Below are 82,507 nucleotides of genomic sequence, written 5' to 3'. Positions count from 1 at the left end.
GGACGGGGACACGACGCTGCGGGCGCACTGACGACGGGCGTCGCGGTCACGGGCATCCACGCGGGACCCCGCGGACGGGGACACGACGCTGCGGGCGCACTGACGACGGGCGTCGCGGTCACGGGCATCCACGCGGGACCCCGCGGACGGGGACACGACGCTGCGGGCGCACTGACGACGGGCGTCGCGGTCACGGGCACCCACGCGGCGCCCCGCGGACCGGGACGGCGCTGACGGCAGGCGTCGCGGCCGCGGGACCCACGCGGATGCGGCCGGGCCCACCCTCACCCCGGCGAGGGGCAGCCACTCATACCGGCAGCCGCCGGAAGACCGCCCGCGGCACGTGCCGCAGCGCCGCCATCACGAGCCGCAGTGCCCCCGGGACCCACACGGTCTCGGAGCGCCGCCGCAGGCCCGTCTCGACGGCCAGCGCGACCGCCTCGGGCGTGGTCGCCAGCGGCGCCTCGGTCAGTCCGGCCGTCATCCGCGTCCGCACGAACCCGGGGCGCACGACCATCACGTGCACGCCCGTGCCGTACAGCGCGTCGCCCAGGCCCTGGGCGAAGGCGTCCAGTCCCGCCTTGCTCGACCCGTAGATGAAGTTGGACCGCCGGGCCCGCTCCCCGGCGACCGAGGAGAGCACCACGAGCGAGCCGTGTCCCTGGGTCTGCAGGGCCCGCGCGCTCACCAGCCCCGCCGAGACCGCTCCCGTGTAGTTGGTCTGCGCGACGCGCACCGCGGCCGCGGGCTCGTTCTCGTCGCGCGCCTGGTTGCCCAGGACGCCGAAGGCGAGCAGCACCATGTCGATGTCGCCCTCGGCGAAGACCTTGCCGAGCACGGTCTCGTGGGAATCGGGGTCCAGCGCGTCGAAGGGCACGGTGCGGACGTCCGCGCCGAGGTCCCGCAGGTGCGCCGCCGCCCCGTCCAGAGCCGGGGAGGGGCGGGCCGCGAGCCACACGGTGCGGGTACGGCGGGTGATCAGGCGGCGCGCGGTGGCCAGCGCGATCTCCGACGTGCCGCCGAGGATCAGCAGGGACTGCGGGAGGCCGAAGGCGTCCTTCATGAGAGACCACTCCTGGAGCGAGGCGAACGGAAGGGGGGCGCAGTGCGCGGCTCAGAGGCCGAGCCGGCGGGACAGGTCCGAGGTGAAGACGCCGCGCGGGTCCAGTTCCGCGCGCAGCGCCCGGAAGTCCGCCAGCCGCGGATACATCCCGGCCAGCAGCTCGGGCCGCAGCCGGGAGTCCTTCGCCAGGTAGACGCGCCCGTCCGCCCCGGCCACCTCCTCGTCCAGCTCGTCGAGGAAGGCGCCGAGGCCGGGCAGGTTCGCGGGGATGTCCAGGGCGAGGGTCCAGCCGGGCAGGGGGAAGGACAGCCAGCCCGGGTCGCCCTCCCCGAACCGCTTGAGCACGGCGAGGAAGGACGGGCACCGGCGCTCGGAGATGCGCCGCACGATCCGGCGCAGGGCCTCCTCCTTCCCGTGGCCGACGACGAACTGGTACTGCACGAAGCCGCCGCGCCCGTAGACCCGGTTCCAGTGCGGGACGCCGTCGAGGGGGTGGAAGAAGGTGGAGATCTTCTGCAGTTCACCGGTCCGTGCGCGGGGTGCCCTGCGGTACCAGAGCTCGTTGAAGAGGCCCACGGTCGTCCGGCCGAGGAGTCCCTCCGGTACGAAGGAGGGAGCGGCCGGGAGGCGTCCGGGGCGGAACTCCAGGGGGCGTCGGCGGGCCCGGCCGGGCAGGGCGGCCAGCGGCGCGTGGTCGCCGCGGGTGAGCACGGAGCGGCCCAGGGCGGCTCCCCGGGCGAGCAGGTCGATCCAGGCGACCGAGTACCGGTAGCGGTGGTCGGTGGCGGTGAGCCGGGCCATCAGGTCGTCGAGGTCGTCCGCGCGTTCGGTGTCGACCGTCATCAGTGAGGTCTCGACGGGCTGGAGCCTCACGGCCGCCGTGAGGATCACGCCGGTCAGGCCCATGCCGCCGGTGGTGGCGTCGAAGAGGGGCGTGCCGCGGCTCACCGTGCGGATCTCGCCGTCCGCGGTGAGCACTTCGAAGGAGTGGACGTGCCGGGAGAAGGAACCGGACACGTGGTGGTTCTTGCCGTGGACGTCCGCGCCGATCGCGCCGCCGACGGTCACATAGCGGGTGCCGGGCGAGACGGGCACGAACCAGCCGAGCGGGAGCAGGACCTCCATCAGCCGGTGCAGGCTCACCCCCGCGTCGCACAGGACGGTGGCGCTCACCGTGCCGTCGGGGGCCGTCGTCGTCGCGTCGATGGCGTGGACCCGGTCCAGGCCCGTCATGTCCAGCACGGCACCGCCCGCGTTCTGCGCTGCGTCCCCGTAGGCCCGTCCCAGTCCCCGGGCGATCCCGCCGCGCGTCCCGCACTCCCGGACGGCGGCGACCGCCTCCCCGTAGCTGCGTGGGCGGACCAGGCGGGCGGCGGTCGGGGCGGTGCGGCCCCAACCCGTGACGACGACGGTGTCGGAAGGCATGCCCGTGACCGTATCGCCGGTATGGGTGCACAACGCCGTAATCAGAGCGGCCCTCACGGCTCCTCACCGAAATGGGTGATTAATGGGATGTCGTCCAAGATTGCCGTAATTCTGGGACCGGTCCCTAGAAGAGTGAGATCACATGGACGACCTTGACGACCTGGACCGTCGGCTCGACGACATGGACCGTCGGCTGCTGTCGGCTCTCCACGGCTGCGGTACCGATCCGCGCGTTGCGGCCGTCGCGCGCGCCTTGTCCTGGGCCGGGGAGCACGGCGCGCTGTGGCTCGCGGCGGGACTCGCGGGGGCGGCCGCCGACCGGGAGCGGCGCGGCGCCTGGCTGCGCGGCACCGCGCTGACCGCGACCGCGCACCTGACCAGCATGGGCGTGAAACGGCTGGTGCGGCGCCCGCGCCCCGGGCACGTCGAGCCGCTGGTCCGCACCGCGGGCCGGCACTCCTTCCCCAGCTCGCACGCCACGTCGGCGACGGCCGCCGCGGTCGCCTACGGGGCGCTCGGCGCCCGCCTGGTCCCGCCGCTCGCCGCGGCGATGTGCCTCTCCCGGATGGTCGTAGGCGTCCACTACCCCTCCGACGTCGCCGCGGGCGCCGCCCTGGGCGCGCTGACGGCCCGGCTGGGCGCCCGCTGGATGGAGGCGGGGCGATGACCGAGCGCTCGGCGGTCCTGGACGTCCCGAGCACCTCCCCGCGGGCACCCGGGCGTCGCGGCGGCGTCGCCCTCGGCCTGCTCAGGACCGCACGCCCCCGCCAGTGGGTGAAGAACGTCCTGGTGGTGGCCGCGCCGGCCGCCGCGGGCGAGCTCTTCTCCCGCCACGCACTCACTCAGCTCGCGCTCGTGTTCGTGCTGTTCACCGCCAGCGCCGCCGCCGTCTACCTGGTCAACGACGCCCGGGACGCCGCCGCCGACCGCGCCCACCCGGTCAAGCGCCGCCGCCCGGTCGCCGCCGGACAGGTCCCCGTCCCGCTCGCGTACGCCGTCGGAGGGGTCCTCGGCGTCCTCGCCCCGGCCGTCGCCGCATGGCTGTGCTCGCCGCTCACCGCGTTGCTGCTGAGCGCCTACCTCGGCATGCAGCTGGCGTACTGCGTCAGCCTCAAGCACGTCCTGGTCGTCGACCTCGCCGTCGTCACCACCGGCTTCCTGATGCGCGCGATGATCGGCGGGCTGGCCCTCGGCATCCCGCTGTCGCGCTGGTTCCTGATCACCACCGGTTTCGGCGCGCTGTTCATGGTGGCCGCCAAGCGCTACTCCGAAGCCGTGCAGATGGCAGGCAAGGCGGGCGCCACCCGCGCGCTGCTCACCGAGTACACCACCGGTTACCTCCGCTTCGTCTGGCAGCTGGCCGCCGGCGTCGCCGTCCTCGGCTACTGCCTGTGGGCGCTGGAGGAGGGCGGAGTGGCGAGCACCAGCGTGCTGCCCTGGCGGCAGCTGTCGATGGTCGCGTTCATCCTCGCGATCCTGCGGTACGCGGTCTTCGCCGACCGGGGCACGGCGGGCGAACCGGAGGACGTGGTCCTGCGCGACCGCGCACTCGCCCTGATCGCCCTGGTGTGGCTGGCGATGTACGGCCTCGCCGTCGCCAACTGGTGAGCGTCACGGGACAGCCCGCGGCGCACGGAACGGGCGCAGCCGCCGGACCGGCCGTCCCCGCACGGGAGATCCCCCGCGAACGGTCGTTCGCGCGGGAACTGCTCGGCTTCGCCGTCGTCGGGGTCTTCGCCTACGCCGCCGACCTCGGTCTCTTCGTCTGGCTGCGCGGACCCGCCGGCCTCGATCCGCTGACCGCCAAGGCGCTCTCATTCGTGGCCGGCTGCTCGGTGGCGTACGCGGGCAACGCGCTCGGCACCTACCGGCACACGGGGACCCCGGGACTGCGCAAGTACGCCGCCTTCTTCGCGGTGAACATCGCGGGCGCCCTCGTCCAGCTCCTCTGCATCGCCGTCAGCCACTACGGCCTCGGCCTCACCTCGCGGCGTGCGGACACCGTCTCCGGCGCGGGCGTCGGCATGGCACTCGCCACGATCCTGCGCTTTTGGGGCACACGGACATGGGTCTTCCGCAAGGAGGGCAGAGGCGGACCATGGACTGGCTGAAGAAGCTCCCGGGAATCGGCCCGCTCGTCGCGCGGCTGATGCAGACGCACGCGTGGCGGTCGTACGAGCGTCTGGACCGGGTGAAGTGGACGCGGCTCGCGGCGGCGATGACCTTCATCAGCTTCGTGGCGCTCTTCCCGCTGCTCACCGTCTCCGCCGCGGTCACCGCGGCGACGCTCAGCACGAAGCAGCAGCAGGAGATCCAGGACAAGATCGCCGAGCAGATCCCCGGCATCGCCGACCAGCTCGACATCAACGGCCTGGTGCAGAACGCCGGCACGGTCGGAGTCATCGCCGGTGCCGTGCTGCTGTTCACCGGCATCGGGTGGGTCGGCTCGATGCGGGAGTGCCTGCGCGCCGTCTGGGAGCTGGACGACGCGGAGGAGAACCCGATCCTGCGCAAGCTGAAGGACGGCGGGGTGCTCGTCGGCCTGGGCGGCGCCGTCCTCGCCACGATCGCGGCGTCCACCCTCGCCTCGGCCCTGGTCGGCTGGACGGCAGGCCGGCTCGGCCTCGACGAGGGCGGCTGGGGCAGCGTCCTGCTGCACGTCGCCGCGTTCCTCGTCGCCGTCCTCGCCGACTTCCTGCTCCTGCTGTACGTCCTGACCCTGCTGCCCGGCGTCGAACCGACCCGGCGCCGGCTGGTGGTGGCCGCGTTGATCGGCGCCGTCGGGTTCGAACTGCTGAAACTGCTGCTCAGCGGCTACATCCAGGGCGTCGCCTCGAAGAGCATGTACGGCGCTTTCGGGGTGCCCGTCGCACTGCTCCTGTGGATCAACTTCACCTCGAAGCTCGTGCTGTTCTGCGCCGCGTGGACGGCGACGCCGAGCAGCGCGGAGCACGAGGAGCTCAGCGACGCGTCCGGCGGCGCACCAGATCCGGTACCGGCCACCGGCGGTTGACCAGGAACACCGCGCCCGCGAGGAGCACCAGCAGCCCGCCCGTCACGGCCAGCGCGGTCGCCATACCGCTCGCGCCGTCCTTGCCGGCGGAGGAGGCCGCCACCGGCTTCGTGGAGGCGTTGCTCTCGGGGGTGCCGGACGCGTTCGCCCCCGGCTGGGCAGTGGCCTCCGCGTTCTTCGGCGCGACCAGTTCGCCCACCGGCTCGACCTTGCCGGCCGCCTTGAAGCCCCAGTCGAAGAGGCGCGCGGTCTCCTTGTAGACCTCGTTGTGCTCGTCCTTCTTCGGGTTCAGGACGGTGACCAGCAGCACCCTGCCGTCGCGCTCCGCGACACCCGTGAAGGTGGCGCCCGCGTTGCTCGTGTTGCCGTTCTTGACCCCCGCGATGCCCTGGTACGGCGCGATGTCGCTGTCGCCGGCCAGCAGCCGGTTGGTGTTCTGGATCTCGAAGGACTCGCGGGACGTCCTGCCCTTCCTGTTCTTCGTCGTCGCGCCGGGGAACGACGCCCGCACCGTCGAGCAGTACTCCCGGAAGTCCTTCTTCTGCAGCCCCGACCGGGCGATCAGCGTCAGGTCGTACGCCGACGACACCTGGCCCTTCTCGTCGTAGCCGTCGGGGCTCACCACGTGGGTGTCCAGGGCCTGGAGCTCCTCGGCGTGCGCCTGCATGTCGGCCACCGTCCGTTCCACGCCGTCGTTCATCGCGGACAGGACGTGCACGGCGTCGTTGCCGGAGCGCAGGAAGACGCCGAGCCACAGGTCGTGGACCGAGTACGTCTCGCCCTCCTTTATCCCGACCATGCTGGAGCCCGAGCCGATGCCCGCCAGGTCGGAGGCCTCGACCCGGTGCTTCCGCGTCTTCGGGAACTTCGGCAGCACGGTGTCCGCGAACAGCATCTTCAGGGTGCTCGCCGGGGGCAGTCTCCAGTGCGCGTTGTGAGAGGCCAGGACGGCACCCGACTCGGCGTCGGCGACGATCCAGGAGCGCGCGGTCACGTCCTTGGGCAGTACCGGGGCGCCGCTGCCGAGGTTCACCTGCGTCCCGGCCCGCCCGAGGCGGACACCGCCCACGGTCGACATGCCCGCCGGGGGCGCGTCCGCGGGTTCGGTGGACGTGGAGGCGGCCGGCGTCGCCTTCGGGGTCGCGTCGGCGAAGGCGGGCGCCGCGAGGGAGAGGGACAGCGAGAACGACAACAGGGTGGCGGAAGCGACCGGCAGGCGATACCTGGCGGTCCGTTTCGAGACGGGCACGGTCGAGAAAGTACAGGGCCGCGCACCGGAAGTCCCGCCGCCCTCCCCACCCCGGCCACGGTGTCCGCCGGCCGGCGACGATACTGAACTCATGAAGCTCAGCCGCCCCGTCTCCTGGTTCCTGCTCGCCTTCGGGGTGTGGAGCTGGGTCATCTGGATCACTTTCGTCAAGAACCTTGTCAAGGACGGCAGCGGGCTCGCCTTCGACGACGCGGGCGACCCCACGGCGTACTTCTGGGTGCACCTGACTCTGGCCGTCGTCTCCTTTGTTCTGGGGACGATCGTCGGGGCCATCGGGTTGCGCGGTCTGCGCGCATCGCGCCGCACGCCGTAGCCGACCGGCGGGCGAGTCGTTCGAACACATCGGATCTGCGAACCGCGGGGGTTGCTGCGTGATGGTCGTCGTCCTGGTGCTGATCGGGCTGGTGGTACTGGCCGCGTTCGGCGCGTTGCACTGGTACGTGTGGCGCCGCCTGGTGCGCGACACCACGCGCGGTCCCGGGGCCGCCCGCCGCGCCGGCACGGCGGTGTTCGTCGCCGGCCCGGTCCTGATGTTCGCCGCGGTGGCCGCCGAGCGGGGCGGGGCCCCCTTCCCGCTCCAGCGGGCGCTGGCCTGGCCGGGGTTCCTGTGGATGGCCCTGTCGATGTACCTCCTGCTGGCGCTGGCCGCGGGCGAACCGGTCCGGCCGCTGCTGCGCCGGGCGACGCAGCGGCGGGCGGCCCCCGGCGGGGGCCCCGCCGAGGAGGCGGACGCCGGGGATGCGTCCGGCGCCGGGGGTCCGGCCCTCGCCGGGAGGCCGCGGGCCGGCCGCACCGGTCCTGCCGGGACCGGCGCCGGTACGGGCTCCGCGGCCGGGCGGCCCGGCGAGCCCGCGGCCGTCGGGCGCTCGGGCTCCGGCCGTAGCGGCCTTCCCGGTGCCGGTGCCGGCGTGGAGCCGACTGTCTCGGAGGCCCTGGACGCCGGCGTGGACGCGCGGCCCGGCGCGACCGGGGTGGCACGCGCCCCCGGTGCCGGTGCCGGTGCCGGTGCCGGTGCCGGTGTGGAGCCGGCTGTCGCGGAGGGCCCGGACGCCGGCGCGGACGCGCGGCCCGGTGCCGCCGGGGCGGCGTGCGAGGGCGGCGGTGTGCCCGGTGGCGCCGGCGTGGGTACCGCGGCGCGCGGCGCCCCCTCCCGGCGGCTGTTCGTCTCACGGGTCGTGGGCGGCGCCGCGGCCGCCGTCGCCGTGGGGACCGTCGGATACGGGACGTACGGCGTCCTGCGCGGGCCCGCGGTCAAGCGGGTCACCGTGCCGCTGGCCAGGCTGCCGCGCGCCGCGCACGGGTTCCGGATCGCCGTGGTCAGCGACATCCACCTCGGGCCCGTCCTCGGCCGGGACTTCTGCGCCCGGGTCGTCGACACGATCAACGCCACGCAGCCCGACCTCATCGCCGTCGTCGGCGACCTGGTCGACGGCAGCGTCAAGGACCTCGGACCGGCCGCCGCACCGCTGGCCCGGCTCAGCGCGCGCCACGGCGCCTACTTCGTCACCGGCAACCACGAGTACTTCTCCGGAGCCGAGGAGTGGGTCCGCGAGGTACGGGAACTGGGCCTGCACCCGCTGGAGAACGCCCGGACGGAGCTGGCCGGATTCGACCTCGCGGGCGTCAACGACGTGCAGGGCGAGAGCGAGGGCCAGGGGCCCGACTTCGGCAAGGCGCTCGGGGACCGGGACCCGGCACGCGCGTGCGTGCTCCTCGCCCACCAGCCGGTCCAGATCCACGAGGCCGTCGAGCACGGCGTCGACCTCCAGCTCTCCGGCCACACGCACGGCGGCCAGCTCTGGCCCGGCAACCTCGTCGCCGAACTGGCCAACCCGACGGTCGCGGGTCTCGAACGGTACGGCGACACCCAGCTCTACGTCTCCCGGGGCGCGGGCGCCTGGGGACCGCCGGTCCGCGTGGGTGCCCCCTCCGACATCACGGTCGTGGAGCTGGCGTCGAAGCGGGCGTGAGGTCAGCCGCCCGCCGGCTCCCGGTCCGGCCGGGGCCCGTGGGAGCACGTCGGCAGCGTCACCGTCACGGCCAGCCCCTCGCCGGGTGCCGTGCGCACCGCCACCTCCCCGCCGTGGGCCGCCACCACGCCCTGCACGATGGCCATCCCGAGGCCGCTGCCCCCGTTGCCGCCCGCGCGGAAGAAGCGGTCGAAGACGCGCGCCGCGTCGTCGTCCGCGAGCCCCGGCCCCCGGTCCGCGACACACACGCGCACGACCCCGTCCGAACGCTCCAGCCCGATCCGCACCGGCACGTCGGCGGGCGTATGGGTCCGCACGTTGCCCACGAGGTTGCCGAGCACCTGGCGCAGCCCCGACTCGTCGGCGTGCACCAGGATCTTTCCCTCGGCGCCCACGGTCACCGGCCGGTCCGGCTGCTGGGCCCGCAGATCCTCGGCCGCGTCCCGCACCAGGGCGCTCAGGTCCACGTTCCTGAACCGCAGCTCGGGACTCTGGTCCAGGCGGGCCAGCGTCAGGAGTTCGTCCACCAGGCGGCTCATGCGGTCGGCCTCCGCGTTCACCCGCTCCCAGGCCCGGGCGCGTTCCTCGGGGGCGCGCAGCATCCCCTTGTCGTACAGCTGGAGATAGCCGCGGATCGCCGACAGCGGCGTGCGCAGTTCGTGCGAGGCGTCCCCGACGAAACGGCGCAGCTGGGCCGCGCTGCGCTCCCGCGTCCGGTGGGCCGACTCGACCTGGTGGAGCATGGAGTTGAGGGCGAGCCGCAGCTGTTCGACCTCCTGCGTCGGATGGTGGCTGGAGGGCACGCGCCGTGTCAGGTCCCCCTCGGCGATCGCCGTCGAGGTCTCCACCATGGCCTCCAGCGGCCGCGTCCGGCGGCTCACGCTGATCATCGTCAGGGCGGCGAGCAGCGCCAAGAGCAGCGTCCCGACGGCCACATCGAGCTTGAGGGCCTTCTCGACGCCTTTGTGCAGTCCGTCGGTGGAGGTGGCGAACAGGACGTACGAGCCGTCGGCCAGCCGCGCCCCCGTGGCCCGGTAGGCGGCGCCGTGCACGGTGACGTCGCGCGGCTCGGCGTCGGCCGCGAGGGCACGCGGATCGTCCACGGCGGCGGCCAGTTCGCGCTGGCCGGCGGTGGGGGAAAAACCACCGAGGGCGACGGCCTCGCCCCGGCGGTCCACCGCCGTGAAGATCGCGTCCGGGTCCGGCGAGTCGTCGGTGGGCAGGAGAAGCCGGTCCCGGACGATCGCGAGCGCGGTCAGCGACTCGATCTGCCGCAGCGTGAGCTGCGAAACGCCCAGCGAGGAACGCGTCTTGACCAGCTCGGCGTCGACCTGGTCGAGCAGATAGTGCCGCATGCCCATCAGGCTCACGGCGGTGGCGATGACGATGCCGAGGGCGAGGAGTGCCACGTTCGCCAGGGTGAGCTTGCCGCGCAGCGAGTGGATCCCGTGCCGCGGGCGCCAGAACCTCATGCGAGCCCGTATCCGACACCCCGCCGCGTGGTGATCACGGGCGCCCCCAGGGTGTCGAGCTTGCGCCGCAGATAGCTGATGTAGGTCTCCACGACCGTCGACTCGGCGGGTGTGTGCTCGTACTGCCAGACGTGCCGCAGGAGTTGTTCCTTCGGCACGATCCGGCCGCCGTTGCGGACCAGGAAGCGCAGCAGCGCGTACTCGGTCGGGGTCAGCTCGACGGAGCGGCCCGCGCGGTGGACGCAGTACGTCGACTCGTCCAGCTCCAGGTCGCCATAGCGCAGCGGCGGGCGCTGCGGCAGCACGTCCGCGGGGCGCGTCCGGCGCAGTACGGCCGTGATCCGGGCGATCACCTCGTCGATGTTGAACGGCTTGGTGATGTAGTCGTCGCCGAAACCGAGCGCACCGACGATCTCGGCGGGCGCGTCGCGGGCGGTGAGGAAGACGAGAGCCAGGTCCGGTCGCCGGGAGCGCAGTTCACGGCCGAGGGCACGGCCGTCGCCGTCCGGCAGCATCACGTCGAGGAGCGCCGCGTCGGGCCTGGTGCGCTCGGCGAGGGACAGTGCCTCGCGGACGGTGCCCGCCGTCATCACCGCGAACCGGTGGTAGCGCAGGGCGATCGCCAGCACGTCCGCGATGCTCGGCTCGTCCTCGACGACGAGGACGGTCGCGCCCTCGCCGCCCCCGGCGGACGCTCCCTCGTGACCGGTCATGCCCCCAGTATCCGCGCGCGACACGGCAGTTGGGGCGGCTCCCGCTTTGGAGTTCCCTGAGAGTCCCGGGTGTGCCGTGTCGCCCGGCGCGCATTCGACGGGATCCTGGGGTTCAGGACCCGGGGGACCCGATGAAGGAGCGTAGAGCGTGACGACATTGGCACGGTGGTGCTACCGGCACCGGCTGGTGGTCCTGTTGCTGTGGGTGGGGGCCCTGTTCGGTCTCGGTGCCGCGGGTTCGGCCGCGGGGACCGACTACTCGAACGTCTTCTCCCTCCCGGACACGGACTCCAAGCGCGCGTACGACCTGATGGAGAAGGCCTTCCCGCAGAGCTCGGGCGACACCGACACGGTGGTCTGGAAGGTCGACGACGGCACCGTGCGGGACGCGTCCGTACGGTCTCGGATCGGGCCCGCCCTCGAGGAGATCGGGAGGATGAAGGGCGTCGGCCAGGTCACCGGCCCGTACGCAGGCTCCCGGGGTGCGGCGCAGATCAGCGAGGACGGGAAGATCGCCTACGCCCAGATCACCTTCGAGGAACAGGCGAACGCCGTACCGAAGGAACTGGTGCAGGACGTCGTCGACCGCGCCCAGGACGCCGAACGGGACGGTCTGCGGGTCGAGTTGGGCGGGCAGGCGATCACCCGGATCCAGGAGCCGCCGACCGGCTTCGCCGAGGTCGTCGGAATCGCGGCCGCCGCCGTGGTCCTCTTCCTCGCCTTCGGCGCCCTCTTCGCGATGCTGCTGCCGATCGTCATCGCGATCGCGGGCGTCGGCACCGGACTCATGTCGACGACCCTGCTCAGCCATGTCACCGACGTACCCGAGGTCGCCTCGCTGCTCGGCTCGCTGATCGGCCTCGGCGTCGGCATCGACTACGCGCTGTTCATCGTCACCCGGCACCGGCGCGGCATCCTGCGCGGCGCCGCCCCCGAGGACGCGGCGGTCACCGCCCTCAACACCTCGGGCCGCGCGGTCCTGTTCGCGGGCGGCACGGTGTGCATCGCCCTGGCCGGCATGCTCGTGATGAACATGCGCTTCCTGGACGGTGTCGTCATCGCGACCTCGCTGACGGTCATCCTGAGCGTGCTCGCGGCCGTCACCCTGCTGCCCGCGCTGCTCGGGCTGCTGGGCATGAAGGTCCTCAGCCGGCGCCAGCGGCGCCGGCTGGCCGAGAAGGGACCGGAGTCGGAGCAGGCGAGCGGTCTCGCGGCGCGCTGGTCGGCGTACGTCCAGCGGCGCCCGCGCTCCACCGCCCTGGCGGCGGTGGTCGTGATGGCCGCGCTGGCGATCCCCGTGCTGTCGCTGCGCCTGGGCACCAGCGACCAGGGCAACCAGCCGACGTCGACGACGACCCGCCAGGCCTACGACCTGCTCGCCGAGGGCTTCGGGCCCGGCTTCAACGGGCCGCTCCAGGTCGTCGTGGAGCGCGGCGACGCGTCCGGCCTGGTGTCGGCCATCGAGGCGGTGGACGGGGTCGAGCAGGTGGCCGCGGCGCCGCCCGCGCACGGCATCACCGTCATCCAGGTCGTCCCGAGCACGTCACCGCAGTCCGAGGAGACGGACGAGCTCATCGACGAGCTGCGCGACGAGGTGATCCCCGAGTCCGGCACGAAGGCGTACGTCGGCGGCGTGACCGCGGTCTTCAAGGACTTCGCGGCCGTGACGGGGGACCGGCTCCCGTACTTCGTCGCGACGATCATCGCGCTCGGCTTCCTGCTGCTGCTCGTCGCCTTCCGCTCCCTCGTCGTCCCGCTGACGGCGGCCCTGATGAACCTGATCGCGGCCGCCGCATCCTTCGGTGTCCTGGTCGCGGTCTTCCAGTGGGGCTGGGGCGTGGAGGCCGTCGGCTTCGGCAAGGAGGGCCCGATCACGTCCTTCCTGCCGGTGATCATGCTCTCGCTCCTGTTCGGCCTCTCGATGGACTACCAGGTGTTCCTGGTCAGCCGGATGCACGAGGAGTGGGTGCACACCAAGGACAACGCGCGCGCGGTCCGGGTCGGCCTCGCCGAGACCAGCAGGGTCATCAACTGCGCCGCTCTGATCATGATCTGCGTGTTCTCCGCCTTCGTGCTGAGCGGTGACACGGAGGGCGCGATGGCGGGCATCGGGCTGGCGGCCGCGGTCGCCCTGGACGCCTTCATCCTGCGTACGGCGCTGGTGCCGGCCGCCATGCATCTGCTCGGGCGCTCGAACTGGTGGCTGCCGGCCGGTATCGACAAGCGGCTGCCGCATCTGGCGGTCGAGCCGCGGGAGGAGGCGGGACCCGCCGGGCCGGCCGCCGGGGGAGCGGCGACGGTCGTCCACGGCCTGGTCCGCGACGCCGACGGCCGGCCCGTCGACGGCGCCGTCCTCACCCTGCTCTCCAAGGGCGGGCGCCGGCTGGACCAGGTGCACTCGCTGGCCGACGGCTCCTACATCGTCTCGGTGCCGGCCCCGGGCACGTATCTGCTGGCGGCCACGGCCGGTTCGTACGGGTCCCGCGCCCGGCACGTGGTGGTCACCGACGAGCCGCTCGTGCACGACGTGGAGCTGGCCTCGTCGGACGAGGTGGACGCCGTGAACTAGGGCCTGTCGTTTGGATCAGACCCCGCGACGCCGGCCTGATCCAAACGACAGGCACCAGCCCGCCGAGGCCCCGCCGGGGACGCGGAAGCCGCGTGTCCGTCCCCGGTGGGGCGCCGCCTCACTCCGTCAGAGGCTCGCCCGCGGGTTCCGCCGTCCGCCCCCTGGCCGCCGGGTCCGGCAGCACCCTGGTCATGCCCGGCAGGAAGTCCGTGAACAGCTCGTGCACCTCGTGGACGAGCGGCCGCAGCACCCGGAAACGGGCCAGCGAGACACCCCGCGTGGTGAGCCGGGCCCCGCGCTCGGCGAGGCGGTAGCTGCGCTCTCGGCCCTCCGTGCGGTCGAACACCCAGTACAGGACGAGCCCCATCTGGGACAGCCACATCAGCTCCGGCAGCACCTCCCGCAGCTCCTCCGGGACCTTCGCCCTCGAACCGGCGAGCACCTGCCGGTGCATGGCGATGGCCGCCTCGCGCGGGCCCTGCGACTCGGGCGAGAAGGGGCTGAGCGGGCTGTCCGGGTCGGCCGCGTTCTTGAAGAACTGCGCCGCGAACTCGTGGTAGGGCTCCGCCACGTCCAGCCACGCCGTCAGCACTCCGGCGATCCGCGCCTCCAAGTCCTTCTCCCGCTCCAAGACGGGCCGCACCGCCACCTGGTGCTCGACCCCGATCCGGTCGTAGAAGCCCTGGATCAGGTGCTCCTTGCCGGCGAAGTAGTAGTAGGCGTTGCCGACGGAGACCCCGGCCTCCTTGGCGATGGCCCGCATGGTCGTCTTGTCGTACCCCCGCTCCTGGAAGAGGCGCAGGGCCGTCTCCAGGATCAGGGCGCGGGTCTGCTCGCTCTTGGCCGGGCTCCGGTCGGCGCCCGCGGCGGAGCTCCGCCCGTCGCTCTCGGCGGGGCCGGGGCCGGGGGCGGGCGCCGCGTCGGGTCCGGGGCTGTCGTTCGGTGCTGGCACGGGAACAGAGCCTAACGAGTGGCGCGGGCACCGCTGTCACAGGCGGGCGGGGCGTAGACCCAGCCGGCCCGCGGGTCGTAGGTCCACCCGTCGCCGCCGTAGTACGCGCGGCCGCCCCAGCCGTCGGCTCCGGACCGGTGCGTCCGGCGCCACTTCGCGGCGGCCAGCATCGCTCCCCTGGCGAGACGGGCCCCGGCCGGGGTGCTCAGCCGGTGGGCGAGCGGCCGGTGCTCGCGCAGTGCCCACAGGCAGACGATCCAGGCCGCGGAGCCGCGGTAGACCTGTCCCGAGTCCCCGACGACGGTGATCTCCTCGAGGGTGCCCCGGTGGTCGAGCCCGGGGAAGCGGCGCCGTGCCTCCTTGGATCCCGCCGGGACCAGCCGCAGCGGCACCAGCTGCGGCTGCCTCACCAGCCAGTCGCGCAGGAACGCGCACAGCGGGCACCGGGCGTCGTACAGGACCGTGAGCCCGCGGACCGGGACGCGCGAGGCGTCCCGGTCCCGGCCGGCGGCGGTGGCCGTCGGGTTCACCGCGCTCACATCCCGGCCGAGGGAGCGACCCACTCCTGCGGCGCGACGGGCGGCACCTGCTCCCGCTCCATGACGCCCCGCCGCCGGATCCTGTTCAGCACGAACACGTTCCCCAGATGCATGACCCCGAGGACCAGCAGCACCACGCCGAGCTTGGTCGACAGGGCCTCGAAGACCCCGCGTGCGTCGGCGATCTCGTCGTCCTGGTTCAGGTAGAGCGCGACGAAGCCGAGGTTGACCAGATAGAAGCCGACCACTAGGAGGTGGTTGACCGCTTCGGCGAGCTTCTCGTTCCCGTGCAGCACGTCGGCGAGGAAGATCCGCCCGTTGTGGCTGAGCGTGCGCGCCACCCAGATGGTCAGCGCGATGCTGACCAGCAGGTAGATGACGTACGCGACGACTGTGAGATCCATGTCCCCACCCCTTGTTGAACACGTTCAAAACGTTGTCGTGACCGACTGTAGACCTGGTTTTGAACATGTTCAAGTCAGGGTGGGGTCGCCGCCGCTCCGGGCTACGGCTGTGCGGTGCGCGCGAGTTCGGGGCGCTTGCCGTAGTCCGTGAAGCCGATGACGTTGCCCCATGGATCGGCGATCTCCACGGTCCAGCCGGTCGCCCCGGGGAAGGGCGCGTCCAGGGGCTGGATGCCGGCCGCGGCGAGCGCGTCGGCCGCGGCCCGCGCGTCCCGCACCTCCAGCCACACCCGTGGTGTGGCCCACGGCGGCTGGCGGTGACTCAGCTCCTCGTCCAGGCGCAGCAGCAGGCCGGGCGTCTCCTTGCCCACCTTCAGCAGGGCGATCCCGGCCTCGTCGAGCCGGAAGGCCACGGGGAACCCGGCGCGCCCGTAGAAGCCCACCGCCTCGTCCAGGTTGCCGACGGGCAGCAGTACATTGTCGAAACCGAGCAGCTCGTACGACTCGTCATCTGACATGTCGTCAGGCTAAAACGTCATCCGTATTTCCCCCGGCAACCCGACCCGCCCGTCACCGGCATGGCGCAGGGCCCGACGGCACGGGCGGGGCACGGCGAAGGCCCCGCTCCCAGAAAGGGAACGGGGCCTTCGGCCCGGCCTCGAAGGTCAGATGCGGCGCGTGATCAGCGCGCGCTTGACTTCCTGGATGGCCTTGGTGACCTCGATACCGCGCGGGCAGGCGTCCGTGCAGTTGAACGTCGTGCGGCAGCGCCACACGCCGTCCTTGTCGTTGAGGATCTCCAGGCGCTGCTCGCCCGCCTCGTCACGCGAGTCGAAGATGAAGCGGTGCGCGTTGACGATGGCGGCCGGACCGAAGTACTGGCCGTCGTTCCAGAACACCGGGCACGACGACGTGCACGCGGCGCACAGGATGCACTTCGTCGTGTCGTCGAACCGCTCGCGGTCCTCGGCGGACTGCAGACGCTCGCGCGTCGGCTCGTTCGTGTCCTTCGTGATGAGGAAGGGCATCACGTCGCGGTACGCCTGGAAGAACGGGTCCATGTCGACCACGAGGTCCTTCAGCACCGTCAGGCCCTTTATGGCCTCGACCGTGATCGGCTTCCCGGGGTTGATGTCCTTGATCAGCGTCTTGCAGGCGAGGCGGTTCTTGCCGTTGATCCGCATGGCGTCCGAGCCGCAGATGCCGTGCGCGCAGGACCGGCGGAACGTCAGCGTGCCGTCGAGGTCCCACTTGATCTTGTGGAGGGCGTCGAGGACACGCTCCTTCGGGTCGATCTCCAGCTGGAAGTCTTCCCAGGTCGCCTCGGCCGAGATCTCCGGGTTGTACCGGCGGATGCGGAAGGTGGCGGTGATGTAGGGGGAGTCGGCGAAGCCCGCCTCGGGCTGGCCGGCGCTGTCCGCCTTGTCGAGGGTCGGGGTAGCCATCAGTACTTACGCTCCATCGGCTGGTAGCGGGTCTGGACGACCGGCTTGTAGTCGAGACGGATGGACTCGGTGCCGTCGTCGCCGACCTCGCGGTACGCCATGGTGTGGCGCATGAAGTTGACGTCGTCGCGGTTCGGGTAGTCCTCGCGGTAGTGGCCGCCGCGGGACTCCTTGCGGGCGAGCGCGGAGACGGCCATGACCTCGGCCAGGTCGAGCAGGTTGCCCAGCTCGACCGCCTCGAGGAGGTCCGTGTTGTACCGCTTGCCCTTGTCCTGGATCGACACGTTCCGGTAGCGCTCGCGCAGCTCGGCGATCTTCTCGACCGCGGTCTTGATCGTCTGCTCCGTGCGGAACACCATCACGTTGGCGTCCATGCACTCCTGGAGCTCCCGGCGGATGTCGGAGACCCGCTCGTTGCCCGTGGAGCCGCGCAGCCGCTCCACCTGGGCGGCGACCAGCGACGCCGGGTCCTCGGGCAGCTCGACGTAGTCGGCCGTGGCCGAGTACTCGGCGGCGGCGATACCGGCCCGCTTGCCGAAGACGTTGATGTCGAGCAGCGAGTTGGTGCCCAGGCGGTTGGCGCCGTGCACCGACACGCAGGCGACCTCACCGGCGGCGTACAGACCCGGGACGACCGTGGTGTTGTCCGCGAGGACCTCACCCCGGACGTTGGTCGGGATGCCGCCCATGGCGTAGTGCGCGGTGGGCTGGATCGGGATCGGGTCCGTGTAGGGCTCGATGCCGAGGTACGTACGGGCGAACTCCGTGATGTCCGGGAGCTTGGCGTCGAGCTGCTCCGGCGGCAGGTGCGTGAGGTCGAGGTAGACGTGGTCGCCCTCGGGACCGCAGCCGCGGCCCTCACGGATCTCCGTGTAGATGGAGCGCGAGACGACGTCACGGGACGCGAGGTCCTTCATGACCGGCGCGTACTTCTCCATGAAGCGCTCGCCGTCCTTGTTGCGGAGGATGCCGCCCTCACCGCGGGCGCCCTCCGTCAGCAGGATGCCCATGCGCCAGATGCCGGTCGGGTGGAACTGGAAGAACTCCATGTCCTCCAGCGGCAGCCCGCGGCGGTACACGGCGGCCTGGCCGTCACCGGTCAGGGTGTGCGCGTTGGACGTCACCTTGAAGAACTTGCCGGTGCCGCCGGACGCGTAGATCACGGCCTTCGCCTGGAAGACGTGGATCTCGCCGGTCGCCAGCTCGTACGCGACCACGCCCGCCGAGCGCTTGACGCCGTCGACCTCGGTGATCAGCTGGTCGAGGACGTAGAACTCGTTGTAGAACTCCACGCCCTCCTTGACGCAGTTCTGGTACAGCGTCTGGAGGATCATGTGGCCGGTGCGGTCCGCGGCGTAGCAGGACCGGCGGACCGGGGCCTCGCCGTGGTTGCGCGAGTGACCGCCGAAGCGGCGCTGGTCGATGGTGCCGTCCGGGGTGCGGTTGAACGGCAGGCCCATCTTCTCCAGGTCGAGGACGGAGTCGATGGCCTCCTTCGCCAGGATCTCGGCGGCGTCCTGGTCGACCAGGTAGTCACCGCCCTTGACCGTGTCGAAGGTGTGCCACTCCCAGTTGTCCTCCTCCACGTTCGCCAGCGCGGCGGCCATGCCGCCCTGCGCGGCGCCCGTGTGGGAGCGGGTCGGGTAGAGCTTCGTCAGGACGGCGGTGCGGCTGCGCTTCGTCGCCTCGATGGCGGCGCGCATGCCGGCGCCGCCGGCGCCGACGATGACGGTGTCGTACTTGTGGATCTTCATGATTCTCGCAGCCCCGTGCCTAGCGGATGTTCGGGTCGAAGGTGAAGATCACCAGCGTGCCCAGCAGGATGGTGAACACCGTGGCGGTGTAGAGCAGGCCCTTGAGCCACAGCCGGGACGTCGTGCGCTCGGCGTAGTCGTTGATGACCGTGCGCAGGCCGTTGGCGCCGTGCAGCATGGCGAGCCACAGCATGGCCAGGTCCCAGGCCTGCCACCAGGGGGACGCCCAGCGGCCCGCCACGAAGGCGAAGCCGATCTTGGAGACGCCGCCGTCGAGGACGAGCTGGATGAGCAGGTGGCCGAGGACCAGGACGACCAGGACGATGCCGGACAGGCGCATGAAGAGCCAGCCGTACATCTCGAAGTTGCCGCGGGTCGACTTCGGGGTCTTCCTGGTCCGCTTGCGCGGGGCCTCGATGAGGGGAGCCGGGTTGTCGACGCCGTACAGCGAAGCACCCGCGCCCTCGACGGGGCCGATACCGGAGGTGGTGGTCTCAGTGGACATCGGCGTCAGCTCCCGAATACTTCGCGGAATGCGTGACCGAGGACCGGGTACAGAGCCCCGGCCATCAGCACGACCCAGATACCGACGACGGACCAGAGCATCTGCTTCTGGTAGCGCGGGCCCTTCGACCAGAAGTCGACGGCGATGACACGCAGGCCGTTCAGCGCGTGGAAGAGGATGGCGGCCACGAGGCCGTACTCCAGCAGCGCGACGATCGGGGTCTTGTACGTGGACACGACCTTGTCGTAGTCCTCGGGGGAGACACGGACGAGAGCGGTGTCCAGGACGTGTACGAACAGGAAGAAGAAGATGAGGACGCCGGTGACTCGATGAGCCACCCAGGACCACATTCCTTCCCGGCCGCGGTACAGCGTTCCAGCCGGCACGGAAGAACCCTCCGGGAGCGGGGATTGGGGCCGCGCCGGCTTCTGTGTCGGACGGGCCCGGCCGGGTACGGTCCACCGGCCCCGGCCATCGTAGCGACGAGTTGTCGGAACGCTTACAGCGGGCCCGTCTGTGTGATCAAACAGGCAATCAAACAGGCACGTACGGGCTATCGGGTCGCCCCGAACCGGCTGTTTCCGGGCATACGGTGCCCGCGCCGGGGCCCTCTTCGAACAGATGCACAAGGCGCGTGATCCGGCCACGGGCGAGTCGCCTGAGCTCCTCGGCCGCCAGGACGCGCTCCTCCTCGGGGTCGTTGGCGAGCCGGGAGCGGAACCCGGCGAGCACCCGGTCGAGGGCCTCGTCCGGGGCGAGGTCGTCCAGACAGATCACGAAGATGTGCCCGAAGCGGCTCTCGTACGCGGCGTGGGCGGCGCCGAGCGCGGTGTGCGCGGCGGAGTACGCGCCTTTTGGGAGTGCCGTGAGGGACTCCCCGGCCAGCGCCTCGGCGAGGTCGGCGGGCGTCAGGTCGTACGCCGCCTCGTCGGCCGCGGCGAGCAGCGCGCCCAGGTCGGGGTAGGGGCGGTGCTCGGTGAGCCGTCTGGCCCAGCGCACGCTGCGGCAGCAGGTGAGGAGCGCGTGCTCGACGGTGCCGGCGGGCGCCGCGTTGAACCGCTCCGGGCGGGCCGGGGAGGGGACCGCGCCCTTCTGCTCCGGCAGGGTGACCGGGCCGGGGAGACGTGGGAGACGGTGCGAAGGCAGCGTGGGTCCTCGGCGGTGGGATCCGGTGGCGCCCTGGTGGGGACGTCACACGTGGTTCGGCGGGGGTGACGGAAGTGCTGCCACGGTATCGATGCCGGTCAGGACCTGTCCGGGCGATGCCCGAATTTCACCCGCACGAGAAAGTTTCAGCACATCGAGTGGACGGTGGGGAGGCGGAGACGTTGGCTTGGGTTCACCGTGGAGGAGTAGCAGAAGGTGTACGAGTGAGCCGTACGGGGTGCACGAGGAAAGGCGTAGGAGGCGGTGGGTGACGTGGAGTGGACCGTGGTGGCCGAGGCGTGGGGCGTGACGCGGTGAGCGGGAGCGGGCGGCGGGCCCACGGCCGGCCCCGGACGAGCCGGACGGCCCCCCTGGGCAGAAACGGCGCGCTGGCCGCCGCGGGCGTGCTGGTGGCGGGCGCCACCGCGGCGACCGTCGCCTTCTGGCCGTCCGGCGAGGGCCGGCCTGCGGGGGCGGCGGCCCCCACCGAGAGCGGCTCGGTGTCCCCGGCCGCGACCTCCCCCTCCCCGTCCCGCTCCTACGCCCTGTCGCAGACCCCCCGCACGATCCCCGCCGTCCGCGAGCACACCCCCGCCCGCGGTCCCGGCTGGCGCCCGGCGGCGAGCGGACGCGTGGTGGTGGACGACGGCGGCCTCGAGGACGAGGGACGGCTGCTCGCCGGGGAACTCGAGCTGTCGTACGCGGGCGGGACCAAGCCCCGGTCCGGCGACGTCCAGCTGAGCCTGAACGCCGCGGGCGACAAGGGCGCCAACCCGGAGTCGTACACGCTGACCGTGAAGAACGGGCAGGTCACCGTGGCCGCGCCCACCGAGACCGGAGTCTTCTACGGCACCCGCACCCTCAAGCAGGAGGTGCACGGCGGCGGTACGGCTCCCGAGGGCGTGGTGCGCGACGAGCCCGCGAAGCCGGTGCGCGGATTCATGCTCGACACGGCCCGCAAGCACTTCACGGCGCGCTGGATCGAGGACCGGATCCGCGAACTCGGCGACCTCAAGTACAACCAGCTGGGCCTGCACTTCTCCGACGACCAGGGCTTCCGCATCGAGTCGGACTCGCATCCGGAGATCGTGTCGAAGGAGCACCTCACCAAGGCCGAGGTCCGCGGCATCCTGGCGCTGGCGGCGAGCCGCCACATCACCGTCGTCCCCGAGATCGACTCGCCAGGACACCTGGGCGCGGTGATCGCCGCCCACCCCGGCCTCCAGCTGCGCAACGCGCAGGGCACGGCCATCCGCGGCGCGGTCGACATCTCCGAGCAGGCGTCCGCGGACATCGTCGACGACCTGCTGAACGAGTACGCCGGCCTCTTCCCCGGCGCCTACTGGCACCTCGGCGCCGACGAGTACCAGGCCCTGACGGTGTCCGACCCGGCGGCCTCCTTCCCGCAGCTCGCCACCGCCGCCGCGAACACCTTCGGATCCGGCGCGGGCATCGCCGACCTGGCGACCGGCTGGCTGAACGACCGCGCCGAGCTGATGCGCGGGCACGACCGGACCGTGCGCGCCTGGAACGACGGCATCTTCCGCGGCGGCAAGGTCCAGGCGGACGACGACATCCAGGTCGCGTACTGGACCGGCAAGGAGATCGGCGCGCGGCCGCCGGCCGAGTACCTGAGCGAAGGCCGGAAGGTGATCAACTACAACGACGAGTTCCTCTACTACGTGCTCGGCGAGCCGCAGACCTTCGTCTACCCGACGGGCAAGCGCATCTACGAGCAGTGGACCCCGCTCGTCCTGCGCGGCACCTCACCGGTGCCCGCCAAGTACGACGACCAGATCCTCGGCGGGACCTTCGCCGTCTGGTGCGACCTGTCGCAGTCGCAGACGCAGGAACAGGTGGCGGCCGGGATCCGGCTGCCGCTCGCGGCCATGGTCCAGAAGACGTGGGACCCCGGCAGGCCGCCGCTGTCCTGGGCGGACTTCCAGAAGCTGGCGGACGGGCTGCGCTGAAGGGGAGCTGACGGAGAGCAGACTCGGGCACTTCCCGGACCGCCGGTGGTGAACCCGTGGATCCCGCGCGGAGCACGGTGAACATACCCGGGTCCCGACCCCGGCTCCGGCCACGGCCCCTTGGCCGAAAACCTCCTCATCCGGTTGCCCGGTCCGACCCGCGCGGTGCCGCTGTGACACTCCCGGGCCGTCGCACGCAGTAAGGGGAAATGCGGGCTCCGTGAGACACAGGCGCCCTGTCGAGGGACTTCGACGGATTTCGAGGAGGCGTTGATGAGCCTGGTGGACCTGGTCGCTCAGGCCGACGAGCGGGGCCTGGCCGCGAGCGGACTGGCTTGTTTGGATCGCTGCGTGCCGCTGCTGGGCGGTGACGACGAGATCCTGCGCCCGCTCTGGGCGAGCCTCGTGGACGGTGAGGCGTGGGAGGAGCGGCTGGCCGGGGTCCGCGCGAAGCTGGACTCCGTCGTGCCGGAAGGCGGTCCCGCCGACGAGGACGAGGCCGCCCTGCTCACCCGCCGCATGCTCGACGCCGTACCCGCGGCGCCCTCCGGCACCGCCCTGCGCGAGTGGGCCGACGCCTGCTCGGAGGCGGCCCTCCAGGTCCACCGGCTCCTGGACGCCGCGGACGACGGCCCCTCCCCGGTGTCGGCCCGCCGTGAGGGCCGCACGGACGGCATGTCACCGCTGGTCGCGGCCGAGCTGAGACGCCAGATCACCGTCCTGGAACTCCTCGCGGACCACGGCGCGGGCGGACTGCGGCCCGCCCTCGACGCGTCGACGGAAGGGCGGCGCGTGCTGCGCGCGGTGGTGTCCCGGCGAGCCCGCGGCCGGGTGTAAACGCCGATCGGCGCAAGGGTCCTGTGACCGTCCCGGGGCGGACGTGGGGACGGTGGGGCGGTCCTGCGCCGGTGTCGCCGCGACCGCCCGGACGGAGTGACGAATCCCGCCGCGTACGCGCTCTTGGGAGTGTGACAGCACAGCAGGCAACCAGGCCCTCAGCCGCCACGAAGCCCGTGCGATGGGCGGCGGACGCGGTCGCGGCGATGCGTGAAGGCGCACGGCTGCGGCTCGACTACTCGGCGCAGAGCCTCTGGCGCGTCGACCGGATGATCGAGGAGATACGACGGGACGGGGCGCCGTACGCCGCCGTGCAGAGCGTGCTGCGCGGATTCGGCGCGTACGCGGGTGAGGTCCTCGTCCGGGAGAGCGGCGCGGAGTGGTGGGAGAGCGGCGGCGACCACTGGGTCCGCACCCCCGACGGGCGGCTGTGGGACCCGGTCGACGAGGCCCGGCGCTGCTACGCGGGGGACGGCTCGCTGCGGCTGCTGTGCCGGGACGCGACAGCGCGGCCGGGACCCCGGTAGGACGGGGCCCCGGCCGCGGGGGCTGCCGGGCGGTGACGCCGCGGCGCTACGGCGTGAGCACCTGGCCCAGTCGTGCCGCCGTCGCCGTGCCCAGCTGGGTCAGCCCGTAGTACGCGGACCGGGCCGGTGCGGCGGACCCGCCGGGGACCGGCACGTACAGCAGGGTGCCGTTGCCGGTGTCCTCGCCCTCGGCGCCGACGGTCAGGTCGGCGTAGCCGTCGCCGGTGACGTCGGTCAGCGAGAGCGCGGAGCCCAGCTTGTCGTCGGTCTCCGTGGAACCGGGGACGCCTTCGGTGTCCTGCGAGACGGCCAGCGACCCGGTGCCGGTCAGGCCCGTGGAGGTGCCCTTGAGCAGCCACACCGAGCCCGCGTTGGACCGGTTCGCGCCGTCCCGGGTGACGTCCTCGTTCGGGGCGCCGGTGAGGACGTCCGCGTAGCCGTCGGCGTCGGCGTCGCCCACCGAGACCGAGGTGCCGAAGGCGTCGCCCGACTCGGAGGCGCCCTCCACCCCGGTGGTGGACTGGTGGACCGTCGTCAGTCCGGTGCCGGTGAAACCGGTGGACGTGCCGGGGACCACCGTGACCTGGCCGCCGGAGTTGCCGCCGGACTCGCCCGCGTAGGGCTGGCCGACGACGATGTCGTCGTAGCCGTTGCCGTTCACGTCGCCGGCGGCGACGGAGCGGCCGCCCTTGACGGTGAGCGTGGACACCTTCGACAGGCCGAGCGTCCTGGAGCCCTTGAACCAGGTGACCTTGCCGGCGCCGGACGCGTCACGGTAGTTGAGGGCGACGTCCGCGTAGCCGTCCCGGTTGAAGTCGCCGGAGGCCGCGTCGGCGTAGGCGAGGGCGCCGCTGACGGTGGTGATGTCGCCGGCGACCTCGTGGCCGTCGCCGAAGCGGGCCGCCCAGTTGCCGCCGGTGCCGGTGGCCGCCGTGAAGACGTCCGCCTTGCCGTCGGCGTTGAAGTCGCCGACCGCGACCGTCGCGCCGAACCTGGCGCCGTTCGGGTTGTAGTCGTCGCCCAGCGCCATGGTGTCGGCGCCCGTGTCGAACGCGGGCCCGTACAGGATCGTCACCGCGCCGCGGTCCGTGTGCGTGGTGTCGTCCTCACCGGGCGCACCGACCGCGAGGTCCGCGACCCCGTCGCCGTTGATGTCGCCCCAGGCGGTCGCGGACCCCCACAGGTCGCCGGACTCGGCGGCGCCGGGGACACCGGCACTGCCCTGGTTGAGCTTCCGCTTCGAGGCGGCGACGGGCCCGCCGGTACCGCCGGGCACCAGCGTGAGCCAGCCGCTGCCCTGCTTGGGCGTGGCGGCGACCAGGTCGCTGACGCCGTCGCCGGTGTAGTCGGCCGTGGGCGCCGCGGAGTTCCGGCCGGCGCTGGAGGCGTACCGGCGGATCTCGGCGAGCTTGCCGTAGAGGTTCTTTCCGGGGGACGTGGTCGTCTCGACGTCCTTGTGGCCCGCGACGGTCTTCAGCGTGACCCGGGTGCCTGCCGCGTACTTGCCGGTGTCGGCGTCGGCGGTCAGCGTGACGGAGCCGCTCGGGTCGCCGTCGTACTGGCCGAGCTTCCAGGCGGCGAGGCGCGCCACCGACTCCACGGCGGCCCGGGAAGGCTTGCCCGCGGGCTTCACCGGCGTGGCGGCCGCATCGCCCTCGAAGTCGCCGAGGACGGCGACGCCCGTCGACCGGCCGTTGAAGCCGTAGGTGTGCTCGCCGCGCACCGGCAGGTCGATGCCGCCCGCGCGGCCCTCGAAGATCCGGCCGCACTTGTCGACGAGGAAGTTGTAGCCGAGGTCGTTTCGCTTGCCGACCTGGATGTCGTAGGCCATGAGGCCGCGCACCAGGGACGCCGACTGGGCGCAGCTGTAGTCGTTCGTGCCGCCCGTGTGGTGGACGAAGACCGCGTCGATCCCGTCGATGTACTCCGGCGCGTCCGCCACCGCCGACTCGTTCGCGCCCCACTTGGCGCGCGGGACGACGGGCGGCTGGACGACGGTGGAGGCGAGCGGGGACGGGGCGGGGGACGGGGTCGTGGCCGGTGACGCGGAGGCGGTGGCCGGTGCGGCGGCGGATTCGGACGTGGTGGCCGACGCGGACGCGCTCGCGGGGGCGGACGGTGCGGCGGAGTCCGTCGGCGACGCGGAGGCGGGGTCGGTCGGGTTCTCGGCGAAGGCGGCGTTGTCCAGCGTGCCGGTGTTGACCGTGCCGGTGGTCCCGCTCGCCCGGTCCGTCCCGGCGGCGGTTGCGTCGCCGGTCGCGGCGCTCACGGCCTCGGCGGCGGTCACGCCCGGGTCCACCAGGTTGACCTGGAGCCCCTTGGGCAGCCCGGCGCGCGAGGAGCCGTCGGCGGCGACGATCCGGGCCTGGACCCCGTCGCTCGCGCCGACCCACAGCGGCCGGGACGTGCCGCGCGCGTCCTTCGCTCCCGGCTCGGCGCCGTCGACGGGACGGAAGCCGACGTCGAGGCTCTGCCAGCCGCTCCACTTCCCGGTCTCGCTGCTGCGGGTGCGCACCTGAGCGGTTCCGTCGAGCTCGGCGGTGGCGCCGGTCCACGAGACACCGACCAGCGAGAAGGGGTCGGTGCCGGTCCTCGGCAGCTCGCGCGCCCCGGCTCCGCCGTTCTTCGGTGTGAGGCCGTGCACCGCCACGGGACGCTTGCCGCGCGCGGCGTCCGCGGCCGGGCCGCCGCTCGGGTTCGCGACGGCGTACGACACGACCCCCGCTCCACCCAGTACGACGGCGCCGAGCGTCAGCCACGTCCTCCGCTTCAGGCTCAGCGGCTTGTACGCATGGGTCTTACGGCGACTCAAATGCCCCACCCCTAGAAGAACTTCACAAAAAGACCACCCGTCACGCAGGTGGCTCTCTATTCCAGCGCACAGTGACGGGCAAACCGCACCGCCGGAAGGTGTGCCGTACATCACTCTTGACCGGCGGAGGCGTGTCACAGCCTTCGGAGGGCTGTCCGTAAGGCATCGCACAGCCGTCCGGAGAGTGACGTTCCGCGGCCCTCGTCCGCTGGGTCCCGAGAGGCGCGCGCCGGACGCGCAGGGGATGCGAGGGGGGCTCGTGGCGAAGCGGAGTGAGGTCGAGGCGCGGATGCGGTGGCAGGCGGCGGAGTTCGTGCGGCGGGTCACGGCGCGCAACCGGCTGCCCCTGGACTACTCCGTGGACAGCCTCCGGGTGGTCGACTTCATCGTGGACGGCGTCAGGAAGGGCGGGACCGAGCGGAGGCGGGTGCACGACGTGCTGTTCGGGCTCGGCGTCTACACCGGGGAGGTGTTCGTCCGGCGGGCCGGTGGCGTGTGGGTCGAGTTCGACGCCGGGCAGCAGGAGCTGTTCGGGCAGCCGGTCGGGGTGCGGATGCCCGACGGACGGGTGTGGAACCCGCTCGGGAAGGTGGTGAAGCGGTTCGACGAGGGCGCGGCCGAATCCGTGCGCACGCTGTACCTCCAGGTGCACGGCCGGGCGAGCCGGGCCGCCGGCTGCGACAGGCGGTCCGCGTAGGGGAGTGCCGCGGGGTTCCGGACGGCGGGGGCGCGGCACGGGCGACGGGGCTTCTGACGGGCTGTGACATTTCTGTGGGGCTTGACGCTGATGACCGTGGGGGCGTGGACACGGCCGGCCGTGCACATGGCGCGGATCCGTGACGACTCGGTGCGAACGAGGACAGTGTTGGGCCAGGGAGGGGAGCCCTGCCGCGTGCAGGCGTACGACGGGGAGCTGGGCGTGGCCGTCGGGCGGGCCCAGGAGGGGGACGAGGCCGCGTTCGCGGTCGCGTACCGCATCGTGCAGCCCGGGCTGCTCGGGTACCTGCGCGGGCTCGTCGGGGAGGACGCGGAGGACGTGGCGTCCGACGCGTGGCTGGAGATCGCCCGGGACCTCGGGCGTTTCCGGGGGGACGGGGCGGGCTTCCGCGGCTGGACGGCGACCATCGCCCGGCACCGGGCGCTGGACCATCTGCGCCGGCAGCGGGTACGGCCCCGGGCGACCGCGCTCGAACAGGATCTGCTGGAACTGCCCGGCGTCCACAGCACGCACGACCAGGCACTGGAGTCCCTGTCCACCGGGTACGCCCTGGAGCTGGTCGCCGGGCTGCCCCGCGACCAGGCCGAGGCCGTACTCCTGCGGGTGGTCGTGGGGCTCGACGGTCCCGCCGCCGCGCGCGTCCTCGGCAAACGGCCCGGCGCCGTCCGCACCGCCGCGCACCGCGGCCTCAGGCGCCTCGCCCGGCAGCTCGGGGCCGAGGGTGTGACGCCTGGGGGCCCCCGGACGCTGGGGGAGTCGGGATGAGCGCCGGGAGGACGGGCGCCGGGACGACGACGGCCGGGGACGGATGCGGACATGGGTGAACGGCAGAGCGACGGGAGGGCTCCGGGCCGCCGGGCCGTACCTCCGGTCGCCGTGCGGCCGGGCGCCGAGGGGTCGGGTCCGGCGGGCGCGCAGTCCGTGGCGCCCGCGGGGTCCGTGTCGCCCGCGGGGTCCGCGGAGGCGTCCGTCGAGGTTCTGCTCGCCGCCGTGCGGAGCCGGCCGGTCGATCCGCGGGGGGAGCGGCGTGCCGTCGCGGCGTTCCGCGCTGCCAGGGAGCAGAGGGCGCACCGCGTGCAGGACCGGCGCCGGGACGACTGGCGGCCGCGGGAGCAGCGGCGGGCGAGGCGGTCGCTGCGGACGGTGCTCGTGACGCTGTGCGCCGGCCTCGCGCTGGGCGGGGTCGCCGTCGCCGGCATCGGTCCGGCCGGTCTGTCGTCCGGCGGCGGCGCGGAGCGGCGGGGGAGGGCCGAGCCGTCCCAGAGCACCGCGGGTCCCTCGCGGGGGCGGCCCGGGGCGATTCCCGCACCCGGCGGCACGAGCCCGTCCGGGCGGTCGCCGGGCGCCCGGGACACGGAGGCGCACTGCCGTGCCTACGAGGCCGTCGCGGGCCGGGGCCGGGCCCTCGGCTCGGCCGCCTGGCAGCGGCTGGTCGCCGAAGCGGGCGGGGAGGACGACGTCGAGGCGTACTGCGCGGAGCGGTTGGGCGGGGCGGAGGCGAGCGCGGACGGCGACCCTCCGGGGCGTGGTGGCGCGGCCCGGGAGAAGGGGCGGCCGACGCACGCGGGCCGTCCGACGGGGGCGGCCGGGCCGGCCGGGCCGGGGTCGGTTGCCCGGCCCAAGGCGTCGAAGAGCAACGGGAACGGGAACGGGAACGGTAAGGGTGGGCGGGGCTAGGTTCTGGTCGGTCGCGCTCGGCACGGGGGTGGTTGCTCCCGCCGCGGGGCTCCGCCCCGGACCCCGCTCCTCAAACGCCGGAGGGGCTGATTCTCGCCCCGCGTCCCGGGTGCCGGAGGGGCTGATTCTTGCCCCGCGTCCCGGGTGCCGGAGGGGCTGATTCTTGCCCCGCGTCCCGGGTGCCGGAGGGGCTGATTCTCGCCCCGCGTCCCGGGTGCCGGAAGGTGCGCATCCTGCCCCGCGGGCTGAGGTGTGCCGGCTTTCGGCCGTGTGCCGATGGCAACGGCCGGGGCCGCCACCCCCCACAGGAGAGACCCCGGCCGTCGCGCGGCACGGGCCGCGCGGCCCGTACTTCCTACAGCGCCGTGAGTGCGCTTTCTGTCACACCTCACCGCGTCACGAGTTAGTTGCAGGTTCTACGGTCATGGACGAAGAGCGGTTTCACGCCGTAACGTGCCTTTCGCGCCGGACTGTGAACCGGCGCCACATCCACGAAGGGCCCACGACCGCGACCTTCGACAGAGGGACACAACGGCGAGAACCCGGTCCGCGAGAGCGGCGCCGGCCTAGGCGCAAGAGGGGCGCGGTGCTGGGGGACGACGCGGAGCTGACCGCCGCGGTGCTTGCGGCACAGGACGGGGACGAGACCGCGTTCCGGACTGTGTACCGCGCGGTGCACCCGCGGCTGCTCGGGTACGTACGGACGCTGGTCGGCGACCCGGACGCCGAGGACGTGACCTCCGAGTCCTGGCTGCAGATCGCCCGTGACCTCGAGCGGTTCAGCGGTGACGCCGACCGGTTCCGCGGCTGGGCCGCCCGTATCGCCCGCAACCGCGCCCTCGACCACATACGCATGCGCGGCCGCCGCCCCGCGATAGGCGGCGACGAAACCGAGCTGACCGGGCAGGCGGCCGAGTCCGACACCGCGGGCGAGGCGATCGAGGCCCTGGCCACCGACAGCACCCTCTCTCTCATCGCCCGGCTCCCGCAGGACCAGGCCGAGGCCGTCGTGCTGCGTGTCGTCGTCGGACTCGACGCCAAGACCGCGGCCGAGACCCTGGGCAAGCGCCCCGGCGCCGTCCGCACCGCGGCGCACCGCGGCCTGAAGCGGCTCGCGGAGCTGCTCGGCGCGGATGCGGAATCCGCGGGCGCCCTCGGTGCCCTACCCCCGCAAAAAGAGCCGCGTACCCGCGCGGTGACGTCCGCCGGTGTGACGCGTACGCGAGCGCGGACGCAGAAGGACATGTGATGGCCGACGAGCAGTACAGGTGGCTGGACCGTGAGGCCGCGGAGCGTCTGCTGCGCGGGGAGCCGCTGGAGACCGTCGACGCCGAGACCCGCGAGCAGGCGGACCGGCTGGCCGAGGCCCTGCTGGCGCTGGCCGCCGCACCCCCGCTGAACAGCGCCGAACTCCCCGGTGAGGCCGCGGCGTTGGCCGCCTTCCGTACGGCACGCACCGGGGCGGACGACGAGTCCGCGCTGCCCGGGGGCGAGCACCGTACGCGCGGCGCCGCCCGCTCCGCCGACGCCGGCCTGGTACGCCTCGGGCGCCCCGCGCGGACCGGCCGGCGGACCTCCTGGGGCCGCCCCCTGCGGCTGGGACTGGCGGCGGCGCTGGCCGCCGGGATGATCGGCGGGGTCGCCGTGGCGGCGGGAACCGGAGTGCTGCCCACGCCGTTCGGCGACCGCGAGCCCGCACCGGCCGCCACGGTCTCCGCGGCCTCGACACCCCGGCAGCCGCTCGTCTCCCCGTCACCCGGCGTCACCGGGGGCCGGTCCGGCGTGCCGTCACCGGACGGGTCCACGGAGGGCTCGTCCCCCGGTGGCACCGGACGCGACGAGGCGCGGGGCGGCGGCGCGGGCGGGCAGCCGGACGCCGAGGACACGGGCGCGTCCGGCCGCTCCGACGACCGGCGGGGCAGCGTGCTGGCGTCCTGCCGTGACCTGCGCAGGGGCCGGCAGCTCGACGCGGACCGCAGGCGTGTCCTGGAGGACGCGGCCCGGGGTTCCGGCCGCGTCAAGAAGTACTGCGAGGGCGTCCTCGGGGACGCGGAGGGCCGTTCCGGTGCCACCGAGGAGAGCGGCGGCAAGAAGGACAAGGACAAGGACAAGGACAAGGACAAGGACAAGGGCGAGGACGAGGGGGACAAGGACAAGGGGGACAAGGGCGGCCGGGGTGACGACGGCAAGCACCACATGGTCCCGGGCGGTGGCGGCCACCAGGGGAACGCCGACGCCACACCGCCCGCGGCCTTCGCTCCCTCCGCGTCGGCGCCGAAGCCGGCGAAGCACGTCTGGACCGGAAGGATCCCGGCGGACTCCGCCGCGTCCAGTCCCTCGCCCGTGTACAGCGCGCTGTCGGTGCCGCCACGCTCCTGAGCTGGGAGAACCCAGGGAGCCTGCCACCGTGCACCGCTCTGACCTGCGGTTTCGTAATTCGGTGAAATTTTTCCCGCGTGGGTGTGACGTTTTCGGCCGCCGGGGCGCAGTAATGAGTGAGCCGACTGGTCATCGGCCCTCGCATCGAGCCGGGGTTCCCCCCGTACCCACGGCTCGGTGCACCGAGGCGCGGGCGGGACACGTTCCCCCGGTTCCGCCCGCGCCCCACTCTTCCTCCCGCCCGCGGCGGGGCCCGCGCGTCACCAGGAGACGACGACCCTGTCCCCCGAGTGGACCTGCGCGAACAGCGCCGAGATCTTCGCCTCGTCCCGTACGTTGACGCAGCCGTGCGAGCCCCCGGCGTAGCCCCGGGCCGCGAAGTCGGACGAGTAGTGGACCGCCTGGCCCCCGCTGAAGAACAGCGCGTACGGCATCGGCGAGTCGTAGAGCGTCGACACGTGGTGGCGGGACTTGAAGTAGACGGTGAACACCCCCTCGCGGGTGGGTGTGTACTGCGCGCCGAAGCGCACCGCCATCGTCGAGACCGTCCTGCCGTCGATCATCCAGCGCAGGGTCCGGCTGGTCTTGCTGATGCACAGCACCCGCCCGGTCATGCAGCGCGGGTCCGGTTTCGCGGCGGGCTGCCCGCCGAAGGCGTACAGCTCCCACTTCGTCGGCCCGTGCGTCATCCGGACCAGCCGCCGCCAGGTGACGGTGTCCGTCGCGCCGGTCCTCGGCAGCCCGCGCTTGCCCTGGAAGCCCCTGACCGCCGTGACCGTCGCGGTGTCGTACGTCCCGGTGGGCCCTTCGAACAGCCAGGCGAGCTGCCGGAGTCTGGCCTGCACCTCGCGGACGTCCGTGCCCCGGTCGCCCGAGGACCAGAGCACCCGTGCGGCGGCCGGCGTGCCGGGCTCCCGCGTGCCGGGCTTCCCGGTGTCGCCGTCCTCCCCCGGCGTGGCGTCCTGCTGCCGGCCCTTGGCGTCGGGCGTGCCCGTGACGTCGATCCGCACCAGCGGCTGCCGTCCGTCCCCGGCCCCGTCGGCCGCCGCCTTGCAGCCGGCGACGGCGGCGAGCGCCACGAGCGCGGCGACGCCCCTCCTCATGCCCGTCCTACGCATTCCGGCCCCTGTCGTCTCGGAGTTCCGCGCCGGCTCGGCTGTGTCACCTGAGATGCTCCCCTCACGCGTCCGGTTGCGAACCAGCCGCCATTGTTGACGGCCGGAGCGTGCGCCATAGTCGGGACAGGCACGCAGGGACCCCGGACGGGCCCGAACGGGTCTGTGAGCAAGGTCCCAGCGCGGTCCTCTCCACCGGGCGCATGGCCGCCGCTACAGTCCGTCGCGAGGGTCGTCTGTACTAGCGAGTAACCAAGCATGCGGAGGCACACACCATGGCGCGCGAGTCGGAGTCCGGACTGCCCATCGAGCCGGTCTACGGGCCGGACGCCCTTGCGGACTGGGATCCCGCGGAGAAGCTGGGCGCGCCCGGGCAGTACCCGTTCACGCGCGGCGTGTACCCCTCGATGTACACCGGCCGGCCGTGGACGATGCGCCAGTACGCCGGTTTCGGTACGGCCGTGGAGTCCAACGCCCGCTACCAGCAGCTGATCGCGAACGGCACCATGGGCCTGTCCGTCGCCTTCGACCTGCCGACCCAGATGGGCCACGACTCCGACGCGCCGATCGCCTCCGGAGAGGTCGGCAAGGTGGGCGTCGCCATCGACTCCGTCGACGACATGCGCATCCTGTTCGGCGGCATCCCGCTGGACAAGGTCTCCACGTCGATGACGATCAACGCCCCCGCCGCACTGCTGCTGCTGATGTACCAGCTCGTCGGCGAGGAGCAGGGCGTCCCCGCGGACCGGCTGACGGGCACGATCCAGAACGACGTGCTGAAGGAGTACATCGCCCGCGGCACGTACATCTTCCCGCCGAAGCCCTCCCTGCGCCTGATCGCCGACATCTTCAAGTACTGCAAGGCCGAGATCCCGAAGTGGAACACGATCTCGATCTCCGGCTACCACATGGCCGAGGCCGGTGCCTCCCCCGCGCAGGAGATCGCCTTCACTCTCGCGGACGGCATCGAGTACGTGCGCACGGCCGTCGCGGCCGGTATGGACGTCGACGACTTCGCCCCGCGCCTGTCCTTCTTCTTCGTCGCCCGTACGACGATCCTGGAGGAGGTCGCCAAGTTCCGTGCCGCCCGCCGCATCTGGGCGAGGGTGATGCGCGAGGAGTTCGGCGCGAAGAACCCCAAGTCGCTGATGCTGCGCTTCCACACGCAGACCGCCGGGGTGCAGCTGACGGCCCAGCAGCCCGAGGTGAACCTGGTCCGGGTCGCCGTCCAGGGGCTGGGCGCGGTGCTCGGCGGTACGCAGTCCCTGCACACGAACTCCTTCGACGAGGCCATTGCGCTGCCCACGGACAAGAGCGCGCGCCTGGCCCTGCGGACCCAGCAGGTGCTGGCGTACGAGACCGACGTCACCGCCACCGTCGACCCGTTCGCCGGCTCGTACGTGGTCGAGAGGATGACGGACGACGTGGAGGCCGCCGCCGTCGAGCTGATGGCGAAGGTCGAGGAGATGGGCGGTGCGGTCAACGCGATCGAACGCGGCTTCCAGAAGGGCGAGATCGAGCGCTCCGCCTACCGCATCGCCCTGGCGACGGACTCCGGCGAGCGCGTGGTCGTGGGCGTCAACCGCTACCAGCTCGACGCGGAGGAGCCCTACGAGCCGCTGCGCGTCGACCCGGCCATCGAGGCCCAGCAGGCGGAACGGCTCGCCACCCTGCGCGCCGAGCGCGACCAGGCGGTGGTCGACGCGGCCCTCGCGGACCTGAAGAAGGCGGCCGAGGGCACGGACAACGTCCTGTACCCGATGAAGGACGCGCTGCGCGCCCGGGCGACCGTGGGCGAGGTGTGCAACGCCCTCCGGGAGGTCTGGGGGACGTACGTGCCGACCGACGCGTTCTGACCGTACCGCCGCACGAGAAGCCCCGAGCGGAGTGCCGTACGCCTGTGCGACACTCCTGCTCATGCTTGGCGTCATCGACCTCCCCACCTACCTCGTGGGCCTCGTCCTGATCGTGCTGCTCCCCGGGCCGAACTCGCTCTACGTGCTCTCGGTGGCCGCCCGCCGCGGTGTGCGCGCCGGGTACCGGGCCGCCGCGGGCGTCTGGTGCGGGGACGCCGTGCTGATGACGCTGTCCGCCGCGGGAGTCGCCTCGCTGCTCCAGGCGAACGCGGTGCTGTTCGGGATCGTGAAGTACGCCGGGGCCGGCTATCTGACCTGGCTCGCGGCCGGGATGCTGCGGGCCGCGTGGACGATGTGGCGGACCCGGCGGGAGCGGGCCGGGGCCGGGAGCGCACCCGCGGCGCCGGTCGCCGGGGAGCGGCCCTTCCGGCGGGCGCTGGTCGTCAGCCTCTTCAACCCCAAGGCGATCCTCTTCTTCGTCGCCTTCTTCGTGCAGTTCGTGGACCCGGCCTACGCCTACCCGGCGCTCTCCTTCGTCGTGCTCGGCGTCTTCGCCCAGCTCGCCAGCTTCCTCTACCTCACCGCGCTGATCTTCGGCGGCACGAGACTGGCGGCCGCCTTCCGCCGCCGCCGGGCCCTGTCCGCGGGGGCCACCTCGGCGGCGGGCGCGCTGTTCCTCGGTTTCGCGGTGAAGCTGTCGCTGGCCGGCTCGGTGTAGGACGCGGCCCCGCCGTGCGCCGGACGGGACTTCAGCCCCGTCCGGTGGCCCCGGCGACCCGTGCCAGGTAGCCGGCCGCCCCGTCCGCGGTGTCGCCCGCCCAGCCCACGTATCCGTCGGGGCGGACGAGGAACACACCGGTGCCGTACGCCTCGTACGCCGGTGTGCGGAGCGTGCGCACCAGGTCCCCGTCGAACGTCGGGAGCCGGGTGTCCGTGCCCACCGCCAGCAGGGTCCAGTGCGGTCCCCGGAACGCGTCGAAGAGCCGTACGCCGCCGGGCCGTCCGTCCGGTGCCCGGTCCCCGGCGCGCAGCGCGTCCTCGGCCGGCGCGGTCCTGGTCTCCTCGGTGAGCGCCGAGTCCCGGTAGCCGAGGCCCAGTTGCCCGGTCGCCTCGCCGCGCCTGACTTCTCCCCGGTGGACCCTGGTGGACAGGCCGAGCATGTCCGCGGCGACGGGCCTGCGCTCCGCCTCGTAGGAGTCGAGGAGTTCCGCCGGGGCCCCGCCGCCCAGCACCGCGGCGAGCTTCCAGCCCAGGTTGTACGCGTCCTGGACGCTGGTGTTGAGGCCCTGTCCGCCGGCCGGGGAGTGCAGGTGCGCCGCGTCGCCCGCCAGGAGGACCCGCCCCTCGCGGAACCGGTCCGCCAGCGCGGTCCGCGCCCGGAAGACGGAGGTCCAGCGCACCTCGGTGACCGCGTCCGGCGCAAGGTGGGAGCGGGCGGCGACGACCTTGCGCAGGCCTTCGGGGGACGGGTCGGGCGTCAGGTCCGCGGGGAACTGCGCGAGGACCTGGAAGTCCTCGGTCCCGGCCAGCGGACAGACCGCCATGAGCTCCGCGCCGCCGGCCGGCGGGAAGAGGTGCCAGTGGTCGCGGTCCAGCCCGGTGATCCGGACGTCGGCGACCAGGGTCGGGTGCGGGTCGACATTCTCGCCCCGCATGCCGATGCCCAGCGCGCGCCGCACGGCCGAGCGTCCGCCGTCGGCCGCGACGGCGTACCGGGCGCGGACCGGCGGGCCGGACGTGAAGGACGCGGTGACGCCGTCGGCGTCCTGGGCGAGGCCGGTCAGTTCGCGGCCGAACGCGACGTCCTCGCCGAGTTCCCGCAGCCGCGCGTGCAGGATCTCCTGGGTGTGCCACTGCGGCAGCATCCAGGTCCCCCGGTAGGGCTCCGCCTCGGTCGGCTCGGCCTCGTCGATCATGCGGTGCTCGCCCTGGCGCACCCCGTCCCGCCAGATCATGCCCATCGGGTAGGGGCCGCCGGCCGCCCGGACCGCGTCCAGGACCCCGAGGTCGTCCATGACCTCCAGGGTGCGCGGCTGGAGTCCCTTGCCGCGTGAGCCGGGGAAGAGCGCGTCGGCCCGCTCGACGACCAGGGCGCGCACCCCGCGCCGGGCCAGGTCGACGGCGAGGGCCAGGCCGGTCGGGCCGGCGCCGACGACGAGCACGTCGGTGTCGAGGGTGTCCACGGGCAGCTCCTTAACGCTGTTAAGTTCCATGCGCCGCAGCATGTACTTAACAGCGTTAAACTGTCAACCGTGACTTCCCGGAGAACCTCCAGACTGGACAAGCGACTGGTCACCGACACCGCGCTGCGACTGCTCAACGAGGTGGGCCTCGACGGCCTCACCCTGCGGGCCATCGCGAAGGAGCTGGACGTCCAGGCCCCGGCCCTCTACTGGCACGTCAAGAACAAGCAGGCGCTGCTCGACGAGATGGCGACGGAGATGTACCGCCGGATGGTGGCCGGGGCGCGGCCCGCCCCGGACGGCAGCTGGCAGGAACGGCTCCTCGCGGCCAACCGCGCCCTGCGCTGCTCCCTGCTCGGCTACCGCGACGGCGCCAAGGTCTTCAGCGGCTCCCGCTTCACCGGCACCGACCACGCGGTCCAGATGGAGGAGCACCTCCGCGCGTTCCTCGACGCCGGCTTCGACCTCCCCCAGGCGGTCCGCGCCATCACCACCGCCTACCTCTTCACCCTCGGCTTCGTCACCGAGGAGCAGGGCGTCCAGCCCCTGCCGGGGGAGCGCCGCGAGGGCTTCGACGTGGCGGAGCGGGCCGCGCGCATGGCGGACTTCCCCCTCTCGGCCGCCGCGGGCGCCGAGCTCTTCCAGGACTACGAGCAGGGCTTCGAGGAGGGGCTGCGCCTGGTGGTCGCGGGGATCGAGGCGCGGTACCGGGTCGCCTGAGCCCCGGGTGGCGGGGGCCCGGGACCTCAGCGGGCGGAGGTGAGCAGCGCCCGCAGCCGGGGCCCCAGCCGGTCCTCCACGCAGCGGTTCAGCAGCCACGCGAGGACGAGCATCGTGAGGACCGTGAGCGGGAGGGTCCCGTACGACGGGATGTGCAGGGTGCGGTGATAGGCCTTGACGGCGACCCAGCCCAGATGCTCGTGCACCAGGTAGAAGGGGTACGTCAGCGCGCCCGCCACGGTCAGCCAGCGCCAGTTCGCCCCGCTCAGCCAGCCCAGCGCGATCGCGGCGACCGCGAGGAACCCGAGGGTGACGACCAGGACGATGCCGTACGAGGTGCGGTACGAGAAGAAGTCCGGGTTCGGGGCGTGCCACAGCTCCGTCACCGCGTAGTGCTGGCCCACCAGCCAGCTGACGCCGACGATGCCCCAGGCGTACGCGTCCCGCCGGTCGCGGTGGACCAGGTACAGGCCGACGCCGCCGATGAAGAACGGCGCGTACTGCGGCATCAGGACGATGTCCAGCAGGGGCTGGTTCGCGGACTCCGCGATCGCCGCCGCCAGCGTCCAGCCCGCGCAGAACAGGATGACGCGCTGCCGGTTCGCGCCCGGCAGCACGATGCACAGGGCGAACAGCGCGTAGAAGCGGACCTCGGCCCACAGCGTCCAGCAGACCCCCAGCACCCGGTCCACGCCCAGCGGCTGCTGGAGCATCGTCAGGTTCACCAGCGCGTCGCTCGGCGACACCGCCCGGTAGGTGACGACCGGCAGCGCGAACACCGCCGTCACGAGGATCACCGCCGCCCAGTAGGACGGCAGCAGACGGGAGGCGCGCGAGGCGAAGAACGCGCGCAGCGTGCGGCCCCAGCCGCTCATGCAGATCACGAACCCGCTGATCACGAAGAAGATCTGCACGCCGAGACAGCCGTACGCGAACCACGGGTGCAGGGTGGGGAACTGCAGCCTCGGCGAGCTGCCCCACGCCTCGGAGATCTCACCGTCCCGGCCGCCGTAGTGGTACGCGGCGACCATCAGCGCGGCGATCAGCCGCAGCCCGTCGAGCGCGCGCAGGCGGGGCGCGTGCACCCGGGGACCTGTCCGGGGCGGGACGTCGGCGGCCGCCGCGGCCGGGGGCGCGAGGGCCGCCGGCTCCTTCGTGGACGCGGTCATCCGAGCGTCGCCCGCTTGAGGGAGCGCGCGCGGCGGGCCACCCGGCGGACGGTCGCGTTGCGCGGAAGGAACGCGAGCTGGGCGGGGACCGCGCCGGGCAGCGCCAGCGAGGTCAGGCGCCGCCGCTTGAAGTAGCGCCAGGTGCGCTGGTCCAGACGACCGGTCAGATACCGCTCGGCGGCGGGGCGCAGCCGCGGGTAGATCTTCGGCTGCATGGCGTACCCGACGGCATGGACGAGGCTCGTGAGGTCCGCCGCCTCCGGGCCCGGGCGCTGCGACGCGACCGCCGCCCGGTCCGTCAGTTCGGGCAGCAGCGCGTCCACGACGGTGACGGGGATGCGGTTGCTGTTCTCGTACGGCGTGAGGCGGTCGAGGAGCGTCTCCGTGCCGATGCGGGCGACCGGCAGGCCGTACAGCGCGGACGCCGTGAGCAGCGCGGTGGAGAAGCAGCCGACGACCAGCGCGGGACGCATCCGCTGGTACAGCACCTCGGCGAGGACCGGGGTGTCGAGCACGGTGAGGTCGGCGCCCAGTTTCTCCGCCTCCTTCTCCAGGAGACGCGACCAGCGGGCCGGCGCGGTGGGGTGCGGCTTGAACACCACGCGGGTGTGGCCGAGTTCGACGGCGCCCTTCAGCATCCTTACGTGCAGGTCCTCCTCCTCCTCGGCGGAGAGGATGCCGAGCGCCGAGAGGTACTGGCCGAGCAGCAGTGCCGGTTCCTCGATCTGCGGCAACGCGTCGCCGGTGTCCCCGAGTTCGGCGAGCACCTTCGAGAAGGCGTCCGTCGGCACGACCTCGGGGCCGACGCCGAACTCCGTGAGCAGCAGGGGCGTGAGACCCGGCACCAGGTCCAGGTGGAGCAGCCGGGTCACCCGCGTGCCGACCAGGGGGTCGATCTTGGAGCGGGTGGGCCCGTAGCTCATCAGGCCGTCCGCGTACACGGTGACGGGCGCGCCCAGGAAGATCTGCGCCACGGCGAGCGCCGGGTTCACCTGGATCGACTCGACGGCCAGCTCGACGTCGTCGTCGCCGAGCCGCCAGGCGAGCCGCAGATGCCGCTCCCAGAGCGGCACGTCGTCGGGCCGTGGTGCCCAGCCCCCCGGGTGGAAGGGGGAGATGGTCTCGTTCCACGAGATCACCTCGTCGAAGCGGCCGCGCAGCTGCGCGAAGCCCGGCATCTCGTCCACGGCGGGCGTCGTCTCGGGCGTCGCCGCGTTGTTGGACACGAGCAGGATGCGCCGGTCGACGGGTGCGAAACAGTCCGTGTCCAGGGCCGCGGCGAGCGTCGCCGTGCCGTACAGCGTGGACACCATGAAGATCTGCGTGGTCACGCGGCCACCCCCGTGGCCGGAACCGGACGGCGCCGCAGCCGGCGCAGCCGCGTCGCGCGCTGGACGTCCATCGAGTCGAGCGCCTCGTCCAGTACGTCCTGCGGCATGCGCCGCAAGGCGACGGCGCTCATCGACTTCAATTTCCGTGCCACGGATGGCTCGAACCTTTCGATGGATCCCAGGTGATGGGAAATGATCGCGCAATAGGTGCGCACGGCCTTGGGCAGCAGAATGTCCGCGTCGCGGTCCGCCGCGGTCTCCGTGACGACCTGGTCGAAGGCGCGGATGAAATCGAGCTGCCGCACGTCCCCGATCTGCGTGAGGGAAGAGGCGACCCCGCGCCGGTAGAACACTCCGAGCAGGCCCACCGTGGCGAATGATTCCGCCTCCCGGTGCAGCTTCCAGATCCACGGCCGGTCCTCCGCCGTCCGCAGTCCGTCGGTGAAGTGCAGCAGCCCCCGGTCGACAAGCCGGCGGTGATAGATGCCGGCCCAGGCGTAGGCGTAGTCGACGGAGGTGGACCGGTCGGCGGGCAGGATCGCGTCCCGGGGACGCAGGACGACTCCCCGCCGGCCGTGCGGGACCCGGTGGACGGCGCGGGCCCGCGCGGTGCACTGGACGTGGTCCGTACGGACGAAGTCGCAGCCCAGCTCCTCGATGGAGGCGAGGAGCCGCTCGTAGTAGCCGGGGGCGATCCAGTCGTCCCCGTCGAGGAACGTCAGGTATTCGCCGCGCGCCGCGTCGATGCCGGTGTTGCGCGCGGTCGCAAGGCCTCCGTTCTTCTCGTGCCGGACATGCACCGCGCCCGGGAGCTCGCGCTCCGCGCGCGCGAGAATGTCCGGCGTCTCGTCGCGGGAACAGTCGTCGACGAGAATGAATTCGAAGTCGTCGCGTGTGTTGGCACGCAGACTCTTCAGGGTGTCGGGCGCATATTGCTGCACGTTGAAGAACGGCACGATGACGGAGAGCTTGACCACCCGAGTGACGTTAGGCGGCGGCCCGGCATTCGTCTTGACCGTTGGTGGGATGCAAGGTGAACGACGCGTGGCGAAGCCGTGAACCGGGCTGATTCACAAGGGGATCGGGGCCCCGATCCCCATTCGTCGATGTGCTGTTAACCCTTTGTTGCATTCGGGTTGGGCCGCACCTCTTCCTCGCTTCCTAGCGTCGTCGACGTGCCAGCAAGTACCAGGAAGTCCCTGCGGGTCGCCGTCCTCGCGGATTCCGATACCCGGTGGAAATGGGGCTCGCTCACCGCGAACCGCATCTCACCGGCCGAATCGGACATCCGGCTCGACGGCTTCCTGCTGCGCGGCCGTGCCACGCCCACCGCCCGCCAGCTCGAGGAAGTCGGCGTCCGCCCCGACTCGCTCCGCGAGGTCACCGGCGTCGAGTTCCTGCGCGCCATGGGCCAGGAGACGTACGACATCGTCGTGCTCGCCCTCGTCGGCGGTGCCGTCCAGGCGATGCTGCACGGGCTCGGGCGGGCCTGGGACGGCCGGACCCGGCGGCCCGTGGTGGTCACCGGCTACGTCGGCGTCGTCTACGAGAAGCTCGCCGACGGCCTGCTGCTGCGGCACGGCGCGGACCTCGTCCTCGCCAACTCCCGCCAGGACGCGGAGCGTTTCCGCGCCGTGTACGAGGGAGTGGGAGCCGACGCCTCGTCGGTGACGGAGGTGGCACTGCCCTTCCTCGGCGGCGCCGAGCACCGGAGGCACGACCCGTACACGGTCGTCTTCGCCGCCCAGCCCTCCGTGCCGGAGAGCCGCAGGGACCGTACGTACCTGCTGGACCGCCTGATCCGGCACGCACGGCTGCACCCGGACCGCCAGGTCCTGCTGAAGCTGCGCTCCAGGCCGGGCGAACACACCACGCACATCGAGGAGCTGCCCTACCAGAAGCTGGCGGAGAAGGCCGGTCCGCCCGCCAACTTCCGCCTGGTGTACGGGCACATGGGCGAGGTCCTGGACCGCACCGACCTGCTGGTCACCGTCAGCTCCACCGCGGCCCTGGAGTCCCTGCACCGCCGCGTCCCCACCGTCGTCCTGACCGACCTCGGGATCCGCGAGGCGCTCGGCAACCACCACTTCGTGGGCTCCGGCTGCCTGGCCTCCTGGGACCAGCTCGACGCCGGGTACGAGCCGGCACCCGACCCGGCGTGGGTGGCCCGGCAGGGCGTCGCCGTCGGGGCAGGGTCCTACGAGACGGCCTTCGACCCGGCGCGCGCCCGCATCGACGAACTGCTCTGCGCCGCCCGGCTCCCGCGGCTCGCGCCCTTCTACACGCCCGTCACCGCGCCCGGTTACCTGCCCGGCATCCTCGCCCGCCACCACCTCGCCCCCGACGGCAGCCCGCTGCCCGGCGCACCCGCCGCCGACAAGGAGCCCAGCCCCGTACGGCAGATCGTGCGGCGCGCGGCCCGCGGCGCCTACCGCCACGGCGTCCAGCGCGTGGCGCCCGTCATCCGGCGGATGGGGGAGCTGTGAACGCCCCCGTCCCCTCCCAAGGAGTACAGCTGATGTCCCACCCGGAAGCGGGCCAACCGGCGCCCCTGCGCCGCGTGCTCGCGGTGATCCCCGCGCGCGGCGGCTCCAAGGGAGTCCCCGCGAAGAACCTCGCCCCGGTCGGCGGTGTGCCGCTGGTGGCGCGTGCCGTGCGCGAATGCCGCTCGGCCCGGCTCGTCACGGACGTCGTGGTCTCCACCGACGACACCGCGATCGCCGCGGCGGCCCGGTCGGCCGGCGCCGAGGTCGTCCTGCGACCCGCCGCCATCGCCGGTGACACCGCGACCTCCGAGGCCGCCGTCCTGCACGCCATGGAGGCCCACGAGGCCCTGCACGGCAGCGCGGTCGACGTCGTCCTGCTCGTCCAGTGCACCAGCCCGTTCATCGTCCGCGAGGACATCGACGGCGTCGTCCGCGCGGTCGTCGAGAAGGGCGCGGACACGGCGCTGACCGTGGCCCCCTTCCACGGCTTCGTGTGGCGCGACGGCGACGACGAGCCCGCCGCCGCCCAGGCCCCGGCCGGCCCCGGGCGCACGGCGGCCGCGGGCGGCACGGACACCCTGCTCGCCGGCACCGCCACCAGCGGCGGCTACGGCATCAACCACGACAAGTCCTTCCGCCCGCGCCGCCAGGACCGCCCCCAGGACCTCCTGGAGACCGGCGCCGTCTACGGCATGGACGCGGCCGGCTTCCGCACCGCCGGACACCGCTTCTTCGGCCGTACGGAACTCGTCCGCACCGACCCCGCCCGGGTGCTGGAGATCGACGACCCGCACGACCTCGCCCGCGCCCGGGCCCTGGCCCCGCTCTTCGACGCGGGCCGGCCCGGCGCCCTCCCGACCGCCTCCGACATCGACGCGGTCGTCCTCGACTTCGACGGCACCCAGACCGACGACCGGGTGCTGATCGACTCCGACGGACGGGAGTTCGTCTCCGTGCACCGCGGGGACGGCCTCGGTGTCGCAGCCCTGCGCCGCAGCGGCCTGTCGATGCTGATCCTGTCCACGGAACAGAACCCGGTCGTCGCCGCCCGGGCCCGGAAGCTCAAGATCCCGGTCCTGCACGGCATCGACCGGAAAGACCTCGCACTGAAGCAGTGGTGCGAGGAGCAGGGCATCGCGCCGGAGCGCGTGCTCTACGTCGGCAACGACGTCAACGACCTCCCGTGCTTCGCCCTCGTCGGCTGGCCCGTGGCGGTCGCGAGCGCCCACGACGTCGTGCGCGGCGCCGCACGCGCGGTCACCACCGTCCCCGGTGGCGACGGCGCGATCCGAGAGATCGCCAGCTGGATCCTCGGCCCTTCTCTCGACTCCCTCGACAAGTAAGGAACGTCTCCACCATGAGCTCCAACTCCCGCCTCCGCACCTTCGGTTCGAAGACCGCCGGCCCCGGCCACCCCGTCTACATCACCGGCGAGATCGGCATCAACCACAACGGTGACCTGGACAACGCCTTCAAGCTGATCGACGTGGCCGCCGAGGCCGGCTGCGACGCCGTCAAGTTCCAGAAGCGCACCCCGGAGATCTGCACCCCGCGCGACCAGTGGGACATCGAGCGCGACACCCCCTGGGGCCGCATGACCTACATCGACTACCGCCACCGCGTGGAGTTCGGCGAGGACGAGTACCGCCAGATCGACGAGCACTGCAGGAAGCGCGGCATCGACTGGTTCGCCTCCCCGTGGGACACCGAGGCCGTCGCCTTCCTGGAGAAGTTCGACGTGCCCGCCCACAAGGTCGCGTCCGCGTCGCTGACGGACGACGAGCTGCTGCGCGCCCTGCGCTCCACCGGCCGCACGGTCATCCTCTCCACCGGCATGTCGACCCCGAAGCAGATCCGGCACGCCGTCGAGGTCCTCGGCAGCGACAACATCCTGCTCTGCCACGCCACGTCGACGTACCCGGCCAAGGCCGAGGAGCTCAACCTCCGCGTCATCAACACCCTCCAGGCCGAGTACCCGAACGTCCCGATCGGCTACTCCGGCCACGAGACGGGCCTGCAGACCACGCTCGCCGCGGTCGCCCTCGGCGCCACCTTCGTCGAGCGCCACATCACCCTCGACCGCGCCATGTGGGGCTCCGACCAGGCCGCCTCCGTCGAGCCGCAGGGCCTGACCCGCCTCGTGCGCGACATCCGCACCATCGAGGCCTCTCTCGGTGACGGAGTCAAGAAGGTGTACGAGTCCGAGCTCGGCCCGATGAAGAAGCTGCGCCGGGTCTCGGGCGTCGTCGCGGAGGCGGAGATCGCCGCGGCGGCGGGCGAGCCGGTCTCGGTCTGATCCCCCTCCCCACTTCCACCCTCACGGAAGCGACGGTCGTACGTCGATGAGCCCCCGCGCCGGTCTTGCCGGCACCCGCCCGAAGAAGCCGGACACCCTCGCGTTCGTCGAGAGCCCGGTGCAGCTCCTCAACGTGCTGGAGTGGGCCCACATCCAGGGCCTGCGCACGCAGGAGGGCACTGCTCCGGCACCCGGCGCGGGGCTCACGCTCGTCGTCCTGTCCCCGACCGACCCGATGACCCGGGGACAGCTGCGCCGCATGGCGGAACTGGCCCGCGACGAGGGCTACGAGGTCCGGTGGGAGGAGGCGCGGGGCGGCACGACGGCCCCCTTCCACACGATCGGCGGCCTCGTCCCGCTGCTCCGCAGAGCCCGCCGGATAGTCATGGGAGACCCCTTCTCCCGTTACGTGCAGCTGCTGCTGACCATCACCGCCGCCCGCGACCTGGTGGTCGTGGACGACGGCACGGCGACCATGGAGTTCGTCGCCCAGCTCGGCCGCGGCGAGCGCCTGGTGCGCTGGCACCGGCGGGGCGGCCGGCCCGGCCCGCGCGACGTGCTGTTCGCCCCGGTGTCCGCCTCCGCCCGCCGCCGGCTGACCCCCACCGGCCACCGCTCGGTCGAGGTCTTCTCCTCCATGCCGATCGACTCGGCGCCCGACGGTGTCCGCGTCACGGCCAACGACTTCGCCTGGACCCGGGCGCGCTTCGGCCCCCCGCGCATCACCAGGAGTGCCGACCTGGTGGGCACCTCCCTCGTCGAGACGGGCGTGGTCGACCCGGACCGCTACCTGGACGCGGTCCGCTCCCTGGCCAAGGCGCACGGCGCGACGCGCTACTTCGCCCACCGGCGCGAGAGCCCCGAGAAGCTCCGCCGCCTCGCCGCCGAGACGGGCCTGGAGATCGTCCGGCCCGACCTCCCGCTCGAACTGATCGCCCGCCGGGGCCCCATCGGGCGCACCATCCTGAGCTTCCCCTCGACCGTGGTCCACACGCTGCCGCTGGCCCTGGCCGGCACCGAGGTCCGTGTCGCCGTCTGTGACATCGACCCCACCTGGCTCACCGAGAACGCCTCCCCCCGGGCCCAGGGCTTCCTCTCCGGAGTGACCGGCACGGCCAAGGACGTCCACCGCCTCTCGGCGACAGCCCACCCGAGCCCGGCGTAGGCCGGCTGCCGGGGGAGTGACCGCGCGCGTTCACGCTCTGTCCGGTTCCGGTCGCGGATCTGGAGTGTGACTCGGTCGTCGCGGGGGGCCGGGGTGGGGTGCGCGCGAAGTGTGGCACCGTGGAGTACGGGAATGGGCTCGGACACCCCGGGCGTTGTTCCCTGCGTGGGACTCCGTGGGCCAAGGCCCGCGGAGCGGTTCGAGAACCGGCCGCCGGACCCGGCGGCGAGGTCGATGGAGACCGAAGGGCCTGATCAAGGGGCCTGGTTCAAGATCCAATCGCCCGGAAAGCCGGGCGAGTTTACCCACCCCGGCCGATACCTATGCGCCGGGCGGCCAGATTTTCTTCCCCTAACGGGTTGAAGTTTTGTTGATCGTGGGTCGGCTGGCCGCCCGATCGCCCTACCCTTCAGAGGGTGAACCAACTGATGTCCCGAGAGTCCGAGGCCGACAAGCCCGGGGAAGCAGTGCTTCCCGGCGCGCTGCCCGAGGCACTGCGCGCCGAGCTCGTGGCCTTCCGCCGCGACCTGCACATGCACCCGGAGCTCGGCAACCAGGAGTTCCGTACGACCGCGGCGGTCAAGGCCCGCCTGGAGCGGGCCGGCCTTGAGCCGCGCGTCCTCAGCGGCGGCACGGGACTCGTCTGCGACATCGGTCTCGGTGAGGACGGGCGGCACGGCACCCGCCCCATGCTCGCCCTGCGCGCCGACCTCGACGCGCTGCCCATCCCGGACACCAAGGCGGACTGCGCCTACCGGTCGACCGTCCCGGACCGCGCCCACGCCTGCGGCCACGACGTGCACACCACCGTCGTGCTCGGCGCCGGCCTGGTCCTCGCCCAGCTGCACCGCACCGGGCGGCTGCCCTGGCCCGTGCGGCTGATCTTCCAGCCCGCCGAGGAGGTCCTGCCCGGCGGCGCGCTCGACGCCATCGCGTCCGGGGCCCTGGAGGGCGTCGGACGGATCATCGCCGTGCACTGCGACCCGAAGGTGGACGCGGGGCGCATCGGCCTGCGGCACGGCCCCATCACGTCCGCGTGCGACCGGCTCGAAGTGTCATTGGACGGCGCCGGCGGCCACACCGCGCGCCCCCACCTCACCACGGACCTCGTGACGGCCGTCGCCCGCGTCGCCACCGACGTCCCGGCGGTGGTCGCCCGCCGCATCGACGCGCGCAGCGGACTCTCCGTGACCTGGGGCCGTATCGAGTCCGGCCACGCGTGCAACGTGATCCCGCAGCACGCCGAGCTGTCCGGGACCGTGCGCTGCCTGGACCTCGAGGCCTGGCGGCAGGCCCCCGACCTGCTGCACGCGGCGATCGACGAGATCGCCACCCTGCACCGGGCGAAGTCCGAGATCAACTACGTCCGCGGCGTCCCCCCGGTCGTGAACGACCCGATCGTCGCCGACCTGCTGCGGGACGCCATGACCGCCCGGCTCGGACCGCACTCCGTCGAGGACACCACGCAGAGCCTGGGCGGTGAGGACTTCTCCTGGTACCTGGAGCAGGTGCCGGGTGCCATGGCCCGCCTCGGAGTGCGCACGCCCGGCGAGCGCGGTGGCCGTGACCTGCACCAGGGCGACTTCGACGCGGACGAGTCGGCGATCAAGGTGGGCGTGGAGCTCTTCACGGCCGCCGCGCTGCTCGACGCGAAGGCGTGAGCGCCGGGCCGGTGACCGACGCCGGCCGGTGACCGACGCCAGCCGGTGACGGACGCCGGTCGGCAGTGAGCGACGCCGGCCGGTGAGCGACGCCGGGCCGATGACCGACGTCGGCCGTTGAACGGCGGGCCGAAGCTCCCCTCGCCACGCGTGGCCCTCCCCAGTCGCGCCGCCCGCCCTCCCGCAGTACTTTGAGCACGGCTGGAAACAGCCACTCGCGCCGTCACGCAGACTTCACCCCCGCACGCAGAGCGTGGCGGCCGCGAGCGGCGTTGCATCCACGAAGCGCCCCATTCGCGCCCATGGTTCACCCGGACGTAACCGGCCATCGGCACGAATGGGTAACGGCCGGGGGAACCCCGTTCCCTCCACGGTCTACGCGCGTTAATGTGCGCCGAACTCAGCACCCACTGCGGGGCTTTGGAGAAGGGGAACTTCGGATGCGTCGTATTTCCAGCCTGACCCGTGTCGCGGTGGGGGTCGCGTCGCTCGCACTCGCGGCCACGGCCTGCGGCGGTACCAGTGACGAGGGTGACAGCGGCGAGAGCAAGGGTGACAAGGGTCTCGCCATCGCGTACGACATCGGCGGCAAGGGCGACCAGTCCTTCAACGACGCCGCGTTCGCGGGCCTGGAGAAGGCGCAGAAGGAGTTCGGCTACAAGACGGCGGACATCGAGCCCACCGACGGTGAGACGGACGCCGACAAGGAGCAGCGCCTGGCCTCGCTGGCCAAGCAGGGCTACAACCCCGTCATCGGCATCGGCTTCGCCTACGGCCCCGCGATGGAAAAGGTCGCGGCGAAGTACCCGAAGACCAGCTTCGGCATCGTGGACTCCGTCGTCGAGGGCAAGAACGTGGCGTCCCTCGTCTTCGCCGAGCAGGAGGCCTCCTACCTCGCCGGTGTCGCCGCCGCGAAGGCCACCAAGACGAACACGGTCGGCTTCGTGGGCGGCGTGGACGTCCCGCTGATCCACAAGTTCGAGGCGGGCTACAAGCAGGGCGTCCAGGACACCAACCCCAAGGTCAAGGTGCTGTCCCAGTACCTCACCCAGACCGCGGAGGAGGGTGGCTTCTCCAGCCCCGACAAGGGCAAGGCCGCAGCCGAGGGCCAGTTGGAGAAGAAGGCCGACGTTCTCTACGCCGCGGCCGGTCTGTCCGGCCAGGGCGTGATCGAGGCCGCCGCCAAGAAGAAGGCCTGGGCGATCGGCGTCGACTCCGACCAGTACAAGCAGAAGCCGCTGGCCGCCTACAAGGACTACATCCTGACCTCCGCGCTCAAGGACGTCGGCGGTTCGGTGTACTCGCTGGCCAAGTCGGTCCACGACGACAAGCCGCTGACCGGCACGCAGACGTTCGACCTCAAGGTCGACGGCGTCGGTCTCGCCGACAGCAACCCGAAGATGGCCGAGATCCCGGGCCTCACCGACGCCGTGGCCAAGGCCAAGGAAGGCATCGTCGCGGGCACCATCAAGGTCAAGACCGAGTAGTCGGGTGACGGGCCCGGGCCCGTCGGCGCCCGGACGGGCGAACACCACGAAGCGGTACGGAGCGGGCGGGCACCCTGAGTGCCCGCCCGCTCCCGTCTGCCGCCCGGCAGGTCACCCACCGCCACCGTCCCTTTGCGGTCGGCAAGCCTTCGGGCGGTGAAACAGGTGGCATCGGGCACAGCCGCATAACAAGGTGGACAGAAGGGGTTTTCTAGAAGGTCTACGCGCGTTAATCTGCGGCGAAGCCAGCGCCGAAGACGATCCGCCTGGCGCTGTAAGACAGGAGCACAACACATGCGCCGGGTTCCCCGCATCGCGCTCGCAGGCGCTGCGACCGCCTCTCTCGCCCTCGCCCTCTCCGCGTGCGGAGGCACCTCGACCTCCGGCTCGTCGGAGTCGAAGGGCGACAAGGGCCTCGCCATCGCCTACGACGTCGGCGGCAAGGGCGACCAGTCCTTCAACGACGCCGCGTTCGCCGGTCTGAAGAAGGCGCAGAGCGAGTTCGGTTACAAGACCGCCGACCTCGAGCCCACCGACGGCGAGACGGACGCGGACAAGACCCAGCGCCTGGTCTCGCTGGCCAAGCAGGGCTACAACCCGGTCATAGGCATCGGCTACGCCTACGCGCCCGCCGTCAAGGAGGCCGCGGCCAAGTACCCCGACACCACCTTCGGCATCGTCGACGACTCCACCATCGAGGCGAAGAACGTCGCGGACCTGGTCTTCTCCGAGCAGGAGGCCTCCTACCTCGCGGGCGTCGCCGCCGCGAAGGCCACCAAGACGGACACCGTCGGCTTCGTGGGCGGTGTGGACATCCCGCTGATCCACAAGTTCCAGGCCGGCTTCGAGCAGGGCGTCAAGGACACCGCCCCCAAGGTCAAGGTGCTGTCCCAGTACCTCACCCAGACCGCGGACGAGGGCGGCTTCTCCAGCCCCGACAAGGGCAAGACGGCCGCCGAGGGCCAGATCGAGAAGAAGGCGGACGTCGTCTACGCGGCGGCCGGCCTGTCCGGTCAGGGCGTCATCGAGGCCGCTTCCGCCAACAAGGTGTGGGCCATCGGTGTCGACTCCGACCAGTACAAGCAGGAAGCCCTCGGCAAGTACAAGGGCGCCATCCTGACCTCCGCGACCAAGGACGTCGCGAAGGCGGTGTACAACCTCGCGAAGTCGGTCGAGGACGGCAAGCCCGAGACCGGTATCGTCAGGGGCGACCTGAAGTCCGGCGAGGTGGGCCTCGCCGACTCCAACCCGCAGTACAAGAGCAACACCGCTGTCCAGGACGCCGTCAAGGCAGCCAAGGAGAAGATCATCAGCGGCGAGATCAAGGTCAAGTCCAGCTGACGAGCAGGACCTCAGGAGCAGCTGTGCGGCCCCGGACGAGGTGCGAGCGGGTGCTCCACGCCCCCCGCGCCTCTCCGGAGCCGCTCAGTATCCGCGGGGTTACGTCCGCTCGACGGGACACGGGGAGCCTCGCCCCCGTGTCCCGTAGCCGCGGCGCGTCGCCCCTTTCGTTGCCGTAGGGGCGCTACGCGCGTAGACGACCCCCTTTCCCTCAGGAGAGTGCGCCATCAACGCGTCCAGCAGCCCTCCGGCCGACGCGGTCAACGGTCAGCTGACCGCTGTCGAACTCGCCGGGATCACCAAGCGCTTTCCCGGCGTCGTGGCCAACCACGACATCCACCTCAACGTCCGCAAGGGCACGGTCCACGCCCTCGTCGGTGAGAACGGTGCCGGCAAGTCGACGCTGATGAAGATCCTCTACGGCATGCAGAAGCCGGACGAGGGGACCATCGCCGTCGACGGCACGCAGGTCACCTTCTCGTCGCCCGCCGACGCCATCGCCCGCGGCATCGGCATGGTCCACCAGCACTTCATGCTCGCCGACAACCTCACGGTCCTGGAGAACGTCGTCCTGGGCAGCGAGAAGCTGTACGGCATCGGGGGCAAGGCGCGCCGCAAGATCCTGGAGCTCTCCGAGCGCTACGGCCTCGGTATCCGCCCCGACGTCCTCGTCGAGGAACTCGGCGTCGCCGACCGCCAGCGCGTGGAGATCCTCAAGGTCCTCTACCGGGGCGCCCGCATCCTCATCCTCGACGAGCCCACCGCGGTGCTCGTCCCGCAGGAGGTCGACGCGCTCTTCGCCAACCTGCGCGAGCTCAAGGCCGAGGGCCTGTCGGTCATCTTCATCTCGCACAAGCTGGGCGAGGTCCTCTCGGTCGCCGACGACATCACGGTGATCCGCCGCGGTACGACGGTGGGGACGGCCGTCCCTTCCGAGACCACCCCGCGCCAGCTCGCCGAACTGATGGTGGGCAGCGAACTGCCGACGCCGGAGACCGCGGAGTCCACGGTCACCGACCGTCCGGTCCTGTCCGTGCGGGACCTGCGCCTGGTCGCCCCCGGCGGCAAGCCGCTCCTCGACGACATCAGCTTCACCATCCACGCGGGCGAGGTGCTCGGCCTCGCCGGCGTCGAGGGCAACGGCCAGACCGAGCTCATCGAGACGCTGATCGGCCTCAAGGGCGCCGACTCCGGCACCATCACCCTGGCCGAGGACGAGATCACCTCCTGGGCCACCCGCAGGCGCCGCGAGCAGGGCATCGGCTACATCCCCGAGGACCGCCACCGGCACGGCCTGCTCCTGGAGGCCCCCCTCTGGGAGAACCGCATCCTCGGCCACGTCACCGAGCGGCCCAACGCGAAGGGCGTCTGGCTGGACCCCAAGGGCGCCCAGGCCGACACCCGCCGGATCGTCGAGGAGTACGACGTCCGCACCCCCGGCATCGACGTGACCGCGGCCTCCCTCTCCGGCGGCAACCAGCAGAAGCTGATCGTCGGCCGCGAGATGAGCCACAAGCCGCGCTTCCTGATCGCCGCCCACCCGACCCGCGGCGTGGACGTCGGTGCGCAGGCCCAGATCTGGGACCAGATCCGCGCGGCCCGTCGGGAAGGCCTCGCCGTCCTGCTGATCTCGGCCGACCTGGACGAGCTGATCGGTCTCTCCGACACGCTCCGGGTGATCTACAACGGCAAGCTGGTCGCGGACGCCGACCCGGCGACCATCACCCCGGAGGAGCTCGGCTCGGCCATGACCGGCGCCGCCTCCGGACACCTCGAGAACGAAGAGCTCGCAGAGCAGCTCGAAGAGCAGGCAGACGCCCCCGAAGACGAGGCCCGCTGATGAAGAAGTTCGACAAGGAGCGCGTGCTCCTCGCGGTGGCCGGACCGGTCATCGCGCTCGTCGTGGCCGTGGCGCTGACCTCGGTCGTGCTGCTCGCCTCGGGGAAGAACCCGATCGAGCCGTACACGCTCATGTTCGAGCAGGCCACGTTCTCCGACATCCAGGTCCTGATCCTCAACCAGGCCTCGATGTACTACATCGCGGCGCTCGCGGTGGCCATCGGCTTCCGCATGAACCTGTTCAACATCGGTGTGGACGGGCAGTACCAGCTCGCCGCCATGATGGCCGCGATCGTCGGCGCGCACGTCGCGCTGCCGGCCGCGCTGCAGATCCCGCTGCTGATCCTGACCGCGATCCTCACCGGCGCCTTCTGGGCCGGCATCGCCGGTGTCCTCAAGGTCACCCGGGGAGTCAGCGAGGTCGTCGCGACGATCATGCTCAACGCGATCGCCACCGCCCTCATCGCCTACCTGTGGCTGCCCGACGTCTTCGGCGTCAAGGTCGGCAACAACAACACCACCGGCGAGATGCACGAGTCGGGCTGGGTGCCCGGCTTCGGCATGGGCGACGCCGGAGAGATCTACGGCATGGTGGTCCTCGCCGTGCTGCTCGGCATCGGCTACTGGATCGTCCTCAACCGCACCCGCTTCGGCTTCGACCTGCGCGCCTCCGGTGCCTCGGAGAGCGCCGCCGCGGCCAGCGGCGTGGACCCCAAGCGCATGGTGCTCACCGCCATGCTGGTCTCCGGCGGCATGGCGGGCCTCGCGGGCCTGCCGATCCTGCTCGGCGCCACGCACACGTTCAGCCTGAACTTCCCTACCGGCATCGGCTTCCTCGGTATCGGCATCGCCCTGCTCGGTCGCAACAGCCCGACGGGCATCGCCTTCGCGGCCCTGCTCTGGGCCTGGCTGGACAAGGCGTCGCCCGAGCTCGACTTCCACGGGTACGACAAGGAGATCGCGGTCATCATGCAGGGCCTGATCGTGATCGCGGTCGTCGTCTCGTACGAGGCCGTGCGCGAGTGGGGTCTGCGCCGCCAGCAGCGCCGCGTCGGCGCGGAACTCGCCGCGGGCCACGTCCTCGGCGCCTCCTCTGACCACAACACCGAGAAGGAGGTGGCGGGCCGATGACCACCGCAACCGCTGTCAACCAGCCCTCGCTGCAGCCCGCGGCACCCGGCGGCCGCCGGCTGTCGCTCCCCGTCCTCCTGCTCGTCATCGCGGGCGGCCTGGCGCTGACCTCGATCGTCCGCATCATCACCGGCGCCGACGGCATCACCAACGTCAGCCAGATGTCCACCGCGCTCCAGCTCGCCGTCCCGATCGGCCTGGCCGGTCTCGGCGGTCTGTGGTCAGAGCGCGCGGGCGTCGTCAACATCGGCCTCGAGGGCATGATGATCCTCGGCACCTGGTTCGGCGCCTGGGCCGGCTACCAGTGGGGCCCGTGGACCGGCGTGCTCGTCGGCATCGCCGGCGGCGCGATCGGCGGTCTGCTGCACGCGATCGTGACGATCACCTTCAACGTCAACCACATCGTCTCCGGTGTGGCCATCAACATCCTGGCGCTCGGTGCCACCCGCTACCTCGCCCCGCTCGCCTTCGAGGGCGTCCAGGGCGGTTCGGCGAAGCAGTCCCCGCCGGTCGAGTCGCTCGGCCACTTCACCGTGCCCGGACTCTCCGACTGGCTCACCACCCTCAACGGCAAGGGCTGGTTCTTCGTCTCGGACGTCGCGGGCCTGCTCGGCGGCCTGGTCACCAACGTGTCCTGGCTGACCCTGCTCGCCATCGCGCTGATCCCCGCCACCTGGTGGATCCTGTGGCGCACCGCGTTCGGCCTGCGCCTGCGCTCCTGCGGCGAGAACCCGATCGCGGCCGAGTCGCTCGGCGTCAACGTCTACAAGTACAAGTACCTGGCCGTCATCATCTCCGGCGGTCTGGCCGGCCTCGGCGGCGTGTTCCTGTCGATCGTCGCCAACCCCTTCTACCTGGAGGGGCAGACCAGTGGCCGCGGCTACATCGGTCTCGCCGCGATGATCTTCGGCAACTGGATGCCGGGCGGCCTCGCCCTCGGCGCCGGCCTGTTCGGCTACACCGACAGCCTCAACCTGCGCGGCGGCTCCGCCAACGTCCACGCACTGCTGCTGCTCGGCGCGATCCTGCTGGTCATCGGTGCCGTCTGGCTGGCGGTCCGCAAGCAGTACGTACCGGCCGTGATCACCTTCCTCGTCGGCGTCCTGGTCTTCGCCTGGTACGCCGGCACCAACGAGGTGCCGAACCAGGTCGTGTCCGCCACGCCGTACGTCATCACGCTGATCGTGCTGTCGCTGTCCGCGCAGCGGCTGCGGATGCCGAAGGCGGACGGCCTGCCCTACCGGAAGGGACAGGGCAAGTGACGTCCGCCGAGGACGCCCCGGGGACCGGCGCGGGAACCGGGACGCCGGGGCCGGCGGCCGTCGACTGGAACGCCCTGCGGGAGATCGCCCGGGACGCCATGTCCCGTGCGTACGCCCCCTACTCGGGCTACCCCGTCGGGGTGGCGGCCCTCGTCGACGACGGCCGGACCGTCTCCGGCTGCAACGTCGAGAACGCCTCGTACGGGCTCGGCCTGTGCGCCGAGTGCGGCCTGGTCTCCGACCTCCGGAACAGCGGCGGCGGCCGGCTGACCCACTTCACCTGCGTCGACGGGCGCGGCGAGGTCCTGGTGCCGTGCGGGCGCTGCCGGCAGCTGCTCTTCGAGTTCGGCGGGCCCGGCCTGCTGCTCGAGACCCCGGCGGGCATCCTGCCGCTCTCCGAGATGCTCCCGCAGGCATTCGGCCCCGAGCACCTCACCAAGTAACTCCTCCGCGGCCCCTCCGGACTGTCCGGAGGGGTCGCTGCTCCTCGGAAGGAAAGTCATGGCCATGGACGCCATCTCCGTCATCCGCACCAAGCGGGACCGCGGTGAGTTCAGCGACGAGCAGATCGACTGGGTCATCGACGCGTACACCCGCGGCGAGGTCGCCGACTACCAGATGGCCGCCCTCAACATGGCGATCCTGCTCAACGGCATGAACCGCCGCGAGATCGCCCGCTGGACCGCCGCGATGATCGCCTCGGGCGAGCGCATGGACTTCTCCTCGCTGTCCCGCCCGACCGCCGACAAGCACTCCACCGGCGGCGTCGGCGACAAGATCACGCTGCCGCTCGCACCCCTGGTCGCGGCCTGCGGCGCGGCGGTCCCGCAGCTGTCGGGGCGCGGCCTCGGCCACACCGGCGGCACCCTCGACAAGCTGGAGTCGATCCCCGGCTGGCGGGCGCTGCTCTCCAACGAGGAGATGCTGGCCGTCCTGGACGGCGTGGGCTCGGTCATCTGCGCGGCCGGCGACGGTCTCGCCCCCGCCGACAAGAAGCTGTACGCCCTGCGCGACGTCACCGGCACCGTCGAGGCCATCCCGCTGATCGCCTCCTCGATCATGTCGAAGAAGATCGCCGAGGGCACCGGCTCGCTGGTCCTGGACGTGAAGGTCGGCACCGGCGCCTTCATGAAGACCATCGAGGACGCCCGCGAACTCGCCTCCACGATGGTCGGCCTCGGCACCGACCACGGCGTGAAGACCGTCGCGCTGCTGACCGACATGTCGACCCCGCTCGGCCTGACGGCCGGCAACGCCCTGGAGGTCCGCGAGTCGGTCGAGGTCCTGGCCGGCGGCGGCCCCGCGGACGTCGTCGAGCTCACCCTCGCGCTGGCCCGCGAGATGCTCGACGCGGCGGGCGTGAAGGACGCCGACCCGGCCAAGGCGCTCGCCGACGGCTCCGCGATGGACGCCTGGCGCCGCATGATCGCCGCGCAGGGCGGCGACCCGGACGCGCCCCTGCCGACCTCGCGCGAGCAGCACGTCGTCAAGGCCCCGTCCTCCGGTGTCCTGACCCGCCTCGACGCGTACGACATCGGCGTGGGCGCCTGGCGCCTGGGCGCCGGACGCGCCCGCAAGGAGGACCCGGTCCAGGCCGCCGCCGGTATCGAGCTGCACGCCAAGCCGGGCGACACGGTCACGGCGGGCCAGCCGCTGCTCACCCTGCACACGGACACGCCCGAGCGCTTCGCGTACGCCCTGGAGGCGGTGGAGGGCTCGTACGACGTCGCCGCGGCGGGCACCGACTTCACGCCGGCCCCGATCGTGCTGGAGCGGATCGCCTGACCCGTACGATCCCGGAAGGGGCCAGTGCCTTCGCGCACCGGCCCCTTTCGCTTGCGTGCGACCCCGTCAGCCCAGCAGCGCCGCGACCGCCACCAGCACCGGCACCGACAGGACCGTCGACAGCAGGATCGACTCGCGGGCGAGCACCTCGCCGGTCCCGTAACGGGAGGCGTAGGTGAAGAGGTTCTGCGCGGCGGGCAGCGCCGAGGTGACGACGACGTCGAGCAGCGGCGCACCGGTGAGCCCGAAGACCCCCGCGGCCAGCGCCCAGGCCACCAGGGGCTGGCCCAGCGACTTCAGGGCGACGGACAGCAGCACCGGATGGCGGTCGGAACCCCGGCCGGGCAGCGTGCTGCCGCACAGTGAGATGCCGAACGCCAGCAGCACCGCGGGCACCGACATGTTCCCGATCAGCGTGAGCGGGTCGAGGACCGGACCCGGCACTTTGAGGCCGCTCGCCGACACCGCGACCCCGGCGAGGGAGCCGGCCGCGACCGGGTTGCGCAGCGGCGTGACGAGCCGCTGCCACAGCGGGCCCTTCGCGTCCCGTCCCGCCAGGTCCAGCACCGTCAGCGCGACCGGTGTCACGCCGATCAGCTGGAACAGCAGCACGGGCGCCACGAGCGACGCGTCCCCGAGGACGTACACCGCGATCGGGATGCCGAGGTTGCCCGAGTTGACGTAACTGGAGCACAGGGCGCCGATGGTCGTCCGCCCGACGCCCCAGCGCCGTACGACACCCACCGCGACGAAGACGCCGGCGGCCACGGCCGTGCTCATCGCCGTGACCAGCAGCCGGCTGGAGAAGACCACGGACAGGTCGGCCCCGGCGAGTGTCGTGAACAGCAGCGCCGGGGAGGCCACGTGGAAGGCGAGCTTCGTCAGTACCTCGCGCCCGTTCTCACCGAGGTGGCCGCGGCGGCCGATCACATAGCCGACCGCGATCACGACGGCGATGACGCCGAAGCCCGTCAGCACCCCTCGCACGGCACCCCCCGGAGGCCGAGGAGAGCGTCGGGTATCGCAGGGGGAGTCGATTCACGGGGCACGCGCCCCACCCTCCGGGGCCGCCGGGTGCCCGGTCAACGTGATCTTTGCCGCGGGCGCGCGGCACCGGCGGGGCGGCCTTCGATGAGTTCCGTGACCGCCGCCGGTCTACTGAAGGTGGATACCTCGACACCCGCCGTCATCGCGCTGCCGCGCCCCGTCACCCGTGACCAGGTGCCCCAGCTCTGCGACCGCGTGCGCGCACAGCTGGAGGCGACCGCGACCGGGGTCGTGGTCTGCGACGTGGCGGGGCTCGGGCCGCCGGGCCTGATCACCGTCGACGCCCTCGCCAGAATGGAACTCACCGCCCGGCGGGCCGGCGGGCGGATACGGCTGCGGAACGCCGACCCGGCGCTGCGCGCGCTACTCGACCTGGTCGGCCTCCGCTTCGAGTCGGAGCGGCAGCCCGAACAGCGGGAACCAGCGGGCGGTGTCCAGGAAGCAGTGGAACCCGGTGATCCGCCCCTTTGAGATCTCCAGCGCCTGCACCGCCCACGGCACGAAGCCACCCGACTCCGGATCCGGCTTGTACTGGGCGAAGCCCGGCAGGCCGTTGACCTCGACCGGCACCAGACGCGAGCCAGCGCAGGGCGCGCCCAGTGTCGTCATGAAGCCGGTGATGTCGTCCGTGCCGCGCAGCCACAGGTCGAACGGCGGCATCGTCATGATCGCGTCTTCGTGCAGCAGGGCCGTCAGCGCGGTCATGTCGTACCCCTCGAAGGCGGCGACGTAGCGCTCCAGGAGTTTCTGCTGCTCCTCGTCCAGGGGGTCGGAGGTGGCGGCCTCGGAGCCGTCGGCCGCGGTCTCCGCGAGGGTCGCGCGGGCCCGCTGGAGCGCGCTGTTGACCGAGGCGACCGTGGTGCCGAGCAGCTCGGCGACCTCGCTCGCCCGCCACGCGAGGACCTCGCGCAGGATCAGGACGGCCCGCTGCTTGGGCGGCAGCCGCTGGAGCGTGGCCATGAAGGCGAGGCGCACCGACTCCTTCGCCACCGCGGCCTCGGCCGGGTCGCTGACCGCGGGCAGTACGCGCCCGTCCGGCATCGGCTCCAGCCAGGTGTGGTCCGGGCGCGGGTTCAGCGCGGCCTGGGCGAGCGGGGAGGGAGCCGTCAGATCCATGGGGCGAGCCCTTCGGTTGCCCGCGTTCAGCATGTCGAGGCAGACGTTCGTGGCGATCCGGTAGAGCCAGGAGCGCATCGAGGAGCGGCCCTCGAACTTGTCGTAGCTGCGCCAGGCGCGGACCATCGTGTCCTGCACCGCGTCCTCGGCCTCGAACGAGGAGCCGAGCATCCGGTAGCAGTACCCGGTGAGCTCGACTCGGTGCTTCTCCAGCCGGACGTCCAGGTCCGCCGTCGTCGCCGTACCTTCACTCATCGCCAACCCACCCCTGTGGCTCTGTCCGTCGCACCTTCGCGCGCCAGCACTTCGGAAGCTACCGCAGCCCACTGACAATGGCCCGCGGAGCAGGGAAGTCCCAGGTGGGAAGGGGTGTACGGGCGCGTCGTCCGCGAGGATGGGACGTTCAGCAGGTCAGGGCCGGCCCGCGGCGGGCCCTGACGCGGGCCGCGTGGGAGCCGAGCACCGTGACGGACACGACGCCGAGCACCGCGAGCAGACCGATCCCCACCGTGCCGGCCCAGCCGCCCGCGTGGAAGGCGACGGCGCCGAGCGTGCTGCCCGCGCTGGAACCCACGTAGTACGCGGACTGGTAGAGCGCCGAGGCCTGGGCGCGGCCGTGCGTGGCCGTGTGGCTCACCGCGGAGGACGCGACCGCGTGCCCCGCGAAGAAGCCCGCGGTGATCAGGACCAGGCCGAGCAGGACGAGGGGCAGGGAGCCGGCCAGGGACAGCAGCAGACCGGTGGCGGTCGTGCCGCCCGCCAGGTACAGCGAGCCGCGCCGGCCCAGCCGGGCGACCAGCCGGCCCGCCGTGGACGCCGAGACCGTACCGACGAGGTAGACCAGGAAGACCGAGCCGACGATGCCCTGGGGGAGCGAGAACGGCGCCTCGGTGAGGCGGTAGCCGATGACCGTGTAGACCCCGCCGAAGACCGTCATGAACAGCGCGCCGATCGCGTACAGCCGGCGCAGCAGCGGGTTCGCGAGGTGGCCGCGGACCGTGCGGGCCAGGACGCGGGGCCGCAGGGATCCCGCAGTGAAGTGCCGCGGGGCCGGGAGCAGCAGCCGGAAGGCGACCGCGCAGGCCACCGCGAGCAGGCCGATCACGCCGACGGCGACCCGCCAGCCCCACTCCTGGGCGACCCAGCCGGTGATGACCCGGCCGCTCATCCCGCCGACGCTGTTGCCCGCCACGAACAGACCGATCGCGGTGATCAGCGCCTTGGGCCGGACCTCCTCGGCCAGATACGCGGTCGCCGACGCGGGCAGTCCCGCCAGCGCCGCGCCCTGCACGGCCCGCAGTGCCACCAGCGCGCCGAGCGAGGGCGCGAAGGGGACCAGCAGACCGACGGACACCGCGACCGCCAGGGACGCCGTCATCATCGTCCGCCGCCCGAACTGTTCCGACAGCGCGCTCATCGGCAGCACGAACAGCGCCAGCGCACCGGTCGCGGCCGACACCGTCCAGCTCGCCTCGCTCGCGCTGACGCCGAAGTCGCCGGAGACGAGCGGCAGGAGGGCCTGCGTCGAGTAGAGGAGCGCGAAGGTCGCCACGCCCGCCAGGAACAGGGCGAGGCTCATCCGGCGGTAGCCGGGGCCGCCCGGGGCCAGGCGGGAGTCGGGAGCGGGAACGGTCGGGACGGCGCCCACGGAGGTGGACGCCTCGGTACTGGCGGAAGGCATGCTTCGAAGCTAGGCAGCCCGCATTCATCCGTCCAATGCACGGAAACCCCATAATCGTTCCCATGGTGCATCAGCAGAGGTCAGGGGCTCACCTGTCTCCGTCCAGTGACACAGAAGACATCGTGGCGGTGCTCGCCCCTAGGCTCGCGTACTTCGCCGGGGTCGCCCGCACCGAGCACGTGACGCGGGCCGCGCACGAGATGCAGGTGCCGCAGTCGACGCTGTCGCGGGCGATGGTCCGCCTGGAACAGGACCTCGGGGTGGAGCTGTTCGCCCGCCGCGGCCGGACGGTCTCGCTCACCCCGGCAGGCCGTACGTTCCTCGGCTCCGTCGAACGCGCCCTCGCCGAGATCGAGCGCGCCGCCGACGAGGTGCGCGCCGACGCCGACCCCGCCACCGGCAAGGTCGCCTTCGGGTTCCTGCACACCATGGGCTCCGAGACGGTGCCCGGCCTCATCCGCGCCTTCCGCGCCGACCACCCGCGCGTCCGCTTCAGCCTCGTCCAGAACTACGGCGAGGCGATGATCGAGCGGCTGCGCTCCGGTGAGCTGGACCTGTGCCTGACGTCGCCGGTGCCGGACGCGCCCGACCTCGTCAGCCGCCGCCTCGACGAGCAGAAGCTGCGGCTCGTGGTGCCAGCCGACCACGCGCTGGCCGCCCGCAGGCGGATCCGTCTCGCCGAGGCGGCCGACGAGACCTTCGTGACCCTCGAATCCGGCTACGGGCTCCGCCGCATCACCGACGACCTCTGCCGGCAGGCGGGGTTCAGGCCGCGGATCGCCTTCGAGGGCGAGGAGGCCGAGACGCTGCGCGGGCTGGTGGCGGCGGGCCTCGGAGTCGCGCTGCTGCCGCCACCTGCCGTGCCCCGCCCGGGAGTTGTCGAACTGACCGTCACCGCGCCGCGCGCGGCCCGCGAGATCGGCGTCGCCTGGCTCGACGGCCACCCGGACACGCCGCCGGTGGCGGCCTTCAAGAAGTTCCTGCTGTCCCGCCGCGGTCACCTCCTGCCGGACTGACGACCCCGCCCGCGGCGCGGCCGCGTGGCCGTACGGGACGCGGCACAGGCGGCCCGCGAACGCCCGCTCCCGGGCCGCCTACCGGCGCAGGGACCGGCCGAACCCGGCGGCCAGCGGCATCCGCAGGCCCAGTGGCGGCGGCGCGGCGAACGCGTCCCGCACCGGGCGGGAGAAGCCCCGCGCGAACAGCGCGCCCATGACGAAGTCCTCCGCGAGCGCGCGGACTTCGCTCCGGTGCTGGTGCAGCGAGTGACCGTCCGAGTGGACCTCGAAGCGGCAGATGTCGCGGTGGGCCTTCTTCGCCCGCGCCGCGAGCCGGAACGACAGCTCCGGGTCCGTGCGTTCGTCGTTGGTGCCGTGCACGATCAGGACCCGCCGGCCCGCCAGGTGCTTCACCGGTTCGGGCGGCGCGGCCACGTCCTCCTCCGGCAGCCAAGGGGCTATCGCCAGCACGGAGTTGACGGCCGGGTGTCCGGCCGCGCGCAGCGCCGCGCGGGCGCCCATGTCCACTCCGGCGAGGCAGACGGGGACGTCACCGTAGCGGCGTACGACCTCGTCGGCCGCCCAGGACGCGTCGTGCGCCAGGTGTGCCTCGGTGCCGTTCCAGCCGCGGTAGCGGTAGTGCACCACGTGCGTGGCCAGGCCCTCGGTGCGTGCCGCCTGCGTGAGGCGGCGCCCCAGCGCCCGTACGGTCGCCGCCGCCAGGGGGGACGGCTTCCGGTCGGAGGTCTCGTCGCCGCCAGGGAGCAGCAGCACCACCCCGCCCACCGCCGTAGGTTCCGGGCCGAGCGCCCGCCCCAGCCGGGCCCTGCGAACCGGCGTCGCTTGCTGTGCCATGACAGAACAGTGTCAGAAGCAAGGGTGTACGCCATCCGTCCAGGGGGTCACCGTTGGGTATCGACGGATCGTCACGCCGAGAGATCTACGCGCGTAGGCATTAGAGTGCGGAAATGACGAGCCAGCACTTGAACACCCCGAGCTCGGAGCAGATCCGCCGGGCGCCCAAGGTCCTGCTGCACGACCACCTCGACGGGGGCCTGCGCCCCGGCACGATCGTCGACCTGGCCCGGGAGACGGGCTACGCCGGTCTCCCCGAGTCCGACCCCGGCAAACTCGGCAACTGGTTCCGCGAGGCCGCCGACTCGGGGTCCCTGGAGCGGTATCTGGAGACCTTCGCGCACACCTGCGCCGTCATGCAGACCCGTGAGGCGCTGGTCCGGATCGCCGCCGAGTGCGCCGAGGACCTCGCCGAGGACGGGGTCGTCTACGCCGAGGTCCGTTACGCGCCCGAACAGCACCTGGAGGCCGGGCTCACCCTCGAAGAGGTCGTCGAGGCCGTCAACGAGGGCTTCCGGGAGGGTGAGAAGCGGGCCCGGGAGAACGGGCACCGGATCCGGGTGGGCGCTCTGCTGACCGCCATGCGGCACGCGGCCCGCGCCCTGGAGATCGCCGAACTGGCCAACCGCTACCGCGACCTGGGCGTCGTCGGCTTCGACATCGCCGGCGCGGAGGCCGGGTTCCCGCCCACCCGGCACCTCGACGCGTTCGAGTACCTCAAGCGCGAGAACAACCACTTCACCATCCACGCGGGCGAGGCCTTCGGGCTCCCCTCGATCTGGCAGGCGCTCCAGTGGTGCGGTGCCGACCGGCTCGGTCACGGGGTGCGGATCATCGACGACATCGAGGTCCGCGAGGACGGCTCGGTGCAGCTGGGGCGCCTCGCCTCGTACGTGCGGGACAAGCGCATCCCGCTGGAGCTGTGCCCCAGCTCCAACCTCCAGACCGGCGCCGCCGACTCCTACGCCGGCCACCCCATCGGGCTGCTGCGGCGGCTCCACTTCCGGGCGACCGTCAACACCGACAACCGCCTCATGTCCGGTACGAGCATGAGCCGGGAATTCGAGCACCTGGTCGAGGCGTTCGGTTACTCACTCGACGACATGCAGTGGTTCTCGGTCAATGCCATGAAATCAGCATTCATTCCTTTCGATGAACGACTGGCCATGATCAATGACGTGATCAAGCCCGGTTATGCCGAGCTGAAGTCCGAATGGCTGTTCCAGCAAACCTTCTCCACCAGCGGTTCTGCGGGTGCCTGACGGCTGAGGAATCGTTGGGGAAGCGGCCGGGAATGCGGGATCCGGCCGCTTTTCGATGTTTGCGGCCCGCGGGCTCACGTGTTTACGGTCGGGGACCGCTCACATCCCCGTCACGCATTCAAGGACGCATCCCACATGAAGCAGTCTGCTGCCAAGACCCTCGGTGTCGCCGCCCTCGGCGCCGCCTTCGCCGCCGCGGGCGCCGGTGCCGCGAACGCGGCGCCGGCCGCGCCGGACGCCTCCTCGGCGCTGGACAACGTCACGAAGACGCTGCCGACGGAGAACGTCGGCAAGTCGCTGCCCGGCGGGAACGACACGCTCGCCCAGGGGAAGAACGCGCTGGGCGAGGTCGTGCGTGCCGCCGAGCCCGCGGTCGGACAGCTGGTCGCGCAGGGGCCGGCCGGGCCGGTGGCCGGGCTGCTCGGCGGACTGCCGCTCCAGGGGCTGCCGACGCACGGTCTGCCCGTCAACGGCGTGCCGCTGGGCTGACGCCCGAACTCTTCCGTACGTACGCCGATGGGGCGCGCCCGGCTTTCCGGGGGCGCCCCACCTGTGCTTCGCGGCCTGGCTGTCGCAGGCGCGGGCCGGCGGACCGTGCCTTCACCACGCCGTGCGGATCTTGTCCTCCGAGGGGAACAGGAACCACAGTGCTATGTAGAGCAGGAACTGCGGGCCCGGCAGCAGGCAGGACACCAGGAAGATCACTCGCATCGTCGTCGCGGAGGTGCCGAAGCGCCGTGCCAGCGCTGCGCACACTCCGCCGATCATGCGACCTTGGGTGGGGCGGACAATGGCGCTCATCCTGGCTCCTTCGTGAACCGTGTCGAGGCTTCCGGTGCGGCTGCCTCACTGACGTCAACGCTACGGTCACGAAAAGGGCGAAGCGTCGCTCTACGGTGCGATCCCGACCCTGGGAATCGTCGGGGTCAGACCCTGAGACAGCTCCTCCGCAAGGACGCTCGCGCGCCGCCGCGTGTCGGCCCTGCGGCGGAGGCGGGCCCGGACGGCGGGTACGACGGCGAGGTGGGCCAGGGCGACGCCCACGGTGTTCAGCAGCAGGGAGTCGATGTCGACGACCTGACCCGGTACGCCGGTCTGGAGCAGCTCGATGCCCAGGGAGATCAGGGCGCCCGCGGCCATCGTACGGAACAGGGAGGCGAGGGGGGAGACGGCGAGTCTGCCGTTGGCCAGGGGGAGCAGTACGCCCAGGGGGGCGAGCAGGGCCAGGCCCTCACCGATGCGGCGGGCCGCTTGCTGGGGGGTGAGGGCGAGGTCGGCTCTGATGCCGGCGAAGGGCCGCAGGTTGGCGGCGCTCACCCAGGGGACGTCCAGGGGGCGCAGCGTGATCCAGGCGACGAGCGCGAGGTGGGCGACGAGGAGGACACCTCCTGTCGCACGGACGCGGATCACGGCGCTGTAGCCGTTCGTACCTTGACGCTGCACGCACCCGTAGACGCGGGGGTCGGTGGGATCGGTTCCGGGTGGGGCGGGGGTCACATCCGTCCGGCTCCGGTATCGGCGTCGGTATGGACTCCGGCATCGGTATCGGCGTCGGTTCCGGTGGCTCCGGTGGGCGCCTCGGCCCGGTGGGGGGTCGGGGCCGCGCCGGTACATCCGCCCGTTGCATGTCGGGCGTGCGCGTGGGTCGGGGGGTGTGCCGGGGTTGTCTGCCCGACCTGCAACGGGCATTTGATGTACCGGCACGGCCCCTTCTGCGGGAGGGCGGGTGCGGGCTGCGGGTGGGGTCCGGGGGTCAGCCCGGGTCGACGGCTGTGGACGGTGGGGACTCCGTGCCGGGGCGGGAGCGGACTTCCGGGGTGCAGTCGTAGTGGTGGAGCGGCTGGGGCGAAGGGCCGCCCAGGATGACGGAGCCGTCGTCCGCCGCGGTCGCCTCCGAGTTGGCGAACGTGCAGATGATCTGGGCGAGGGCGTACGAGGTCAGGTCGTCCGGCGGCGTACTGAGCCGGAACGTGTTCTCGGGGTCCTTGCCCTGTGGCCCGCTCACCCGCGTACCGGCCCGCACGTCTGTCGTGTAACCGGCCTGCGTCTCCGGTGAGGAGGGCTTTCCGGCGAGCTGGTCCAGGAGCCCCTGGGCGACGAGCACCCGCCGCTGCACCTCCGCCGTACCGTCCGGAATGCGCACCGAACGGTCCAGGGTGACCAGCTGCGAGGAGCACAGCAGGAAGACCTGGACCGGGATGCCGGGCGCCGACCGGGTGGAGATGTCGGATGCCGAGAGCGCGCACGGCACGCGGGACGGCGCGGGCCCGAAGTCCGTGGGGACCTGGGTCGAGCGGATCCCGCAGCCCGTGAGCAGCGCGGCCAGCACGGGCAGCGCGAGCCACGCGCGAAGTCGTCCCCTCATCCGGCGTCCTCCTCCGTGCCGTCCGCGTCCGGCGGCGTGGACGTGTCCTGGGGCAGCCGCAGGGTGAAGACCGCACCGCCCTCGGGCGAGTTGGCCGCGGTGATCCCGCCGCCGTGGATGTGGGCGTTCTCCAGGGCGATGGACAGGCCGAGGCCGCTGCCCTCGGAACGCGGCCGGGACGCGCTCGCCTTGTAGAAGCGGTCGAAGACGTGCGGAAGGACGTCCTCGGGGATGCCGGGTCCGTGGTCCTGGACCTCGATCACCAGATCGTCGGACTCCTTGCGGACGAAGACGCAGACCGGTGAGCCGCCGTGCTTGAGCGCGTTGCCGATCAGGTTGGCGAGGATGACGTCCAGCCGGCGCGGGTCGAGCCGGACCATCATGCCGCGCTCGGCGTTCAGCTCCACCGCGTCCAGCCAGGCGCGCGCGTCGATGCACGCCGTGATCTGGTCGGCGATGTCCACGTCGTCCAGGACCAGCCGGGCCGTGCCCGCGTCGAAGCGCGTGACCTCCATCAGGTTCTCGACGAGGTCGTTGAGCCGGCGGGTCTCGCTGACCACCAGCCGGACGGCGGGCTCGATCATCGGGTCCACGCTGCCCGTCTCGGCGTCGAGTTCCTCCTCCAGCACCTCGGTGACGGCGGTGATCGCCGTGAGCGGCGTCCGCAGCTCGTGGGACATGTCGGCGACGAAGCGGCGCGACGCCTCGTCACGCGCGCTCATGTCCGCGACGCGCTTCTCCAGCGACTCCGCCGTGCGGTTGAACGTGCGGGAGAGATCGGCCAGTTCGTCCGTCCCGGAGACCCGCAGCCGTGTGTCGAGCTTGCCCTCGCCGAGCCTGCGGGCCGCGCTGCCCAGCCGGTGCACCGGCTTGAGGACCGTGGTCGCGGCGGCCTGGGCGAGCAGCGCGGAACCGATCAGTGCCAGACCGGTGGCGATGCCCAGCGACCAGGCGAGCGAGTTCAGGTCCTTGGCCTCCGGCTCCAGGGACTTGAGCATGTAGCCCGTCGGTCCGCCGCCGATCACCTTCGTGCCCGCCACCAGGTACGGCTGGTCGTTCTCGACGATCCGCTGCCAGTACAGGTGGTAGGCGTACTTGTTGTGGGAGGAGACCGACTGCTTCCTGTTCACGGCCTTGCGCAGGGATTTCGGTACGTCCTCCAGCGTGAAGGCGTCCAGGTCCGAGTTGCCGGTGACGGTACGGCCGTCCTTGTCCTCGACGACCAGCAGCACGCTGAACCGCTGGCTGCTGCTCGCCATCTGCCCGGCCGTGTGCTGCAGTTCGTCCTGCGTCGGGTGCGGGCGCAGCGCGCTGGCGCGGTTCTGCATCTCCTGCTGGAAGTCGCGCAGCACGGCGTCCTGGGTACGGGTGAGGACGGCCTCGCGGTTGAGCCAGTAGGCGATTCCCGACGCCGACACCGCCGCCGTGAGCGCGACGAGCCCGAACACCACGACCAGGCGCAGCCGCAGGCTGGTGAAGCGCAGTCCCGCCAGTCTCGCCCCGCGCGCCGCGGCCCAGCCGCGGCGCTCGTCCCGCGGTGGTGTCACTGAGGATTGTCCAGCCGGTAGCCGACTCCGCGCACGGTACGGATCAGGGTGGGCGAGGACGGAACGTCCTCCACCTTCGCGCGCAGACGCTGCACGCACGCGTCCACCAGGCGCGAGTCGCCCAGGTAGTCGTGCTCCCAGACCAGCCGCAGCAACTGCTGGCGGGACAGCGCCTGTCCGGGCCGGCGGCTCAGCTCCAGAAGCAGCCGCAGCTCCGTCGGCGTCAGTTGCAGGTCCTCGCCGTTCTTGGTGACCGTCATGGCCGCCCGGTCGATGACCAGGGAACCGAACGTCGCCGAGTCGTTGGCCTCCCGCTCACCGCGCCGCAGCACGGCGCGGATCCGGGCGTCGAGGACACGTCCCTGCACGGGCTTGACCACGTAGTCGTCGGCGCCGGACTCCAGTCCGACCACCACGTCGATGTCGTCGCTGCGCGCGGTCAGCAGGATGATCGGCAGCTGGTCCGTACGCCTGATCCGCCGGCACACCTCGAATCCGTCGATGCCCGGCAGCATCACGTCCAGCACGATGAGATCCGGCCGTTGCTCCCGCAGCAGCTTCAGACCGTCCTCGCCGGTGGCAGCGGTGGCCACACGGTGTCCCTGGCGCGTCAAAGAGAGCTCCAGGGCCGTACGGATGGCGTCGTCGTCCTCGATCAGCAACAGGGAAGGCACGAACGTCATTCTGGCCCATGGCACGGTGGTCTATCGACCGTTGAAGCGCTCCCACTCATCTCTTGCACACATGGAAGGCATCGGGAGCCGTCTGCGTAGTCGTGCGGCTCTGCTCCGTGAACAAGCCGGGGGCGCGTAGTGACGCGCCCGGGGACGACCCCTGTGACAGGCCTGTGACAGTCGGCGGACACCGCCATGAAGTGACCGCGGCAAAGTTTTCGACACGAGCACGGCAGGCAGGGAACCGGGACTCCACGACGGGGGGCGCGAGATGAACACGCTGCACAGCACCAGCACGAGCGCAGTGGTCACGCGTCTTCACGACGTCAGCAGGAGCACCGGGGGAGGCCGGGGCTGCGCTCGCAACGCCGGGCGTCAGCACACCGCGTACATGACGGTGGTCGACGCGTTCACGGGGGGAACCACGGCGGCGGACGCCGTCGCCGCCGGCGGGGAGGCTCACGGGGGAGCCGCGTACGGGGAGGACACGGGGGAGCGTCGCTCGGTGTCGGAGGCGGAGTTCACCGCCTACGTCCAGGAGCGCCGCGCCTCCCTGTACGCAACCGCCTACCACCTGACCGGTGACCGCTTCGAGGCCGAGGACCTGCTGCAGAGCGCGCTGTTCTCGACCTACCGGGCGTGGGACCGGATCAGTGACAAGGCCGCGGTGGGGGGATACCTGCGGCGGACGATGACCAACCTGCACATCAGTGCCTGGCGTCGTCGCAAGCTGAACGAGTACCCGACCGAGGAACTGCCGGAGACCGCCGGTGACACGGACGCGATGCGCGGCACCGAACTGCGCGCCGTGCTGTGGCAGGCGCTCACCCGGCTGCCCGAACTCCAGCGCACCATGCTGGTCCTGCGGTACTACGAGGGCCGCACGGACCCGGAGATCGCGGAGATCCTCGACATCAGTGTCGGCACGGTGAAGTCCAGCATCTGGCGGTCGCTCCGCCGGCTGCGTGAGGACGAGGTCCTCAGCTTCGGCCGTGACGAGGAGGAGTCCTTCGGCGAGCTAGTCGCCTGAAGGCAGAGGGGGGACCACGGGGGAGCGGTTCCGGGGGGAGCCGCTGTGGTCACGGGGGACCACGGGGGAAAGCACGGGGGAGCACGGAAGAGCGGGACTGGAGGGCCGGGGGGTCCTTCCGGTCCCGCTTTCGTGTGCGCGGGAAGGGGCTACGCCGGGCTCCTGGCGTCCGCGCAACGGCCCGCCGCCGCGCCCGCCAGCCGCCCCAGCGCCTCGTCGCGGTCGCACGCGTACGCGCCCAGTGACGTCTGCCGGGCCACGATAGTCCGCTCGGCGCGCATCAGCCGCCAGCCGCGGCGCAGCAGGAAAGGCACGGACTTGCGGCCCTCCCTGAGATCGCGCAGGAAGCGCCGGCGGAAGGTGGTGAGGGGGCCCCGGGTCAGGCACAGGGCGTCGGCCAGGACGCCGAGTTCGCGGCAGCGCCCGACGATCTCGGCGGCGAAGATGCCCTCGGCGATGAACAGCGGGGTCCGGTCGATGTGGAGCGTCTCCGTGCCGGTGCGGGCGCTCAGCGAGAGGTCGTACACGGGGACGGTCGTACGGCCCGTGCGGCACAGCTCCGTGATGGCGGCGACCGCGGTGTCCGCGTCCCAGGACAGCGGGTGGTCCCAGTCGATGTCGGAACTCCCCTCCACCTGGGGCAGGGTCGGGTCCGTGCCCTCCTTGTAGAAGTCGTCGAGCCGCAGCACGGGCAGGCCCGAACGGGCGGCGAGGAGGGACTTGCCGGAGCCGGACGGGCCGGAGAGCAGCACGACCCGGGCGGGTATGGGCGGATGGGAACTCACGAGAGTCCAGTGTGAGGCATCGGGCGCCCCCGGCGGACCCCGCGGGTCGGCGTTGGAGCGCACATCACACCTCAACTACCCTACGTGTCGACCCGATTACCTTGAGCACCAGAAGGCGGCACCAGCCATGGCTCGACACGCACTCCTGAACACCCCGACCGCCCGGCGCGCCCTGGTGGCCCTCGCGACGGCGGGTGCGGCGCTCGGGGCGGGGGCCTCCACGGCCGCCGCGGAGACCCAGGACGTTCTCGGGGTGGCGCACACCCGGCCCACCTCGCTCGGCAACGTCGATCCCCAGGCGGGGCTGGCGTCGGCGACCGGGATGGTCCAGTACGTCACGGGTCCCGTCGAGGGACTGAAGCCCAACCCGCTCGCCGGCACGGGCGTCGACCCGCTCGACAACGGCGTCGGCACCCAGCTGGGCGACTTCCGGCCGCTGTCCTCGACGGCGCTGACGGGGCCGGTGGCGCAGGCGCCGTCGGTGGGCAGCATCCCGGTGGTCGGGCAGGTGACCGGACTGCTGCACTGACAGGAGGAGAGCCGCGCTCCCCCCGGACGGAGGGGAAGCGCGGCTCTCCGGCAGGAGGGACCCCGGGGGCGGGAGCCGGGGTCCCGGGGCCGTGCCGGCCCCGGCCCGGTGGCGGCTCAGTACGAGGAGCCGGACGCGCCCAGTGAACCCGTCGGGTGCCAGACCGTCTTGGTCTCCAGGAACGCCGTGAGCCGCTCGATGCCCGGCGTCCGCGCGTAATCCACAGGCTGTGGACGCAGGACGCGCTTCAGGTTGTCCGCGGCGGCGACCTCCAGCTCCTTCGCCAGCGCCTCGTCGGCGCCCGCCAGGTCGATCGCGTTGACGTCCTGGTGCGCGGCCAGCGGCGCGGCGATCTCCGCCGTCCGGCCGGAGAGGATGTTGACCACACCGCCGGGCAGGTCGGAGGTGGCCAGCACCTCACCGAGGGAGAGCGCCGGCAGCGGCGACTTCTCGGAGGCGACGACGACGGCGGTGTTGCCCGTCGCGATGACCGGGGCGATGACGGAGACCAGGCCGAGGAACGACGACTGCTGGGGCGCCAGGACCGCCACCACGCCCGTCGGTTCCGGCGTGGACAGGTTGAAGAACGGGCCCGCCACCGGGTTGCCGCCGCCGACCACCTGGGCGATCTTGTCGGTCCAGCCCGCGTACCAGACCCAGCGGTCGATGGTGGCCTCCACCTGGTCGGCCGCCCTGGACTTCGACAGCCCCTCGGCGTCGGCCACCTCGTGGACGAACTGGCCCTTGCGGCCCTCCAGCATCTCCGCGACGCGGTAGAGGATCTGGCCGCGGTTGTACGCGGTCGCCCCCGACCAGCCGCCGAACGCCTTGCGGGCGGCCACCACGGCGTCCCGGGCGTCCTTGCGGGAGGACTGCGGCGCGTTGGCCAGCCACTTGCCCTTCGGGTCTGTCACCTCGTACACCCGGCCGCTCTCGGAACGCGGGAACTTCCCGCCGACGTACAGCTTGTAGGTCTTGAACACCGACAGTCGCGCATCAGACATCGAGGTACGCCTCCAGGCCGTGGCGGCCGCCCTCGCGGCCGAAGCCCGACTCCTTGTAGCCGCCGAAGGGCGACGTCGGGTCGAACTTGTTGAACGTGTTGGACCAGATGACGCCCGCGCGGAGTTTGCCCGCCACCGCGAGGATGCGGGAGCCCTTCTCCGTCCAGATGCCGGCGGACAGGCCGTACTGGCTGTTGTTGGCCTTCGCCACGGCCTCGTCCGGAGTGCGGAACGTGAGCACGGACAGCACCGGGCCGAAGATCTCGTCGCGGGCGACGGTGTGCGCCTGGGTGACGTTCGTGAAGAGCGTCGGGGCGAACCAGTAGCCGGCGGACGGCAGTTCGCAGGCCGGGGACCAGCGCTCGGCGCCCTCGGCCTCGCCCTGCTCGGTGAGCGTGGTGATGCGCGCCAGCTGCTCGGCGGAGTTGATCGCGCCGATGTCCGTGTTCTTGTCGAGCGGGTCGCCGAGGCGCAGCGTCGACAGGCGCCGCTTGAGCGAGTCGAGCAGCTCGTCGTGGATCGACTCCTGGACGAGGAGGCGCGAGCCCGCGCAGCAGACCTGGCCCTGGTTGAAGAAGATGCCGGTGACGATGCCCTCGACGGCCTGGTCGACGGGGGCGTCGTCGAAGACGATGTTCGCGCCCTTGCCGCCCAGTTCGAGGGTGGCCTTCTTCTTCGTGCCCGCGATCTGGCGGGCGATGGCCTTGCCGACCGCGGTCGAGCCGGTGAACGCGACCTTGTTCACGTCCGGGTGCCCGACGAGCGCGGCGCCCGTGTCGCCGTATCCCGGGAGGATGTTGACGACACCCCGGGGCAGGCCCGCCTGGCGGCAGATGTCCGCGAAGAACAGGGCCGACAGCGGGGTGGTCTCCGCGGGCTTCAGCACGACCGTGTTGCCGGTGGCGAGCGCCGGGGCGATCTTCCACGCGAGCATCAGCAGCGGGAAGTTCCACGGGATGATCTGGCCGGCCACGCCGAGCGGGCGCGGGTGCGCGCCGCTGTGCCCCTCGGTCGTCCGCCGGCCGAACCCGGCGTGTTCGAGCTTGTCGGCCCAGCCCGCGTAGTAGAAGAAGTGCGCGGCGACCAGGGGGAGGTCCGCGTCGCGGGTCTCCCGGATGGGCTTGCCGTTGTCCAGCGTCTCCAGGACGGCCAGCTCACGGCTGCGCTCCTGGATGATCCGCGCGATGCGGAAGAGGTACTTGGCGCGCTCGGAGCCGGGCAGCGCGGACCACTTCTCGAAGGCCCGGCGGGCGGCCTTCACGGCACGGTCGACGTCCTCGGCGCCCGCCTGCGCCACCTCGGAGAGGACCTCCTCGGTGGACGGGCTGACCGTCTTGAAGACCCTGCCGTCGGCGGCCTCGGTGAACTCGCCGTCGATGAACAGGCCGTAGGACGGCGCGATGTCGACGACCGCGCGGGACTCGGGCGCCGGTGCGTACTCGAATGCGGATGACCGCTTCTCGATGGTCATGGTGATCAGTCCACCGTCACGTAGTCGGGGCCGGAGTAGCGGCCGGTGGCCAGCTTCTGACGCTGCATCAACAGGTCGTTCAGGAGCGAGGACGCGCCGAAGCGGAACCAGTGGTTGTCCAGCCAGTCCTCGCCCGCGGTCTCGTTGACCACGACCAGGAACTTGATGGCGTCCTTGGAGGTGCGGATACCGCCGGCGGGCTTCACGCCGACCTGGATGCCGGTCTGCGCCCGGAAGTCGCGGACCGCCTCCAGCATGAGCAGCGTGTTCGCGGGCGTCGCGTTCACCGCGACCTTGCCCGTCGAGGTCTTGATGAAGTCGGCGCCGGCCAGCATCCCGAGCCACGAGGCCCGCCGGATGTTGTCGTACGTCGACAGCTCGCCGGTCTCGAAGATGACCTTCAGGCGGGCGGCGCCCGAGGCCTCCTTCACGGCGACGATCTCCTCGTACACCTTCATGAAGTCGCCCGCGAGGAACGCGCCCCGGTCGATGACCATGTCGATCTCGTCGGCGCCCGCGGCGACCGCGTCGCGCACGTCGGCCAGCTTCACGTCGAGCGCGGCACGTCCGGCAGGGAACGCGGTCGCCACGGAGGCGACCTTCACCCCGGAACCGGCGACGGCCTCCTTGGCGGTGGCCACCATGTCGGGATAGACGCAGACGGCGGCGGTACTGGGGGCCGACCGGTCCGTCGGGTCCGGACGGACCGCCTTGGCGCCGAGCGCCCGGACCTTGCCCGGGGTGTCCGCGCCTTCCAGCGTCGTCAGGTCGACCATCGAGATGGCGAGGTCGATGGCGTACGCCTTCGCCGTGGTCTTGATGGAGCGGGTGCCGAGGGAGGCGGCACGCGCCTCCAGGCCGACCGCGTCGACGCCGGGCAGCCCGTGGAGGAAGCGGCGCAGCGTGCTGTCGGACGCGGCGACGTCCGTGAGTGCATGAGCAGCGGATGCAGTGGTGGGCATGGTCACGACCTGAGCATATCTACGCGCGTAGCGGCTGTACACCCCACGGGGTCGAAGTGACCTCGGCCACCGGGGACGGGCGCGGCCGCCACTGTCGGGCACAATCGGGGCCATGACGACCCCGGACCACCAGTCTCCCGCACCGGACGCCGCGCACCCAGAGCCGAGCGACCGGATCCACCGGTCGGCCGCGGGTATCGCGGGCGGCGTGCTCCTGCTCGCCATCGCCGGCTGGCTCGGCGTCGACGCGCTGATCACCGGGCACGGGCGCGCGCCCTGGCTGGCGCTCGCCTCGCTGATCCTGCTCGTCCCGCTGGTGGTCGCCTTCACGCTGCGCCCCGCCGTCTTCGCGAACCAGGACCGGCTGCGGGTGCGCAACCCGTTCCGGGTGATCGTGCTGCCCTGGGGCACCGTCGGCTCGCTGCGCTCCGGTTACTCCAACGAGGTCGTCGACACGTCCGGCACCAAGTACCAGCTGTGGGCCGTGCCCGTCTCCCTGCGCGCCCGCAAGCGGGCCGCCAGGCGGCAGACCCGCAACGCCGCCGCGGACACCAGCGGCCGCACGTCCGCCGTCACGGCCGAGCCGGTCCGTGCGCAGGCCGACCAGATCATGGACGACCTCCGGGTACTCGCCGAGGACCGGGGAGCCGCGCAGAGCGCCCAGGGCGAGGTCGGCGTGCGGTGGGCGTACGAGGTGATCGCCCCGGCGATCGCGGGGGCGGTGCTGCTCGCCATCCTGGTGGCGATGGGGTGACGGCCGTCCGCTCCTGGCGGGGCGGGTGCCGTGATGTGCTGCGGGGACGGTTTCCGGGGCGCGTACGGGCGGCGGCCGAACGGTGTTCGTGCACCCGCTCGCAGGCGTGCGTCCCGGTGGCCGCGTCCCTGAAAGGGGGCGGGCGGTCGTACCGCACCGGCCCGTGTCCGCGGGCAACCGAGCCCGCGAGCGGAGCGTCTGGGAGACGATGAACACGCATCTCGAGGAGCCCGCGCGGCTGCCCGCGTCCGCCCTTCCCGACGGCTGCCGTGACTGGGACGGCGAGCAGGCCCGCCGCTGGACGCGGGCCCTGCCCCCGCGCTGGGTGCCGTCGCGGGTCCTGGCGCGCTTCCACCTGACACCGAGCGTCCTCGTCCTGGTCGCGGGCTGCTTCCTGCCTCCGCTCGCGGACGCCCGCTCCTACGTCGTCGCGCTGCTCGCCTGCCACGTCGTCTGGGTGGCGGTGCGGCCCGAGGTCGTACCGGTCGCTGCTCCCGTGCTCGCCGTCGTCGTGCTCACGCAGCAGCCCCGGCCGGCCTGGGCGGTGACCGGGCCGCTGCTCGCGGTGCTGGCGCTGACCTGCGTGGCGGCCGTCGTACGGCTGCGGGCCCGGGCGGGCCAGCGCGCGGCGGCGCTGGCCGCGGCCGGCGGCGTGACGGCGCCGCGGCCGGACAAGGACTGGCCGCTGGAGCGCGGGAAGTTCCTCATCGCCGCCGGGCTCCTCCTGGCGGCGCTCGGCGGTGTCGTAGCGGCGACGGCGGACGTCTGGGACCTCGTCGACGACCCCCGGCTGTCCCGCACGGCCGGCTGGTACGCCGTCGCTCTGGGGCTGACGACGTTCCTCTCCGGCCGCCTGGGCCGGAGCCGGACCGCCGCGCTGCGCGACTCCCCGATACCGGTACTGCGCGTGCTCGTGCGCGACGACGGCACCGGGGACACGGACGTCTTCGCCGCGGACGATCCGCAGGCACGAAGGCCGCTGTTCACCGTCGCCCTGCGCGAACTGCCCGACGACGACGAGGACGAGGACGACGAGGACGACGAGGACGAGGCCGAACGGCTGGAGGACCTCCTCGACGGTCTCGACGTCCCGGGTCCCCTGCGCGAGGCCGTCCTGCACGGGGTGCCCTGCGACGGCGCCGAGATCCTCCTCGTCGCCGCCGGGGAGGAACCGGACGAGCCGCCGTCCGTGGCCTGGTCGACGGGCCCGGTGCGCCCGCTGTCGGAGGGTGCCGCACGGCGCCGGTCCGCCGCGCTGAGGCGGTCCGCGGCCCGCGACGCGCAGGACGAGGAGCGGCGCACGGCGGCGGCCGCGGCCGTGGCAACCCCGGACTCCGTACCGGTACCGGTACGGCGCTGGAGCGCGGGGTGGTGGGACCGCCTCGGCGCCGTCGGTCTCGTGCTGCTCGGCTGCTGCGTCCTCCTCGGCCAGGACGGCCTCTGGCGCTACGTCCTCGGTGCGCTGATCGGCCTGGTGGGCGTGCTGTCGCTGCCCCGCAAGCTCGCCTGGCGCATCACCGCCGACAGCTCAGGGCTGTGGCTCAGCGGACTGCGCCGCGTCCAGTACGTCGCCTGGGACCACATCCGGGTGGTCCAGTGCCGGGAGACCGTGCTGAGGGTGGACAGCCACCGGGCGTCCTTCCCCGGGTGGACGGTCCACGGCCCGCGGCTGCCGTGGCTGGAACGCCGGCTGGGCCGGATTCACCCGTACGAGAGGGCGGCCGCCGAGATCACCGCCATGTGGCACGACCCCGCGCTGCGGCCGGCCGGCACGTGCGGCGAACGGCAGCGGGGGCGACGGCTCTGGCCTCTGAGCGTGTTCCTCGCGGCGGCCTGGGCGGCGGTGGTGGTCTTCCTGCTTTCTTAGAGCCCGCTCGGATCGGGTCACCGGGTGCCGTCGCGGAGTGGGCGAAGCCCCGGCCCGGATGGTCCGGGGCCGGGGCTTCGCGCCGTCGTGCGGGGCGGTGACTCAGATGCCGGCCGCAGCCGACAGGTCCTGCTTGATCATCGCCAGCAGGCCGGTCGCCCTGGTGCGCGCCTCGGGCAGGTCGGCGTGGCCGGCGACCGGCACCACGACCTCCAGGTAGCACTTCAGCTTCGGCTCCGTGCCGCTCGGGCGGACGATCACCCGGGCCCCGTCCAGCGTGTACCGCAGTCCGTCCGTCGGCGGGAGCGCCGCCGTGCCCCGCGTCAGGTCCTCGGCCGTCTCGACCGTCAGGCCCGCGAGCCGCGTCGGCGGCTGTTCACGCAGGCGCCGCATCGCGCTCGCGATGACCGAGAGGTCCTCCACCCGGACGGAGAGCTGGTCGGTGGCGTGCAGACCGTACTCGACGGCGATGTCGTCGAGGAGGTCGAGCAGCGTGCGGCCCCGCTCCTTGAGCTCGGAGGCCAGCTCCGTGACGGCGAGGGCGGCTGTGATGCCGTCCTTGTCGCGTACGCCCTCGGGGTCGACGCAGTAGCCCAGCGCCTCCTCGTACCCGTACCGCAGGTCCTCGACGCGGGCGATCCACTTGAAGCCGGTCAGCGTCTCCTCGTACCGGACGCCCGCCTTCTCGGCGATCCGGCCGAGGAGCGAGGACGACACGATCGACTCGGCGAACGTGCCGCGCACGCCCCTGCGGACCAGGTGCTCGGCGAGCAGCGCGCCGACCTCGTCGCCCCGGAGCATGCGCCAGTCGGCGCCGTCCTTGACGGCCACGGCACAGCGGTCGGCGTCCGGGTCGTTCGCGATGATCAGGTCCGGCTCGCTCTCGCGCGCCTTCGCGAAGGCCAGGTCCATCGCGCCCGGCTCCTCCGGGTTCGGGAACGCGACCGTCGGGAAGTCCGGATCGGGTTCCGCCTGCTCGGCGACGAGTACGGGCTCCGGGAAGCCGGCCCGGGCGAAGGCGCCCAGCAGGGTCTCCTTGCCGACGCCGTGCATCGCCGTGTAGACGGTGCGGGCCGTGCGCGGTGAGCCGGGCGCGAGTACGGCGTCCGTACGGGCCAGGTAGGCGTCCAGGACGCTGTCGTCGAGGGTCTCCCAGCCGCTGTCCGGGCGCGGCACGTCGGCCAGGGAGCGCACGGCGTCGATCCGGGCCGCGATCTGCGCGTCGGCCGGCGGGACGATCTGCGAACCGTCGCCCAGGTAGACCTTGTAGCCGTTGTCGCGCGGCGGGTTGTGGCTGGCGGTGACCTCCACACCCGCGACCGCCCCGAGGTGCCGTATGGCGAAGGCCAGGACGGGCGTGGGCAGCGGCCGGGGGAGCACGGCGGCCCGCAGGCCCGCGCCCGTCATCACGGCCGCGGTGTCGCGGGCGAAGTCGGCGGACTTGTGGCGGGCGTCGTAGCCGATGACGACGAGGCCGTCGGTGCTGCCCTGCGCCTTCAGGTACGCGGCGAGGCCCGCGGCCGCCCGGATGACCACGGAGCGGTTCATGCGCATCGGACCCGCGCCGAGCTCGCCCCGCAGGCCGGCGGTGCCGAACTGGAGGGTGCCGCCGAAGCGTGCGGCGAGCTCGGTGACGTCCCCAACCTCGATGAGCTTGGCGAGTTCCTCGCGGGTCTCCGCGTCGGGGTCCTCGGCCAGCCATGCCTCGGCCCGTGCGATGAGTTCGTCCTGCACGTGGGGTCAACCTCTCGTCTTCGTCTGCGTCGTACGTTGCCTTGTACCCCGGGGAGCCACTGTTCCCCTAGCGCTCACTCGCCGGGCCCCGTCCGGCCCGTCCGTCCCGTCCGGCCCGGACGGCCTCGACTCGGACGGGGCCGGGGCGGCGCCGCGGGGGTCAGATGCGGTCCAGCACCCGGGTGAGGAGCGCGCCCATGCGGGCGGCGGAGTCGCGGCCTGCCTGGAGGACCTCCTCGTGGTTGAGGGGCTCGCCCGTCATCCCGGCGGCGAGGTTGGTGACGAGGGAGATGCCGAGCACCTCCGCACCCGCCTCACGCGCGGCGATCGCCTCGAGGACGGTCGACATGCCGACCAGGTCCGCGCCGATGACGCGGGCCATCCGGATCTCGGCAGGCGTCTCGTAGTGCGGGCCGGGGAACTGGGCGTAGACGCCCTCCTCCAGGCTGGCGTCGACCTCCTTGCACAGGGCGCGCAGCCGCGGCGAGTACAGGTCGGTGAGGTCCACGAAGTTCGCGCCGACGATCGGCGAGGTGGCCGTCAGGTTGAGGTGGTCGCTGATGAGGACCGGCTGGCCGGGGCGCATGCCCTCGCGCAGGCCGCCGCAGCCGTTGGTGAGCACGATGGTCTTGCAGCCGGCGGCCACGGCGGTCCTGACGCCGTGTGCGACGGCGGCGACGCCGCGGCCCTCGTAGTAGTGCGTGCGGCCCAGGAAGACCAGCGCCCGCTTGCCGCCGATGCGGTACGAGCGGATCTTGCCGCCGTGTCCCTCGACCACCGGCGGCGGGAAGCCGGGCAGCTCGGTGACCTGGAACTCGGCCTCGGGGACGCCGAGGGCGTCCACGGCCGGAGCCCAGCCGGAGCCCATCACGAGGGCGACGTCGTGGGTCTCGGCGCCCGTCAGTTCGCGCAGGCGCGCGGCGGCGGCGTCGGCGGCGGCGTAGGGGTCGCCCTGGATGTCGTCCGGAAGAAGAGATGCGTTCACGCGCATGAGGGTAGCCGGTCCGGGCCTACGCGCGTAGATGACAGAGCTCACGGTCCTGCGATCGTTGTCTTGTCGTTTCCGGCGAACGGAGGGACGAGGGGCGGCGGCGATGCCGCGGAGCGCCTTGGGCACAGGGCCCGACCGCCCCGGCGCAGGCGCTCAGCAGGGGCGCTTGCGGAGTTCCATGACGTAGTCGTGCGGCGCGCCGGCCGACTCCGCCGCGTCGGCGATCTCACCCAGGTACCTGGCCGACGGCAGTCCGCCCTCATACCCGTTCAGCACGTACACCCACGCGGGTTCCTCGCCCTCCAGGGTGTGCACCCGCACGCGCATACGGCGGTATATGTCGAGGCCGACGCCCTCCCAGCGGTCCATCGAGTCCTCGTCCAGCGGCGCGACGTCGTACAGCGCCACGAACACCTGGGAACGCGGTGCCTCGACGATCGTCGCCAGCGCGCCCTCCCAGCCCATGTGCTCACCGGCGAAAGTCAGCCGCCAGCCGTTCAGCCAGCCGGTGGCGCGCAGCGGCGAGTGCGGGGCGCGGCGCGTCATCAGCCGCGGGTCGAGATTGCCGGCGTACGCGGCGTAGAGCGACATGGGGTCGAGGGTACGGCAGCGACGACCGACCTCCCGTGTAACAGAAGTCCCTCGAATGCACGGACGGCGGCCCCCGGGCGGAAGCACCTTGGCGCGTGCGGGACAATGGAGTACGTGACTCGGATCGTGATCATCGGTGGCGGACCCGGCGGATACGAGGCGGCCCTGGTGGCCGCCCAACTCGGCGCGGAGGTGACCGTCGTCGACTGCGACGGTCTGGGCGGGGCGTCGGTGCTCACCGACTGCGTGCCGTCGAAGACCCTTATCGCGACGGCCGAGGTGATGACCACCTTCGACTCGTCGTACGAGGAACTCGGCATCATCGTCGCCGACGACACCCCGCCGCTGGAGCAGGCCGCCCGGGTGGTGGGGGTCGACCTCGGCAAGGTCAACCGCCGGGTGAAGCGGCTCGCCCTCGCCCAGTCCCACGACATCACCGCCTCCGTGACCAGGGCCGGGGCACGCGTGCTGCGCGGTCGCGGTCGCCTCGACGGGCAGCAGGCCATGGACGGCTCGCGCAAGGTCGTCGTACGGGCCGTCGACGGGAGCGAGGAGACCCTCGTCGCGGACGCGGTGCTCATCGCGACCGGCGGGCACCCCCGTGAGCTGCCCGACGCGCAGCCGGACGGGGAGCGGATCCTGAACTGGACCCAGGTCTACGACCTCGACGAGCTTCCCGAGGAGCTCATCGTGGTCGGCTCCGGTGTCACCGGTGCCGAGTTCGCCGGCGCCTATCAGGCGCTCGGGTCACGCGTCACGCTCGTTTCCAGCCGTGATCGCGTGCTGCCGGGCGAGGACCCGGACGCCGCGGCCGTGCTGGAGGACGTCTTCCGGCGCCGCGGCATGAACGTCATGGCCCGTTCGCGCGCGCAGGCCGCCAAGCGGGTGGGCGACCGGGTCGAGGTCACGCTCGCCGACGGACGGGTCATCACCGGGTCGCACTGTCTGATGGCCGTCGGCGCCGTCCCGAACTCCACCGGCATGGGGCTCGAGGAGGCCGGGGTCAAGGTCAAGGAGTCCGGGCACATCTGGACCGACAAGGTGTCCCGGACGACTGCTCCCGGTGTCTACGCCGCCGGGGACGTGACCGGGGTCTTCGCCCTCGCCTCCGTGGCCGCCATGCAGGGCCGCATCGCGATGTACCACTTCCTCGGTGACGCGGTCACCCCGCTGAACCTGAAGACGGTGTCGTCGAACGTCTTCACCGACCCCGAGATCGCGACCGTCGGGTACACCCAGGCCGACGTCGACGGCGGCAAGATCGACGCGCGCTTCGTCAAGCTGCCGCTGCTGCGCAACCCCCGCGCCAAGATGCAGGGCATCCGCGACGGTTTCGTCAAGATCTTCTGCCGGCCGGGTACGGGGATCGTGGTCGGCGGTGTCGTCGTCGCGCCGCGCGCGTCGGAGCTCATCCACCCGATCTCGCTCGCGGTCGACAACAACCTGACCGTCGAACAGGTGGCGAAGGCGTTCACGGTGTATCCGTCCCTGTCGGGGTCGATCGCCGAAGTGGCCCGGCAGTTGCACACCCGGAAGAGTGCGGACGAGGGCTGACGCCGGCTGGCGCGGGCGCCGGGGGCGGACACGGGGCGTCCGCCCCGGACGCGGTCCGGCCGGGGGCGGACACGGGCGGGGGCGGACACGGGCGGGCGAAGGTGAACGACGGGTGACGGGCCGGAGTGGCGCGTATACCACTCCTTGTCCTGCTGTGCGAACAACTTCTGCTATTCGGCGCAAACTGCTGAAAGCAGACGGTCGTTGGGGTTACTGTCAGTTTCGTGTTCGCTGCAGAACGTCGCCAATTGATCCTCGAAATGGTGCGAGCGAACGGGGCCGTGTCGCTCCGTGAGCTCGCCCGCGTCGTCCAGACCTCCGAAGTGACCGTACGGCGGGACGTGCGCGCACTGGAGGCAGAAGGACTCCTCGACCGCCGGCACGGCGGTGCGGTATTGCCGGGCGGGTTCACGCGGGAGTCCGGCTTTCCGCAGAAATCGCATCTCGCGACCGCCGAGAAGACGGCCATCGCCGATCTCGCCGCGGGTCTCGTCGAAGAGGGCGAGGCCATCGTGGTGGGGGCGGGAACCACCACCCAGGAGCTGGCCCGCCGGCTCGCCCGGGTGCCCGGTCTGACCGTCGTCACCAACTCGCTGCTGGTGGCCCAGGCGCTGGCCCATGCCAACCGCGTGGAGGTCGTGATGACCGGCGGCACCCTGCGGGGTTCCAACTACGCCCTCGTCGGCAGCGGGGCCGAGCAGTCCCTCCAGGGGCTCCGGGTGTCGCGGGCCTTCCTCTCGGGGAGCGGTCTGACCGCCGAGCGCGGGCTGTCGACGTCCAACATGCTGTCGGCGTCCGTCGACCGCGCGCTCGTGCAGGCGGCCGGGGAGGTCGTGGTCCTCGCCGATCACACCAAGCTCGGCACGGACACGATGTTCCAGACCGTGCCGACGGAGCTGATCACCCGGCTGGTGACCGACGAGCCGCCGGCGCACGACGACCGGGCGGCCACGGAGTTGCAGGCCCTGGCCGACCAGGGGGTGCAGATCGCGGTGGCCGGGTCGGCGTCCTCGGCGTCCTCCACGAACGGCGGGGGTGGCGCGGGGGGTGATCCGGGCCCGGCGGGGCGTCAGTCACGCCGGGACATGCCGTTGCCCGGGCCGCGGCGGGGGCAGGTGCCGGGGGCGCAGTTGCGGAGCGCGACCGTGCTGGGGGAGCAGGCTCCGGGGGAGCGGGCTCGGGTGGCCGATTTACGTCGTCGCTGACGGATTCTGGCGGGGCGCCTTGACCGGGGTGCCTGCGCCCGGGGTGCCTGCGCCCCGGGGGCGCCTTGACCGGGGGTGCCTGTGCCCGGGGGTGCCTGTGCCTGGGGGCCTCGTGGGAATGCCTTGGCCCGGTGGGTGGGTCGGGGCCGCGCCGGTGCATCCGCCCGTTGCATGTCGGGCGTGCGGGTTGGTGAGGGGGTGGACGGGGTTGTCTGCCCGACCTGCAACGGGCATGTGATGTACCGGCACGGCCCCTTCTGTGGGAGGGCGGGTGCGGGTCGTGTCGGCTCGGGTGCGGACAGGCGTGCCGATGGGCGGTGACGCAGAAGCGCCCGGCACCCTGTGAACAGGGGCCGGGCGCTTTCTGGTGTCGGGGTCAGTCCTTGATGTCGCAGATGGGGGCGCCGGAGGTGAGGGAGGCGCCGATTTCGGCGGTGAGGCTTTTGATGGTGCCGGAGCGGTGGGCGTTGAGGGGCTGTTCCATTTTCATGGCTTCGA

Annotated in this window: 78 protein-coding genes; 41 read left to right on the top strand and 37 right to left on the bottom strand. The window is 72.3% G+C overall.

The genetic code is table 11. The annotated features are described in order from the left end of the window. On the top strand, positions 1-234 hold a 234-nt coding region (locus AC0ZLC_RS26620), incomplete at its 5' end, for a hypothetical protein (RefSeq protein WP_476754486.1). A gap of 73 nt (positions 235-307) precedes the next feature. Here AC0ZLC_RS26620 and AC0ZLC_RS26615 read toward each other — a convergent pair. After that, positions 308-1,063 (bottom strand): decaprenylphospho-beta-D-erythro-pentofuranosid-2-ulose 2-reductase, encoded by a 756-nt coding sequence (locus AC0ZLC_RS26615; protein WP_476754485.1) that lies wholly within the window; start codon positions 1,061-1,063, stop codon positions 308-310. A 51-nt stretch (positions 1,064-1,114) separates the two neighbouring features. After that, entirely contained in the window at positions 1,115-2,488 is a 1,374-nt protein-coding gene (locus AC0ZLC_RS26610) for an FAD-binding protein (RefSeq protein ID WP_476754484.1), read from the bottom strand. Positions 2,489-2,630: 142 nt separating this feature from the next. Between AC0ZLC_RS26610 and AC0ZLC_RS26605 the strand changes: the two genes are divergently transcribed. The 4 genes from AC0ZLC_RS26605 to AC0ZLC_RS26590 all read left to right on the top strand — a co-directional run bounded on the left by AC0ZLC_RS26605 (position 2,631) and on the right by AC0ZLC_RS26590 (position 5,501). After that, positions 2,631-3,155 carry a phosphatase PAP2 family protein gene (locus AC0ZLC_RS26605; protein WP_476754483.1) on the top strand — a complete coding sequence of 175 codons (525 nt, stop codon included), beginning with the start codon at positions 2,631-2,633 and terminating at the stop codon, positions 3,153-3,155. Beyond that, complete coding sequence (locus AC0ZLC_RS26600; RefSeq protein WP_476754482.1) at positions 3,152-4,096, top strand: decaprenyl-phosphate phosphoribosyltransferase; 945 nt, start codon at positions 3,152-3,154, stop codon at positions 4,094-4,096. Before AC0ZLC_RS26605 ends, AC0ZLC_RS26600 begins: the two co-directional genes overlap by 4 nt. A 68-nt stretch (positions 4,097-4,164) precedes the next feature. Next, a complete protein-coding gene (locus tag AC0ZLC_RS26595) occupies positions 4,165-4,599 on the top strand; it encodes a GtrA family protein (protein WP_476754527.1) in 435 nt (144 codons plus the stop codon). Beyond that, positions 4,587-5,501 (top strand): YihY/virulence factor BrkB family protein, encoded by a 915-nt coding sequence (locus AC0ZLC_RS26590; protein ID WP_476754481.1) that lies wholly within the window; start codon positions 4,587-4,589, stop codon positions 5,499-5,501. The genes AC0ZLC_RS26595 and AC0ZLC_RS26590 overlap by 13 nt, the downstream gene beginning before the upstream one ends. Here the strand turns inward: AC0ZLC_RS26590 and AC0ZLC_RS26585 are convergent. Continuing rightward, the gene (locus AC0ZLC_RS26585) at positions 5,449-6,750 is read right to left on the bottom strand and encodes a D-alanyl-D-alanine carboxypeptidase family protein (protein ID WP_476754480.1); all 1,302 of its coding nucleotides are present in this window, start codon (positions 6,748-6,750) and stop codon (positions 5,449-5,451) included. The genes AC0ZLC_RS26590 and AC0ZLC_RS26585 overlap by 53 nt on opposite strands. Positions 6,751-6,841: 91 nt before the next feature. On the opposite strand from AC0ZLC_RS26585, the gene AC0ZLC_RS26580 reads away from it, so the two are divergent. Together AC0ZLC_RS26580 and AC0ZLC_RS26575 are read left to right on the top strand one after the other, a co-directional pair. After that, positions 6,842-7,084 carry an SCO4848 family membrane protein gene (locus tag AC0ZLC_RS26580; protein ID WP_476754479.1) on the top strand — a complete coding sequence of 81 codons (243 nt, stop codon included), beginning with the start codon at positions 6,842-6,844 and terminating at the stop codon, positions 7,082-7,084. A gap of 61 nt (positions 7,085-7,145) precedes the next feature. Continuing rightward, a complete protein-coding gene (locus AC0ZLC_RS26575; RefSeq protein ID WP_476754526.1) occupies positions 7,146-8,741 on the top strand; it encodes a metallophosphoesterase in 1,596 nt (531 codons plus the stop codon). Positions 8,742-8,743: 2 nt separating this feature from the next. Here the strand turns inward: AC0ZLC_RS26575 and AC0ZLC_RS26570 are convergent, their stop codons facing one another. Further along, positions 8,744-10,213, bottom strand: a complete 1,470-nt coding sequence (locus AC0ZLC_RS26570; RefSeq protein WP_476754478.1) for a sensor histidine kinase — start codon at positions 10,211-10,213, stop codon at positions 8,744-8,746. Beyond that, positions 10,210-10,926, bottom strand: a complete 717-nt coding sequence (locus AC0ZLC_RS26565) for a response regulator transcription factor (protein WP_476754477.1) — start codon at positions 10,924-10,926, stop codon at positions 10,210-10,212. Before AC0ZLC_RS26565 ends, AC0ZLC_RS26570 begins: the two co-directional genes overlap by 4 nt. Positions 10,927-11,083: 157 nt before the next feature. Between AC0ZLC_RS26565 and AC0ZLC_RS26560 the strand changes: the two genes are divergently transcribed. After that, complete coding sequence (locus tag AC0ZLC_RS26560) at positions 11,084-13,495, top strand: MMPL family transporter (protein ID WP_476754525.1); 2,412 nt, start codon at positions 11,084-11,086, stop codon at positions 13,493-13,495. 118 nt (positions 13,496-13,613) lie between these two features. Here the strand turns inward: AC0ZLC_RS26560 and AC0ZLC_RS26555 are convergent, their stop codons facing one another. The 9 genes from AC0ZLC_RS26555 to AC0ZLC_RS26515 form a co-directional block, all read right to left on the bottom strand. After that, the gene (locus AC0ZLC_RS26555; protein ID WP_476754476.1) at positions 13,614-14,447 is read right to left on the bottom strand and encodes a TetR/AcrR family transcriptional regulator; all 834 of its coding nucleotides are present in this window, start codon (positions 14,445-14,447) and stop codon (positions 13,614-13,616) included. An 11-nt stretch (positions 14,448-14,458) separates the two neighbouring features. Then, the gene (locus AC0ZLC_RS26550; RefSeq protein ID WP_476754475.1) at positions 14,459-14,986 is read right to left on the bottom strand and encodes a thiol-disulfide oxidoreductase DCC family protein; all 528 of its coding nucleotides are present in this window, start codon (positions 14,984-14,986) and stop codon (positions 14,459-14,461) included. Continuing rightward, positions 14,983-15,390 (bottom strand): hypothetical protein, encoded by a 408-nt coding sequence (locus AC0ZLC_RS26545; protein ID WP_476754474.1) that lies wholly within the window; start codon positions 15,388-15,390, stop codon positions 14,983-14,985. Before AC0ZLC_RS26545 ends, AC0ZLC_RS26550 begins: the two co-directional genes overlap by 4 nt. A gap of 101 nt (positions 15,391-15,491) precedes the next feature. Continuing rightward, a complete protein-coding gene (locus AC0ZLC_RS26540; RefSeq protein WP_476754473.1) occupies positions 15,492-15,908 on the bottom strand; it encodes a VOC family protein in 417 nt (138 codons plus the stop codon). A 147-nt stretch (positions 15,909-16,055) separates the two neighbouring features. Further along, entirely contained in the window at positions 16,056-16,835 is a 780-nt protein-coding gene (locus AC0ZLC_RS26535; RefSeq protein ID WP_476754472.1) for a succinate dehydrogenase iron-sulfur subunit, read from the bottom strand. Then, positions 16,835-18,589, bottom strand: a complete 1,755-nt coding sequence (gene sdhA, locus AC0ZLC_RS26530; RefSeq protein WP_358854359.1) for a succinate dehydrogenase flavoprotein subunit — start codon at positions 18,587-18,589, stop codon at positions 16,835-16,837. Before sdhA ends, AC0ZLC_RS26535 begins: the two co-directional genes overlap by 1 nt. 19 nt (positions 18,590-18,608) lie before the next feature. Beyond that, entirely contained in the window at positions 18,609-19,094 is a 486-nt protein-coding gene (locus AC0ZLC_RS26525; RefSeq protein WP_358854360.1) for a succinate dehydrogenase hydrophobic membrane anchor subunit, read from the bottom strand. Between the two features lie 5 nt (positions 19,095-19,099). Beyond that, on the bottom strand, positions 19,100-19,480 hold the full coding sequence (gene sdhC / locus AC0ZLC_RS26520; protein WP_121405616.1) for a succinate dehydrogenase, cytochrome b556 subunit: 381 nt from the start codon (positions 19,478-19,480) through the stop codon (positions 19,100-19,102). Positions 19,481-19,628: 148 nt separating this feature from the next. Continuing rightward, positions 19,629-20,198 carry a 2-oxo-4-hydroxy-4-carboxy-5-ureidoimidazoline decarboxylase gene (locus AC0ZLC_RS26515; protein WP_476754524.1) on the bottom strand — a complete coding sequence of 190 codons (570 nt, stop codon included), beginning with the start codon at positions 20,196-20,198 and terminating at the stop codon, positions 19,629-19,631. A 413-nt stretch (positions 20,199-20,611) separates the two neighbouring features. On the opposite strand from AC0ZLC_RS26515, the gene AC0ZLC_RS26510 reads away from it, so the two are divergent. The 3 genes from AC0ZLC_RS26510 to AC0ZLC_RS26500 all read left to right on the top strand — a co-directional run bounded on the left by AC0ZLC_RS26510 (position 20,612) and on the right by AC0ZLC_RS26500 (position 23,574). Continuing rightward, positions 20,612-22,210 (top strand): family 20 glycosylhydrolase, encoded by a 1,599-nt coding sequence (locus tag AC0ZLC_RS26510; RefSeq protein WP_476754523.1) that lies wholly within the window; start codon positions 20,612-20,614, stop codon positions 22,208-22,210. Between the two features lie 273 nt (positions 22,211-22,483). Further along, on the top strand, positions 22,484-23,047 hold the full coding sequence (locus tag AC0ZLC_RS26505; RefSeq protein ID WP_476754471.1) for a hypothetical protein: 564 nt from the start codon (positions 22,484-22,486) through the stop codon (positions 23,045-23,047). A 131-nt stretch (positions 23,048-23,178) separates the two neighbouring features. Then, positions 23,179-23,574 (top strand): hypothetical protein, encoded by a 396-nt coding sequence (locus AC0ZLC_RS26500; protein ID WP_476754470.1) that lies wholly within the window; start codon positions 23,179-23,181, stop codon positions 23,572-23,574. Positions 23,575-23,620: 46 nt separating this feature from the next. Here the strand turns inward: AC0ZLC_RS26500 and AC0ZLC_RS26495 are convergent, their stop codons facing one another. Beyond that, positions 23,621-26,395: an FG-GAP-like repeat-containing protein gene (locus AC0ZLC_RS26495; RefSeq protein ID WP_476754469.1), complete on the bottom strand. Its 2,775-nt coding sequence runs from the start codon at positions 26,393-26,395 to the stop codon at positions 23,621-23,623. A gap of 250 nt (positions 26,396-26,645) precedes the next feature. On the opposite strand from AC0ZLC_RS26495, the gene AC0ZLC_RS26490 reads away from it, so the two are divergent. The 5 genes from AC0ZLC_RS26490 (at position 26,646) to AC0ZLC_RS26470 (ending at position 31,160) form a co-directional block, all read left to right on the top strand. Then, on the top strand, positions 26,646-27,083 hold the full coding sequence (locus tag AC0ZLC_RS26490) for a hypothetical protein (protein ID WP_476754468.1): 438 nt from the start codon (positions 26,646-26,648) through the stop codon (positions 27,081-27,083). Between the two features lie 168 nt (positions 27,084-27,251). Beyond that, positions 27,252-27,869, top strand: a complete 618-nt coding sequence (locus tag AC0ZLC_RS26485) for an RNA polymerase sigma factor (RefSeq protein WP_476754467.1) — start codon at positions 27,252-27,254, stop codon at positions 27,867-27,869. Between the two features lie 51 nt (positions 27,870-27,920). Continuing rightward, positions 27,921-28,781 carry a hypothetical protein gene (locus AC0ZLC_RS26480; RefSeq protein ID WP_476754466.1) on the top strand — a complete coding sequence of 287 codons (861 nt, stop codon included), beginning with the start codon at positions 27,921-27,923 and terminating at the stop codon, positions 28,779-28,781. Positions 28,782-29,367: 586 nt separating this feature from the next. Further along, positions 29,368-30,030: an RNA polymerase sigma factor gene (locus AC0ZLC_RS26475; protein ID WP_476754465.1), complete on the top strand. Its 663-nt coding sequence runs from the start codon at positions 29,368-29,370 to the stop codon at positions 30,028-30,030. Next, positions 30,030-31,160 carry a hypothetical protein gene (locus AC0ZLC_RS26470; RefSeq protein ID WP_476754464.1) on the top strand — a complete coding sequence of 377 codons (1,131 nt, stop codon included), beginning with the start codon at positions 30,030-30,032 and terminating at the stop codon, positions 31,158-31,160. Before AC0ZLC_RS26475 ends, AC0ZLC_RS26470 begins: the two co-directional genes overlap by 1 nt. Before the next feature lie 260 nt (positions 31,161-31,420). Here AC0ZLC_RS26470 and AC0ZLC_RS26465 read toward each other — a convergent pair whose 3' ends face one another. Beyond that, complete coding sequence (locus tag AC0ZLC_RS26465; RefSeq protein ID WP_476754463.1) at positions 31,421-32,278, bottom strand: L,D-transpeptidase family protein; 858 nt, start codon at positions 32,276-32,278, stop codon at positions 31,421-31,423. A 272-nt stretch (positions 32,279-32,550) separates the two neighbouring features. Here AC0ZLC_RS26465 and AC0ZLC_RS26460 point away from each other — a divergent pair, with 272 nt between their 5' ends. Together AC0ZLC_RS26460 and leuE are read left to right on the top strand one after the other, a co-directional pair. Then, the gene (locus AC0ZLC_RS26460) at positions 32,551-34,131 is read left to right on the top strand and encodes an acyl-CoA mutase large subunit family protein (RefSeq protein ID WP_476754462.1); all 1,581 of its coding nucleotides are present in this window, start codon (positions 32,551-32,553) and stop codon (positions 34,129-34,131) included. 61 nt (positions 34,132-34,192) lie between these two features. After that, the gene (gene leuE, locus AC0ZLC_RS26455; RefSeq protein WP_476754461.1) at positions 34,193-34,849 is read left to right on the top strand and encodes a leucine efflux protein LeuE; all 657 of its coding nucleotides are present in this window, start codon (positions 34,193-34,195) and stop codon (positions 34,847-34,849) included. 31 nt (positions 34,850-34,880) lie between these two features. Here leuE and AC0ZLC_RS26450 read toward each other — a convergent pair whose 3' ends face one another. Beyond that, the gene (locus AC0ZLC_RS26450; RefSeq protein WP_476754460.1) at positions 34,881-36,344 is read right to left on the bottom strand and encodes an FAD-dependent monooxygenase; all 1,464 of its coding nucleotides are present in this window, start codon (positions 36,342-36,344) and stop codon (positions 34,881-34,883) included. A gap of 39 nt (positions 36,345-36,383) precedes the next feature. Here AC0ZLC_RS26450 and AC0ZLC_RS26445 point away from each other — a divergent pair, with 39 nt between their 5' ends. Then, positions 36,384-37,034, top strand: coding sequence for a TetR/AcrR family transcriptional regulator C-terminal domain-containing protein (locus AC0ZLC_RS26445; RefSeq protein ID WP_476754459.1), 651 nt, complete (start codon positions 36,384-36,386; stop codon positions 37,032-37,034). 26 nt (positions 37,035-37,060) lie between these two features. On the opposite strand, the gene AC0ZLC_RS26440 is transcribed toward AC0ZLC_RS26445, so the two are convergent. From AC0ZLC_RS26440 to AC0ZLC_RS26430, 3 genes are read right to left on the bottom strand one after another with little or no spacing between them, the layout of a single operon-like run. Continuing rightward, on the bottom strand, positions 37,061-38,203 hold the full coding sequence (locus AC0ZLC_RS26440) for an acyltransferase family protein (protein ID WP_476754458.1): 1,143 nt from the start codon (positions 38,201-38,203) through the stop codon (positions 37,061-37,063). Further along, positions 38,200-39,534 carry an alpha-2,8-polysialyltransferase family protein gene (locus AC0ZLC_RS26435; RefSeq protein WP_476754457.1) on the bottom strand — a complete coding sequence of 445 codons (1,335 nt, stop codon included), beginning with the start codon at positions 39,532-39,534 and terminating at the stop codon, positions 38,200-38,202. The genes AC0ZLC_RS26440 and AC0ZLC_RS26435 overlap by 4 nt, the downstream gene beginning before the upstream one ends. Beyond that, entirely contained in the window at positions 39,531-40,511 is a 981-nt protein-coding gene (locus AC0ZLC_RS26430; RefSeq protein WP_476754456.1) for a glycosyltransferase family 2 protein, read from the bottom strand. The genes AC0ZLC_RS26435 and AC0ZLC_RS26430 overlap by 4 nt, the downstream gene beginning before the upstream one ends. A 198-nt stretch (positions 40,512-40,709) precedes the next feature. On the opposite strand from AC0ZLC_RS26430, the gene AC0ZLC_RS26425 reads away from it, so the two are divergent. From AC0ZLC_RS26425 to AC0ZLC_RS26370, 12 genes are all read left to right on the top strand, one after another. Next, a complete protein-coding gene (locus tag AC0ZLC_RS26425; RefSeq protein ID WP_476754455.1) occupies positions 40,710-42,020 on the top strand; it encodes a DUF6716 putative glycosyltransferase in 1,311 nt (436 codons plus the stop codon). 32 nt (positions 42,021-42,052) lie between these two features. Next, the gene (locus tag AC0ZLC_RS26420; RefSeq protein ID WP_476754454.1) at positions 42,053-43,363 is read left to right on the top strand and encodes a cytidylyltransferase domain-containing protein; all 1,311 of its coding nucleotides are present in this window, start codon (positions 42,053-42,055) and stop codon (positions 43,361-43,363) included. Positions 43,364-43,377: 14 nt separating this feature from the next. Further along, entirely contained in the window at positions 43,378-44,316 is a 939-nt protein-coding gene (locus AC0ZLC_RS26415; protein ID WP_476754453.1) for an N-acetylneuraminate synthase family protein, read from the top strand. 46 nt (positions 44,317-44,362) lie between these two features. Further along, entirely contained in the window at positions 44,363-45,481 is a 1,119-nt protein-coding gene (locus AC0ZLC_RS26410; protein WP_476754452.1) for a hypothetical protein, read from the top strand. A 428-nt stretch (positions 45,482-45,909) separates the two neighbouring features. Next, entirely contained in the window at positions 45,910-47,142 is a 1,233-nt protein-coding gene (locus AC0ZLC_RS26405) for an amidohydrolase (protein WP_476754522.1), read from the top strand. Positions 47,143-47,582: 440 nt separating this feature from the next. Then, positions 47,583-48,629: a BMP family lipoprotein gene (locus tag AC0ZLC_RS26400; protein WP_476754451.1), complete on the top strand. Its 1,047-nt coding sequence runs from the start codon at positions 47,583-47,585 to the stop codon at positions 48,627-48,629. A 294-nt stretch (positions 48,630-48,923) separates the two neighbouring features. Beyond that, positions 48,924-49,970 carry a BMP family lipoprotein gene (locus tag AC0ZLC_RS26395; protein WP_476754450.1) on the top strand — a complete coding sequence of 349 codons (1,047 nt, stop codon included), beginning with the start codon at positions 48,924-48,926 and terminating at the stop codon, positions 49,968-49,970. 271 nt (positions 49,971-50,241) lie between these two features. Further along, on the top strand, positions 50,242-51,810 hold the full coding sequence (locus AC0ZLC_RS26390) for an ABC transporter ATP-binding protein (protein WP_476754521.1): 1,569 nt from the start codon (positions 50,242-50,244) through the stop codon (positions 51,808-51,810). Beyond that, the gene (locus tag AC0ZLC_RS26385) at positions 51,810-52,940 is read left to right on the top strand and encodes an ABC transporter permease (protein ID WP_476754449.1); all 1,131 of its coding nucleotides are present in this window, start codon (positions 51,810-51,812) and stop codon (positions 52,938-52,940) included. The genes AC0ZLC_RS26390 and AC0ZLC_RS26385 overlap by 1 nt, the downstream gene beginning before the upstream one ends. Then, positions 52,937-54,202, top strand: a complete 1,266-nt coding sequence (locus AC0ZLC_RS26380; protein WP_476754448.1) for an ABC transporter permease — start codon at positions 52,937-52,939, stop codon at positions 54,200-54,202. Before AC0ZLC_RS26385 ends, AC0ZLC_RS26380 begins: the two co-directional genes overlap by 4 nt. Continuing rightward, positions 54,199-54,645: a cytidine deaminase gene (locus AC0ZLC_RS26375; protein WP_476754447.1), complete on the top strand. Its 447-nt coding sequence runs from the start codon at positions 54,199-54,201 to the stop codon at positions 54,643-54,645. The genes AC0ZLC_RS26380 and AC0ZLC_RS26375 overlap by 4 nt, the downstream gene beginning before the upstream one ends. A 58-nt stretch (positions 54,646-54,703) precedes the next feature. Further along, positions 54,704-55,987 carry a thymidine phosphorylase gene (locus AC0ZLC_RS26370; RefSeq protein ID WP_476754446.1) on the top strand — a complete coding sequence of 428 codons (1,284 nt, stop codon included), beginning with the start codon at positions 54,704-54,706 and terminating at the stop codon, positions 55,985-55,987. Between the two features lie 66 nt (positions 55,988-56,053). Here the strand turns inward: AC0ZLC_RS26370 and AC0ZLC_RS26365 are convergent, their stop codons facing one another. After that, the gene (locus tag AC0ZLC_RS26365) at positions 56,054-56,974 is read right to left on the bottom strand and encodes an AEC family transporter (RefSeq protein WP_476754445.1); all 921 of its coding nucleotides are present in this window, start codon (positions 56,972-56,974) and stop codon (positions 56,054-56,056) included. A 144-nt stretch (positions 56,975-57,118) separates the two neighbouring features. Between AC0ZLC_RS26365 and AC0ZLC_RS26360 the strand changes: the two genes are divergently transcribed. After that, a complete protein-coding gene (locus tag AC0ZLC_RS26360) occupies positions 57,119-57,505 on the top strand; it encodes an STAS domain-containing protein (protein WP_476754444.1) in 387 nt (128 codons plus the stop codon). On the opposite strand, the gene AC0ZLC_RS26355 is transcribed toward AC0ZLC_RS26360, so the two are convergent. Both AC0ZLC_RS26355 and AC0ZLC_RS26350 read right to left on the bottom strand, forming a co-directional pair. Continuing rightward, entirely contained in the window at positions 57,398-58,405 is a 1,008-nt protein-coding gene (locus tag AC0ZLC_RS26355) for a sigma-70 family RNA polymerase sigma factor (protein WP_476754443.1), read from the bottom strand. The two genes, AC0ZLC_RS26360 and AC0ZLC_RS26355, sit on opposite strands and share 108 nt — an antisense overlap. Positions 58,406-58,553: 148 nt before the next feature. Continuing rightward, on the bottom strand, positions 58,554-59,831 hold the full coding sequence (locus tag AC0ZLC_RS26350) for an MFS transporter (RefSeq protein ID WP_476754442.1): 1,278 nt from the start codon (positions 59,829-59,831) through the stop codon (positions 58,554-58,556). Between the two features lie 62 nt (positions 59,832-59,893). On the opposite strand from AC0ZLC_RS26350, the gene AC0ZLC_RS26345 reads away from it, so the two are divergent. After that, positions 59,894-60,847 carry a LysR family transcriptional regulator gene (locus tag AC0ZLC_RS26345; RefSeq protein ID WP_476754441.1) on the top strand — a complete coding sequence of 318 codons (954 nt, stop codon included), beginning with the start codon at positions 59,894-59,896 and terminating at the stop codon, positions 60,845-60,847. 78 nt (positions 60,848-60,925) lie between these two features. On the opposite strand, the gene AC0ZLC_RS26340 is transcribed toward AC0ZLC_RS26345, so the two are convergent. Beyond that, positions 60,926-61,684, bottom strand: coding sequence for an alpha/beta hydrolase (locus tag AC0ZLC_RS26340; protein ID WP_476754440.1), 759 nt, complete (start codon positions 61,682-61,684; stop codon positions 60,926-60,928). 113 nt (positions 61,685-61,797) lie between these two features. Here AC0ZLC_RS26340 and AC0ZLC_RS26335 point away from each other — a divergent pair, with 113 nt between their 5' ends. Both AC0ZLC_RS26335 and AC0ZLC_RS26330 read left to right on the top strand, forming a co-directional pair. Beyond that, positions 61,798-62,946, top strand: a complete 1,149-nt coding sequence (locus tag AC0ZLC_RS26335) for an adenosine deaminase (RefSeq protein ID WP_476754439.1) — start codon at positions 61,798-61,800, stop codon at positions 62,944-62,946. 135 nt (positions 62,947-63,081) lie between these two features. Beyond that, positions 63,082-63,435, top strand: coding sequence for an ATP-binding protein (locus AC0ZLC_RS26330; protein WP_476754438.1), 354 nt, complete (start codon positions 63,082-63,084; stop codon positions 63,433-63,435). A gap of 111 nt (positions 63,436-63,546) precedes the next feature. Here AC0ZLC_RS26330 and AC0ZLC_RS26325 read toward each other — a convergent pair whose 3' ends face one another. From AC0ZLC_RS26325 to afsQ1, 5 genes are all read right to left on the bottom strand, one after another. Next, positions 63,547-63,747 carry a PspC domain-containing protein gene (locus tag AC0ZLC_RS26325; protein WP_388787672.1) on the bottom strand — a complete coding sequence of 67 codons (201 nt, stop codon included), beginning with the start codon at positions 63,745-63,747 and terminating at the stop codon, positions 63,547-63,549. Positions 63,748-63,837: 90 nt separating this feature from the next. Then, a complete protein-coding gene (locus AC0ZLC_RS26320; RefSeq protein ID WP_476754437.1) occupies positions 63,838-64,389 on the bottom strand; it encodes a VanZ family protein in 552 nt (183 codons plus the stop codon). 310 nt (positions 64,390-64,699) lie between these two features. Then, positions 64,700-65,311: a hypothetical protein gene (locus tag AC0ZLC_RS26315; RefSeq protein WP_476754436.1), complete on the bottom strand. Its 612-nt coding sequence runs from the start codon at positions 65,309-65,311 to the stop codon at positions 64,700-64,702. Then, entirely contained in the window at positions 65,308-66,858 is a 1,551-nt protein-coding gene (locus AC0ZLC_RS26310; protein WP_476754435.1) for an ATP-binding protein, read from the bottom strand. The genes AC0ZLC_RS26315 and AC0ZLC_RS26310 overlap by 4 nt, the downstream gene beginning before the upstream one ends. Further along, positions 66,855-67,532: a two-component system response regulator AfsQ1 gene (gene afsQ1 / locus AC0ZLC_RS26305; protein WP_099505496.1), complete on the bottom strand. Its 678-nt coding sequence runs from the start codon at positions 67,530-67,532 to the stop codon at positions 66,855-66,857. The genes AC0ZLC_RS26310 and afsQ1 overlap by 4 nt, the downstream gene beginning before the upstream one ends. A gap of 271 nt (positions 67,533-67,803) precedes the next feature. Between afsQ1 and AC0ZLC_RS26300 the strand changes: the two genes are divergently transcribed. Next, positions 67,804-68,562 carry a SigE family RNA polymerase sigma factor gene (locus AC0ZLC_RS26300; protein ID WP_476754434.1) on the top strand — a complete coding sequence of 253 codons (759 nt, stop codon included), beginning with the start codon at positions 67,804-67,806 and terminating at the stop codon, positions 68,560-68,562. 149 nt (positions 68,563-68,711) lie between these two features. Here AC0ZLC_RS26300 and AC0ZLC_RS26295 read toward each other — a convergent pair whose 3' ends face one another. Further along, positions 68,712-69,347: a uridine kinase family protein gene (locus tag AC0ZLC_RS26295; RefSeq protein ID WP_476754433.1), complete on the bottom strand. Its 636-nt coding sequence runs from the start codon at positions 69,345-69,347 to the stop codon at positions 68,712-68,714. A 127-nt stretch (positions 69,348-69,474) separates the two neighbouring features. Here AC0ZLC_RS26295 and AC0ZLC_RS26290 point away from each other — a divergent pair, with 127 nt between their 5' ends. Further along, on the top strand, positions 69,475-69,876 hold the full coding sequence (locus AC0ZLC_RS26290) for a hypothetical protein (protein ID WP_476754432.1): 402 nt from the start codon (positions 69,475-69,477) through the stop codon (positions 69,874-69,876). 116 nt (positions 69,877-69,992) lie between these two features. Here the strand turns inward: AC0ZLC_RS26290 and AC0ZLC_RS26285 are convergent, their stop codons facing one another. Genes AC0ZLC_RS26285 through deoC form a run of 3 tightly spaced genes read right to left on the bottom strand, consistent with a single transcriptional unit; the run spans position 69,993 to position 73,313 of the window. Next, the gene (locus AC0ZLC_RS26285) at positions 69,993-70,880 is read right to left on the bottom strand and encodes an aldehyde dehydrogenase family protein (RefSeq protein ID WP_476754431.1); all 888 of its coding nucleotides are present in this window, start codon (positions 70,878-70,880) and stop codon (positions 69,993-69,995) included. Further along, the gene (locus AC0ZLC_RS26280; RefSeq protein ID WP_476754430.1) at positions 70,873-72,351 is read right to left on the bottom strand and encodes an aldehyde dehydrogenase family protein; all 1,479 of its coding nucleotides are present in this window, start codon (positions 72,349-72,351) and stop codon (positions 70,873-70,875) included. Before AC0ZLC_RS26280 ends, AC0ZLC_RS26285 begins: the two co-directional genes overlap by 8 nt. Before the next feature lie 5 nt (positions 72,352-72,356). Further along, on the bottom strand, positions 72,357-73,313 hold the full coding sequence (gene deoC / locus AC0ZLC_RS26275) for a deoxyribose-phosphate aldolase (protein WP_476754520.1): 957 nt from the start codon (positions 73,311-73,313) through the stop codon (positions 72,357-72,359). 112 nt (positions 73,314-73,425) lie between these two features. Here deoC and AC0ZLC_RS26270 point away from each other — a divergent pair, with 112 nt between their 5' ends. Beyond that, positions 73,426-74,067, top strand: a complete 642-nt coding sequence (locus AC0ZLC_RS26270) for a PH domain-containing protein (RefSeq protein ID WP_476754429.1) — start codon at positions 73,426-73,428, stop codon at positions 74,065-74,067. A 208-nt stretch (positions 74,068-74,275) separates the two neighbouring features. Beyond that, positions 74,276-75,934 (top strand): hypothetical protein, encoded by a 1,659-nt coding sequence (locus AC0ZLC_RS26265; RefSeq protein ID WP_476754428.1) that lies wholly within the window; start codon positions 74,276-74,278, stop codon positions 75,932-75,934. 102 nt (positions 75,935-76,036) lie between these two features. Here AC0ZLC_RS26265 and AC0ZLC_RS26260 read toward each other — a convergent pair whose 3' ends face one another. The 3 genes from AC0ZLC_RS26260 to AC0ZLC_RS26250 form a co-directional block, all read right to left on the bottom strand. Then, complete coding sequence (locus AC0ZLC_RS26260) at positions 76,037-77,668, bottom strand: phospho-sugar mutase (RefSeq protein WP_476754427.1); 1,632 nt, start codon at positions 77,666-77,668, stop codon at positions 76,037-76,039. Between the two features lie 160 nt (positions 77,669-77,828). Further along, on the bottom strand, positions 77,829-78,653 hold the full coding sequence (locus AC0ZLC_RS26255; RefSeq protein WP_358854923.1) for a purine-nucleoside phosphorylase: 825 nt from the start codon (positions 78,651-78,653) through the stop codon (positions 77,829-77,831). A 159-nt stretch (positions 78,654-78,812) separates the two neighbouring features. Beyond that, positions 78,813-79,250, bottom strand: a complete 438-nt coding sequence (locus tag AC0ZLC_RS26250) for a gamma-glutamylcyclotransferase family protein (RefSeq protein WP_121405665.1) — start codon at positions 79,248-79,250, stop codon at positions 78,813-78,815. Between the two features lie 105 nt (positions 79,251-79,355). Here AC0ZLC_RS26250 and AC0ZLC_RS26245 point away from each other — a divergent pair, with 105 nt between their 5' ends. Beyond that, positions 79,356-80,804, top strand: coding sequence for an NAD(P)H-quinone dehydrogenase (locus AC0ZLC_RS26245; protein ID WP_476754426.1), 1,449 nt, complete (start codon positions 79,356-79,358; stop codon positions 80,802-80,804). 224 nt (positions 80,805-81,028) lie between these two features. Beyond that, a complete protein-coding gene (locus tag AC0ZLC_RS26240; protein WP_476754425.1) occupies positions 81,029-82,009 on the top strand; it encodes a DeoR/GlpR family DNA-binding transcription regulator in 981 nt (326 codons plus the stop codon). 376 nt (positions 82,010-82,385) lie between these two features. Here the strand turns inward: AC0ZLC_RS26240 and AC0ZLC_RS26235 are convergent. Next, positions 82,386-82,507, bottom strand: a 122-nt coding sequence (locus AC0ZLC_RS26235; RefSeq protein WP_476754519.1) for an acyl-CoA carboxylase biotin carboxyl carrier protein subunit, incomplete at its 5' end; no start/stop codon positions are given.

The organism is Streptomyces sp. GLSS-08 (genome assembly GCF_056387915.1).
Note: the sequence above shows the minus strand (reverse complement) of the source record. Positions and strands in the feature narration are given on the sequence as shown.

Excerpts from the sequence above, each read along its gene's own strand:
- AC0ZLC_RS26325 (WP_388787672.1), bottom strand. The coding sequence starts at position 63,747 with ATGAGCGCCATTGTCCGCCCCACCCAAGGTCGCATGATCGGCGGAGTG.
- AC0ZLC_RS26415 (WP_476754453.1), top strand. The coding sequence starts at position 43,378 with ATGAGCTCCAACTCCCGCCTCCGCACCTTCGGTTCGAAGACCGCCGGC.
- AC0ZLC_RS26360 (WP_476754444.1), top strand. The coding sequence starts at position 57,119 with ATGAGTTCCGTGACCGCCGCCGGTCTACTGAAGGTGGATACCTCGACA.
- AC0ZLC_RS26535 (WP_476754472.1), bottom strand. The coding sequence starts at position 16,835 with ATGGCTACCCCGACCCTCGACAAGGCGGACAGCGCCGGCCAGCCCGAG.
- AC0ZLC_RS26330 (WP_476754438.1), top strand. The coding sequence starts at position 63,082 with ATGAAGCAGTCTGCTGCCAAGACCCTCGGTGTCGCCGCCCTCGGCGCC.
- leuE (WP_476754461.1), top strand. The coding sequence starts at position 34,193 with ATGCTTGGCGTCATCGACCTCCCCACCTACCTCGTGGGCCTCGTCCTG.
- AC0ZLC_RS26355 (WP_476754443.1), bottom strand. The coding sequence starts at position 58,405 with ATGAGTGAAGGTACGGCGACGACGGCGGACCTGGACGTCCGGCTGGAG.
- AC0ZLC_RS26575 (WP_476754526.1), top strand. The coding sequence starts at position 7,146 with ATGGTCGTCGTCCTGGTGCTGATCGGGCTGGTGGTACTGGCCGCGTTC.
- AC0ZLC_RS26565 (WP_476754477.1), bottom strand. The coding sequence starts at position 10,926 with ATGACCGGTCACGAGGGAGCGTCCGCCGGGGGCGGCGAGGGCGCGACC.
- sdhA (WP_358854359.1), bottom strand. The coding sequence starts at position 18,589 with ATGAAGATCCACAAGTACGACACCGTCATCGTCGGCGCCGGCGGCGCC.
- AC0ZLC_RS26265 (WP_476754428.1), top strand. The coding sequence starts at position 74,276 with ATGAACACGCATCTCGAGGAGCCCGCGCGGCTGCCCGCGTCCGCCCTT.
- AC0ZLC_RS26335 (WP_476754439.1), top strand. The coding sequence starts at position 61,798 with ATGACGAGCCAGCACTTGAACACCCCGAGCTCGGAGCAGATCCGCCGG.
- AC0ZLC_RS26405 (WP_476754522.1), top strand. The coding sequence starts at position 45,910 with ATGTCCCGAGAGTCCGAGGCCGACAAGCCCGGGGAAGCAGTGCTTCCC.
- AC0ZLC_RS26480 (WP_476754466.1), top strand. The coding sequence starts at position 27,921 with ATGGGTGAACGGCAGAGCGACGGGAGGGCTCCGGGCCGCCGGGCCGTA.
- AC0ZLC_RS26590 (WP_476754481.1), top strand. The coding sequence starts at position 4,587 with ATGGACTGGCTGAAGAAGCTCCCGGGAATCGGCCCGCTCGTCGCGCGG.
- AC0ZLC_RS26420 (WP_476754454.1), top strand. The coding sequence starts at position 42,053 with ATGTCCCACCCGGAAGCGGGCCAACCGGCGCCCCTGCGCCGCGTGCTC.
- AC0ZLC_RS26450 (WP_476754460.1), bottom strand. The coding sequence starts at position 36,344 with ATGGAACTTAACAGCGTTAAGGAGCTGCCCGTGGACACCCTCGACACC.
- AC0ZLC_RS26460 (WP_476754462.1), top strand. The coding sequence starts at position 32,551 with ATGGCGCGCGAGTCGGAGTCCGGACTGCCCATCGAGCCGGTCTACGGG.
- AC0ZLC_RS26380 (WP_476754448.1), top strand. The coding sequence starts at position 52,937 with ATGACCACCGCAACCGCTGTCAACCAGCCCTCGCTGCAGCCCGCGGCA.
- AC0ZLC_RS26345 (WP_476754441.1), top strand. The coding sequence starts at position 59,894 with ATGGTGCATCAGCAGAGGTCAGGGGCTCACCTGTCTCCGTCCAGTGAC.
- AC0ZLC_RS26370 (WP_476754446.1), top strand. The coding sequence starts at position 54,704 with ATGGCCATGGACGCCATCTCCGTCATCCGCACCAAGCGGGACCGCGGT.
- AC0ZLC_RS26250 (WP_121405665.1), bottom strand. The coding sequence starts at position 79,250 with ATGTCGCTCTACGCCGCGTACGCCGGCAATCTCGACCCGCGGCTGATG.
- AC0ZLC_RS26385 (WP_476754449.1), top strand. The coding sequence starts at position 51,810 with ATGAAGAAGTTCGACAAGGAGCGCGTGCTCCTCGCGGTGGCCGGACCG.
- AC0ZLC_RS26615 (WP_476754485.1), bottom strand. The coding sequence starts at position 1,063 with ATGAAGGACGCCTTCGGCCTCCCGCAGTCCCTGCTGATCCTCGGCGGC.
- AC0ZLC_RS26610 (WP_476754484.1), bottom strand. The coding sequence starts at position 2,488 with ATGCCTTCCGACACCGTCGTCGTCACGGGTTGGGGCCGCACCGCCCCG.
- AC0ZLC_RS26525 (WP_358854360.1), bottom strand. The coding sequence starts at position 19,094 with ATGTCCACTGAGACCACCACCTCCGGTATCGGCCCCGTCGAGGGCGCG.
- AC0ZLC_RS26350 (WP_476754442.1), bottom strand. The coding sequence starts at position 59,831 with ATGCCTTCCGCCAGTACCGAGGCGTCCACCTCCGTGGGCGCCGTCCCG.
- AC0ZLC_RS26440 (WP_476754458.1), bottom strand. The coding sequence starts at position 38,203 with ATGACCGCGTCCACGAAGGAGCCGGCGGCCCTCGCGCCCCCGGCCGCG.
- AC0ZLC_RS26545 (WP_476754474.1), bottom strand. The coding sequence starts at position 15,390 with ATGGATCTCACAGTCGTCGCGTACGTCATCTACCTGCTGGTCAGCATC.
- AC0ZLC_RS26285 (WP_476754431.1), bottom strand. The coding sequence starts at position 70,880 with ATGTCTGATGCGCGACTGTCGGTGTTCAAGACCTACAAGCTGTACGTC.
- AC0ZLC_RS26605 (WP_476754483.1), top strand. The coding sequence starts at position 2,631 with ATGGACGACCTTGACGACCTGGACCGTCGGCTCGACGACATGGACCGT.
- AC0ZLC_RS26470 (WP_476754464.1), top strand. The coding sequence starts at position 30,030 with ATGGCCGACGAGCAGTACAGGTGGCTGGACCGTGAGGCCGCGGAGCGT.
- AC0ZLC_RS26290 (WP_476754432.1), top strand. The coding sequence starts at position 69,475 with ATGGCTCGACACGCACTCCTGAACACCCCGACCGCCCGGCGCGCCCTG.
- AC0ZLC_RS26245 (WP_476754426.1), top strand. The coding sequence starts at position 79,356 with ATGGAGTACGTGACTCGGATCGTGATCATCGGTGGCGGACCCGGCGGA.
- deoC (WP_476754520.1), bottom strand. The coding sequence starts at position 73,313 with ATGCCCACCACTGCATCCGCTGCTCATGCACTCACGGACGTCGCCGCG.
- AC0ZLC_RS26600 (WP_476754482.1), top strand. The coding sequence starts at position 3,152 with ATGACCGAGCGCTCGGCGGTCCTGGACGTCCCGAGCACCTCCCCGCGG.
- AC0ZLC_RS26580 (WP_476754479.1), top strand. The coding sequence starts at position 6,842 with ATGAAGCTCAGCCGCCCCGTCTCCTGGTTCCTGCTCGCCTTCGGGGTG.
- AC0ZLC_RS26280 (WP_476754430.1), bottom strand. The coding sequence starts at position 72,351 with ATGACCATCGAGAAGCGGTCATCCGCATTCGAGTACGCACCGGCGCCC.
- AC0ZLC_RS26270 (WP_476754429.1), top strand. The coding sequence starts at position 73,426 with ATGACGACCCCGGACCACCAGTCTCCCGCACCGGACGCCGCGCACCCA.
- AC0ZLC_RS26505 (WP_476754471.1), top strand. The coding sequence starts at position 22,484 with ATGAGCCTGGTGGACCTGGTCGCTCAGGCCGACGAGCGGGGCCTGGCC.
- AC0ZLC_RS26300 (WP_476754434.1), top strand. The coding sequence starts at position 67,804 with ATGAACACGCTGCACAGCACCAGCACGAGCGCAGTGGTCACGCGTCTT.
- AC0ZLC_RS26395 (WP_476754450.1), top strand. The coding sequence starts at position 48,924 with ATGCGCCGGGTTCCCCGCATCGCGCTCGCAGGCGCTGCGACCGCCTCT.
- AC0ZLC_RS26315 (WP_476754436.1), bottom strand. The coding sequence starts at position 65,311 with ATGAGGGGACGACTTCGCGCGTGGCTCGCGCTGCCCGTGCTGGCCGCG.
- AC0ZLC_RS26570 (WP_476754478.1), bottom strand. The coding sequence starts at position 10,213 with ATGAGGTTCTGGCGCCCGCGGCACGGGATCCACTCGCTGCGCGGCAAG.
- AC0ZLC_RS26340 (WP_476754440.1), bottom strand. The coding sequence starts at position 61,684 with ATGGCACAGCAAGCGACGCCGGTTCGCAGGGCCCGGCTGGGGCGGGCG.
- AC0ZLC_RS26400 (WP_476754451.1), top strand. The coding sequence starts at position 47,583 with ATGCGTCGTATTTCCAGCCTGACCCGTGTCGCGGTGGGGGTCGCGTCG.
- AC0ZLC_RS26540 (WP_476754473.1), bottom strand. The coding sequence starts at position 15,908 with ATGTCAGATGACGAGTCGTACGAGCTGCTCGGTTTCGACAATGTACTG.
- AC0ZLC_RS26410 (WP_476754452.1), top strand. The coding sequence starts at position 44,363 with ATGAGCCCCCGCGCCGGTCTTGCCGGCACCCGCCCGAAGAAGCCGGAC.
- AC0ZLC_RS26465 (WP_476754463.1), bottom strand. The coding sequence starts at position 32,278 with ATGCGTAGGACGGGCATGAGGAGGGGCGTCGCCGCGCTCGTGGCGCTC.